Genomic DNA, 115,343 nt, shown 5'->3' on the forward strand with positions numbered 1-115,343 from the left:
TACTCTACGATTACATGGTCAAATGTATGAAAGAACTGGCAAAGCCAGAGCCTGATATTAACTCTCTTCTGCCTTGGAACGTCTCACACTGAAATTAAAACGCCCCGTGGGATTATGGGGCGCATACCACCGTCAAGATAATAAGCCACATCATTTCCGTTGCGCACGCCTAAAAGCGTTGTTGTAAGTGATGTTCATTTGAATGGTGTTATCATCAATTTTCTGCATTTCACCTTTTTCAATCATCGAGCTTATTGGTGATTATTCTTCATCTCGATTTTCAATGACGCCGTGTTTCTTTTTCCACATTTCCCAGCGTTGGTAGGCCAACTGCTGCATGTCGGTGATCTTGTCAGCCTCATCTACAATTTGCTCACCTAGTAGATATTCAAAGATATCTTCTAAAGTCAAAATGCCTTGTACTGTACCGTATTCATCGACTACTAAGGCTAGCTGTAGGCGCTTTTTCATGATTTGCTCGAACGCTTTAAACAGGCTCATTTTGTTTAAAAGCGCATGCAGTGGGCGCATCACTTCTTCTAAACGTTTCTCACCTTGTCCTTTTTGTTGCAGCTTAAATAGCTCCAAACGAAGCACAAAGCCGACAATATTGCCTTTGCTTTGGCTATATACCAGTGGACGTGAGAAAGGTGTTTCACTGTGTTGCTGTAAAAATTCATTGATGGTCATTTCGCCATCGACGCGAAATAGTACCGTGCGTGGCGTCATTACTTGGGTGACCGGGACATACTGAATACTCAACAAGTTATTGAGTATTTTTGATTCGCCTTCGGTAAGCTCACCACTTTCATTGGCAAGTAGTGCCATAGCCGATAATTCATCGCGCATTTTAGGTTGTTCAATATTACGAGCCAAACGCTTGGTGATCTGCTCTGAAAACCAGACAAATGGAGTCAATGCCCAAACCATCCAACGTAGTATTGTGGCAGCAACCGGTGCCAGTTGACGCCAGTAAGTAGCGCCTAGGGTTTTGGGGACAATTTCAGAAAGTACCAAAATACCTAACGTTAATACTGCAGAGAACACCCCCAGCCATTCGCTGCCAAATACCACAGCAGCTTGTGCACCAGCACTAGCTGCACCGATGGTATGAGCGATGGTGTTTAGCGTTAAAATTGAAGCCAGCGGGCGATCAATATCCGCTTTTAACTGGTTGAGTTTTTCAGCAGCAGGGTGCTGTTGTTGACGTAGTTGAGCAAGATAGCTTGGTGTAATGCTTAATAGCACCGCCTCTAAAACCGAACAGATAAAAGAGACACCGATAGCAACGGCAATATAAACCGTAAGCAAAAACATGAATGATCCTTAGTAAGATATACCATACCAATAGTGCGTTTCACGATACCTGAACATGACTGGTGCTGATATTTTAAGTCGTCTACTGACTTGAAATATCAGGCTATTCAAGTATAGACACGCTATAAATAAGGCTTTCAAGCATGAAAAACAAGCCAATGTGCTTTGTTAATCAGTAACAAATTGTGAGTTAATGCTCATATTGTGGTTAAAAGTAAGGCATAGAGACAAAAGTTCGGTGACAAACCTTTGCCAGACGGGGGCTTTATGCTTTAGAGTGATCTCAATTCGATAACCTATAAGAAGGGAAACCTAATGAACAAGACCCAATTAATCGACTTTATCGCAGAAAAAGCAGACCTATCTAAAGCACAAGCAAAAGCTGCTCTTGAAGCGACTTTAGGCGCAGTTGAAGGTGCTCTCAAAGAGGGTGACCAAGTTCAGCTAATTGGTTTTGGTACATTCAAAGTAAACCACCGTGCAGCGCGTACTGGCCGTAACCCTAAAACGGGTGCTGAGATCCAAATCGCAGCAGCAAACGTTCCAGCATTTGTAGCAGGTAAAGCGCTGAAAGATTCAGTGAAATAATTTATACTACGCCGAGATACTCTCTCGGCGTAGATTCTTCCCATGAAAAAATTCCTGTTACCATCTCTGTGCTCTCTTTTCCTTATCGGATGCACCGCTTCTAGCCACACGCCCAATATTGAACAATACGTAAATTATACCAGTGGACAAACGATGGGTGATGCCACCAGTTTTTATTGGTATACCGAGCGTCTGGTTTTGCCCAACAGCGCTGCTGACTATGTTAATTCTGGCGAGTATGGTGGCTATCAAACCAATTACCGTTGGGACGAAGGCTCATTGCGAGAGTTAAAGCGAGAAGGTTCATTACCGAGCAACAATAACTTGGTGCCTTATAGTATTCATCTGCGTTTTAATAAAGATGGTGAAGCGGTTTATCAACAATATCGTGTTGATGGAAAAGTGCTGCCATTGAGTAAAGAGCAGCTATCTATTTACCTTGCGCAATCTCAGTATGTTGCTTCTGTTACTAAAGACAATCGCGGTTTGTCATTAATCCAAGGTGTTTGGGATGGTGAAGTGTTTGCAAGCTGTACTGGCAATCAATACAGTCAAGTTGAATTCAATCAGAACTTGCATCACGTTGATACGAGCTCTTCGTCACCGAAGCATTACCTCGCTTTTCTTGGTAAGGTTCGCAATAACCGCATGTATGTTGAGAAGCTGTTAATGCAGGCCGATGAAAACCATGGTTGTGTAAATAAGCCTCAATTGATAGAAGATTAAAAAATAAGGCGTTCATTGAACGCCTTATTGACAAGATGTGATGAGCTGTTTTTAGTTTGACTCTTGCTCACGTGCAATCGCGCGGTAACCAATGTCGTTGCGGTAGAACATACCATTCCAACTCACTTGTTTAGTAAGAGCGTAAGCGAGCTGCTGAGCTTCTGATACGCTATTACCGAGTGCTGTTGCACACAGTACTCGGCCGCCGTTAGTGACTACATCGCCAGCATCGTTGTTGGTTGTACCTGCGTGGAAAATTTTCTCACCTTCCACTTCTTGTTGTGGTAAGCCTGAAATGACATCACCTTTAGCGTAATCAGCCGGATAACCGCCAGCAGCAAGAACAATACCGATAGACGCACGAGGGTCCCATTTCGATTCCATCTGATCAAGTTTACCGTCGATAGCTGCCAAACAGAGTTCAACCAAGTCAGATTGCATGCGCATCATAATCGGTTGGGTTTCTGGGTCACCAAAACGGCAGTTGTATTCGATCACTTTTGGTGTGCCAGCAGCATCAATCATCAAACCTGCGTACAAGAAACCTGTATATGGGTTACCTTCAGCAGCCATGCCGCGTACGGTAGGGTAAATGACTTCTTGCATCACACGGTCGTGAATCTCAGCGGTCACAACTGGCGCAGGGGAGTAAGCGCCCATACCGCCAGTGTTGGGGCCGGTATCTTTGTCGCCGACACGTTTGTGGTCTTGGCTGGTGGCCATGGGTAACACATTTTCACCATCAACCATCACGATAAAGCTTGCTTCTTCACCATCTAAAAATTCTTCGATGACTACGCGACTGCCTGCATTGCCAAAGGCGTTGCCTGCCAGCATATCTTTAATCGCATCTTCCGCTTCTTGCAGGGTCATCGCCACGATAACGCCTTTACCAGCAGCAAGGCCGTCAGCTTTGACAACAATCGGTGCGCCTTGCTCACGTACGTATGCTAAAGCTGGGTCAATTTCAGTGAAATTGGCGTAAGCCCCAGTTGGAATTTTATGACGAGCTAGGAAGTCTTTAGTAAAGGCTTTAGAGCCTTCAAGTTGCGCCGCTGCCTGAGTTGGACCAAAAATAGGTAATCTAGCTTCACGGAAAGCATCAACCACGCCAAGAACCAATGGAACTTCAGGGCCAACAATGGTCAGTTCAATCTGTTTTTGTTTGGCAAATTCAACTAGTTCAGAGATGCTCTCTACGCCAATGTTGACGTTTTCTAGTTTAGGCTCAAGTGCTGTTCCTGCATTGCCTGGCGCAATAAATACAGTTTCAACTTGAGAGTTTTGCGCGACTTTCCAACCAAGAGCGTGTTCGCGACCGCCAGAACCAATAATTAAAACTCGCATATTTAAAATTCCTTAATCTTAAAATATCGTTCACTCAAAGTAGTTGCTGCTGTGGCGTCGTTAACGACGCCACGCTGCCAAATACGAAGAGAGTATTAATGGCGGAAGTGACGCATTCCGGTAAAGATCATCGCCATGCCGTGTTCGTCGGCGGCGGCAATCACTTCGTCATCACGCATTGAACCACCTGGTTGAATCACGCATTTTATACCCGCTTCTGCAGCGGCATCGATGCCGTCACGGAATGGGAAGAAAGCGTCTGATGCCATCACACAACCTTCTACTTGTAGTCCTTCATCTGCGGCCTTAATCCCAGCGATTTTCGCCGAGTAGACGCGACTCATTTGGCCAGCGCCCACGCCGATGGTCATATCACCCTTAGAGTAAACAATTGCGTTAGATTTCACGTATTTCGCTACCTTCCAACAAAATAGTGCGTCTTTTAGCTCTTCTGCGGTTGGGTGGCGCTTAGAGACAACTTTAAGCTCTTCGGCTGAAACCATGCCTTGATCACGGTCTTGCACCAGTAGGCCGCCATTAACGCGCTTGACATCAAAGCCTGTTGTCTTCGTTGACCATTGACCGCATTCAAGTAGGCGAACGTTTTTCTTCGCCGCAACTACTTCTACCGCTTCCGCTGAAACAGAAGGAGCGATGATCACTTCAACAAATTGACGTTCCACGATAGCGGCTGCAGTTTGGGCGTCTAGCTCACGGTTGAACGCGATGATGCCACCAAATGCAGACGTTGGGTCTGTTTGGTAAGCGCGGTTGTATGCTTCAAGAATGTCACCGCCCAGTGCAACACCACATGGGTTAGCGTGCTTTACTATCACACATGCTGGCTCGGCGAATTCTTTCACGCACTCAAGTGCTGCGTCTGTATCGGCGATATTGTTGTAAGACAGCGCTTTGCCTTGGATTTGGCGTGCAGTCGAGACTGAGGCTTCCTCTGAATTGGCTTCAACATAGAAAGCGGCCGCTTGGTGACTGTTCTCACCATAGCGCATATCTTGTTTTTTGAGGAACTGCTGGTTGAAGGTGCGAGGGAATTTGCTCTCTTCATCGGCCTTCTTTCCTTCGTCATCAAGTAAAGAGGCGCCGTAAGAAGGAACCATAGTGCCGAAGTAGTTGGCGATCATGCCATCGTAAGCTGCAGTATGTTCGAAGGCCGCAATCGCAAGGTCAAAACGAGTTTCTAGAGTAAGAGACTTATCGTTAGCGTCCATCTCAGCAATTACACGGTCATAGTCATGTGCATTCACCACGATAGTTACGTCTTTGTGGTTTTTAGCCGCAGAGCGAACCATAGTCGGGCCGCCGATATCGATGTTTTCTACGGCATCGGCTAGGGTACAACCTGCTTTTGCTACGGTTTCTGCAAATGGGTACAAGTTCACTACCACCATATCAATGGCTTGAATACCGTGTTTTTGCATGATTTCATCATCTTGGCCGCGGCGGCCCAGAACGCCACCATGCACTTTCGGGTGTAGTGTTTTCACACGGCCATCCATCATTTCAGGGAAACCGGTATAGTCAGAGACTTCTGTTACTGCAATACCTTGGTCTGCCAATAGGCGAGCGGTGCCGCCAGTAGAAAGAATATCGACACCACGCTTCGTTAATGCTTGAGCGAACTCAACAATGCCGGTTTTGTCTGATACGCTGATCAATGCGCGGTGAATAGGACGAGCGTTATTCATGCTTCGGTCTTCCTCAAATCATGGAGTTAATGGGAAATTTGATGGCGCACATTCTAACCAAATAATTACAAAAAAGCTCGCGCAATCGTTTGCCATTGCAAAAATAATTGTAGAAATGGCGAGGATAGGCAATAAAAGTTACGAAAAGGTTAATTGAGGTGTTTATGTTTCAGATCGGTGAATTAGCAAAACGGTGTGGTGTATCGACAGATACATTACGTTTTTATGAAAAAAATGCGTTGATTAAGCCAGCAGGGCGCAGTGAGTCTGGTTACCGTTTATATACTGAAGAAAACCAGCAACAAGTCAGTTTTATTCTTAAGGCGAAAGGAGTCGGACTGAGTTTAGATGAGATAAAAGAACTATTAGAAATTAAATTGGAAGCAACGGTACATAGTTGTGCGGAAGTGAAATCGATCACCTCAGCAAAATTGATGTCAATCGACCAAAAAATTGCTGAACTGACCACTATTCGTCAAGCATTAAAGAAAATTAATGATGCGTGTTGCGGTCATGCTGAAGATAACGCCAGTCACTGTTCTATTTTGACCGCGTTAGCTACCAATAAACCTTAGTTTGCATTTTTGATAACAGTGAGTGTTAGGGACGTTATATAAACCTTTATATAATCGCCCGCTTATTTTATTGAGCCTTTTGATATCTAAATTAAATAGATATGTGAAATATCTCTCATTACTGTTATTGCTTGTGGTGCACACATGGTTGGAATGTATTTTCAAATCAACGACTGGATTTTGAGCGTTGATGAAAATAAGTTGTATCGCCAAGATAGGGAAGTTGCGGTCGAACCGAGATTAATAAACCTTTTATATTTTCTTGCAAGAAATTCAGGGGAAGTGTTTTGTCGTGAAGAGTTGATAGAGCACGTTTGGAACGGAGCGATTGTGACCGACCAAGTGGTGACTCAATCAATCTTTGAGCTGCGAAAACTACTACGTGATGGGCGTGAGGAGAACATTAATTATCTCACCACCGTGCCGAAACGCGGCTATAAATTAATGGCGAATGTGTCTGAAATTACGTCAGAACAATTTGCACAGCAACGCGTTGGCGTTGTCGCATCAAATGAACCAGTAAAAGATTTGTCTGTTTCCGAAACGCCACACAGTGAAACCTCAGAAATTATCAATGAAGTCTCTTTTCCCGCCGCTCCGCTTACGCGTGCATTGAGTTACCGCAGTAAAGCCAATTCAAGGCTGAATAAAACGGGTCAGGTGTCGCGTTGGAAATCTATTACTTTGGATATTATGTGGGTGAGTGTGTTGATCGTCGCTTTTGCACTATTCACTTATCATCAGTCAGCAACCAAGATTACTCAAGCAATGGATACACATTTGATTGAGTTTCGGTTGCAAAACAGTTTTTCCAAACAGGCATCGAATGATGAGTTGGCTGATGGTGTCGTGCAGAAGTTGATGGCGGATATTATTCAAGTCAGTGATTACCGAGTTCATTTAAGTCAAACTCCCTTTTCGTCAGGTATTGTGCCGGGTAAATCAGTGACGGTTGAGGTGAAAGAACAAGCCAACAAAGCTTATTTAGATGTGGAGTATCGTAGCAATGCATCAAATACGATTTTATTCAGTCGTCAGTATTCACTCGCCACTTCGCAGTTGCACCGAGTTATGGAGCAAGCCTCATTTGATTTGATGCAAGCGTTAGATGTGCCCAACGCTGAGCAGAAAGCAAGCCAACTAATGCAAGGTTTACCTTCGGATCATCAAGCGCTCACGTTATTGATTCATGCCAATCATTATCTGAATTTGTCTAAGCCTCAAGACTTCAAGCATGCTATCGCCTTGCTTGAACGTGTATTGAAGATAGAGCCGCATAATGCTTATGTTCAAGCTGAGCTGTTAATTGCGTATTATGTACAGTTAGCACTCGATCCTGCGTTAATGTCTGTTAATGAACAGATTAACGTGGTCAGCCAGACCTTGAGTAATGAACTTGAACAAACGCAGCACACTTTACCAGCCCGAGTTTATGAAGCGTTAGCGCTGCATGAGATGCTTAGCGATAACCCAGACAAAGCACAGGTCTACTTGCAACTGTCATTAGAGAAGCGTTCATCGGTGTTGTCGTACGTGTTGCTGGGTAAGTTGTCTGAATTGAAAGGGGATAGGGAACGTGCGAGTGATGCTTACAGTGAAGCGTTTTATATGAATACCTCTATGGAAACCTACATGTTATGTGAAAACTTAGCATTTTATAGCAATTTAAAATCGATCGATTACGCGCTTTACCGTTCGGTGCACCCTTCTGTAGTGCCAGTGATTTAACTTGCTCGCTTTCCCTTCTAAGTCCGGATGAATGGTTGCGTCCCATCCGGATTCACTCCTTTCCTCTTGCTTGATATCCTCTTTCTACTTGAAGCTGCAGTGGTGTTGGCTATACGTTCGTTCACCCCAATCACATCGCGTGTCTATGCTCATGGGGATTCACTCACTTGCCGCCTACCTGCAGATCCACGTAGTTTTAGTATAAGTTTATATTGCCGTTGATATGCTTCGTCTTGTTGGTTGAGTTTTTTATAACCTTTACAATTTTGATTCTCTATTTTCTATCAGTATGAAAAACAACGACTTTTATATTATTCATTATCAAGGTTTTCTAAAAAACCTACCGATTTACTCATTGTTTTATTGATAACGATATCCTTATTTTTTTTATGAGTTTTAAGCGTAATCTGCTGCCAAATTCAGTGGGGTGTCGTTCATTGTGTATACCGACAAAGTTATGCGTGATGACAGCCAACTTATGATTTGAGCTTGTTGGCTTATTGAAAAATATTGGGAGACGTTATGTCATCGAATGCAAAAAAAATCGGTTTGATTGCCTGTACAGGAGTCGTTGCCGGCAACATGATGGGAAGTGGTATTGCACTATTACCTTCTTCATTGGCTGCTGTTGGATCAGTATCAATCTTTAGTTGGATTATCTGTTTAGTTGGTGCATTAAGTTTAGCGTTTGTATTTGCCCGTTTAGCAACAAAGAATCCTCAAGAAGGCGGTCCAATCGCTTACGCTGGTGAGGTATCACCGGTATTTGGTTTTCAAACGGGCGTTCTTTACTACCATGCAAACTGGATTGGTAACCTAGCAATCGCAATTACTGGTGTTTCATATCTCTCAGTTTTTTTCCCTGCTTTAAATAATCCTATCCCTGCCGCTGCAGCGACGATTGCATCGGTGTGGCTATTTACCTTAGTTAACTTACTCGGTGGTAGTTGGGTCAGCCGTCTTTGTACTCTAGGTCTGGGTCTAATTCTTATTCCTGTCGTTGGTACTGCTGTTGTTGGTTGGGGACATTTTGATCCTGCACTATATAACCAAAACTGGAATGTATCTTCAGGCACAAATAGCCATGCTGTGATTAGTGCAGTGCTTATCTGTCTATGGTCATTTGTTGGCGTTGAATCAGCAGCCGTATCATCTGGTATGGTCAAAAATCCAAAACGCACTGTTCCCCTAGCGACAATGTTAGGTACTGCTATTGCTGGCGTTATTTATATCCTATCAACTCAAGTCATTAGCGGTATGTTTCCTGCTGCAGAAGTTGCGGCATCCGGCGCTCCGTTTGCTCTAGCAACAACAGAAATCTTTGGTAGCTGGTCAGCACCATTCGTTGCAGCATTCACTGCATTAGCTTGCTTCACATCACTTGGCTCTTGGATGATGTTGGTTGGTGAGGCAGGTAAGCGTGCGGCTCACGATGGTAACTTCCCTAAAATTTACGGTGAGACTGATAAAAACGGTGTAGCGAAAAAAGGTTTGATACTCGCTTCGCTAAAAATGACGACGTTAATGATTGTATTGACTGCCTTCAGCTCTCAATCAGCACATACTGCGGACTTATTTAATCAGTTAACGACTGATGCCGTGTTACTCACAATGCTGCCTTACTTCTATTCAAGTATTAACTTAATTCGATTCGAAGGTATGACAACACGCAACGGTTTTATCATGTTTTTCTCTGGAATTGCCTGTGTATTTTGCATGATTGCTCTCGCTGGCGCAGAAGGCTCAACACTGACTGCTACCTTCATCGTTTCACTTATTATTTTGATGTTCTACACCAAGAAAGTGGGTTTGGCTCAGTACATCGAACAACACAAAAATGACACTCCTGTGTCTGCCGCGTAATTCCTCAAGCTAGCGTGTTATTCACGGCACGTTAGCCCTTAATTTTAAATTTGGCGCTCGTCTTACTCACCATCTCAATTGATGGAGAGCGCCCTTTTTCGCCTTGGAGATGTCCTGATGAATATTTTTGCTATCTTGAACCATATGGGTGTGTTCTTTAAAGAAGAGCCTGTTCGCCAACTTCACACCGCATTAGAAAAAGCGGGTTACGAAGTGGTTTACCCTGTCGATGATAAAGATTTGATCAAACTTATCGAAATGAACCCACGTATTTGTGGTGTGTTATTTGACTGGGATAAATACTCGCTAGAGTTGTGTGAACGCATTAGTAACGTTAATGAAAAACTGCCAGTACATGCATTTGCTAATGACCAATCAACACTTGATATCTCACTGACTGATCTACGTTTGAACGTCAGCTTCTTTGAATATGCTTTAGGTATGGCAGACGATATTGCGATAAAAATTAACCAAGCAACACAGCAATACAAAGATGCGATCATGCCTCCGTTCACCAAAGCATTGTTTAAGTATGTCGAAGAGGGTAAATACACCTTCTGTACCCCAGGCCACATGGGCGGTACGGCTTTCCAAAAAAGCCCTGCTGGTAGCATCTTCTATGATTTTTATGGCCCAAATACCTTCAAAGCTGATGTCTCGATCTCGATGCCTGAACTGGGTTCACTGCTCGATCATTCTGGTCCTCATAAAGAAGCGGAAGAGTACATTGCACGCACATTTAATGCCGACAGTTCTTACATCGTAACCAATGGTACGTCTACATCGAACAAAATCGTGGGCATGTATTCTGCGCCGGCGGGTAGCACTGTGTTAGTGGACCGTAACTGCCATAAATCATTAACTCATTTAATGATGATGACTGACGTAACGCCAATCTACTTCCGCCCAACTCGTAACGCATATGGCATCCTTGGCGGTATTCCACAAAGTGAATTCAGCCGTGACGTGATTGCAGAGAAAGTAGCGAAAACACCAGGTGCAACTGCTCCATCTTACGCTGTCGTGACTAACTCGACTTACGATGGTCTGCTGTACAACACGCAATTCATCAAAGAATCGCTAGATTGTAAACACATCCACTTCGACAGTGCTTGGGTGCCTTACACTAACTTCAATCCAATTTACGACGGTAAATGTGGTATGAGTGGTGAAGCGATGCCTGGTAAAGTGTTTTACGAGACACAATCCACACACAAACTGCTGGCAGCGTTCTCACAAGCGTCAATGATTCACGTGAAAGGTGATTTCGATAAAGAATCTTTCAACGAAGCATTCATGATGCACACTTCAACTTCACCTCAGTACGGCATTGTTGCTTCTACCGAAACTGCGGCAGCAATGATGCGCGGCAATACTGGTAAGAAGTTAATGCAAGATTCTATCGATCGCGCAATCCGCTTCCGTAAAGAGATCAAACGCCTAGAAGCTGAAAGCGACAGCTGGTTCTTCGATGTATGGCAACCAGAAAATATCGATACGACTGAATGTTGGAAACTGGACCCTAGCGATACATGGCACGGCTTCAAGAATATGGATGACAACCACATGTATCTTGATCCAATCAAAATTACGTTATTAACTCCCGGTATGAGTAAAGATGGTCAGCTTGAGCAATCAGGAATTCCGGCTTCATTAGTGGCTAAATTCTTGGATGAGCACGGCATCGTGGTCGAAAAAACAGGCCCATACAACCTGCTGTTCTTATTCTCGATCGGTATTGATAAATCGAAAGCGATGCAATTGCTGCGTGGTTTAACAGAGTTTAAACGTGGCTACGATTTGAACTTGACCATTCGTACAATGTTGCCTTCGCTTTATAAAGAAGATCCAAGTTTTTACGAGGGCATGCGTATCCAAGAATTGGCGCAAGGTATTCATGACCTGACTAAGAAATATGCATTGCCAGAATTGATGTACAAAGCATTTGATGTATTGCCTGAGATGAAAGTGACGCCACACGCGGCATGGCAACAAGAGCTTCGTGGTCAAACGGAAGAAGTGCTGTTGAATGAAATGGTTAATCGTGTCAGTGCTAATATGATCTTGCCTTACCCTCCAGGTGTTCCATTGGTGCTACCTGGTGAAATGGTCACAGAAAGTTCTCGTCCAGTATTAGAGTTTTTAGAAATGCTGTGTGAAATCGGTGCTCATTATCCTGGCTTTGAAACGGATATTCACGGTTTGTATCGTCAAGCCGATGGTAGTTACACAGTGAAAGTGCTGAAAGATTAAGAAAATAGAAAATTAATTCGAGCGTGCCCCCATTCACCAACGTACGTCGAGCAGAGAGAGCCTTTTGGCTCTCTCTTTTTCGTTTTTATTTCTCAATCATCGAATTAAGCCGTTCATTTAAACCTTAAACACGCCGACGCTACGAGCCAGTTGCTGGCCGCTTTGCATCAATTGTTCGCTGGCGGCGACAACTTGGTTCGCTTGCGCTGCCGCTTGGGTGCTGTGATCGGCGATATTGGTTAAGTTGCGGCTGATTTCATCGGTCGCCATAGTTTGCTGAGAACTGGCTTCAGCGATGTGTTCATTGAGCGATAAAATAGCATTCACTTGCTCATCAATTTCATTGAGCATTTGCTGTGCAAGCTCAGCCTGTTCTTGAGTTGCTTTTGATTGCTGCTGAGTTTGTTCCATCGACTGGCCGAGTTCTTTGGCTCGATTTTGCAAGCTAGCAATGATCTGTTCAATTTCATTGGTGCTAGTTTGAGTTCGAGTCGCCAGTGCGCGCACTTCATCGGCAACTACCGCAAAGCCTCGCCCTTGTTCACCTGCGCGAGCCGCCTCAATGGCCGCGTTAAGTGCCAATAAGTTGGTTTGCTCTGCCACGCCTCGAATCACCGCCAGTACTGCACCGACATCTTGTGTTTCTTTAGTTAGGCTTTGAGTGGTCGCTTCGGTAGCGGTTAATAAGTCGGATAATGAATCCATATAACTTGAGGCTTTGGCAATCACAGCACTACCAGCTTGGCCTTTTTCACTCGCGGTGTGCGCGGCTTTGGCTGCATCGTGGGCGGAGTTGGCTACCTCTTGGTTGCTTGCATGTAACTGATTCATCGCCGAAGCTACGGTATCGACTGATTGCTGTTGATCCATGGCTTTATTCGATGCGTTTTGAGCCACTTGTGTTAACTCAATGGCAGAGCCTGTGATGTGTTCAGTTATCGGGTTAATATCTAGAACAATGTGACGAATTTTGGCCGTAAATTCATTGAAGGCTTGTGCGATATGCGAGAGTTCATCATTGCCTTTTACGTCCAACTGCTTGGTTAAGTCGCCATCACCTTTAGCTATCTCTTCCAATGCATTTTGCGTTTCTTCACAAGGCTGAGTAATGCTGCGGCTGATGGTGGCAGAGAGGGCGATCATCACCACAATGACGCCGCTAAGCAGCATAAGAACCGATTGAATGCGTTGCCAGATCAGCGCGTTGACATCATCTATATATACCCCAGTCCCAATGATCCATCCCCAGGGCTTAAACAGTTTTACGTATGAAATTTTTTCTACATCAACGTTGGAGCCGGGCTTTGGCCACATATAGCTGACAAATCCCTCTCCTTGTTTTCTAGTGACATTAACGAATTCAACGAAAAGGTTTTTACCGGTTGGGTCTTTGATTGCAGAGAGATTTTTTCCATCCAGTTGTGGCTTGATCGGGTGCATGACCATTTTGGGTTCAGAATCATTGATCCAGAAATAATCTTTATTTTGGTAGCGAAGTTTAGCAATGGCTTGTTTGGCTTGCGTTTGAGCTTGTTGTTGAGATAGCGAGCCACTTTGTTGCAATTGATGGTAATGATCAAGCAAGCTATGCCCTGCCTCCACCAAGTGGCGGGTTTTGGTTTGCTTTGCGGTCATTAGATCATTTTGATAATCATTGAGCATCGAAATAAAAGGCATCAATAACAGCAGTGTGATAACGCTTGTCAGCAAGAATAAGCGGGTTCTGATTTTGGTGCGACGTAAGCTAGATAGGGCCATAAACTTCACTCCTTGAATACGGCTGGCGATACTTCTCTAAAGAATCATTTTTATTATTGGATTTTTTATTATGGCTGAAGTTTGCTCATTAATGGTTGGATTTCTAAAAAATTGAACATAACAGAGTGAATTTTTTACGTAAATGCGACTAAAGGAGGAGTAATACGTCAGCTTATTCATCGTTTCATTTTTTAAATCTCACAACAAAACGTGTTTAAAACGAAAAAACCGAGCACTGAGGCTCGGTTTTGAAAGCGATGGTATTTACCGACTTGCTTAGTCGAGTTTGGTATTGTTTTGAGTGGTGTAGCCTTGCTCTGGATGGTTAGGAACAGTCGGAAATGCTAGGTATAGCTGTTGCTCTTTAACCATAGGGCTTAGGTAGTGGCGTCTCAGCGTTTCTGTATTCATGCCAAGTAATTCAGCAAGGTCGGAGAGCCGTAGGCAGTTCGGTGCTGCGTGAGCGCAGAGGACTAGAATGATGTTCTTTACATCAGGTTTATTTTTACGGCCTTGCTGCTGCAGTACTGGTTGTGCAATAGCTCTTAACTCTCCCCAAAGTTGTTGGTCTTCTGCGGTGAAGCTACTTGTAGACTCCGGCGCATTTCTATTTAGGTCCGGCACATCATGTTTGAGGTCCGGCACTAGGTCCGGCGCATCATTTTTGAGGTCCGGCACTAATGTTGTCGGCTCAGGTTCAAACAGAGAAAGTTGCGCCGCACTCGGTGAGGCCACAAAGCTAATGCTTTTGCCTGCATCGTTGTCTGGTGTAGGTACTTCAATCCCTTTAAGGTGGTATATTTTACCTTTATGTTTGCCTGCTGAATTTAAATAACCAGCCGAGACTAATTGGCTTAGCGCTAGCGTTACTTCACGTGTGTGTTCAGAAGTAAGGGAACAAATTCGCTCATGGTTAAACCAAGATTCAGTCACAGCCGTTACCAGAATTGTGCGTTTCAGCTCGCTCAGTTGTTTGTAGTTTTCACCAAAGAGATCGACCAACTGCTGGTGGAGTTCTGGGGAAAGGATGTTCACCATTCGCAGCTCTAGCAGTGTTTGACCGAGTTCGTGTTTTTCGTAGAGGTGTGGCGGTTGCCAGTTTTGACTACGGCAGTTGCTGTAAATTTTAGGAATGCCGGAGCCTGCTTTTTCACTAAGACCAATATTCAAGAACATTTGGTGAATGGCCGGATTACGGCACTGACTGTTGCCACCAGCAATTGCTTCTTGAACAGGAATTCGCATCAAGCCAGGATTACGAAAACCAATAAAATCAGGGTGTTTTTCGATCAGAATATTATCTTCTGAATCAAAGTCGGCGTGCGCGAGTGTGTTGACCAAGGCCTCTCGAATTGCTTCATGAGCCGGAGACGTATCAAGGCGTTGGCCATCACTCAGTTGAAAGCTTACTTTTAAGTCGGCGGTGAGCTTACGATACACCTTGCGGTAGAAATCAAAGGCATTACCTGACCATGAACCATCGGTATAAATACGGTCAATCCAGCGGTGAGAGCTATCGTCTTTCTCTTGGTAGTCGAGAGAGTAAGCCGGAAAGGCATCTTGTAGCGCATCCCAACGACCAAACATCACCAGCCCTGCTAACGTTAACCCTTCAATACCCGATGCGCGATCTCGTCGCCAAGCACGAATAGAGCGCAGAAATTCTTGAGCCGAGAGTTCTAAAAAAGGGTGCTGAGGCTTCGCGTCTTTAAACATTTGACGATAGACACGAAGGCTTTCGGGCTCGATATCATCAATAGTAAAGTGTTCTAGTATTCTTTGGTCGCGCTCGTTCTCTTGCTCGGCCATCATCTGTTTGACGGTATCGGCAGAACATTTCTGGTCGGCTTCGTAACGACGTACAAAGCTACCTGTAATAGGGTTGCCATTGATATAAATCGGGCGCTCTTTGCGCGGCGCTCTCGGCACGTCAATGCGAATAAGAGACTTACCTTCGATAACCTCAACGCATACGTCTCGCTCGCTGAGTAAGTTACCACTGACCTTGTTGGGGTTGTTGACCGTATCAACGATGTTCTTAACCAATGGGGCAGGGTTTGCGATACCTTCAAGGGTAAACTGGCCGCGCTTTTCCTTGATGCCAAGCAGAATGACACCACCACGAGTGTTGGCAAACGCGCTGTAGGTTTCCCACATATCATTAGGGACTGCGCCTTTACCATCGCGACCACAAGCGAGTTTGCACTCTACTTCGGCACTCTCTTGTAGTAGTTGAATGTCTTCGAGGCTATTTAGGGTTAACTCTGCCATGGTTCCTCGCACAAACATCTGTTGAAGTAAGCCTTTTTTAAATAACTTGGTTTGACCTATTTGCTTAGAGACTACATCGATTTTTTATCGAGAGTTCTGACCTTCCGAGTCTGCTTGCTTTTCTACCCATCACTAATAGTTAGAAAAGACTCAAAGCTAATCGTCCTCACCTTATTTACGCTGCTACAGTTATTCACGTTAATACTACTTTATTCTTTAGTCCACATCTTTGGGTACATATAAATAAAAAGCCACACTCACATAAAGGGAGTGTGGCTTAAAATTCAATGGTTTAACTAATTTTTATTAGTTCATGCCGTATTTTTTTAGCTTCTTACGCAGAGTACCGCGGTTGATACCCATCATGGTTGCTGCGCGAGTTTGATTACCGCGAGTGTATTGCATGATGGTGTCTAATAGTGGCTGTTCAACTTCAGCGAGAACTAATTCGTATAGTTCTGTCACTTCTTGGCCGTTTAACTGAGCAAGATAGTTTTTAAGAGATGCTTTAACTGAATCACGTAATGGTTTTTGCGTGATTTGATCTTGTGAAGTTACGGTTGTTACTGTGAAAGCTTCTGAAGTCAGATTTTGTTCGAACATATGCGGTCTAGCTCTTCTCTTAATTATGATGCAACGTTATCAAAATAACCTTCTAACGCGTCTATTTGCAGCGGCGCTGCGTCAATAGCGTTGAAGGTACGGCGAAACTCACTCGCTTGTTGATGCTCTTTTAGGTACCAACCCACGTGCTTACGTGCAATACGGGGGCCTAAATACTCGCCATAGAAACTATGTAGAGCGTGAACATGACCAAGCATAATGTCTTTCACTTCCGCAGCCGGAAGTTCAGGCATTGTGGTGCCGTTTTCCAAATAGTGTTGGATTTCTTGAAAAATCCACGGACGACCTTGGGCAGGGCGTCCAATCATTAAAGCGTCGGCACCAGTGTAATCTAGTACGTACTTCGCCTTCTCTGGGCTATCGATATCACCGTTAGCGATAACCGGAATGGAGATGGCTTGTTTCACCGCTTTAATGCTGTCGTATTCGGCCTCGCCTTTGTACATACATGCTTTGGTTCTCCCATGCAGGGCCAAGGCTTGTATGCCGCAGTCTTCGGCTAATTTAGCGATGTGGACACAGTTTTTATTGTCTGTGTCCCAGCCAGTGCGGGTCTTCAATGTCACTGGGACATCGACTGCATTCACTACTGCTTTCAGGATCTGTTCTATCGTGTCCGGAAATTGTAGCAATGCAGAACCTGCTAGCTTCTTATTCACTTTTTTTGCTGGACAACCCATGTTGATGTCGATGATCTGAGCACCGTTTTCAACACTGAACTGGGCGGCATCTGCCATCAACTGTGGGTCGGCTCCGGCAATTTGTACAGAGCGAATGCCCGATTCGCCTTCATGTACCATGCGTTGTTTCGACTTTGACGTTTTCCATAGAGCAGGATTTGAGGACATCATTTCACTGACGGCCATTCCCGCTCCATAGCGAAGGCACAACTCTCGAAACGGTCTGTCGGTCACTCCCGCCATGGGAGCAACGATAAGTTTGTTCTTAAGTTGATAGTTTCCGATTTTCAAAACGTCATCACAGTTCTGTACCAGCAAGGGCGCGCATTTTACGCATTTTTTTACTGCGTGAAAAGACTAATATTTGAGCATTTACTATTTGTTTTAGTAATTTGTATAAAATACAGTCAATTAGCGCGCAAAGTCTTATCTAGCCTTGCTTGCGACCAGAGATTCGACACCATTCACTTTGCTCAATGATTGGATCGATGTGAAGTTCATCACGGTAATGGTTGGCAACATCTTCAGCTTGAGTATCTAACACGCCAGACATCGCTAGCACACCATTTGGCTTCACTAGGCTCTTGATGATGGCGTTTAGTTCACGCAATGGACCTGCCAGAATGTTAGCGACAACCACATCGGCAATCAGCCCTTCAGGTTGATCTTGGGGTAAGTAAACTTCGAGTTGGTCAGCCACGCCATTACGTTGTGCGTTGTCTTTGGACGCCAGCAGTGCTTGTGGGTCGATATCAATACCGACAACTTTTGCAGCCCCTAATTTGATGGCAGCAATCGCCAAAATACCAGAGCCACAACCAAAATCGATCACGGTTTTACCTGATAGGTCTAAGCTTTCTAGCCACTCTAAGCAGAGCGCTGTTGTTGGGTGAGTACCTGTGCCAAAGGCAAGGCCTGGGTCAAGCATTACGTTTACTGCATCTGGTTCTGGAATGTCGCGCCAGCTTGGGCAGATCCATAAGCGTTGACCAAATTTCATTGGGTGGAAGTTATCCATCCATTCACGTTCCCAGTCTTTGTCTTCGAGCTGTTCAACTTTGTAGGCAAAGTCTTGGCTGAGCAGTTGGCTTGCCTGAATTTGTTCAAGTACCCACGCGGTATCAGCTTCGGCATCATACAATGCCAGAATATCGGTATCGCCCCATAGGCGCGTTTCACCCGGTAGTGGTTCGAATACTGGAGTATCTTGTGCATCAAGGAAAGTAACTGATAATGCTCCAGTTTCTTCCATCAGCATATCGCCAATTTGTTCCGCATTGGCGTTAGTTGCGTTCAGTTTAATTTGAATCCAAGGCATGTCAGTTGCTCTTTCATATCGTCAATTGGCGCAGAGTTTAGCAGAAAGTTACTCGGCTGCCGAAAACAAAAATGCTCACCGAAGTGAGCATTTGGAATTTCGCTATACGAGATTAGTGTTGCAGACCAAGCTTCTTCTCTAGGTAGTGGATGTTGGCACCACCGTGTTGGAAGTTTTCGTCTTGCATGATCGACTGCTGAAGCGTGATATTGGTTTTGATGCCATCGACAATCATTTCATTGAGTGCATTCTTCATGCGCGCAATCGCTACGTCACGGTTTTCACCGTAAGTGATCAGCTTACCAATCATTGAATCGTAATGCGATGGTACGGTGTAGCCCGCATAAATGTGTGATTCCCAACGAACACCCATGCCGCCCGGCGCGTGGAAGTGTTCAATTTTACCCGGTGAAGGTAGGAAGCGCACTGGATCTTCAGCATTGATACGACACTCGATAGCATGGCCACGAATCTTAATATCATCTTGGGTGAATGACAGTGGTTGGCCTGCGGCAACACGAAGCTGCTCTTTGATAAGGTCAACGCCAGTTACCATTTCTGTTACTGGGTGCTCTACCTGAATACGAGTATTCATTTCAATGAAGTAGAACTCACCGTTTTCGTACAAGAATTCAAAAGTACCAGCACCACGGTAGCCGATTTCGATACAAGCACGAGTACAACGTTCACCGATGTATTTGCGCATCTCTTCAGTGATACCTGGAGCTGGAGCTTCTTCCACCACTTTTTGGTGACGACGCTGCATTGAGCAGTCACGTTCACCTAGATGGATTGCACCGCCTTGGCCATCAGCAATGATTTGTACTTCAACGTGACGTGGGTTTTCAAGGAATTTTTCCATGTAAACCACATCGTTGTTAAAAGCCGCTTTTGCTTCAGCGCGAGTCATAGCAATAGCTTGAATCAATTCACCTTCAGAGCGAACCACACGCATACCACGACCGCCACCGCCACCAGAGGCTTTGATGATCACTGGGTAGCCGATACGTTTCGCGTGTGCTTTATTTTTTGCATCGTCACCGTCAAGTGGGCCATCAGAACCCGGAACGCATGGTACGCCTGCTTTTTTCATCGCATTGATAGCGGATACTTTGTCGCCCATCATGCGGATTGTATCGGCTTTTGGACCTACAAAAATGAAACCAGAGCGCTCTACTTGTTCAGCAAAGTCTGCGTTTTCAGATAAGAAGCCGTACCCTGGGTGAATCGCTACCGCGCCTGTGACTTCTGCGGCAGAAATAATGCGAGGAATATTTAGGTAGCTATCGATACCACGAGCAGGACCAATACACACGGTTTCATCTGCAAGCAGTACGTGTTTTAGATCGCGGTCAGCCGTTGAGTGAACGGCAACGGTTTTGATACCGAGTTCTTTACATGCGCGAAGAATACGAAGTGCAATTTCACCTCGGTTCGCGATGACTAATTTGTCTAACATAAGAGGAAACCTCGATTACTCGATAACAACAAGTGGTTGGTCGAATTCAACGTTCTGGCCATCTTCAAGTAGAATGGCAGTCACCACGCCTGACTTGTCCGCTTCGATTTGGTTCATCATTTTCATCGCTTCAACGATACATAAAGTGTCGCCTACAGAAACAGATTGACCAACTTCAACGAATGCTTTTGAGTCTGGACTTGGAGAACGGTAGAAAGTACCTACCATTGGAGAAAGCACTTGGTGACCAGTTACTACAGCAGGCGCGGCCGCTTCAGCTGCCGGTGCTACAGGCGCAGCAGCTGGTGCTGCAACTGGCGCAGGTGCTGCAGCGTAATGTACTGGAGCCATTTGAGCAGGAGCTGCGTTGCGGCTGATGCGTACTGATTCTTCACCTTCAGAGATTTCTAATTCAGAAATGCCAGATTCTTCTACCAGTTCGATAAGCTTCTTGATTTTACGAATATCCATCTTTTCTTTCTCTTTATCTTGTGAATAAGACAGCCCTAGCGGGCTGCAGAGTGTTTGTTTACTTTGCCTGCAATGCGTTAATTGCTGCCGACAAAGCGAATTCATAACCTTGGGCACCTAAACCACAAATCACCCCTTGTGCTTTATCGGACAAGTATGAGTGGTGGCGAAACGCTTCACGTGCGTGAACGTTAGATAAGTGCACTTCAATAAATGGGATGGCGACTCCCAATAGCGCATCTCGCAGTGCAACACTGGTATGCGTAAACGCCGCAGGGTTAATAATGATGAAGTCGACCTTGCCATAAGCATCGTGGATCGCTTCAATCAATTCATATTCACGGTTCGATTGAAGATGCTCTAATTCAATGTCTGCTTTTTGCGCTTGTTCGCGTAATGTCTCGACAATTTGCGTTAATGTGTTCGACCCATAGTGCGCAGGCTCACGCAGCCCTAACAGATTAAGGTTTGGACCATTTAAGACTAGAATGCGAGATTTTGCAGTCATTGTGTAGACATCTCCCTATATCGTGAAAAGAATATCAATATTCCCATATAATCTTAATATAAGAGTAAATTTTTCGTAAAAAATTCCCTGTATTTAAGAAATTGCCCCAGATTATAGCTAATTCAGCGCAAATGGCAGCAATTTACTGGTCTTATCAGATAGTTTGCCCATTTAATTTTGTAACCGAGTTAACAGAATAAGAATTAACCATTTAATCATTGTGAGAATAATTTGATGAATAGAAAAAGCCGCCACAGTTGTGACGGCTTGATAACTTAACCTATTTTATTCCTTTCCTATTAGAAGTTGCAGCGGGGTTGGCTACGTTTGCTCACCTCAATCACATGGCTTATCTATGTTCATGGGTCACTCACTTGCCGCCTACCTGCAACTTCAAGTCGTTTGGCTATAGGTGGATTGTTGGCTTCAACTAAGCGATTTCAGCTTTTTCAGCAATCAACTTATCGACCACGCTTGGATCGGCTAGGGTAGAGGTATCACCGAGGTTGCTGGTATCTCCAGTTGCAATTTTGCGTAAAATACGGCGCATGATTTTGCCTGAACGTGTTTTTGGTAAAGAGTCGGTCCAGTGCAGTACATCTGGAGTGGCGATTGGGCCAATTTCTTTGCGCACCCAATCTTTCACTTCTTTGTGCAGCTCAGCGCTTGGGTATACTCCATCATTTAAAGTGATATAAGCATAAATCGCTTGGCCTTTAATATCATGTGGTACACCCACAATCGCCGCTTCAGCAATTTTATCAAACGCGACCAGTGCCGATTCAATCTCCGCAGTACCCATACGGTGTCCGGATACGTTCAATACGTCATCGACACGACCGGTGATCCAGTAGTAGCCATCTTCATCACGACGAGCGCCATCACTGGTGAAGTACATGCCTCTGAAGGTTGAGAAGTAAGTTTGCTCAAAGCGCTCGTGATCCCCATAAACGGTACGCATTTGCCCCGGCCATGAGTCCAAAATTACTAAGTTACCTTCGGCAGCACCTTCAATGATATTACCCATGTTATCGACCAACGCAGGTTGAACACCAAAGAAAGGACGAGTTGCTGAGCCTGGTTTTAGCGCAGTTGCGCCCGGTAGTGGTGAGATCAAAATGCCACCAGTTTCGGTTTGCCACCATGTATCGACAATAGGAGAATTCTCGTTACCGATGGTTTTGTAATACCACTCCCACGCTTCTGGGTTAATTGGCTCACCCACTGACCCCATAATACGTAAGCTGGTGCGTGAGGTATCTTTAACTGCTTCGTTACCTTTGGCCATTAAAGCGCGAATGGCTGTCGGTGCGGTATATAGAATGTTAACTTGATGTTTGTCGACGACCTGACTCATACGGTTGGTGTCTGGGTAGTTTGGAACCCCTTCAAACAGAATCGTTTTGGCGCCATTAGCCAGTGGTCCATAAACCAAATAAGTGTGGCCAGTGATCCAACCCACATCAGCGGTACACCAGAAGGTTTCCCCTTGTTGGTAGTCAAAGACATATTTGAAGGTCATGGCAGCGTAAACAAGATAGCCACCAGTGGTATGCAATACACCTTTGGGTTTACCAGTTGAGCCAGAAGTATAAAGAATAAATAGCGGGTCTTCTGCTTTCATCTCTTCTGGTGGACAGTGGTCAGAGACTTTCGCTGTCGCTTCGTGCCACCATACATCACGGTGATCATGCCAATCAATATCGCCACCGGTACGTTTAAGAACGATGACTTTGCTGATAGTTTTCACTTCAGGGTTGGTCAGCGCTTCATCGACATTTTTCTTCAATGGAACGGCGCGGCCACCACGAACGCCTTCATCAGCGGTGATGACTACTTTGGAATCTGAATCGATAATGCGCCCTGACAACGCTTCAGGAGAGAAACCACCGAATACCACAGTATGAACAGCACCAATGCGAGTACAGGCCAGCATTGCAACTGCTGCTTCTGGAACCATTGGCATATAAAGACAAACCACATCGCCTTTGCGTACGCCCTGTTCTTTTAGGGCGTTAGAGAAGCGACACACTTCCAGATGTAGCTGGTTGAAAGTCAGGGTTTTATCGTCGGCAGGGTCATCACCTTCCCAGATAATAGCGACTTCATCACCGCGCGAGGCTAGGTGGCGATCAATACAGTTGGCAGACACATTTAATGTGCCATCTTCGAACCAACGAATGTCCACATGACCGGTATCGAAAGAGGTGTGCTTCACTTTGGTGAATGGCTTAATCCAATCCACAATCTTGCCGTGTTCACTCCAGAAACCTTCTGGATCAGTCACTGATTGTTGGTACATCGCTAGGTAAGTGTCATTATCCGCGTGGGTCTGTGCTTTGATATTCTCTTTTACCGGATAAACGTGGGCTTCACTCATTGCTTCTTCTCCTTGTGAATTCACTCAATTTTCCTTGTTGCTTGATGTAAACAGAGCGGTTTGGAAAATCTGTATGCCTCTAACTGTCAGCCAGTCAGCGTTTTTCTACAATTAGACTTTAGGATGAGTGAGCGGCTTTTGTATAAAAAATAGAAACTTATGTTTAAATTTGCGAGCGGGGTTGCTGCCGGAACAGGCTTGCTATGGCATGAAAGGGTTTAAAACTAATGGCGGTTTGGAGCAACGAATGGTGGCAGTTCACCCTTGGTTAAGCGTACAAACACCAATGCGGCGGCAATGGCATCTTGCAGAGCGTCATGCTTATCCTGCATAGGAAGATCAAGGTGACGACAAATGGCGTCAAGGCTCAAGTCGATGTAGGCATTGGGCAGCATTTTTTCCAGCTTGTCGTGATAGATCTGACTCACTTCTATTAATGCATTAGGTAATGGAAAGCCTAGGTGCCTGCGACATGCTAGGTCGAGAATTTTTTTGTCGTAGCGAATGTGATAACCCACTAATGGGCGGTTGCCGATAAAAGTTAGCAGGCGAGTGATAGCCTCTTGCTCACCAATACCATCGACTAAGTCTTGATGGCGAATTTTATGAATTTTGACTGAGCCAGAATCAAGCGATTGCGGTGCTCGTAATCGGACCTCAAATGGTTGACTGGTGAGAATGCGATTGTCGATGATTTTCGTCGCGGCAATCGTCACGAGTTCCGCACGGTTAGGGTCAAGGCTGGTGGTTTCACAGTCGAGTGATACATACTCACCCAGCATCGGTGTGCTAAATAGTGGCTGATAGGGGGAGCCTTTCAACTTGTGAAACCAGTACTGGCGTGTAAACCAATTCAATCGTTTATCCTCACTATTCGCGAATTTGATAGTGATAACCAAGCCATTGCTTGAATTTTTTCACCACATGTAAACTGTGTCGTAATAAGTCTCGCTCGGTTCGTTCAAGCTGTTTGATATCAAGTTTATTGGTGCTGTGTTGATTACTCAGTTGTTGGGCTAAACGCAGTTTAAAAAACTGTTTGAGGGCTTCGGTGAGGTTGTCGGCGGTCTGTTTTTCCAACACTTTGTGTTTGACTAACGCTTCAATACGCTCAAACGTGTTGTTTTCAGAAATTTCATGTTCAAGGCTGAGCGCTCGCACCCCGTGTACAATCGGAAAAATGCCACCTTGCTTGATGTCTAAACCCGTTTTGGAGTGTTTTACGTTACCAAACAAGGTTAGTGGTACAGAAAAGCTGAGCGCAGGGCGTGTGAACTCGGTGAGGATCAACTCTTGGCCGGCCATCAAATGACTTAAATGCTGTTTAATGGGGGCTAGTAGGGTGGTATTACCCGCGACAGCGTGGGCATCGGCCATGATCGCGATATCCATTACTTGCTCGGGTTTGGCGGCTTTGACCCAGTGCGTGAGCGTCTGTTTCCATTCGCTTTGGCTTTTAACCCACTTAGGATTGTTAACCATGACATTGCCGGGGCACAATGGGTAACCCAGTTGTTGCAAGGTGTGAGTGAGCGTATTCATCACCATTTCGCATTGGTGCCACTGCAAACCATCTTTGATGATTAAGGCATTGTCTTGATCTGTTTTGAGGATTTGTTCCCCTCGACCTTCAGAGCCAAGTACAATCAAGCAGCAGTGGTCATGCAGTGCGGGCGGCACCACTAAATGGAACGCTTTTTCGATGATCTGCTCGTTGACTGCGGAAATGAGCTCCATGATAAAGCGAGTACGAATACCATTGTTGATTAAACTTTCGACCAATTGCCGCTGTTTGTTTGAAGCGAGTGCTAACTCTTCGACAGTGGTAGCGCGTGCAATACTCAGGCTCAAAACGTGTGAATGAGTAGAAAACGCGCTGAGTATTTGGGTCATATCCAACATGCCGACAGCTTGGTTGCCATCACAGACCATCACGCGTTTAATGCGGTTGCGCGTCATGGCGACCATCGCATTAAACAGAAAATCACCATCGTCGACATGCAGTACTGGGAAGGTGGCGATTTTACCCACCGGAGTATCGAGTGGGTGGTTGTCGAGCATTACCGCATGCAGCATGTTGGTGCGAGTTACAATCGCGTAAGGGTGTACATGAGGAGCATCGATTAGGCGCACATCACTGTCTTCTAAACGTACTAAGGCTGAATCAACACCGTTATCTTTAAGCTGCTGAGTTACTTCATTAATCGGTTGCTCTGGGCTTAAAATCATCGGTGGGTGGTAAATGGAGTCATCAACCTTAGTTAGAATAAATTCGGCGAGGTTTTTTTGCTGTTGAGCGACTTCGATCAGTTCTTGTCGTTTCGCTAGGTTGTTATCAAAATAGGCCGCGAACTGACCATTTTCATTATACAGTTCGAGAAAGATCGCTTTAGGCAGCAGATAGCTTAAAGTGTCTTCTAATGCCACGTACTGGTGCTTGGTCTGCTCATCAAATAGGGCTCGCACATCGAACATGTCGTCGTTGGCGTAATGAGCGAAGATCTCTTTGCCATCTTTTGAACGTTCTTCAACCGCGCCCTTGATCAAAATATGTAAATGTTGGCTTGGTTTTTCGCAATGCAACAGTACCTCTTTGGTGCGAAAATACGCCACGTCGAGTGAAGCACGAAGGTGGTTTTGCTGTTGCTGTGTCAGGCGGTCAAATGGGGGCGACTGCATGTTAAATTTATCAGGCATAGCGGATGTTCACTCACAAAAAATCTCTATCTAAGTGTGGCTGAAATCCTCACGAGCTCCAGACGACTTTGGTCTAAGGCTGGTGGTTTTGCATGCATTAAAGTGATGATGGCGAATAGGGAAACATAGCATTGCGTAATATTCCCTTTTTACAACTATCAACACACTGCATAATACGTCAGTTTTCTTTTCTCTCTTTCAGGATGAATCATGTTAAATCCCTCGCCGCATGGCTGGATATCTCAATATTTTATTGGTTTCTTTTTTGCCTATGGCGTTTACCTCCCTTTTTGGGCGCTGTGGTTTGAAAACCAAGGCGTATCAGCAACGGATATTGGCCTACTCATCGGTATAGGTTTTGCGACTCGTTGTGTGGCGAACCTTGTCATCACGCCGCGTATTCATAAGGTAGAGCACTTGTTGCCAACATTGCGTTGGTTAAGTTTAGCGGCGCTGTTATTTATAGGTTTCCACTTCTTTACCGGCGGTAGTTTCTGGTTGATGGCGTTAGCCACCGTGTTATTTAACCTCTGTTGTGGCCCTGCAATACCGTTGTCAGATGCAATGGCGAACTACTATGCTCGTCTACAAATGTTGGATTATGGCCGTACGCGCTTGTGGGGATCGGTCGCGTTTATTGGAGGTTCAACGGTAGTTGGTCTACTTGTGGCAAGTTACGGTACGGATATGATTCTGTACACGGCGTTGGCGGGGATATTTGTGTCGCTGCTGCTGAGTCTGCGCAACCCGAATCCAATGCCAGTTACCGTCAGTGAAGAGCATGCTGAGCGCCCTAAATTGAGCCAATTACTGCGCGAATGGCCAGTGATTAAATTTTTGGTGTTAGTGGCGCTTATTCAAGGAAGTCACGCTGCCTACTACAGTTTTAGTTCTATTTATTGGAAAAGTGCAGGCCACTCTGAAGAGTTAATTGGCTATTTGTGGAGCTTAGGTGTGGTTGCTGAAGTGGCTGTGTTTGCTTTGAGCAAGCGTTTATTTTCAGGTTGGTCATTACGCGCCTTATTTGTGGCGGCAGCTATCGGTGTTATTGCGCGGTGGGGCTTGATGGCTTCGACAACGGCTATCATTGCATTGGCGGCTATCCAGCTATTGCATGGGGTTACTTTCGCAATGGCACATATTGCTGCTATTCAATATATTCAACATGCGCCGCAAAATAAAATGGTGGCTTTGCAGGCGTTGTATAACGCAATTCCACTGGGTGCATTTATCGCCTTGATGACCACCTTGAGTGGGTGGGGTTATGAGAACTGGGGCGCGAACGTATTTTGGGCAATGGCATTGATGGGCGTGTTGGCATTGTTCATCAAAGTGGAACCAGCCCAATCGATAGTGAAAAATCAGGGTCTGAAAGCGGAGCCTGAAGCACAGAATTAACCTCAACAGACAGAGATTATACCCAAACCACTTGAAGTTGCAGGTAGGCGGCAAGTGAGTTCATCCCCATGAGCATAGATAAACCGTGTGATTGGGGGGAGCGAATGTAGTCAACATCGCTGCAGCTTCAAGTAGGAAGGGGATAGATAAGGATATCGAATGCAAGGATGGATCGTTGTTCCTGTTTCACTCGCTTACCTAGGTGTACTGTTTCTTGTCGCTTGGTACGGTGATCGGCAAACCAAGTGGTTGGCGAAATGGCGACCGTGGATCTATAGCCTATCGATTGCGGTGTACTGTACTTCTTGGACTTTCTACGGCACGGTCGGTCAAGCAAGCAATAACCCTTGGTCATTTCTGCCTATTTATATTGCGCCTATTTTAGTTTTTACATTGGGCTGGCGCATGCTTGCCCGTTTGATTCTTATTGCCAAGCGTGAACACATTACCTCTATTGCTGATTTTATCGGTGCTCGTTATGGCAAATCGCAAGGATTAGCGGTTGCCATTACCCTTATTGCCGTGGTCGGCATTTTGCCCTATATCGCGTTGCAGCTGCGTGGGATCACTATGGGGCTCAATATTGTTGCGCCCAATTTGGCCGAACAATTTGGTTATCAGGATTATCACGTATCATGGTTTGTGGTCGCTGCATTGGCGGTATTTACCATGCTGTTTGGCACGCGTCATATCGACAATACGGAGCATCACCGCGGTATGATGATGGCCATCGCCTTTGAGTCGATCGTTAAATTATTCGCCTTTCTAGCGGTTGGAGTATTCATCGTCTATTTAGCTTGGCAACGGGATAGTGTTGATTTACAAACGATTGCAGAGCAAACCTACCAAGCACCGAATTGGCCAACACTGCTGATCCACACCCTGCTCACCATGATGGCTATCATCTGTCTACCGCGTCAGTTTCATACTATGGTGGTGGAAAATGAGCGTGCACAAGATCTACATACCGCGCGTTGGTTGTTCCCCTTGTATTTGATTTTGATGGGGCTATTTGTCCTGCCCATCGCTTGGGTCGGTCAGAGTCTACTCAGTGGCAGTCCGGCAGATACTTATGTGATCAGCGTGCCGATTTCTGTTGGCGCTGAAAATATTGCGTTGTTGGCCTTTGTCGGAGGTACTTCAGCGGCGAGTGGTATGGTCATTGTATCGACGATTGCCTTAGCCATTATGGTTTCTAACGACTTGGTGATGCCGTTACTTCTTCGGCGTATGCGCTTAACTCAGCGTAATTATCGTCATTTCTCTGGTTTGTTGCTGATTATTCGCCGAGCGTTAATCTTGCTGCTGCTATTTGGCGCATGGGGCTTTTATCAAGCGTTGGACTCTATTCGCTCATTGTCGGCGATTGGCTTTCTATCATTTGCAGCGATTGCACAATTTGCCCCAGCATTGGTTGGCGGTATGTATTGGCGAGAGGGCAATCGTAAAGGGGTTTATGTTGGCCTTGCGGTAGGGTTTACCCTGTGGATCATCACCTTAATGACTCAAACCGACATGCTGGCCGGAGACGCGCAGAGTAACTTTTTATTGTGGCTGATCACCCCTCCTGAAGCGTTGAGTTCGTGGGGGCTTGCGAATTCAGATTGGGGGATGGTGCTCAGTGTAGCGCTAAATACTCTGTGCTATGTCGTGGTGTCATCACTCACTCGCCCGAGCCTAAGTGAGCGCTTACAATCGGCGGCATTTGTCGGTACGCCACTACCAGAGAGTGAAAATATCAGCTTGTACCAAAGCCGCGTTACGGTGGCTGAGCTTGAAATGCTGGCCTCACGTTTTGTCGGACGAACGCGCGTACGCACTGCTTTTCGGCAATATTGGAGTTTGCAACGTGAAACCATGCTGCCAAATCAACAAGCACCATCGACTTTAATTCGTCATACCGAAAGGGTGCTGGCTGGTGTTTTTGGTGCATCGTCAGCCAAGTTAGTGCTCACTTCGGCCCTGCAAGGTCGCAATATGCAGTTGGAAGAAGTCGCCACAATCGTCGATGAAGCATCCGAGCTGTACGACTTTAGTCGCGGCTTGCTCCAAGGGGCGATAGAACATATTGGTCAAGGAATTGCGGTGGTTGATAAACAGCTACGGCTGGTGGCATGGAATCAACGTTATTTAGAGCTGTTTGAATTTCCGGCTGGGCTTATCCAAGTCGGGCGGCCAATAGCGGATGTTATTCGGCACAATGCACAACAAGGTTTGTGTGGTCCGGGGGATCCTGAAGAACATGTGCGGCGTCGTGTTTATTACCTTGAGCAGGGTTCGCGTCATACCTCATCACGTATCCGCCCTGATGGACGAGTGATCGAAGTGCAAGGCAACCCGATGCCCGGTGGAGGTTTTGTGATGAGCTTTACCGACATCACTGTATTCCGCGATGCAGAACAAGCACTCAAAGAAGCCAATGAGACGCTAGAAGAGCGAGTTCATGAACGTACTCAAGAGCTAGAAGCGCTCAATAAACGGTTGGTTACCGCAACCCAAAAATCTGAACAAGAGTCGCAATCCAAGTCGCGTTTTTTAGCGGCTGTCAGCCATGATTTAATGCAGCCTCTTAATGCGGCACGTTTATTTGCTTCCTCTTTGGCGGAGGTAGCGAAAGAGGCTGAAGAGAAAAAGTTAGCCGGTTACATCGAAAGCTCGCTCGAAGCGGCGGAGGATTTGATTGGTGACTTGCTGGATATCTCTCGTTTGGAGTCCGGTAAGCTTGATACTCACCGTCATAGTTTTGCAATTAACGACGTGCTTGCCAATCTTAATGCTGAGTTCAGTGCGCTAGCTAAGCAGCAGGGGATTGATTTTACCTTGATCCCATCGTCACTCTACGTGATGTCTGATCCGAAATTACTACGCCGAGTCATACAAAACTTTCTCACCAATGCTTTTCGTTATAACCCACGCGGCAAAGTGCTGCTTGGAGTGCGACGAGTTGAAGGCCGAGTACGGATTGATGTGTGGGACAACGGGATCGGTATAGAAGAAGATAAACAGCAGGAAATTTTTGAAGAGTTCAACCGTGGTAGCCAGGTACGCTCTGATCAAGGTCTTGGTTTGGGGTTAGCGATCTCGAAAGGGATTGCTCATGTGCTTGGTCATCAAATTTCAATGCGCTCTTGGGCTGGCAAAGGGAGCGTATTTTCGATCACTCTGGATAAATCTGAGCCCGCAGAGCAACAACCAGAAGTGCCGTTCGTACAACAAGCTCAATCAGATCTCAATCATTTGCGCGTATTGTGCGTGGATAACGAACCCGATATTTTAGTGGGAATGGAAGATTTACTAGCAAGGTGGGGATGTGATGTTAAGGTCGCCGTTGATTTGATGCAAAGCTTAAAAGCATTGGAAGATAACTGGGTTCCAGACGTGATTTTATCGGATTACCGTTTAGATAATGGGCGCACTGGCTTAGAAGTGTTGCAGCAGTGTCGCTTGCGACTAGGCGACTGTTTTGAAGGCGTTATCATCAGCGCGGATCGCACCGATGATATGCTGGAAGGCATTAAATCAAACGGATTTAGTTTTATCCCTAAACCTGTTAAGCCACTGAAATTGCGAGCGGTATTGAATCGCGTGAGCTAATGATGCCAATCGTAGCGATATAATACAAAAAGCCGATGCAGAGCATCGGCTTTATTGTTATCAACATTATTTGTACTTCAGAGCTAATCCCTACAATTGAACTCGTCAGTGTTCGTGATTAATGGTCGTGAGCTTGGCCTGCACCTTTAGGGAAGCGGATAGACTCAACCATATCTTGTACTTCTGTTGGCACTTCTGCGGTGAACTTATTGACCACAATCGAGACTACGAAGTTCAAACACATACCTAGCGTACCAATTCCTTCTGGACTGATACCGAATAGCCAGTTGTCCGGAGTGCTGGCCGCTGGGTTGATAAACTTGAAGTTGATGATGTAAGCCGCAGTGAAAGCAATGCCAGCCAACATACCTGCAATCGCCCCTTCTTTGTTCATCTTCTTATAGAAGATACCTAGAATGATGGCAGGGAAGAAGGAGGCGGCTGCCAAGCCGAAGGCAAATGCCACCACCTGAGCTACGAAGCCGGGGGGGTTAATACCCAAGTAACCTGCACCAACAATGGCGACTACCGCTGCAAGACGCGCAGCCAAGAGCTCTTGTTTGTCGGTCATATCAGGTTTAATGCCTTTCTTCAGCAAATCATGCGAAATGGATGTTGAGATAACCAACAATAGACCAGCCGCAGTTGATAGTGCCGCTGCTAAGCCACCAGCTGCCAGTAAGCCCACAACCCAGTTCGGTAGTTTTGCAAGCTCTGGTGATGCTAATACAATGATGTCACGGTTGATTTTCATCTCGTTACGTTCATCGCCAGAATAGAACATTCTGCCATCGCCGTTCTTATCTTCCCAACCGACAAGACCTGTGCTTTCCCAGTTTTTGTACCAGCTTGGTGCTTCTTCACCCGGTACACCTTGCATGTCTGGACCGTTAATAGTGTCGATCATGTTGACGCGAGCAAATGCCGCTACGCCTGGTGCCGTGGTGTAAAGTAGTGAAATAAAGAGTAGCGCCCAACCTGCAGAGATACGTGCATCGCGTACTTTTGGTACAGTAAAGAAGCGAATAATAACGTGCGGTAGACCTGCTGTACCAACCATAAGTGCTGCACAGATAAAGAACACATCGACCATGCTCTTATTACCTTCGGTGTACGCGGTAAAGCCAAGCTCTTGCGTCAGACCGTCCAGTTTATCGAGTAAGTACACATCTGATCCGGTGATGGTCGAACCCATACCAATTTGTGGGAACGGGTTACCTGTCATCATAATCGAGGTAAAGATAGCTGGCACAAGGAAAGCGAAAATGAGTACACAGAATTGAGCAACCTGCGTATAAGTGATGCCTTTCATGCCGCCAAGTACTGCGTAGAAGAACACAATACCCATACCGATGATGATCCCCATGTTGATGTCTACTTCAAGGAAGCGAGAGAACACCACACCCACACCACGCATTTGACCTGCTACATAAGTGAAGGAGATAAAGATGGCACAGAACACCGCAACCATGCGCGCGGTTTTTGAGTAGTAACGTTCGCCAATGAAATCTGGCACGGTGAATTGACCAAATTTACGGAGGTAAGGTGCTAAACAAAGCGCCAGTAATACATAGCCGCCCGTCCAACCCATCAAGTACACCGCACCGTCGTAACCGACGAATGAAATGATACCTGCCATAGAGATAAACGATGCTGCCGACATCCAGTCTGCAGCGGTTGCCATGCCGTTAGCAACAGGGTGAACACCGCCTCCTGCAACGTAGAATTCACTGGTGGATCCTGCGCGAGCCCAAATTGCGATGCCGATATAAAGTGCGAACGTAATACCGACAAGAATAAACGTCCAAGTTTGAATATCCATTTCTAAAACCTCTTAGTCTTCCTGTACGTTATATTTCTTGTCGAGCGCATTCATGCGCGCAACGTAAATAAAGATTAAGGCAACAAAGGTGTAGATTGACCCTTGTTGTGCGAACCAGAATCCTAATTTAAAACCGCCTAAATGAATCGTATTGAGCGCATCGACAAATAAAACGCCAGCTCCATACGATACCAAGAACCACACCGCTAAGAGTGATCCCATTATTCCTAAGTTTTCCTTCCAGTAGGCTTGCGCGTGTTCTGTAGATTCGAACGACATGGCCTTCTCCTTCCGTTTGCATATGGTGATATTTATCGTGTTAACGTAATGTTACATGCTTAAGATAGCAGCGAAAAATCAACAGATCTGTGCAACTTTAGTCGGGCGTTGGAAAACAAAAAGCGCCCGTAAAATGGGCGCTTAGTGGTAGATAAGGTGAAAATCTCAATGTTAACGTTTTGTTAACTTAGTCTAAGGTCTAAGGTTAGAAATAAAAATCTTTAATGCCGAGCAATAAATTATTAACCGCTACCGCGGCAAGGATCAGGCCCATGACACGACTGATGATTGCAGCTCCTACATTGCCAATTAAGCGCTGAATGGTGGTCGCACCGAGTAGAAGCAATAAAGTGATGATTAGAACGACGAGCATGACAGCGGCTGTAATGCTTTGATCAGCAAAAGAATATCGATGATTATCGGTCAGTAAGACGATAGCCATCATGGCTCCGGGTGAGGCTATCGATGGAATAGCCAGCGGATAAACGGCAAGATTTGCCAGTTCCGAGCGGCTCATCTCTTTCATCAGCTTTTGTTCTTGTTCCGGTTTGCTTTCACCAAAAATCATGGTGAGAGCGAACAAAAGCAGTACTAGTCCACCAGCAGCTTGAAAAGCAGGGAGGGGAATTTGCATCGCTTCGAGCAACATTTGCCCTACGGCTAGGAAAAACAGCAGTACCCCAGCTGAAATTGCGATAGCTTTTAATGCCACTAACCGCCTTTGTTTAGGGGTTAAATGTTGTGTTTGCGAAAGATAAACAGGCACAGAACCTATAGGGTCGATGACTGCCCATAAAACGACGAATTGAGTAACAAGGATACTTAGCAACAGAGATGCCTCCCAGAGTTGGGCCTCAAGCAATGACTATAAAATCATTGGGTTTGAGTACGTGAAACAGAGGGATAAATACGGCTGCAAAATGCAGCCGATGGTCATAACATCAAAATAATGATGAGCCTCAGTATAGCGAGCAATCTAAGGGGCGTGTTAGCCCTTTGTTAGTCTTATTGCTCAGTTTCCATCTGTTGTAACAAAATAACCGCTTGAGTACGGTTTTTTACCCCCAACTTACGGAAAATAGCGGTCATGTGCGCTTTGATGGTGGCTTCTGAAACATGCAGTTCATAAGCGATCTGCTTATTTAGCAAGCCGTCAGATAGCATACCCAGCACTTTATATTGCTGAGGCGTAAGGGCGGCTAATTTTTCGGCCAAATCATTACACGCGGCTTTATTGGTAATTAAGCCTTCAGGGAAGAATGGGTCACCAGCTAATACCTGATTTAAGGCGTTAATCAGGGCGCGCATATCAGTTGATTTAGGAATGAAGCCAAAAGCGCCGTGGCTTTTTACTTGTGATACCACGGAGGATTCTTCACTGGCAGAGACAACCACAATCGGTAAATCTGGGTATTCGGCTCTTAAATGAATCAGCCCCGACATACCGTTGGCTCCCGGCATTTTTAGATCCAGTAGTAGCAAGTCTGGTTCTGGCTCTTTCTCAAGCAAGGCGAGCAGTGCATCAAGCGAGTCAGCTTCGAGTAGATTGGCGCCACTTATCGCCATATGCACGGATTGAAACAGAGCATTGCGGAATAATGGGTGGTCGTCAGCAATAATGATGGTGTAGGTCGAATCCATGACGTTTTACACTTTTAACAATTTCGTTAAATAGATTATTGTCCGCGATGGCTTATTGAACAATCGTTATGCTTTAAAAGTCTGAACCTTATCCACTTTTATCTGCGACAGAATGAATATTTACCGCTCGTTTGTTTTGGTCTTCAAACGAGCGGCTAGCAAGGCTAACGTTTCGTTTAAAGTTGGTGGTCAGCGAGATGCGTTAAAAAGCGATCAGCGCGCATAAAACCAGTAATTCGAGCACTTGGAAGTGCTTCACCCTGTGCGTTCCAAAACTCAATCGTTGGTAAGCCGAGCACTCCCATTGTTTTTAGTAGCTCAATATCTTGAGGTTGGTTGTTGGTCACGTCAGCTTGCAATAACACAAAGTGCTGTAGCTTTTGTTCCACCTCTTGTTGGTGGAAGGTGTACTTCTCAAATTCTTTGCACGCCACACACCAGTCGGCGTAGAAGTCGAGCATGACGGGTTTGCCCGCCATTTTTGCTTGGCTCAGTTGCAGGTTTAGTTCAGACACATTATTGATGCGAATAAACTCAATACTGGGTTGCTGTTGGCTAGTTTGCTGATCATGTCCAAACCATATATCAAGCGCAGGTTGCGCAGAAGCAAATAGCCCAAGCACCGCAATAATGCCGATAACACTCTGTTTCCAACCGCCAAAAGGCAGGGTGTTTTTGCAATGATAAAGCCAGCCAAAAGCGACGATACCTAGCGCTGACCACAGCGCTGTTGACCAGAATTCTGGTAGTAGGCGTTCAAGCAAAAATATCGGAGCTGCAAGCAATATAAAGCCGAACAGTGTTTTGACTTTATCCATCCAGCCGCCAGCTTTGGGCAGTAGTTTGTTACCAAATACGGCCACTAGCATTAGTGGGATTCCCATCCCCATCGCTAATGCATACAGTGCAACACCACCAGTGAGTAAGTCACCACTTTGAGCCACATACAGCAATGCACCCGATAGCGGTGCGGTAGTGCAGGGTGAGCAAACTAAACCCGAAATAGCACCCATAGCGAATACACCGGCACTGTTTCCACCTTGCTGTTTATTACTGAGGTTATTGAGCCAGGTTTGTATGCCACTTGGAAGTTGAATGGTGTAAAGACCAAACATCGAAAGGGCGAGTAATACAAACAAGGCACTGAGGCCAATCAACACATAAGGATGTTGCATCGCCGCTTGAAATTGTAAACCAGCTGAAGCGACAACAAGGCCGAGCAAGGTATAGGTTAAAGCCATACCTTGCACATAAATAAACGATAAACCGAGCGCACGGCGATGGGAAAGTTTACCGCCACCCAACACAATACTGGTCAAAATTGGGTACATAGGCAATACGCATGGTGTAAAAGCAAGGCCAACCCCAAGCGCTAAAAACAGTAATGGCGTCCACCAGTTATCTGCCAAGCTAGAGGCGAGGCTATCTTGCTCTGTGGTAGGAGTTGTTGTTTTTGTTGTCGAAATTGGTTGAGGTTTCGATGCTGCTGGTGGTGCAATATTGGTGCTGGCAATCGCTTGCAGATCAACTACCCGAGTTTCTGGTGGGTAGCAAAAGCCAGCTTTTGCACAACCTTGATATTGCACCATTAGCTTGCCATTGGTCTGCACATTATCAAGCGCTACATTCACAAACAGAGGCTGAGTGTAGATCTTTACATCACCGAAAAACTCATCGTGATAAGGCTGACCATCGACCATATCGATTTTGCCGACAGTCGCGTTTTCTCCGCTGATACTGATACGGTCTTGGTACAGGTAATAACCTTCTTTTACCTGCCAATCAATGAAGACTTGGTTTCCCTGCTGATAAGCATTAAATGGGAAAGCTTTATCAACTGGAACAAATTGATTATTAGACGAAGCAAGGCTAATGGTATTGCTATTGTCAAATGGGTTGTCGTTACCAAACACGGCTAATGCGGGTTGAGAAAGGGTCAATAAACCGAGTAGTAAAAATGAAAAGAATGAGCGCATAAAAAGTCGAGTCTTCACAAGGTTAGAGGCATCTTAACCCAATCAGACCGATTGTAGGTGGAATAAGTTTCATCAAACCGTAAATGTTTTGCTGATTCAGTAAGCACTGACGGAGATGGGATGATTTTTAATTTATTGAAATTAAAAACAGTAAATACCCCATCTTCAAAAAATGGGGTTATTCGCTGTTGGCTGTTGATTGCATTCGATTTAACGCATACCAAGGCGTGCTTTTACTACCGTTTCACAGGCATCAATATTGTTGGTGTCTTTAGGGATAATTAATACCGTGTCGTTGCCTCCTACGGTACCTAAAATTTCTGTGTGAGGATCAATGTCGACCAACCGTGCAACTAATTGCGCGCTACCGGGGTGAGTTTTTACAACCACCATCGATTGGTTATGGGTGATAAATTCAATTTGCGATGAGATAGAGGATTCAACTCGAACCGGCGCAGTTTCTACGGTAATGCAGTACACTTTTTTGCCACACGCATTTTGCACTTTTACTACACCCAGCTGGGAGAGTAAGCGTGAAACTGTGGATTGACTGATCCCTTCATAGCCTAGTTCGACCAATTTAAGTCGAAGCTCATTTTGATTTGAGAAACTCTGCTGCTGTAACAGTTTTTTGCAAGCGGCAGCTAATGTTTTGTCATCGGTTTGCATTGCACCGTGGGGAATTTTTCTATTCACGGGCTGTTCCTTTCTATACGCGCAATAGCGTCTGAGGGTGTTGGTGATCCTTACCATGCCAGCACACTCCCAAAGCCATAGAGTGTGAGTTCATATCATTCGTTTTGTGTGCAGTAGTGTGTCACGGTTGAAAAAATAAACTCGTTATCCCCTTATTACTTAACATGGCAGCGGTATTGATTTGCGTATTTGTAAGTGCAAATTTTTTAGGGGTATATCTGAGTGAAACTGACCGTGATTATTCCTATTCATTAAATGAATACCACATTATGCTGGTAGAGTATCATTAATAAATTATCTTATTGTTGCTAGGGATCACCAAATAATAAACTGGTATTTAGGTGGTTGGTTGGTGTTTTATCTGGTTTTTATGGAAGATTATTCATTGTGAAATGAATGATGTGAGCGGAGAACCCAACGCACTTGGCATGCGTTGGGTAAGTATGTGGAATTAACGATGTTCGGTCATGATCTCACGAGAGAAAACTTTCTCGCAGTAGTGGCATTTAAGCTGGACACTTTCCTGTTTGCTCTGCACTTTAAAGCGGCTTGCGACAGGTTCACCGTGTGAAATGCAGTTACTATTTGGGCAACTGAATACCCCATCAATTCGTTCTGGTAGTGTCAAAGTCAGTTTGTTCACCACTTTGTATTCTTCAATTTGGTTGACGGTTGCTTTCGGTGCATAAAGTGCTAATTGGTTGGCTTGCTCTTTACTTAAATAGACGTTTTCAATCTTAATTAGGTCTTTATGACCTTGTGCTGAAGAAGGTAAGTTGAGGCCAATGGTCACACGCTGATTAGTTTCATTTAACTTAAACAAAGAGAGAATTTTGATCCCAAGGTTGGCAGGAATATGGTCAATTACGCTACCGTTACGAATCGCTTCAACTTGCAATTGGGTTTCTTTTACCATGATATTGTCTCCTGCTTATAGGTTTGGGTTTAGGACGAGAGCCAGTAGCGCTTCACGCGCGTAGACACCGTTTTCGGCTTGTTGGAAGTAGTAGGCGTAAGGTGTTTTATCGACGTCGGTAGTAATTTCATCAACACGTGGCAGTGGGTGTAGTACTTTCAAATTATCACGCGCTTCTTTGAGGGTGTCAGTGGTTAGGATGTACGCTGATTTCATGTGTGCGTATTCAGACTCATCAAAACGTTCTTTTTGTACGCGAGTCATATAAAGCACATCCAGCTCCGCTACGACTTCTTCAATGTTACTGTGGGTACTAAAGCGAATGCCTGCCTCACTGAGTTCTTCACAGATGTAATCTGGCATGGCGAGCACTTCTGGTGCGATAAAGAAAAAGCGCACGTTGTTGAATTTTGATAATGCCTGAGTCAAAGAGTGTACGGTGCGGCCATATTTTAAATCACCAACGAATGCGACGTTTAGATTGTCGAGTGTGCCTTGTGTTTCGTAAATAGAGAACAGATCGAGCAAGGTTTGTGTTGGGTGCTGGTTTGCACCGTCACCACCGTTGACCACTGGGACACCGTTGGAAAATTCAGATGCTAAACGAGCAGCCCCTTCTTGTGGATGACGCATCACAAACGCATCAACATAAGAAGAAATGACTTGTACTGAGTCGGCCAAGGTTTCGCCTTTTTTGGCGAGAGAGGTGTTACCACCATTATCAAACCCAATTACAGTGCCACCCAAACGTTGCACCGCGGTTTCAAACGATAAACGAGTTCGTGTTGAAGGTTCGAAGAAGCAGCTTGCTACCACTTTATTCTTGAGCAGTTCTGGATTCGGTTCAGCCTTGAGCCTAGTTGCGGTATCTACAATCAGTTCCAGTTCTTTGCGGCTTAGTTCTGGAATGGAGATGATATGTTTATTAAATAACGAATGCGCCATAACGTGTCTTCCCTCGATGTCATTCTCTTCAGCGTAGGGTTGAAGAGAAATTTTGCTCAAAAAAAAGCCCCCTAAAATAGGAGGCTTCAAAAACGATCAAAACAGAAAAATAAAACGGCTAATCCCACCAGTGCCGGGCGTAATAAATGGCGTTGATAGTGACAGTATCGGTTCATTTTCTGCTCTGTTTTGACAAATTGCGAAGGATTATACGGACAAAAACCTGCCTTGCAATAGGGTTTTGAAAATATCCAAAAAATGGATTTTTATGCGAAATTGGCTCGTTTTTGTTGTGTTTTCAATTACGTTGCCAACACAAGCGTGAAGTGGTTTTTTTCGGAATTTAGTGATGAAAAAAAATGCGAGCTTTATTCAAGCCCGCATTGAGTTAAATATCGAAGAGAGGGTAATGGCTGATTAATTACCTAAGGTTGCAACCATAATTGCTTTGATGGTGTGCATGCGGTTTTCAGCTTCATCGAACACGATAGAATACTCAGATTCGATCACATCATCGGTCACTTCCACACCTTTTGCTAATACTGGGTACTCTTTGGCAAGTTGTTTACCAACGGTTGTGTCTTCACCGTGGAAAGCTGGCAAGCAGTGCATGAATTTCACATGTGGGTTGCCTGTGGCTTTAAGCATTTCCATATTAACTTGGTAAGGGAGCATCATTTCAATACGCTCAGCCCATGCTTCTTTCGCTTCACCCATTGATACCCACACATCGGTGTAAAGGAAATCACAGCCTTGAACGCCTTCTTGTACATCATCAGTTAGCGTGATTTTTGCACCGGTTTCCTGTGCGATGGCGCGACATTCAGCGACTAATTCATCGGTTGGCCAGAATGCTTTTGGCGCAACAAGGCGAATGTCCATACCCATTTTCGCAGCACCAACCATGAGTGAGTTACCCATGTTGTTACGCGCATCGCCTAGGTACGCAAATTTCATTTCATGCAGACGTTTACCGCGACCATGCTCGGTCATGGTTAAGAAGTCAGCCAAGATTTGCGTTGGGTGGAATTCGTCAGTTAAGCCGTTCCATACTGGTACGCCAGCATAAGCGCCAAGCTCTTCAACGATCTCTTGACCAAAGCCACGGTATTCGATGCCATCATACATACGGCCCAATACGCGAGCGGTATCTTTCATTGATTCTTTATGGCCGATTTGAGAGCCTGAAGGGCCTAAGTAAGACACTTGAGCGCCTTGGTCAAACGCCGCGACTTCGAATGCACAACGAGTACGAGTCGATGTTTTTTCAAAGATAAGCGCGATGTTTTTGCCTTTTAGGCGTGGCTGTTCGTAGCCGTTGTATTTGGCTTTTTTCAACTCAAGTGACAGGTCCAATAAATGTTGGATTTCGCGTGGGGTGAAGTCTAGTAGTTTTAGAAAGTTACGATTGCGTAGGTTAAAAGCCATGATCTTATCCTCATTTGTAACGCTTTCCTCAGATGAGAGAATGGAAGAAAGCGTCAATATTTATTTAAAGTTAAAAACAGATTCGGTTTATAAAATAGGTTTGTTCAACAACACGGTTAGCCACGAGTGATATTGGTGCCCGCCTGGCCTTCTAGGATGCGTAAGCCATCTTGTAGTGCGCCAATGCCCACCACCTTGCCGCCTTGTTTGATAAATTCACAAGAAGCTTCAATTTTTGGCCCCATGGAACCGGCATCAAATTGGTAGTTCGCAAGTTCGCTTGGCGTTGTGCTGCGTAGTGCGTGTTGGGTTGGTTTGCCCCAGTCAAGGTAGACAGCATCAGCATCGGTCAAAATCAGCAGTGCGTCAGCGTTCAATTGTTTGGCGAGGAATGCCGCAGACATATCTTTGTCGATAACCGCTTCGACACCGACTAGTTTGCCGTTTTCGCGTTTCACTGGAATGCCACCACCACCGGTGCAAATCACTAAATGACCAGCATCGATCAACTGAGTAATGGCTTCATGTTCAACAATGCCGGTTGGTTGTGGGCTAGGGACTACGCGGCGGAAATATTGACCGTCTGGTTTGACTGTCCAGTGATATTTTTCTGCCAATTCACGCGCTTCAGCTTCTTGGTACACTGGGCCAATTGGTTTGGTTGGGTCAGCAAAGGCTGGGTCTTTTGGATCCACTGTCATTTGTGTCAACATGCAAGAGATGTTGCGTTCTGGCAGCATGTTTTTGAATTCTTGCATCAACATATAGCCAATCATGCCTTGAGTTTCACTGCCCAACACATCAAGTGGGTATGGCGCGACTTTTTTGTATTCAAGACCTTGTAGTGCAAGTAAACCCACTTGAGGGCCATTTCCATGCACAAGAACCACGTTATATTCTTTAGCGATTTCGGAGATGGTTTTCACTGCTACTTCAATATTACGGCGTTGAACATCGGCTTCTAGTGGCTCACCACGACGAAGTAATGCGTTTCCGCCTAATGCAACAACAACGGTTTGTTTGGTCATAATCATGTCTCTTTAAAGGTGAGTTGAGGCTTGCAGAGGAAATAGCCCCAACTCATTTGTTAACCAGTGAAAGTGGTGTTAGATACCGTCACGCTCAATTGGGCAGCTCATGCAGCGAGCGCCACCACGGCCACGGCCAAGTTCATCACCTGGAATTGGCAATACGGTAATACCCGCTTTGTCGTATTTTTCGTTGGTGTAAGTGTTGCCTTCGTAGCCAATTACCACGCCAGGTTTGACGGTTAGAACATTGTTTGCATCGTTCCACTGTTCACGTTCTGCGTTGAAATTGTCACCACCAGTGGTGATAAGGTTGAGCTTATCGACGCCAAGTGCTTTTTCGATGGCGGTAACGAAGTAACCTTCTTCTTTGATGTTAACTGCACCAGACTCATCGCCTGTTAGGCTCCAGCATTTCACATCTTTACGCATGACTTCTGGGTAAACTGAGAAGGTGTCTTCACGCATATGTGTCATAACGGTATCTAAGTGCATGCAAGAACGGTGTTTTGGTAGTTCCATAGCGATAATCTGCTTAGCTTGACCGTGTTTAAATAGGCCAGCCGCTAAGCGTTCAACACCTTGCGCAGTCGTGCGTTCAGACATACCAATCAGTACCGAACCTTTACCAATGACTAGAACGTCACCACCTTCAATGGTTGAGTTATCGTAATTAATGCTTTCGTCATCACCGAAGTATTTAATGAAGTCTTGACCTGCGAAGCTTGGGTGCCAACGGTAAATTGCACGGACATGGTTGGTTTCACGTTGACGTGCAGGTTTGGCCATCGGGTTAATTGACACGCCACCGTATACCCAACAAGAAGTGTCACGGGTAAATAGATGGTTTGGTAGTGGTTCGATAATGAAATCTGTTGGTGCATGCAAGCCTTGCATCATTGAAGATGATTTCATTGGCATATCTGCGTAAGACAAACCACCAGTCAGAATTTTTGCAAGTTCGAGGTTAGGTAAGTCGCTCAAATAGCAGCGCACGTCATTAGCAAACTTTTTGCCAAGGCGGTAATCCGATACTTGTTGAGTAAGTAGCCAATCTTTCGCAACGGGAACTGCTAGCGTGTCAGCTAATAGATCGGTCAGTAGTAATACTTCAACACCTTGATCACGAAGCGTTTGTGTAAATGCATCATGTTCTTTACCAGCACGTTCTACGGCTAAAACATCATCAAACAAAAGATCGTGACAGTTTGATGGCGTTAAGTGAGTGAGAGAGCGTCTAGGGCGGTGAACAAGAACTCGACGCAATTGACCAATTTCAGAACCAACATATAACTTACTCATAATATTATCTCTCTTAATCTATATGTATTTATTCCATTTTATTTTTTTGAAATTTAATTCAACTTGTTTTGGATAAGTACATAATTATTTCTGTAGGGAATTCAGTATTAATTTGTTTGTTCACTTCCGTGTTCTGAAATTAATATTACCCTTGATTGAAAGATGTTCTTAGAGGTGCATCACAGAATGATTTATATTAAAAATGAACTGTAACCGTCTATTTTTAACAATGTTTATGCATCGGTTTGTTATTTTTTATTTTGATTTTTACATCTTGTTTTTTGGATTAAAATTCACAAATTACCTACTAAGTATCTACTATTTATAATGGTTTGGGTGTTGGTGGGAATTTTATGCATTAACAGTAGGTTTAAAAATGGTGTGGGTTGTCAATTCTATGCATTTTTAAAGGGTATGTAATTGAATGTAACCTAGTGGTTAGTGTGTTTTTAACAAAACTTTTTTAATGAAAGTTGATCATGGTCAGGTTTGAAAATTCAATAGTTCGGAAAGGAATTTTACTTTTTAATAAGTTTAATTTGTTCTCGGATGATATTTTCTAATAAGGCAAATAAATCAGTGATAACGGTGGGGCGTATTTAGTCATAAAAAGTTGTTATTTATCCAAGCAACGACTTCAAGTTGCTTGGGTATAGCCTTCCTACTTGAAGTTGCAGCGGTGTTGGCTATATTCGCTCACCTCAATCACATAGTTTATCTATGCTCATGGGGATTAACTCACTTGCCGCCTACCTGCAACTTCAAATGGTTTGGGTATATGCATTCTTCATATTCGCTGAGTTCGGTATTATTTGTTAATCGATGTTTTGTTCATTCGCTAAGAGCAGACCTATCATCTAGTGTTGTGATGATTGATTGCGATGGGAGAGTAGTGGCGAGGTATCTGATTCTAATTGGTGGTAACAGGCGTTGGTTGATGCGTATGCAAGTTGAAAGAAAGGTGATTGGCTTGAGTTACACGGTATATTAATCAATGTATTAGATGCGAAAAAGCCGCAATAAAGCGGCTTTGAATTAGTGAGAGGAAACCAGTTTATTGAGTTATAGCATAGCACCGATGCTGAGAGACAACATGATGAATACACATAGAATACCCAATAGTGGAGCAACCCATTTCACCCAGCGCACGTAAGGAACGCGAGCGATTGCTAAGCCGCCCATTACTACAGCAGAGGTTGGTGTTACAAGGTTGACAATACCAGATGCAGATTGATAAGCAGTAACCACTAAGTCACGACCAACGCCGGCAAAATCGGCTAATGGAGCCATGATAGGCATGGTAAGTACCGCTAAGCCAGAAGACGATGGTACAAGGAATGAAAGAAGAATTTCTAATAAATACATTACGTTAATGAAAATGATTGATGAAAGGCCAGTCACCATTTGTTCGGCTGAGAATAAAATAGTGTCAGTTATCATACCGCGGTCCATAATAACCACGATGCCACGAGCGATACCAATGATCAGCGCCACACCCAGTAGGTCGCGCGCACCATCAATGAAGCTTGTAGTGAACTCTTCTTCGCTCATGCGAGCAATTAAACCGATGATAATGGTAGCACCTAAGAACATGGCGGAAATCTCAGCCATCCACCATCCGGCAACGGATACACCGTAAATCATCACACCAAAAGCGGCAGCAAAAATTGATAGAATCACTTTACGAGTCGCAGTGAACTCAAGTTTTTCACCGTTTTGATTACCAAGGAAGTGCGCTTTGTTCTCTTCATACTTGTCGTAGACAATTGACTTAGTTTGATCGGCGCGAACCATTTTTGCATAGCGCATAACGTACATTACACAGATGATCCAGCCAACAACCAACATTGCAGCGCGAAGCATAATGCCGTCAGTAAATGGAATGCCAGCAGCGTTCGCGGCAATAACGGTTGCAAATGGGTTGATGGTCGAACCTAATGTACCGATACCCGCTCCAAGCAATACCGTTGCGGCTGCAACGAGTGGGTCAAAACGTGCGGCCATCATCACTGGTACTAGAAGCGTATAGAAGGGAAGAGATTCCTCAGCCATACCATAAATAGTTCCGCCAGCGGCAAATAGGGCCATCAATATAGGGATCATGAGCTCTTCTCGGCCTTCAAGGCGCGCGGTTACTCTTTCTATCCCTGCATCAATTGCTCCTGTTTTGGTTACTAAGCCGAGGAAGCCACCAATCACCAATATAAATAGTGATACGTCAATCGCCGCCGCTTCATAGCTATTGTGGTCGTAAAAACCATCAATCGGAGCCATCAGAACATCAATCACACCTTGTGGGTTGCCTTCAGCGGCCTGATAGGTACCAGCAATGGGCACTTCTTTGCCCAAATCTTCATTCATGGTGCGTTGGTATTGACCTGCCGGAACAATCCAAGTTAACAACGCAACCAGAGCAATAAGAATAAATAAAATAGTATAAGCTGAAGGGAATTTGAAGTTGGCAAAGAAGCCACCTTTCGGTTCCGTAGATACAGTTTGGGTTGTCATAATGTTCTCCTTACACCCAGAGAGTAAAAATATTCTGAGTGTTTTCATCGGCTAATATTCTTAACTCATCCATTATTTATTATCATGAAATAAATGAGTGAATAAAAATTATTGGATATTAAAAATCAATAAGATGGTTAATAAGGTTTGTTTATTATTTTTGAGTTTTTAGGCTCTTGTTTTAAAAGTGTATGTGTGGATTTTAAAGTGAGAGCTTATAACTAACCTAGGGATGCTTCACAAAAAAGTAGAGTGAAAATTGGCCTTGTTTTTTTTGCTGAGTTTATAGAGGGTAATTGTGTGTAAATAATGGAATTATATTCTTATTAATTATGTGGGCTTGCTTTGTAAAGGGCTGCTGTCTAGCTGTGAGTCAATTGCTTGGAATTTTATTCAAAGTATAGAATCTTTAATCAAAATTCATTTTCCGCATTTTCATTGATTTATATCAAATTTAAATGGAAGCTTTGATTGATGAGCATAAGAAAAAGGGAGCCGAAGCTCCCTAAGTATTAATTTTATGGTGTATTACATCAAAATGTTTGTGAATAGTAAGCCAAAGCCTATACTGAAAGCCATACTGAGTAAGCCAGGAATCATGAAACTATGGTTAAAGATATATTTTCCGATACGAGTGGTTCCTGTGCGGTCAAAATCAATTGAAGCAATAATAGGGCCATAATTGGGAATAAAGAAGTAACCATTTACTGCAACAAATACGGCGATAATGATCGCTGGTGGTAACCCTAGTGTGATGGCTACAGGTACTAATACTGCTGTTGTTGCTCCCTGGCTATTCACCATAACGGATAGCGCAAATAGAGCGAAAGCAAATGTCCATGGAGCTACTTCAACCAAACCTGAAACTGCTTCTTTTACCATTGCACCGTGTCCGCCAATAAAAGTATCGCCTAACCAAGCAATACCAAAAATAGCAACGATAGCGCGCATACCAGCGTGGAAGACGGAACCTTGACTTATCGCATTACCATTTGGCTTACAGACCAAAATGATTAATGCTGCAATTGATAACATCACTATTTCAATTGTGTGCGCCATTCCCATCGGAGAACCATTAAACTGAGGGCGTAGACTTGGTATTGCTCCCATAATGACGACGATGAGTGCACCAAACAAGAATAGAGCTACCGACTTTTTAGCCTGTGGAGTGATTTGAATATCTTCAACAGAGACTTCTTGATCCATTTCTGCTCTAAATTCAGGGTCTTGTAGACGACGCTGATATTCAGGGTCATCTTTGAGCTCAATCCCGATTTTATTCACAAATAAGCAAGCACAGGCTAAACCTAGAAAGGTGCTTGGAATAGTTATCATCAGCACGTTGGCTAAGGTGATGCCCTGTGGTTCGAGAAAAGCAACGAGAGCGACAACTGCAGCCGCTATTGGGCTTGCTACGATTGCGAATTGTGAGGCGATAACAGCCATGCCAAGTGGTCGTTCTGGGCGAATGCCGCTACGACGGCTCACTTCAGCGATTACTGGTAGTACTGAATAAGCAACGTGCCCGGTTCCTGCCATCATTGTGAAAAAGTAAGTTACTAAAGGTGCGATAAAAGTGATGTGACGTGGGTTTTTGTGCAGAATATTAGTCGCAATTTTAATGAGATAATCGAGACCGCCAGCAGCTTGCATGGATGCCGCTGCGGCAACTACGGCCATGATCATCAACATAACATCGATGGGAGGACTGGTTGGTTGCATTCCAAACACAAAACTTAGTATAGCAAGGCCAATGCCGCCCATGACACCAAGCCCGATACCACCAATCCTTGCACCAATTAGGATACATCCTAATACGATAAGGAATTCAATTAAGAACATCTTTTTACTCCTAAAGATAATTAAAATATAACTATTCTACCGACTGATTCATGTTCAATTCTGATTTTTAAAATCAATGATTTAAAACAATGTTTTGTGGATTATCGGCTGCTAGAAAGTAAAAAGGCCCTGAAGCAGGGCCTTTTTGGATTACTCGTAGCGTTTCGCTTTGTATTGAGGATGCATAAAGTTTTCGACAGACAGAATGTCATCTAACTCTTCTGCGGTGAGCAGACCGCGCTCAAGTACAACTTCACGTACACTCTTACCAGTTTCTGCACAAATCTTACCGACAATGTCACCTTCGTGGTGGCCAATGTATGGGTTCAGGTAAGTAACGATACCGATGGAGTTGAATACGTAAGCTTCACATACTTCTTTGTTCACAGTGATGCCATCGACACATTTGTCACGCAAGTTGATACAAGCATTAGACAGAATTTCGATAGATTCAAACATGCTTTGTGCAATCACTGGTTCCATTACGTTTAACTGTAATTGACCACCTTCTGCTGCGAATGAAATGGTGTTGTCGTTACCGAGAACTTTAAAGCAAACTTGGTTAACCACTTCAGGAACAACAGGGTTAACTTTTGCTGGCATGATAGAAGAGCCAGCTTGAAGCTCTGGTAGGTTCAGCTCATTTAAACCAGCACGAGGGCCAGAAGAAAGTAGACGTAGGTCGTTACAGATCTTAGATAATTTAACGGCTAGGCGTTTTAGTGCGCCGTGAGTCATTACATAGGCACCACAGTCAGAGGTTGCTTCAATCAAATCTTCAGCGGGCACAACATCGATCCCCGTGACTTCCGCTAGGTGTTTTACTGCTGCCGCTTGGTAACCTGGAGCGGCATTAAGGCCAGTACCGATTGCCGTTGCACCAAGGTTGATTTCAAGTAGCAGCTTTGAGGTATATTCAAGGTTACGAATTTCTTCGTTAATGGTCACAGCCCAAGCATGGAACTCTTGACCCACAGTCATTGGTACCGCGTCTTGCAACTGAGTGCGGCCCATTTTCAAAATACCAGAGAACTCTTGGCTTTTAAGCTCAAATGCGCCTTTAAGGTATTCGATTGAATCAATCAATTTACGAATGCTGTTGTATACCGCAATACGGAAACCTGTCGGGTAAGCACAGTTGGTTGATTGGCTCTTATTCACATGGTCGTTAGGGTTAATGAACTCATATTGACCCTTTTCTTTACCCATCAGCTCAAGCGCTACGTTGGCGATAACTTCGTTAGTATTCATATTAACAGAAGTACCCGCACCACCTTGATAAACGTCGGATGGGAATTGGTCCATGCACTTACCTGTTTCAAGGATCAAATCACACGCTTGGATGATGTAGTTAGCTACTTGGCTTGGCACCACGCCAAGTTCTTTGTTTGCCAATGCGGCTGCTTTTTTAGTCATGATCATGCCGCGCACAAATTCTGGCACATCAGAGATGGTTGCTTTTGAAATGTTGAAGTTTTCGATAGCGCGTAGAGTGTGAATACCGTAGTACGCATCAGCTGGAACGTGACGTTGACCTAAAAGATCTTCTTCAATACGAGTGGCTTGGTTAGCGATAGCTGCTTCAGATAGGGTAGCCATAACAGGATCCTTAGAGAATTATTCTGATAATTAGTGGAATTATTAGCCATTTCTGCAGTTTAAGAATCCATTCGTCAGAGTTTTTGGCTGGAAAATCCATCCTGACTTCTGTGGCACATAATACGCAACCTATAATTAAAAAATAGTAACTTGATCACTTTTTTAGCCAATATTTGATTAAATTTTCATAAGCATCAATATGCGTTAAATTTATGTTTCAAACGCTAGTTTACGTTGGATATTTGCCTAGCAACTGTGATGAAAAAGTAGCAGTTTAAGAGTTGACATAGTACGGGTTTTAGCGTGGAGGGGGTGTTACGTCATTTTATTGTTAACCACATTAAGGGGCTTCTACAGTGTGCCCATTAACGGTTCAATGCCATCTTTGACATACAATCAAGCCAGCTATATTAATCAACTGGCTTGATAAAAACATTAATGGCTTAACAATGTTTTTGTTGAATCATATCAATTGTGAAGATACTTCCATTGTTGGTTAACCCAATTTGGATCGGCAGCATGTCCGGGAAGGAAAGAGGCGTTATTACAATGTGTAGACCATGAGCCAAAGCATTGATAAACACCATGTCCTTGGAATTTTACCACGGTACCATTCCCGTAAGAACCAAACCCATTTGGATACACATAGTCGTAATCACCTCCACCAGTATTAATCGCGGTGACATTTACTGATACATTCGCTGTATCACTAGTTGTGCCATCATTGACTGTTAATGCGAATGTCAATGTTTGATCGCGATTCTCTAAAGATTCCGTATTAACGGTGATTCTTGCTTGGCTAGTATCGCCCAAAGCGATTGGTTTGCCTGCGGTTTGCGTCCAATGATAGGTTAAAGTATCGCCATCCACATCGGTTGATTGGCTGCCATTAAGTATAAAACTCGCTCCATGCTCTACAGTGCTCACATTCACTCTAGCGTTCGCTTCAGGAGCATGGTTCGTATCTGTGCGCAGTGTCAGTATGACGGTATCGCTATCTTTTTTCCCCGACTCGTCTTGTACCAAAAGTTTAACTGTAATTGAGATACTATCTGATACTTCAAACCCTTTTTTAATTTTAATTTTAGGCGTTTCAGTGCGATTTTCTCTCAGAACGATAGCTTCTCTCGCAACCCCCTCTACTGTCTTAATTGTCCATTTAAAATCGAGATTTTCTCCTGTTGAATTGGAACCATTAAGGTAATAAAACTGATTTTCGACAAATTGAGCTTGGATGTCAGCCCCAGCATTAGCCTCGGTATGTTCAACAATGGGTACATCAGTTTTAGCATAGTGAGTGCGAAGGTCTGTGTGTGCTATTTTTTTCCAGTAGCTATTGTCTACTTGGCTTTCGCTAGGGAAATAATAATAAGGCGATTTAGTCAACTGATAGTAATAGATACCTGTGCTGCGGACATATCTATAAATATCATCGACGTGAGCAGTTTGTCTATCCCCCCACACTGAATCTCTAAAGTCCCATGCTTTGAGATCATCAATACCAAACTGCTTTTTAATAATATCGTCGGAGTAACTAGCGTGTGATTGATGTAGGTTAGGTAAAGCAATTCGCGCACCGCTGGCTGCTGGAAACTGCGTTTTGCCATCACTTACATCCACTTTAACAATAACAATGGAGTTGTGAAGTAATCCATGCTGCGGTGCTTTAAAAACAGCAGCATTGCCTTGTGATTCGATTAATTCGAATCCTTCCGGAGTATGGAATTGATACGATAACGTATCGGATCTGTTGCGATTAGTCACATTGGCAGTGACAGTAAAAGTCTCACCTGGAGCAATGACTTTAGGTAAAACTAATTCCGTATTAATATTTTGTTGTGATAGCGGATAGGTAAAAGGCTTGTTCTGATCGGTGTTTTGCCAAATAGGTTTATCTAGGGTAGTCAGATTTAATGCCTGCAGTTTCTGCTTAGTTTCTTGCGTCGCGCTCAGCCCCCAAGTTTCGAAAAATGGAGTCAAGTCAAACCCTGAAACTCGACTGCTTTCCAAAATAAACAATTGTTTTTTATCGTCATTAGTTAATGGTAATTCGCTTGTTGGCATTGTACGTATTCGGTTACCTAAGCGAGCATAGAAGTCTTGGCCAAAGGTTAGATCAAGTTGCCAGAACATCGCAACTTTAACGAATAGGTCGCGGCATTCATCGTAAGCTTGATGGCTATTAACAAAAGAGAATACGTTGGACCAAATCAGTCGTGATGAATGCCCAAGAGCACGCTGCACATAAAGAGACGTTAAGTTAACCGTCACTTCACCAAGGCCATCCCAAGTCATGAAGGGTAATTGGTAGTGATGTCCTAGTTCATGCCATGGTCCCCAAGAGTTAGAAATTTTTGTTGTAACATCGTTAAAGCCACTTTCGTTAGCACCCAACCAATAACTAGAGGCTGACATATAGCCACCAGTATTATTTGGCTTTGATTGGAATAAATATTGTAATTTAGTTGCAGAATGTGGGGGATTATTATTATCTCCTAACCCATATTGCTCTTCAGTTAAGTTAACGATATGATCCCAAGTGCTCATGATCTCTGTTGGATTAGTTATTTTATTCATATGAGTCATGGGTAACGTGATAATCATTCTTTTACCAACTAACTCGCCATATGGTGCCGTATTATAACGAGATAACATTTCTTGCCAGTCATCATCACTGTCCTCATTTAAAATAAAGCGTGGCATTTCTCGACCACCACTTAATATATTGAATGTCAGTGATAAATCCGACTCTGGGCTCATTGGTGCATAATAAATTACGCCACTTTCTTTAACGTTAATCCGGTTATTACCTGCTTCAATGGTAATTTTTTGGGGGGATAGGTTAGCTTCATCTCTATATTGAATTGGAACTATCCATATTTGGGGTTTATCTTTAAGATTAGCACCATCATAGTTATAGTTAATAACCAATTCATCTCCTTTTTTTGCCCAGAAGCCAGATGACTGAACTGGATGTGTTAGGTTAGGACGACGTTGTTCTTCTACAAACCTCTCAGGACTATATCTTTGTTCTACTGTGACTTCTCTACTCGGTTCTGCTGCTTTTACGCTAGTTATAGTTGTAAAAAAAATGGCCAATAGAATTGACTGTGAGATTAGATTTTTTTTCATCATAAACCTTATTTGTTGATGTTAAACGAGGAGCGATTAAAACTCCAAGTACAATGATTTTAAATCATTTACAAATATAAACTTGAGTCAATGTTATATTTGTATTGGAGGGCTAATTCATTGTTGTTTATTATTGCTATTGTTTATTTTTAATTAAATTCAAACCATTGCTATTAACAGTGTTATTTTTCCAATGTGGGGTTCACATGAATAAAGTGGACGTTTTGGTGGTGTATATTTAATTTTCTGGTTTTATGTGAATTAGATTGAACTTGAGATGCTTTGGTATCGACATAGGATAGATATTATAAGCTTTGAATCTCTATGCTTGATGATAAAAAATGATGCGCCTCCGTTGTTAAATGATAGTAATACGCATACGAGATAGCCGATAAAGACTAGCCACAAAACCAAAGTTTTTTATTGTGTTGAGTGCTCGTATTTTTATACTATTTATTGATTGTTATGATGAAATTGAAAATAGTTTATGAATTATGAATTATGAATTATGAATTATGAATTATGAATTATGAATTATGAATTATGAATTATGAATTATGAATTGTGAATTGTGAATTGTGAATGTGAGCATGAAGTTGAGAGATATAAAAAGTAAATTTTTTACATCTCTTTGATTTAGGCAGGGAGCACAATTACAAATTGTGACATAAGTTAGTGGAGGATTAGGTTGTCGCTGTGCTTCACTACTTGCGGCCACAGAGCGTAGGCGCTAATGTGTAGAGCAACAAAGGAGGGCGTGTGTTTCCTATCTTACTTTTACTCTTTATTTTTGTACCGATTATAGAAATTGGTCTGTTTATTCAAGTTGGTGGCATTTTAGGATTGTGGCCAACGATCGCATTAGTGCTGCTTACCGCATTTGTTGGCGCATCTTTAGTTCGTAGCCAGGGTCTACAAACTTTACTGAGTGTGCAAAATCGTTTGCAACAAGGGGAATTACCCGCACAGCAGATTTTTGAAGGGGTTATGTTGGCGGTGGCTGGCGTGTTGTTGTTAACCCCCGGTTTTATGACGGACGTGCTCGGGATGTTGGTATTGCTACCTGCGCCACGAGCAATAATCGCCAAGTATCTGATGAGTAAAATGGTGGTAAAAGGTATGGCGAGTGGTTTTCATTCTAACCCTTATGAACATGACCCTTTCCATCACGATTCCCATCGTTCGTCAGAGCAAGGCGATACATTTGAAGGTGAGTTTGAACGTAAAGATAACGACCGCAATAAACTCAATTAAATAAGGCTCGTTGCCCCACATCACTGAAGTTACAACTTCAAGTGATGTGGGGGGCGGGTCTTTTTACTGTTATTATTTACGCTTTTAAAATAAATGTTAAAAATTAAATGTCGAAATAGTTTGCTTAGTTAAATTTAAAGGCCTATAGTGGCCTCGCTCTGTTGTTCAGGGTTATTAATGAAACAAAAAATAAAAGTAAAAGTAAATTCTCAGAATCCCATCGTAAAAGTTGTTGTCCTCAGTGTTTCCCTTACCTTATTAGTAACATTAAATAATTCAATCTTTCAGTGCATTGTGCATAAGCACGATAACTCTATGAATTTAAATAAAAGGGACACATTATGTCTAACAAAACAACTGGTTCTGTAAAATGGTTTAACGAAACTAAAGGTTTCGGTTTTCTTACTCAAGACAACGGCGGCGCTGACGTGTTCGTACACTTCAATGCAATCGCTTCTGACGGTTTCAAAACTCTAATTGAAGGCCAAAAAGTGTCTTTCAATGTAGAAAACGGCCAAAAAGGCCTACAAGCGGCTCAAGTAACCGTATTGTAATTCTGTCCAATATACAGAATATAGAAAAGGTCGCCTAGGCGACCTTTTTGCTATCTGCAGGTTTGTTTCTTAACTATTTGGGGCTGTTACTGTGCGCCTTCAAAGCCCATTTGACGCCATGCTTCAAACGCAATAATGGCGACCGCATTCGATAAATTTAAACTGCGAGCTTCTGGCATCATCGGTATACGGATACGCTGTTCCATCGGTAAGCTTTCAATCACCTCTGCTGGTAATCCTCTGGTTTCAGGGCCAAACATTAGCACATCACCTTTTTGAAATTTTGCATCAACATGATGACCGGTTGTTTTGGTGGTACAGGCAAAAATTCGATAGGTTTGGCGTTCATTGTTTAGGTATTCCATAAACGCATTAAGATCTTTATGGCGTGTTACTCGCGCTAAATCATGGTAATCGAGACCTGCACGGCGCACTTTCTTTTCTTCTAAATCAAAACCAAGTGGTTCAATTAAGTGTAAGTTGGCACCACAATTGGCGCATAAACGAATAATATTGCCAGTGTTAGGGGCGATTTCAGGCTCGTAAAGTGCGATATCAAACATCTTATAACGGCTCTTGAGGGAATATGTGTGGCCAGTATAAAGGGGTCGCCGCATTGGTTACAAGCAACCACTTTATAGGGTGAGTTTGAATCAGGCGTTAAGTGGCAATGTAATTTGTACTTTTAGGCCGCCTAACTCGCTACGACTGGCTGTAATGGTTCCGCAGTGTTGGCGAATAGCACTTTCTGTGATGGCAAGACCTAAGCCGGTTCCGCCACTGTGGCGATCTCGCGCGGTTGATACGCGATAGAATGGACGAAAAATATCGTCCAACTCATTGTCAGGAACCCCTTCACCGTTGTCTTCAACACTGACCAAAAGCGATGCCTTGTCGGTAGAAAAAGTCACTTTTATCTGATCTTCACCATAGTAAATAGCGTTACGTACGATGTTTTCTAGCGCACTCATTAAGAGTTTCGGGTTGCCCACAATTGATCTATCGGGAATGTGGTTATAGCTGAGAGCCTTATTTCTTTGCTCCGCTTCAAATTGAGCATCATTCAGTAGTTCTTCCCATAAGCTAGACAAAGGCTGTGTTTCGCGACTTAAATGGCTGTCGGTTTGCATGCGCGAAAGCTGCAATAGCTCTCCGATCATTTGTTCTAGGCGTTGCGCTTCGGTATCAATCCGTTCTAATTCAGAGCTCTCACCTTGTTTGCGAACCGCAAGTGCATTTGCCATGCGCAGCCGTGTTAGTGGTGAGCGTAACTCGTGAGAAATATCAGATAACAACCGTTGCTGTCCCGAAATCATCTGGTTCACGGCTTCGACCATCTGGTTAAAGCTTTCTCCTGCTTGACGAAATTCATTGGTGCCTTTTTCCAATTGTGGATCAACCACGAATTCGCCACGAGCAACCCGTTTGGCTGCTTGCTCTAAGCGGCTTGCTGGTTTGCTCAATGCCCATGCTAGCCACAATAATAGTGGGGTACTGACGAGCATCACCGCAAGCAGCAATTGAAAGGGGCGATCAAACAATTGTAGTAAGAATGGGGGAGGCTCATTCCAGCGAATACCGACGTAAAGTAATAAATCTTGTTTGGCGAGAGTGATCGGTACCGGACCTGCCAGCATGTATTTGCCGTAAAGCTTTTGTTGTGGCTTATCAATCGATTCAATACTAGTGACAAAATTCTGTAACACCTTCAATTTGAAGTCGGTTTGAGTCTTTGTGGTTAAAATGGTGCCATCTAGCTGGGTGATAAAAAAATGGGGACGATTAATATTATCGCGTTTATGACCTTCTCCACGTTGCATGTTGCTACTGCTTTCTAGTTGAAAAAGAATTCGCGTTAATTCGTTGTCGTTTTTAAAGGTATGCTCAATCTTTTCTTTCAGCATCTCAAGGCGTTGATATTCATCACTAGGAAGATCGCGTGTTTTACGAGGGTCAAGGTGTGGCAAAGCTAGCACTGCAATCAGTACCAGTAGCATCGTGAGCCAGAAAATGGCAAAAATACGGCCATAGAGGCTATTTATTTTGGGTAGGTGCATTAATCCTCCAAAATCATTAAATAGCCACGACCACGTAGCGTTTTGATGCGTGGCTTACCATCAATGCGCTCTGGTAATTTTTTTCGTAAATTTGAAACGTGCATATCAATTGCGCGGTCAAATGCGGCGAGTCTTTTACCTAATACGTCGATACTGAGGTTTTCTTTAGTGAGTGTTTCTCCTGGGTTTTGCACAAAGTGTGTAAGTAGCGCAAATTCAGTGGTGGTCAAGTCGAGTAATTGACCTTGGCAATAAGCTTCTTGTTTACTCGGATAGACCTGAATGTCCTGACATTCGATAACATCACTCGATTTGGTGCTGTTATTGGGCTGTGATCGACGCAAGATAGCGCGGATGCGGGCCAGTAATTCGCGGTCGCTAAAGGGTTTGGGCAAATAGTCGTCAGCGCCCAGTTCCAAGCCAATTACTCGGTCGATTTCTTCGCCTTTAGCGGTCAGCATTAACACTGGAGTACACCAGTTCTCTCGTAGCCGTTTGAGTGTTTCCATGCCATTAAGCTTGGGCATCATCACATCCAGCAACACTAAGTCAATGCCGCTATGTATCGTAGCGAGACCGGCTTCTCCATCATTGGCCTCTGATACTTCAAAGCCTTCATAGCTTAGAACTTCTTTGAGTAAGCTTGTTAACTCGGTATCGTCATCAATTAGAAGAATATGTGCCATGTGCAGCCTCGTGCGTTATCAGGTTATTTGGGTATAGTTTACTGTGAAATAGCGCAGATATTCAGTGGGTGAGTCGCTCTTTACGATTCTTTACGCTCACTATACGTCGCTTTACCTTGTAGCATCTATTCTATATTCAAGCGCTGAGAACACAGCCTCTTAACAATCCACTTGGTGAAGGAATAGATTATGAACATGACAAAAAAAATGGTACTTGCTGCGGTTGTACTTCCTCTTACTCTTGGTACTGCTAGTGTTTTCGCATACGGTGGTGGTAAAGGGCAACACAAAGGATCTGATGATGAATGTGGTCGTGGAGCAGATCGCGGCATTATGCAGCAATTAGACCTTACGGCTGACCAACAAGCAAAACTCAAAGAGATGCGCGGCGCAAACCGTGATCAAATGAAAAATGAATTTAAAGGTCAAAAGCAAGCTCAGATGCAGGCGCATCACGCTAAAGTTCAAGCCTTGGTGCTAGCCGATAACTTTGATGAAGCTGCTGCGAATGAACTAGCAAAAGAGATGGTTGACCAGCAAGTATCTCATCGTGTGAAAATGCTTGAAAAGCGTCATGACATGTTGAGTGTGCTCACTCCAGAACAAAAAGTTAAATTCCAAGAGTTGCAGCAAGAACGTATGCAAAAATGTATGGCAAATGGCCAAAAAAAGATGAAGAAAAACGGTTAATTACCGCAACAGGCCTCTCTATGAGGCCTGTTCATTTTTGTGGCATATTCATTGTCAGCTGAAGAAGGTATACTTTCACTACACTTTCTTCATGATTTCGGTGCTATGAAACAAGAATACGCCCGCTTGGTTACCCTTGCCGCATGGACAGCAACAATGGTTGCAACTGTGCTTCTGATTGTCAAAGTGATCGCTTGGTGGATCACAGGCTCTGTCAGTTTACTCGCCTCACTGATCGATTCTTTACTCGATATTGCTGCCTCGGTGGTCAATTTGATTGTGGTGCGCTATGCATTACAACCGGCAGATAAAGAGCATGCCTTTGGGCATGGTAAAGCAGAGTCCTTGGCCGCACTGGCGCAAGCGATGTTTATTTCAGGTTCTGCCTGTTTCCTCATTCTTAATGGTGTTGACCGATTTTTCCGCCCACATGAATTAACCTCTCCCGAATATGGGGTTTACGTTAGTTTCTTTGCCATGGTAGTAACATCCGGTTTGGTGATGTTCCAAAAGCATGTGGTGAAGAAAACCGGCAGTCAGGCGATAGCCGCTGATTCTCTACATTATCAAACTGATCTTTTCATGAACGCTGCTATTATGCTGGCGCTAGCACTGAGCTGGTATGGCTTTAAGCAGGCAGATGCGGTATTTGCGGTCGGGATTGGTCTTTATATCTTATACAGTGCATTTCGTATGGTGATGGAAGCGATTCAAACCTTACTCGATCGAAAACTACCTGATGAAGAATTAGCGCAGATCCATGCCGAGTGTTTGTCTGTTGAAGGGGTATTAGGGGTTCATGAACTGCGAACACGAATGTCAGGTCCTGTAAGATTCATTCAATTGCATTTGGAATTAGATGACAACATGCCATTGATTGAAGCGCATCGCATTGCTGATGATGTAGAAGATAAATTGCTCGACGCTTTTCCTGGGGCAGATGTATTAATCCATCAAGATCCTTACTCAGTTGTGTTTGGCTCAGAAAAAAAGCAAAAAACACAAGGCTGGTAGCGACAGAAATACGCTTATTGGCTATCTTTTGTGTGAGTAATAAACAAGTGTGATTCTGATGTGAATCAACAAAGTATTAACGCAAAGCTGTAATACTCTTACATAAGTAGCAAAGTTACATAATTTCACGCAAATAACAGTAGTATTCCTTTTTAGGAAAGGTAACATTGCGCGTAGATTATCAAGATTTTGTTGCCTGTTTTGTCGTTAACAGGCAGCGTTAAAATTAGTATTAAGTTTACAAAAAATCGAGGGTGAGCATGATTAAGAAAATCGGTGTTTTGACAAGTGGCGGTGACGCACCTGGTATGAATGCAGCAATTCGTGGTGTTGTTCGTACTGCGCTAGGTGCTGATTTGGAAGTATATGGTATTTATGATGGCTACCTTGGCCTGTACGAAGACCGTATCAAGCAACTTGACCGCTCAAGTGTTTCTGATGTGATCAACAAGGGTGGTACATTCCTTGGTTCGGCACGTTTCCCTGAGTTTCGTGAAGTCGCGGTTCGTGAGAAAGCGATTGAAAACCTGAAAAAACACGGCATCGATGCTCTTGTGGTTATCGGTGGTGATGGCTCTTATATGGGCGCAAAAAAACTGACTGAGATGGGTTTCCCATGTATCGGTCTGCCTGGCACTATCGATAACGATATCGCAGGTACTGATTACACTATCGGTTACTTAACAGCATTAAATACAGTCATTGATGCGATTGACCGTTTACGTGATACTTCTTCATCTCACCAACGTATTTCTATTGTTGAGATCATGGGCCGTCACTGTGGTGATTTGACGCTGATGTCTGCCATTGCGGGTGGTTGTGAGTACATCATTACTCCTGAAACTGGCCTGGATATGGCGCAGCTTACCGCGAATATCCAAGATGGCATTAAGAAAGGTAAAAAGCATGCGATTATTGCTTTAACCGAGCTAATGATGGATGCCAACCAACTGGCGAAAGAAATTGAAAAAGCGACGGGTCGTGAAACTCGTGCGACAGTACTTGGTCACATTCAACGTGGTGGTCGTCCAACAGCATTTGACCGTGTGCTAGCATCACGCATGGGTAACTTCGCTGTTCACCTACTGCTTGATGGTCAAGGTGGTCGTTGTGTTGGTATTCAAAAAGAGCAGTTAGTTCACCATGACATCATTGATGCTATCGAAAACATGAAGCGTCCAGTACGTCATGACTTGTTCAAAGTGGCTGAAGAGTTGTTCTAATCTGAGCTATACCCTTCCTACTTGAAGTTGCAGCGGTGTTGGCTACGTTTGCTCACCCCAATCACATAGTTTATCTATGCTCATGGGGATTCACTCACTTGCCGCCTACCTGAAACTTCAAGTTGTTTGGGGATATGTTGTAAATTGAACTTGAAAAAAAGACCGCATTTGCGGTCTTTTTGTCTTTTCACACTATAGGATGATTTCACGTACTTCAGGATCTTTGCGTTCCAAGTAGTGAATAGATTTGATACGACGAATGGTACGACAACGGCCACGGATCAATAGAGTTTCAGTGGTCGCAATATTGCCTTTGCGCGTTATACCTTCTAATAAATCACCTTTGGTGATGCCGGTTGCAGAGAAAATGACATTATCGCTACGCGCCATGTCTTCCATTTTCAGCACTACACCCGCTTCAACGCCCATTTCAGCACAACGAGCGAGCTCTTTTGCGCCATAAATACGGTTTTCTTCGGTATTGCCCTTTACTTCATGACGAGGCAGTAGACGACCGTGCATGTCGCCATCAAGAGCGCGAATGACAGCAGCAGATACCACACCTTCAGGTGCGCCACCGATACAATACATCACATCCACTTCGCTATCTGGCATACAAGTTAAAATAGAAGCAGCCACATCACCGTCAGGCACAGCGAAAACGCGAACGCCCATCTGTTGCATCTGTGCAATCATCGCATCGTGGCGAGGTTTGGCTAAAGTGGTGACGACTAGGGTATCGAGTGGTTTATTGAGTGCTGCGGCGATATTTTCTAGGTTCTCTTTTAATGGTTTGTTGAGGTCAATACAGCCTTTTGCACCAGGACCAACCACCAATTTTTCCATGTACATATCTGGGGCTTTAAGGAAACTTCCTTTTTCGCCAGCGGCTAATACAGCCAGCGCGTTAGATTGCCCCATAGCGGTCATGCGAGTACCTTCAATGGGGTCGACTGCGATATCAACTTTGTCGCCACCTAGGCCTACTTGCTCACCAATATAAAGCATCGGCGCGTCGTCGATTTCGCCTTCACCAATGACAATTTCACCTAAGATTTCGGTTTTGTTGAGAAGATTACGCATGACTTCGACTGCCGCGCCGTCTGCGGCATTTTTATCGCCTCGACCAAGCCATTTATAACCAGCCAGTGCAGCACCTTCGGTTACCCGAGAGAATGCCATTGCTAAATCGCGTTTCATGCTAACTCCAAAGAAAAGGGAATAGGAAATTTCGGCGGCGATTTTAACATATCAAATCGGAAACGTTTGCTTTTTTAGTTCGTAAGGATTGCACTTGATCAAATCCAAGCGTTAAATTTGCGAAATCAGCGTGGAGAAATACTGTTTTACCGAGTCGCTGTGTGGCTTAAGTTAGGCTAGGGTCAATTTGAGTTTGTTTTTTAACCGAATAGTGAAAAATTTCGCATATAGTGAGTGTTTATAAGCTCCGGGCTGAGTAGAATGGCTCAATAAGTGAAATTATGTTCACCTCAACCGAATCATTAAGGGTATGCACCATGTCTTTTGAAGTATTAGAACTACTAGAAGCAAAAATTCAAACCGCTGTTGACACAATTGCACTTCTGCAAATGGAAGTTGAAGAGTTAAAAGAAGAGAAACAGCAGTTGATCACTGAAGCTAATGAGCTAAAAGCGGGTCGTGAAGAGCTTGAGCAAAAAGCACAACAAATGCAGCAAGAACATGCCGCATGGCAAGACCGTATTCGTAACCTATTAGGTAAGATGGATGACGTAGAGTAATCTTTCTGCTTGCGATTAAAATAACAATGCCGACGAATGTCGGCATTGTTATTTTAAGTTTCTTTTACTGGATGGTTATGCTTTCGGTCTTACGCCCAATGTATGACATAGCGCATAGGTCATTTCGGCACGGTTTAGCGTATAGAAATGGAAATCTTTTACCCCTTCACGGCTTAAAATTCTGACCATGTCGATAGCTTGACTTGCCCCGACAAGCTGGCGAGTGGTTGGGTCATCATCTAATCCATCGAACTGTTTTGCCATCCAACCAGGCACTTTGACATTGTTTTGTGCAGCAAAGCGCGAGGCTTGTTTGAAGTTGGATACAGGCAAAATTCCCGGTACGATTTCAACATCAATACCCGCCGCCACGCAGCGGTCACGAAAACGTAAGTAGCTTTCTACATCAAAGAAGAACTGGGTAATCGCGCGGTTGGCACCGGCATCAACTTTACGTTTTAGATTAAGTAGGTCAGCTTGCGCACTTTTTGCTTCAGGGTGAACCTCTGGAAAGGCGGCAACAGATATATCAAAATCATGACGTGCTTTTAGTAACTCAACCAGATCTGAAGCATACATTTCTGGCTTGCCACCACCGACAGGAATATCCCCACGCAATGCCACAATGCTTTGAATGCCGTTGTTCCAGTAATCGTCAGCAATTTGAATAAGCTCTTCACGTGATGCATCGATGCAAGTCAAATGAGGGGCTGCGATTAAGCCGGTTTGATCTTTGATCTCTTTAATGATGGAGTGAGTACGGTCGCGTTCGCCAGAGTTTGCACCATAAGTGACAGAAACAAATTTTGGTTGCAGCGTTTTTAAGCGGTGTACCGAATTCCACAGTGTCTCTTCCATCTTTTCAGAGCTCGGTGGGAAAAATTCAAATGACACATTAATATTGTCAGACAGCTCTGCAATGTTTTGGTTTAGTGCATCGATATGACTGGCGTGCGTGTATCCCATCTTACTTCTCCCTGTGGCGAACTTCCCGCCAAATTAAAATCCCTTGAATTGACGTTTGGACGTCTATATGTCCACAGAATGTATTGAATACGTTTTAATGTCAACACTGTAATCATGAAGAATATTCATGTTGAATGTGAGTAGAACTCAAGTGAAACACCGATATAACTCGCAATCAGTTATAGCATTCTTTGTTGGCCAAAAACAAACAAAGGAGCCAATGGCTCCTTTAGTTAAAGAAAACTAGACAGCAAGTTTAAATCCGACTGGATTGCCCCTGCAGTTACTTCTCGGCCTGCTCCTGGCCCGCGAATAACCAATGGATTATCACGATACCATTTACTCTCGATAGCAAAAATATTGTCACACGGCAGGAGATTAGCTAAAGCGTGTTCGCGATCCAGCGCTTCAACCCCAACAGTGGCTTTACCATTCTTTTCAAGCCTTGCTACGTAGCGCAGTACTTTTTCTTCACGTTGTGCTTTTTCAAGACGTTCAGCCAATCTCTCACTCAGTAGTTGGCTCTTATCTAAGAAGTCATCTAACGATAGATCTTTAAGCTCTTCAGGTACCAGTGATTCGACTTTTACGTTTTCTGGCTCAATGTGTAGGCCAGATTCACGAGCTAAAATGACCAGCTTGCGCATCACATCAGAGCCATCGAGGTCACTACGAGGATCGGGTTCTGTTAAGCCTTGTTGCCAAGCAAGATCGACTAACTCGCTAAAGGGAATCGAACCATCAAATTGTTGGAATAGCCATGATAGCGTGCCAGAGAAAATGCCTGACAGCGCGACAATATCATCACCACTTTCACGTAGGTCACGAACGGTATGGTTGATAGGCAAACCGGCACCAACAGTCGCATTGTATAACCAATGGCGGCTGATCTTAGCAAAAGCATCTTTCACTTGATGATACGACTGACTAGAGGCGGAGCCTGCGACTTTGTTGGCGGAAATTAAGTGCATGCCATGCTCGGCAATATCGAGGTAACGCTCTGCGAGTTCAGAACTGGCTGTGACATCTAACACGATGAGATCATCATATCCTTGGATATTACTCAAGTGTTGTAGCCATTCCTTACCTTGGTAAGAGATGGCTTCATCATTAAATCGTTCGAGTACCGATTCAGCATTGATGCCTTGTTCATCAAACCAATAGGTTTGGCTGTCGATAACCGCCACCAGTTCAAAGTTCATTCCACGTCGCTTTTCAAGCTCTGATTTTTGCTCTGCAAATAATTTCAGCCAACTCGAACCAATATTACCTTTGCCACATAACGCTAACGCAACACGTTTTTGCGCTTGGAAAAGTTGATTGTGCATTCCTATTACTAGTGGTTCTACTGCGGTTTTGCGTAGCACGGCAACTAAACTCAGCCCAGACTCTGACTCGCAAATAAATTCAACCGGGGATGATCTCAACTGTTGGTAAAAACCGTAGCAGTGATTTGGGTTTTTGGTGACGCCTGCGCCAACCGCGCCAACTAAAGAAAACCCTTCTTTGAGTTTAATTTCAGCTTCGAAAGCCGTGTCTTGAAGGTGGGCGAGAGCACCTCCTGAAATTTCAGTGGTGTAGGCTAGACGTAAGCGGTGTTGATCAGCTTGCGCTTCAAACGCTAGCGGTTCAAGTTGGGCACGTTGTAAGCTGCGCAGAACACTGCTTTGCAGACGTTGGAAGTCATGACCGTGGCTAAAGGAAAGCTCAATCAGCAAGACATCTTCTAACGAGGTGATGATCTTAGCCCCACGTCCAGAAGCAAGCACACGCTCGATATGGGTTGAACCGGACTCGGGTTGATAACTGCAACGTAAGTGTAAATCCATCGAGCTTTGAGCGACAGGTTGTAAAGTTCGGCTGTGCAATACTGGCGCGGCCAAGCGCGCCAGTTCGCTGGTTTCGTCTAAGCGCAGCAGTGGCAGCAAACAAGCATCGCTGACAATGCGTGGGTCTGCGCTGTATACCCCAGCGACGTCGCTCCAAATCGTAACTCGGTTAACTTCGGCCAATGCACCGATCATGGTGGCGGAATAGTCAGAACCATTACGGCCTAGCAATACGGTATCGCCTTGCTCATTTTGTGCCATAAAACCAGTAATGATGATGCGATGATGAACATGCTGTGCCAGAATTTCTTTTAAAAGAGGATAGGAGCGTGAGCGGTCAACTTCCGGTTGTGTGCCTGTTTCAGCGCGCAGAAAAGCTCGCGCGTCTTGAGCAACCGCGGCAAGATCATTTTGGTTGAGTAATGCGGTTAGTAAACGTGAAGACCAAACTTCACCATGGCCCAATACGCTGGCTTGTTGGGCTGCACTTAGCGGTGCAGACAATTCACCTAACGCGCGTATTTCGGCATTTAATAGGTCGCGCAACGTATTGGCTGAGTTGTCATCAAGTAGTGCGTCGATTAAGTTAGTTTGAAATTGACGAACCGCTTGTAGGTTCTCATGCGCTAATCGGCCATCTTTTTTGAGAGCCTCAAGAAAGGCGATCAAGTGATTGGTGGTTTTGCCTGCCGCAGAAACCACCACTAAGTCGTTATTGTGTGAATACTCTTTTAAGATATTCACCACTCTTTTATAACATTCAGGGTCAGCAAGGCTACTGCCACCAAATTTATGCAGTTGTCGCAATGCAGTCATTAAAATGCCTCCTTGGCTTTGGCAAAGGCTTGTTGTAGATCGGCAATTAAATCATGAGCATCTTCTAAACCCACTGACAGGCGTAATAGTTGCGTTGAAATGCCGGCTTCAGCTAAAGCTTCGTCACCCATAGCGCGATGTGTCATTGATGCTGGATGGCAAATGAGGCTTTCGACACCGCCCAAAGATTCAGCCAGTGAGAACAGCTCTAACTGGCCGACAAAAAACTTCAACTGCTCAAAGCTTCCGGCAAATTCAAAACTGAGCATTGAGCCAAATCCTGACTGCTGTTTTTTCGCAATTTCATGGCCTGGGTGTTGTGGCAGGCTTGGGTGATAAATCGTTTTCACCAATGCTTCGTGTTGCAAATAAGCTAAGATTGCACCAGCATTTTCCTCATGAACACGCATGCGAGCACCCAACGTACGAATACCACGTAGTGTCATATAGCTGTCAAATGGTGTTCCCGTTGCGCCAAGGCAGTTGCCCCACCAGGCTAATTCTTCTGCGTGCTGCTCGGTTTTGGTAATAACAACGCCACCGATCACATCAGAGTGACCATTGATGTATTTTGTAGTGGAGTGGATAACGAAGTCTGCCCCAAGCAACAATGGTTTTTGAAATATAGGGGTAAGGAAGGTGTTATCGACGGCCACGAGCGCACCAACCTGATGCGCTTGGTGACAAATGTCGGCAATATCGACAACGCGCACAAGTGGGTTAGAGGGGGTTTCTAGCAATACCAATTTCGGTTTTTTAGCCAGCGCAGCACTTAAAGCTTCATGGTCAGATTGATCAACAAACAAGACATTGAAATCGCCTTTTTTGGCGCGAGTATTAAATAGACGATAAGTACCGCCATAACAGTCATGGGGGGCAACAATTAGATCATTTGCGCTAAGAAATGCAGACGCCCATAAATTGAGTGCAGAAGTGCCGCAGTTAGTGACGACAGCGCCAAGACCGGACTCGAGCTCATACAGCGCTTTTTCAAGCAAGCCGCGGTTTGGATTCCCTGAACGGGTGTAATCGTATTGAGGTACTTCACCAAAAGCAGGAAAGCCATAATTTGTCGAAAGATAAATTGGTGGTACAACAGCGTGGTATTGAGAATCTGATTCAATACCAGTACGAACAGCGATGGTGGCTGGCTTGCGAGTGGTCATAACGGTTTCCTTGCCTAATAAACTCACTGAGAGTGACATCCTACAGGGGTATTCTTATCTTCTTTAGAGTTGCCGCCGAGAGAAACTCAAGTTACTTTGGGTATACACCATATCTGATAATGTTTGATATTGCTGCTTCCCAGACTGATAGCGTTACACTTTACCGATCAAAAAATAAGACGTCAACACTTCCAGACGTCTATATGTCTTTGCTTATGGCGGTAAATCCCGCTAAAATCAGCCATCAAACTTTTTCTGACAAATTACGATAACGAAGGTGCGCAATGGCAGACTGGAATGGGGAATACATTAGCCCATACGCTGAACACGGTAAAAAAAGTGAGCAGGTGAAAAAAATCACCGTTTCAATCCCATTGAAAGTGCTGAAAATATTAACTGATGAACGCACTCGCCGTCAGATCAATAACTTACGTCATGCAACCAACAGTGAGTTGCTATGCGAAGCTTTTTTGCATGCTTATACCGGCCAACCTTTACCGACCGATGAAGATTTAAGAAAAGATCGCCCAGATGATATTCCAACAGAAGCGAAAGCATTGATGACCGCGATGGGCATTGAGTTTGAAGCATACGATGATGAAGCGTAACGCGCCACATCGATAACACTTTGTCTTTATTTTTGGAAAAGTGACCACAATGGTGTGCTGATCTGCAAAACCTGTACATGATTTTTCTGATATCACTCAAAAACAAAAAAAACCGCAGAACGAAAGCTGCGGTTTTTTTGTTTTCAAGCGACAACGTTACTCTTGCATGTAGCCTTCTGGCATTTCAATGCGAGCTACGCCTGAGTCAACCGCTGCCTGAGCGACGGCTTTTGCTACGCGAGGTAGTAGGCGAGGATCCATTGGTTTTGGAATGATGTAGTCAGGACCAAAACTTAGAGACTCAACTCCAGCTGCTTTAAGTACTTCAACAGGCACTTCTTCTTTGGCCAGTTCGCGAATGGCTTCGACAGCCGCTAACTTCATTTGATCATTGATTTCACTGGCGCGTACATCTAAAGCGCCGCGGAAGATGAATGGGAAACACAATACGTTATTAACTTGGTTTGGATAGTCACTGCGGCCAGTACCCATAATTAAATCATCACGTACTGCATTGGCAAGTTCTGGCTTAATTTCAGGATCTGGGTTTGAACAAGCGAACACAACCGGCTTGTCGGCCATCAGTTTCAATGCTTCAGCAGGCAGTAGGTTTGGGCCTGATACTCCTAGGAATAAATCAGCGCCAGTGATGGCGTCTTCCAAGGTTCGCTTATCGGTGTTGCTCGCAAAAAGCTGCTTATATTCATTCAGATCATCACGGCGGGTGTGAATCACACCTTTACGATCAAGCATGTAGATTTTTTCACGCATCGCCCCACATTTGATCAGCAGTTCCATACATGCTGTTGCTGCTGCACCTGCACCAAGACAGACAATGGTACATTCGTTTAGATTTTTGCCTTGTAGTTCAATAGCATTGAGCATGCCCGCTGCCGTAACAATTGCCGTTCCGTGCTGATCATCGTGGAAAACTGGAATATTACAACGCTCAATTAAGCGACGTTCAATTTCAAAGCAGTCTGGTGCTTTGATGTCTTCGAGGTTAATGCCACCAAACGTATCGGCAATATTGGCGACGGTATCGACGAATTCATCAATGGTACGGTGTTTTACTTCAATGTCGATTGAATCAAGGCCAGCAAAACGCTTGAATAATAGTGCTTTACCTTCCATTACTGGCTTAGAAGCCATTGGCCCTAAGTTGCCTAAACCAAGAATTGCAGTGCCGTTAGAGATAACCGCGACCATGTTGCCTTTCGCTGTATATTTATAAACGTTATCTACATTTTGTGCGATTTCACGAACCGGTTCAGCAACGCCAGGGCTGTAAGCTAGCGCGAGATCTTCAGCTGAGTCTGCTGGTTTCGTGAGAGATACCGCGATTTTACCTGCCGTCGGGTAAGCGTGGTAATCGAGCGCACGTTGGCGAAATTGTTCTTCTGCAGTCAATTCTTGATTATGGTCATCTGACATAGGTTTAGGTGCTCGTATTGGGTTGGAAAGGTCAATGATTCTAATGGATGTCAGTCAAACTTCCTAGGTGGGAACGCGACGTGCTTCATTAAAAATGGCTGGAAATCGCGCTGATAAGACCAGAGAGTGATGACAAAGATCACTATATAAAAAAATGCCAATAAAAAAGGATGCCGAAGCATCCTTTTTTAATTCTATTACAAAATAGTAAATAATTACTTTTTGCTAGATAGAGCACCGAAACGCTTGTTGAAGCGATCTACACGGCCGCCTGTATCAACGATACGTTGCTTACCAGTGTAGAATGGGTGACATTTGTCACACACGTCTAGGTGGATAGATTCTTTGCCTAGAGTTGAGCTGAACTCGAATGCGTTGCCGCAAGAACAAGTTGCGCTAACTGCTTTGTATTCTGGGTGGATACCAGCTTTCATGGGATAACCTCAAATTGGGCCGTGTCGCTATCCGAATCTGAGCCGGACACCACACGTAGTTAATAAAAAATGTTGATACCGCTTCATGTTCAATAGTGAGCACTAAGCCATATCATCAAGGCGCGATATATTAATGAATCATCTGCAGTGGATCAAGCCATTTCGCCGCTATTTTCGCCACATTTTTGTACAGTGACGAAGCTCGAATTTAATGGAAGCATCCAGTAGACTGTGTTTTCTTACTTTTTGTACCACTAATGGACGATTATGCGCCCCACCATTGCACGAGTTGCCTTACCTGTACCACTGGATAAACAGTTTGATTATCAGATCCCTGGGCATCTGTTTCCGATTGTAGGTGGACGAGTGTCGGTGCCGTTTGGTCGTCAGACTCTAGTTGGGGTTGTTACGGCATTGGTCAGTGAATCGGATTTTCCATTAGATCAGCTCAAGCCGCTCAAGCAAGTATTAGATAACCAACCCGTATGGTCAGATAAACTCTACCGTTTACTGTCGTGGAGCAGTCAATTTTACCAATACCCATTGGGCGAAACCTTGTTTAATGCACTACCTTCAGCATTACGCAAAGGCAAAGCGGCCGATTTCTCTACTTTACTGGAATGGCAATTGACGGTTGCCGGACGCAATCAATTGATGCAAGGTTTTGGTCGAGCGGTTAAACAAGCCAAAGTAATGAAAATGCTCGAAGGTGGGGCGGTTTCACACCAACAGTTTATTGATGAAGAAGTAAGCAGCGCAGTATTAAAAACGCTAGAGGAAAAAGGGTGGATTGAATCTGTTGAAAAGAAACCCATTGCCAAAGCGTGGCCACAACAATTAGAAGCGGCAGTTGAAAAGCCTAAGCTAAACCATGAGCAGGTGATCGCGATTGCCTCTATCAACAGCCACACCCAATTTGCTTGTTATCTGCTCGAAGGCGTTACAGGTTCTGGGAAAACAGAAGTCTATTTAAACCTCATTAAACCAGTATTAGAAAAAGGACGCCAAGCGTTAGTTTTAGTGCCTGAGATTGGCCTAACTCCACAAACGATCAACCGTTTTCGTAAGCGATTTAATGTGCCTGTGGAGGTGGTGCACTCTGGGCTCAATGATACTGAACGCCTTAATGCGTGGCTCGCGGCTCGCGACAAAATAGCGGGTATTGTTATTGGCACCCGTTCAGCTCTGCTGACCCCTTTTGCTGACCTTGGCATTATTATCGTTGATGAAGAGCATGACGCGTCTTATAAGCAACAAGATAGTTTGCGTTATCACGCACGCGATGTCGCGGTGATGCGTGCTCATCTTGAGCAAATCCCAATTGTACTTGGTTCGGCCACTCCGGCTTTAGAAACATTACATAATGCGTTAACGGGCAAATATCACCACCTAACGCTGACCCAGCGCGCTGGTGTGGCGGTTCCAACCAAGAATAAAGTGTTGGACGTCAAAGGTCTGTTTTTAGAAAGTGGTTTATCAGCACCATTAATTGCCGAGATGAGAAAACATCTGAGTGCGGGCAATCAAGTGATGCTGTTTCTTAACCGACGTGGTTTTTCTCCGGCGCTGATGTGCCATGAATGTGGCTGGATAGCGGAATGTAAGCGCTGTGATGCTTACTATACCTTCCATCAATACAGCAGTGAGATGCGCTGTCACCATTGCGGTTCACAGCGTCCTGTGGTGCATCAATGCCAAGGATGTGGCTCAACTCAATTGGTGACCGTTGGCGTTGGGACTGAGCAACTCGAAGCGCAACTGGCGCAGATTTTTCCTGATTACAAGACCATTCGTATTGATCGCGACAGCACGCGTCGTAAAGGCAGCTTGGAAAACGCGTTGGTTTCGATTCGCAATGGTGAATATAAAATATTAATTGGCACTCAAATGCTTGCTAAAGGACACCATTTTCCCGATGTCACTTTGGTTGCACTATTGGATATCGATGGATCGCTATACAGCAGTGATTTTCGCGCCTCGGAACGTTTGGCTCAGCTGTTTACTCAAGTGGCGGGACGAGCAGGGCGAGCGAGTAAACCAGGGGAGGTTATTTTGCAAACTCACCACCCCGAGCACAGCTTGTTGCAAGCGTTACTGAACAAGGACTATCACCACTTTGCGCAAACCGCCCTAGAAGAACGAAAAATCGCGATGCTGCCACCTTATACTTACTTGACCTTATTTAAAGCGGAGGGCAATCAAGCGCAGATGGTTGAAGAGTTTTTACGCCAAGTTCGCCATACTCTAGAGGCTCACCCTTTATTTGATGAGAGCTGTTTAGTGCTTGGGCCCACTCCGGCACCACTGGCTAAACGAGCGGGTAAATTTCGTTGGCAACTGCTGTTGCAAACTCAGACTCGTTCGTTGATGCAAAAGTTATTAATGAGTGCTAAGCCAGCGATCACTCTGTTGCCATTATCTAAAAAAATTCGTTGGTCTTTAGATATTGAACCGCAAGATCTCAGTTAAACCTGGCTATCGTTTTTTGTGTAATAAGCTGTAACGCATTGAAGCAAACGAGTGCTAAAAAATCATGCTGTTATTTTTATCAAGAAAATGAATCATCATCACTGTGATGAAGTTCACGCTTATTATGCAAAATTTGTTAATCTGACCGTAACTTTCTGTCTGGAAATGAATAGACTATCCAACATACCTTTGAAGTAAATGGCGGGTAACGGCATTTATTTTATAGCAATAATAACGTGTGGATTTTCCACCAACGAAAGACTTGATAAGAGGGTTAATTTCTATGGCGACAATGAAGGATGTTGCCCAGCTTGCCGGTGTATCAACAGCCACGGTATCAAGGGCATTGATGAACCCAGAAAAAGTGTCATCCTCAACGCGTAAACGTGTAGAAGATGCTGTTTTGGAGGCTGGTTATTCACCAAATTCTCTCGCTCGAAACTTACGTCGAAATGAATCAAAAACTATTGTGGCGATTGTCCCTGATATTTGTGACCCTTATTTCACAGAGATCATTCGAGGCATTGAAGACGCAGCTATGGAGCATGGCTACCTTGTTTTATTGGGTGACAGTGGCCAACAGAAAAAGCGCGAGCGATCTTTGGTTAACTTAGTTTTCACCAAACAAGCGGATGGCATGCTACTACTTGGAACGGATCTTCCTTTTGATGTCAGCAAACCCGAACAGAAAAATTTGCCACCGATGGTGATGGCGTGTGAATTTGCTCCTGAATTGGAACTACCGACAGTACACATCGATAACCTCACCTCAGCATTTGAAGCGGTGAATTACTTAACTCAGTTGGGGCATAAACGGGTTGCACAGATTTCTGGACCGGAAGCGGCCACATTGTGCCAATTTCGACATCAAGGTTATCAGCAGGCACTTCGCCGCGCAGGAATAACGTTGAATCCAGCATATTGTACTTATGGTGACTTTACTTTTGAGGCAGGCGCTAAAGCGGTAAGACAGTTACTGGCTTTACCTGAGCCTCCTACTGCCATTTTTAGCCATAATGACACAATGGCGATAGGTGCCATTCAAGAAGCTAAGAGGCTAGGGTTGCGAGTACCACAAGACCTCTCTGTTGTTGGTTTCGATGATATTCAATTTGCGAGCTATTGTGATCCACCGCTGACAACCATCTCCCAGCCTCGTTATGAAATTGGCCGTCAAGCGATGTTGATGATGCTCGAGCTGCTGCGTGGTCATGAAGTTGGTGCAGGTTCTCGATTGCTAGAAACGAGCCTAGTGGTTCGGGAAAGTGCCGCTCCTCCTCGTTTAGTGTAACGTTGGCAGCGCATTTTTGATGCGCTGCTTCCATTTCAGCGCTGTTAAGTGGCAGGAAACTGCATTAACATTGGGTCAAACCATCAACTTTTGAATTTTCTGTGGCTAATAAAGATTATGTAAGGCGCGGTCGTAGTCCGAAAAAGCCGACCCCAAAAAAAGCAGCCTCACGTCGTAAACCTTGGCGTAGTGGTTTATTGGCAGTAATACTGGTTTCTGCTTTTGGTTATGGTTTATACCTTCTGAGTAAAGATCCTGAGCCGCCGCAACCGGTCGTGGTGCAACCTAAGCCGGTAACAAAGCCAAAGCCAACCGATGTTATTCCTCCTCCTCCTGAAGAAAAGTGGGATTATGTAGACAGTTTGCCGAAGCGAGAAGTTGAAGTTGTTGCCAAGGAGCAGAAAGTCTCTGACATTCCATACATTATGCAGTGTGGCGCTTACAAAACTATGCAACAGGCGGAAGCGCGTAAACTCGATATCGCTTTCCAAGGGTTAAGCAGTAAAATCCGCAAGAAGGAAGATAGCAGTTGGTATCGTATTGTGCTTGGTCCGTATAAATTTAAGCGTGATGCTGAGCGCGATAAGCATAAATTGCAGCGTGCTAAAATCGAGCCTTGTGCTATCTGGAAAGAGCAGCAATAGACATTATTCTCACCGTAAGTTAGCTATTGCTTGCGGTGAGTTATCCTCTTCGACTTGAAATCTTTTCTTCGCATCCTCATATATTTGTCAACTCCATCGAGAAAATAAATAAGAGGCCCTGTCGTGACTACTATCGTATCTGTACGTCGTAATAATAAAGTTGTCATCGCGGGTGACGGACAAGTATCGCTCGGTAATACCGTAATGAAAGGCAATGCCCGCAAAGTTCGTCGTCTATACAATAACCAAGTACTAGCGGGATTTGCTGGTGGCACCGCTGATGCCTTTACGCTGTTTGAGCGTTTCGAAAGCAAATTGCAAATGCACCAAGGTCACCTGACTAAAGCGGCGGTTGAACTAGCGAAAGACTGGCGAAGCGACCGAGCCTTGCGCAAGCTAGAAGCTATTTTAGCGGTGGCAGATGAAACTGCATCGTTCATTATCACTGGTAACGGGGATGTTGTTCAGCCAGAAAACGACTTGATTGCTATTGGTTCAGGTGGCAATTTTGCACAAGCCGCTGCTACAGCGCTGTTAGAAAATACCGAATTAGACGCACGTGAAATTGCCGAAAAAGCACTAAAAATTGCAGGCGATATTTGTGTGTTCACCAACCATTTCCATACTATCGAAGAACTAGAAATTCCCACTGAGCTGCTATTGGAAAAACCACAGTCAGTCGAAAAATAAAGATAGTATTTAGTGTAAAAGAATTAAGGAAACTACTATGTCTGAAATGACCCCTCGTGAAATTGTCCATGAACTCAATCGACACATTATTGGTCAGGATAAAGCTAAGCGCTCCGTTGCTATCGCATTACGTAACCGCTGGCGTCGTATGCAGCTTGAAGAAAGCTTGCGTGTTGAAGTCACGCCTAAAAATATTTTAATGATTGGCCCAACGGGTGTTGGTAAAACGGAAATTGCTCGTCGTCTGGCTAAGCTTGCTAACGCGCCTTTTATTAAAGTCGAAGCGACCAAGTTCACCGAAGTGGGGTACGTAGGTAAAGAAGTTGAGACCATTATCCGCGACCTGACCGATGTTGCGGTAAAAATGACTCACCAACAGGCGATGGAAAAGGTGCAATTTCGTGCCCAAGAACAAGCGGAAGAGCGCATTTTAGATGCTTTATTGCCACCAGCTCGTGATGCTTGGGGTGAGAACGAAAAAAGCGAAGAAAGCTCGAACACTCGTCAGGTTTTCCGTAAAAAATTGCGTGAAGGGAAACTGGACGATAAAGAAATTGAGATCAATGTTGCTGTGCCACAAATGGGGGTTGAGATCATGGCTCCTCCTGGCATGGAAGAGATGACCAACCAACTACAAGGCATGTTCCAAAACCTGGCTGGCGACACCAAGAAAAAGCGTAAACTCAAAATTAAAGACGCTTTTAAAGCATTAACCGAAGAAGAAGCCGCCAAGCTGGTTAATCAAGAAGAGTTGAAAGATCAAGCTATCTATAACGTTGAAAATAACGGTATTGTTTTCATCGATGAGATCGACAAAATTTGTAAGCGTGGTGAAAGTTCTGGCCCAGATGTTTCTCGTGAAGGGGTGCAGCGTGACTTATTACCATTGATCGAAGGCAGCACCGTTTCGACAAAACACGGTATGGTAAAAACCGACCATATCTTGTTTATTACCTCGGGCGCTTTCCAAGTGGCGAAACCTTCTGATCTTATTCCTGAGCTGCAAGGTCGTTTGCCGATTCGTGTTGAGTTAGAAGCGCTATCTAGTCACGACTTCAAACGTATTCTGACTGAACCCAAAGCATCACTCACAGAGCAGTACATTGCACTGATGAAAACTGAAGATGTAAATATTGAATTTACCGAGGATGGGATTACGCAAATTGCAGAAGCGGCATGGCAGGTTAATGAAACCACTGAAAATATTGGTGCTCGTCGTCTGCATACCGTAATGGAACGTTTGATGGATGAAATCTCTTTTGATGCCACCGATAAGCCGGGTTCGTCAATGACCATTGATGCCGCTTACGTGAAAATGCGCCTCGGTGAGCTAGTAGAAAATGAAGACCTAAGCCGCTTTATTCTTTAATTAGCTGCGTTTTTCCAAAATAAGCTTGTAGCCCGTCAAATACGACGGGCTTTTTATTGGCATGGAATTGAGCGTATACTCTCAACATTATTCATAGGTTATGACTTTGCATGAAGAATTCGCTCCATATCTGGCTTGATGCCGCCAGACCGAAAACACTCCCTCTAGCCCTAGTTTCCATTTTAACAGGTAGTGCATTGGCGTTTTCTGCTGGTCACTTTTCTGCTCCCATTGCTTTGCTTGCGTTGCTCACCGCAACCTTATTACAGATTTTATCCAACCTAGCTAATGACTACGGGGATGCGATAAAAGGCACCGATAATGAGGCGCGATTAGGCCCCATGAGAGCCATTCAATCTGGAGCGGTGACACTGACTGACATGAAGCAAGCGATGGTGATTAACATTGTGCTTACGGTCTTATCAGGATTAGTTCTTATTTTTTATGCGCTGGATAGTTTACAAAGTATTCTGGCGTTTCTGGGGCTCGGCGTGTTGGCTATTATTGCCGCTATTGCTTACACCGTCGGTAACAAACCTTACGGTTATGTTGGTTTGGGCGATCTTTCCGTTTTTATCTTCTTTGGTTTGTTGGGTGTTTCGGGCACTTATTTTTTGCATACCGGAAACATCGAGCCAAGCTTGTTTTTACCGGCGCTTGGTTGTGGTTTATTGGCGGTTGCCGTTCTCAATATCAATAACATGCGAGATATTGAAAACGATGCAATCTGTGGAAAACGCACCGTAGCTGTGCGTTTAGGGCAAACCCGTGCTAAACAATACCACTTTATGTTATTGGCCGGAGCGGTCACAGCCTTTGCTGGGTATCTCGTTATGCAATCTAGCCCGCTGTGGATTAGCTTGCCATTTTTACTCAGTATTGTCGTGGTGGTGAAGCATGGTAAGGCGGTGTGGGTGAGCGATAAGCCTGCGCAAATCGCGCCCATGATGCCGGTTGTGGTGAAATGTTCGCTTATCACCAACCTGTTGTTTGTTGGAATTGTTATAGCTCAAACTCTGACGAGTTAATTGTGTCTTGTCATTGCAATGACTTAATGACCCTATATACTCGTTGAAGATGATTTTCGGCAAGAGAAGAACGGATATGGAATACAGCACCTCAGCGTTATGTGATATTTATCTCGACCAAGTCGATGTTGTGGAGCCAATGTTTAGCAACTTTGGTGGTAGCGCTTCATTTGCAGGCCAACTAACAACCATTAAATGTTTTGAAGACAATGGGTTGATCCGTGAAGTACTAGAGCAAGATGGTTTAGGCCGGGTACTACTGATTGATGGTGGTGGCTCACTGCGCCGTGCTTTAATTGATGCGGAATTAGCGGCTCTTGCTGAAGAAAACGAATGGGAAGGGATTGTCGTTTACGGCTGTGTGCGTGAAGTCGATGAACTTGAAGATATGAGTATTGGTATTCAAGCCCTAGCGTCTATCCCTGTTGGTGCTTCTGCACAAGGTATCGGTGAGGTTGATGTTGCGGTCAATTTCGGTAGCGTGACTTTCCTACCTGAAGATTACCTCTACGCCGACAACACTGGCATTATTTTGTCGCAAGAGCCATTAAATGTTGAAATGGACTTAGATGAAGACGATCAAGTGGATGAGTAATCTTTAGCTCTAATTTGAATCACAAAAAAGCCGACGTTTATTGCGTCGGCTTTTTTACAGTTTCCATCCCCTGTACGTTTAATCTTTAAAACGTTCAGTAACCTCGACTTTTGGCATCTTGCAGATAAATTGTTTTTTCTCCGAACTCGGCTTATTTTCTTCTTTTGACGTCCAGAACTGTCCTTCAGGTAGAGATTTTTGGTTATCTAAATAATTTAAATCATCAGCTGTGACTAGGAGTGCATCAAAATTTTCTTTACAATAGTTCGTTGATTCTGCAATTGTGTCTTGCAGTGGGATCTTTTCTATTTCCTTATATATTTTAGGTTGTATATAAAAGAATTTGTTATCTTCATATACTATTATGTTTATTGGATCTAGAAATTTATTTAAGTCCACACCAATGTCTGATGTATCGTCATTTGAATGTGCTGCTTCTTGCGTTTTATTTTCTTGCTCTTGCTCTTGCTCTTGCTCCGAGTAACTTGAAGTTGTAACTTTACTATCGTTTCTAGTCGAGAATTTAAAGTGATATTCATTTTTCGAGTAAGAAGTTGTCTTTATTGATTCTTTCTTATCGCCATTTTTGGCTAAAATATCGATAACACCAGAAAAAGTACCGCTAAATTCAACGACTTTTCCCTTGCCTGCGAATTCATTATTTACATAATATTCAGTATTTTCGTCATTAGATGTTAACAATAAAAAGTGTTTGTTAAGCCCAAGTTCTTTTCTAATCGCTTTTTCATCTGCTTTCGAAAATAACTTTGTGTATTTGGTGTTTACGCTATATTTAAGAACACCTTGCATATCTAGAGATGCATCAACAAAGTCAAAAGATTTGATCTTTATAGAATCAATATCACCATTCATTAAAGAAAAAGATTGCTCTATAGAACGTCGATTTCTTTCTATGCACAAGCTAATTGTTTCGCGGGAACCACATTTTATTTTTCCACTGTATTCTTGCTCATGTAGGATTGATTCTTCATTGATTAATCTGGTTTTTATTCTATTATATAGTTCTAGTATCTTTTGGTTTTTTATCTTTTCTATTATCAATAATAAACCTTTGGACTTTTCCATATCACGATGCGATATTTCTAACTTGCTTTCACTTTCATTGAGTTGTTCATTTAATTCTTTTATAGAAGATGATGCATTTTTCAATGAGGATATAAGGTCGTCATTAGAAGTTCCAGAAATCAGTTCTCTCTGAATCAGTTCCATACTATCAGCAATATGATATTTGTTATCATCGATTTTTTCTTTAATACTTTGAACTTCTGACTTTAACTTATTGTAATTTTTAGTTAGGTTGTCAATATTTGCATTATTGTATTTATTTTCGAATTCTATGTTTATATTGGATAGCTCATTTATTTCTGTTGTAGTAAGTTTATTATTTGCCATCAATGAATTGGAATTTAATATTAAACATAGCATTAAAATTAATTTTCTCACTTTACCCATTTCCGATTTATTTAATATTAAAAAAACAACCCAAAATATCTTAATTTTTTAGGGAGGTAAAATGAAAAAATCATACTTTTTGTTTGGTTTATGTTGCAAAGTGGTTGATTAATCGTGTTGGTAACGATGAGGGTGAATGATCTTAGTTGTCCAAGCATGTTTGAAGTTCATGCTTAATGAATGCTTTTAATTGTTTGTTTTTAAATGCTTTTATTTCTATTGTGGAGGTTTGGTCACCTTAAGTGCAAATCAATAACGGAGATTATCAAAATTTACACAACATAATTTATTTGCAGCGCAGCCCCAAAATAATTTTTTTTTAATTCCTTACTAGAGCGTATATGTATAATGAAATCTCCATAATCACCTATATAGGATGCTCGTTATGCAATTAAATTATTGTAAGGCGTGCCATGAGCTGCTTTCGTCAGAAATAAACGTTTGTTGTTATTGCTCTACTAAAGATCCATTCAACAAGAGAGCAAAGCGAGTAATATTTGGATGTCTGTTGGTGTTGGTGGTCGTTGGTGTGTATTGGTTATAATTGTTTATTAAATTCGCTGTCGATTCATGGGTAAAATATCGTTAGCATGGCCATTGATGACTGTTATATAAAGTTCCGTATTGTTTTTTGTATGCATATGTAAGCTTATATCCTTTTCTATTTGAAGCCGCAGCGGTGCTGGCTACGTTTGCTCACCCCACTCACATAGTTCGTTTATGCTCATGGGGATTTACTCACTTACCGCCTACCTGCAACTCCAAGTGGTTTGGGTATAGAACGATATTGACTTAATTGGTATCGATTGAACTAAAATAAAGCCATCGACTGGAGGCTCTATTACTGAGTTATCGGTTGACAGTTGCGCCGTAAACGCAGCGCGTAGACATAGCCTAGTATACCGCCTGAAACATTCCCTAGCGCAATGCCAATAAATAGCCCTTCAACACCATACCAATAAGAACCTAACCAAGCTGTTGGCAGGGTAAATACAAATAACCGCATAAAGCTCCATTGAAAGGCTCGTATTGGTTTATGCAGTGCGTTTAAACCAGCAATCAGCATCATCACAATGCCTTGGAAGCCGTAGCTAAAGGGGACAACGAGTAAGTAATGCCATAGAAGATCGCGTACTGACTGTTCTTGTGAAAATAGTGCAGCTAAAGGGATGCTCAGTGGCACCATCATTGCGAAAATCATCAATTGGAAAACAACCGAGAAACGCATACTCATAAATAAACCTGCAAAGCTGCGTTGTGTATTTTTGGCTCCAATATTTTGTGCCATAAAAGGCGTAAGTGCAGACGTTAAAGACATCAACACCAAAATTAAAATCGATTCGATACGTTGCGCAGCACCATAGGCAGCGACTGCGGCTGTTCCATGGCTGGCAAGCATTATCATCAATAGTGCTCCCAACAGCGGGTTCATCGCATTGGAAAGAGCGGCGGGGGTACCTACCTTTAATATCTGTTTCCAATCATGCCATAAAGTTGGCAAATAGGGCCAAGCTAAGAGTCGCTCTCTTGTGACTAATACGTAAAACGAACCACATAAAGCACCTAACCAACTAAAGGCGCTTGCAATTGCCGCACCTTGAATACCTAACTCAGGAAATGGCCCGTAACCAAAAATCAGTAGTGGGTCGAGCACACCATTAATTAAGCCTGATAACATCATTATTTTAGCCGGTGTTTTGGTATCGCCTGTCGCGCGAATCGCACTGTTGCCAGCCATTGGTACCACCAATAGCGGAATGGTCAGATACCATACTTGCATATACTGCTTAATGAGAGGAATGAGCTCGTGCGTTGCTCCAAGTAGTAAAAATAGTGGTTCAATGGTAAGCAAACCGATCGCGGAGGCGATCGTCACTAATATGACGGCCAGTAAGACCCCATGGCTAGAAAAACGCGCGGCATTTTGTGCATCGCCTTGTCCAAGCAAGCGTCCAATGCTGGTGGATAAACCAATACCAATGCCCATAGTAATGCAATTAATGGCAAAGGTGACCGGAAAGGTAAAGCTAATGGCGGCAAGAGATTGAGTACCAAGTAGTGAGATAAAAAAAGTATCGACCAAGTTAAACATCAAAATAGCGACTAAACCGAAAATCATCGGAATCGTCATTTGACGCAACACATCGGAAATGGGGGCTGTAAGTAGGCCGTGTTTATCGTTGCTTGCGGGTTGGTGCATAACTGACAGGCTTGGTAGGCAAAACGATAGGATACAAGATTATGATCTTAGCGGCTAGGTTGGGAATGTTAGCCAATAAAAAAGGCCAGCAGAGCTGACCTTTTTTAATTAAAGAAATACGATGATCGTAATAATTATGCGTTTTTCGCTTCAGCTGCCGCTTTTGCGATAGCTGCAAAGCTTTTCGCGTCAAGCGCTGCGCCGCCAACTAGAGCACCGTCGATGTCTGGTTGTGCAAAGTAAGCTGCTGCGTTTTCAGGTTTAACAGAACCGCCGTATTGGATCACAACGTTTTTCGCAACTTCTTCAGATCTCTCAGCAATGTGAGCACGGATTTGAGCGTGAATGCGTTGTGCATCGTCAGCTGTAGCCGCTTTACCAGTACCGATAGCCCAGATTGGTTCGTAAGCGATGATAGCGCCTTCAAGAGCTTCAACGCCTTGAGTGTTGATAACAGCGTCAAGTTGACGTGCACATACTGCCACTGTTTCGCCAGCTTCGTTTTGTGCTTCAGACTCACCAATACAAAGAACAGGCGTTAGGCCATTTTCTTTTAGGAATGCGAATTTTTTAGCAACGAACTCGTCTGATTCATTGTGGTATTCACGACGCTCAGAGTGACCGATGATGATGTGAGTTGCACCAAACTCTTTAAGCATAGCTGGAGACATGTCGCCAGTGAATGCACCGCTGTTGTGTAGGTCAGTGTTTTGAGCACCTAGGATGATCGCGCTACCAGCTTCAGTAAGCGTACGCTCAGCAAGGTCTACAAATAGTGCAGGTGGAGCAACTGCTACGTCTACGCCTGTAACGCCTTCAAGTTCAGCGTTAAGACCGTTTAGTAGTTCAACAACCATTTCTTTGCTGCCGTTTAGTTTCCAGTTACCCATAACTACAGGATGACGCATAGGAATATCTCCATTAATTATCAAATATTAAAGCCAATGAATGTAAAAAAATAAACGTGATTGCGAAAGAATATAACAGATAAAACTCAGCAGATCATGATGCGAGTCATGACTTTATTGGATCTTCATCAATGGTCTGTGCAGCTTGTCAGTGATCCCATCGGCAGAATAGTAGCCTATCACTCGGATTTTGCTCGATTAGTTGCTATACCCATAATCCGAAAGAATACTTATCATGCTAAACGGTTAACTCCGTATGACAGATCAGATAACCGATAAAAGGAATGCAAATGCCAAATCTTGTTATGGAATACTCAAACTCGGTAGATGAACGTGTTAATGTTCAAGGTTTGTTGGAAGATCTGCACCATGTGGCTCTGAAGTGCGGGTTATTTGATGCTGATTCGGTTAAATCTCGTGCGTTGCGCTGCCACCATTGGTTTATTGGTGAAGAGGGTGACAGTGTTGATTTTATTCATATTAGTTTTGAATTACTGTCAGGTAGAACGCCAGAACAAAAGCGTGACTTATCTCGTCAGTTGATGGAAGTTTTGCAGCAGCAAGCTAGTCAAGTAAGAAGCTTGACCATCAATGTACGAGACATGGATAAAGACAGTTTCCAGAAGGTCGTAAATTAACCTCATCTCTAATCTGAGTTAAGGTTAAATGAATCATTGTTAGGTAATAAAATGTCGATTAAAGAACTGCTATTTTCATTTCAAGGCCGTATTGGTCGAAAAACTTTTTGGCTATGGAACGTCACTTATTATGCGTTGATTATCGGTTTCGCTACCGTCGCTAATAAGATATTTCCCAATATTGCTTACCTTATCTTGCCAGTGTTTTTGTTGATTGTGCTCATTCCTGACTTGGCTATCACAACAAAGCGTTGGCATGATCGAAACAAGTCAGTGTGGTGGTTAGTGCTCAATGTTCCGCTGGTTTTGGGACGTATGACGATGCCAATTGGCAATGCCGATGTGGCGGCTCAAGCCGGTATGATGGAAGCCTTGGTTTCTCTAGTCGCACTAGTATGCGGAGTATGGATACTGGTTGAGTGTGGATTTATGAAAGGTTCGCCAGGCAGTAATGCCTATGGGCCTGAAGCAGAATGAGCTCAAACTTGATTAAACTTAAGCAGGCGTTGTGAGCCAGCTTAAGTTTATCGCCATCCATTATCGCGAGGTGTGAAAGGTACGATTTCGGCGCTAACTTTCTCTTTTTCAGATTCACCATCTAAGGCATTTTGGAATTTTATCATCTGTTGACTAAGCTCGCGCATTAAGGTGACGTTAGCGTGAATGGGATTTTTGCACTGGCTGACGACTAAATCAATGTGGCTTTGTTGAGCCCAAAGTCTATCTTGCATATTGAACGAAGCAGAGAGAATCAACTCCTCACAAATGTCTTTTTTTAGTTGTGTAAAGGCTTCTGGGTTGTGCTGTGCAAGTTCAACCAGTTCATCAAAAGAGGGTAAAGCCTGTTTTTGAGGGGGCACCATATGTCACTCCTTTACATTTGGGTATGTTGATTATTTTATCAACACACCCAAAGCATAACTGAGGAACGAGTGCTGTGTTGGAACGAAATGCGCAATTCTTAAATGTGAGACAATGCTAGCGAGTGGTAATTTTATAGGTGCAACGACGTTGACCTTGAATAATATGCTCACTCCGCTCAATGCAATGTTCGCTACCGAGCAGTGTTTGGAAGATATTCAGTTCTGATCTACAAAGGTTAGGGCAGCGGGTTGCGGCTTTGCAGATAGGACAATGGTTCTCGATTAACATGAAACCATCTTCCGTTGATTCCAATTCCGCCATATAGCCTTCTTGCTCACGTAGGGTAACCAAGGTATTCAATTTATCTTCTAAATTTTTGCAGTTGATTAACGCTTGTTGATATTGCGCCAATGTTTGAGCCTCGCGTTCAGCGGCCACCTTGGCAAGCCCCTCTTTACCGAACAAATGTTCAACCGCATCAATCACTTGGATGGTGAGTTCTCCGTGACGATCTGCGAATTGATCATGGCCTTTTTGAGTCAATGACCAATGACGAGTAGGACGCCCGACTTTTACTTTCACATCGTGAAAAGTAAGAATGCCATCATCTTCCAAACTTTGTAGGTGCTGACGAGCCCCCATGGTGGTGATACCTAAGTCATCGGCTAATTGCTTTGCGGTTACTGCGCCATCACGTTTTAAGGTTTGGAGTATTCTATCAATGGTTTTCATCGTATTCCTCTCATAACTTTATCTATTATGAAGAAGCAGGTTAATAAAGCAAATCATTTACTATGCCGCATAGGTAAGTGTTTAGTTTTGTGCGCATTAATGAGTTATTGACGACCAATTCGTTAATTTCGTCACAAAAAATTCTTATTTCCCCCTTGGGATTGCACTTACCACCCCCCACATATCTGTCACGAGCTGAGTAATCAGCCTTTCATAAACCTCACGGAAAATAAAATCAGGAGAGACGACCGATGAACATTCGTCCATTACACGACCGAGTTATCGTTGAACGCCAAGAAGTTGAATCTAAATCTGCTGGTGGCATTGTTCTAACTGGTTCAGCCGCAGAAAAATCAACTCGCGGAACCATCGTAGCAGTAGGTAAAGGCCGCATTCTAGAGAACGGTTCGGTTCAACCACTGGATGTTAAAGTGGGTGATACTGTTATCTTCGCTGAAAGCTACGGCACTAAAACTGAAAAGATCGACGGTAAAGAAGTGCTCATTATGTCTGAAAGCGACATTATGGCGATTGTCGAGTAAGAGTGCGCATTGAGTAATTTTTGCTCTAATTCAAAAACGATTGATTAAAACAGAATTAAGAAAAGGAAATTAAAGATGGCTGCTAAAGACGTTAAATTTGGTAACGACGCACGAATTAAAATGCTAGAAGGTGTCAACGTTCTAGCTGACGCAGTAAAAGTAACGCTTGGTCCTAAAGGGCGTAATGTTGTTTTAGATAAATCTTTTGGTGCGCCTGTCATCACCAAAGATGGTGTTTCTGTAGCGCGTGAAATTGAGCTGGAAGACAAGTTCCAGAACATGGGCGCTCAAATGGTGAAAGAAGTTGCTTCGCAAGCGAATGATGCGGCGGGTGACGGTACAACGACGGCAACAGTGTTGGCGCAAGCGATCATCACTGAAGGCCTAAAAGCAGTTGCTGCGGGTATGAATCCGATGGATCTTAAGCGCGGAATCGATAAAGCGGTTATCGCAGCAGTTGAAGCATTGAAAGAGCTGTCTGTACCATGTGCTGACACTAAAGCGATTGCTCAAGTAGGTACTATTTCTGCCAACTCTGACACGAGTGTAGGTAACATCATTGCTGAAGCAATGGAAAAAGTAGGTCGTGATGGTGTAATCACCGTTGAAGAAGGTCAAGCACTACAAGACGAACTTGATGTTGTCGAAGGTATGCAATTTGACCGTGGTTACTTATCACCATACTTCATCAACAACCAAGAAGCGGGCAGTGTTGAACTAGAAAGCCCATTTATCTTACTGGTTGATAAGAAAATCTCGAACATTCGTGAGTTGCTACCAACATTAGAAGCTGTTGCAAAAGCTTCTCGTCCGCTGCTTATTATTGCTGAAGACGTGGAAGGCGAAGCTCTGGCTACGTTAGTTGTCAACAACATGCGCGGTATCGTGAAAGTTGCTGCAGTGAAGGCGCCTGGTTTTGGTGACCGTCGTAAAGCGATGCTACAAGATATCGCAACGCTAACTGGTGGTACGGTTATTTCTGAAGAGATCGGTCTAGAGCTTGAAAAAGTGACACTAGAAGACCTAGGTCAAGCGAAACGCATCTCTATCACGAAAGAGAACTCAACCATCATTGATGGCGCTGGTGATGAAGCCGCTATCCAAGGCCGCGTTGCTCAAATTCGTCAACAAATCGAAGACGCAACTTCAGACTACGACAAAGAAAAACTACAAGAGCGCGTTGCAAAACTTGCAGGCGGTGTTGCTGTAATAAAAGTCGGTGCTGCGACTGAAGTTGAAATGAAAGAGAAGAAAGACCGCGTAGAAGATGCGTTACATGCAACTCGCGCTGCAGTTGAAGAAGGCGTAGTCGCTGGTGGTGGTGTTGCGCTTATCCGTGCGGCATCTAAAGTGGCAGGTCTTGAAGGTGATAACGAAGAGCAAAATGTCGGTATCCGTGTAGCACTTCGTGCAATGGAAGCGCCAATTCGCCAAATTACGACCAACGCTGGTGATGAAGAGTCAGTGGTCGCAAATAATGTACGTGCAGGCGAAGGTAACTACGGTTATAACGCGGCAACGGGTGAGTATGGCGACATGATCGAAATGGGTATTTTGGACCCAACCAAAGTGACTCGTAGCGCATTGCAATTTGCTGCGTCAGTTGCTGGGCTTATGATCACAACAGAAGCGATGGTAACCGACTTACCACAGAAAGAATCTGCTGGCATGCCTGATATGGGCGGCATGGGTGGAATGGGTGGCATGATGTAAATTTTGCATCATCCCCACTAATGTAAAGAACCGGAGCTTGGCTCCGGTTTTTTATAATTGTCTTAATTCTGACGTTTATTCGAAGGCGGTATTTTAGACTTCTGGCTTTGACTTGTCATTTTTAGTGTTACCTCCTACATTGGAGGGGAAGGAAATTGGCTGAGTTGTTGATTCTTAATTAAGTGCTTGGTGAAAGCAGTTTCGTTCTGTGCTAGGCAATTACTTAATGGCTTTACTTAGTCAATAGTAAGGTTTTATCTATCAGTGGGGATATTTATGAAAAAAGTGCTATCAATGTTAGCTGTTACTGCGGCCTTATCATCTTCTGTTGCCATGGCTGGAACTCCAGTTATGTTTTCTTCTATCAACAATTTTAATGCACCAGATGAAAATGCTGTATCAGGTCTACGCGTTGCAGCGCTTTATGGCAAAGTCGATGAAGTAAAAGGTGTCGATTTGGCTATTATTGGACTTTCTGAAACTAATTCAACTACTGGTGTTAACCTTGGTTTTTTTGGTGCATCAAAAGTCAACCAAGACATGACGGGCGCATCACTGGGATTCCTTAACTGGAATACAGGAACCGCTTCGGGGGCAAACATCGGTGCTGTGAACGTAACGAATGATGTACGTGGTGCGAACGTGAGCTTTGTTAACTATTCTGAAGGCAATACCATGGTTGATGTTGGTGCTGCTAACTTCTCTGAAATCTCTACGGTTCAAGTTGGCGTATTCAATAAAACAACCAAAATTGAAGGTGTACAAATTGGTTTGATCAACTGTGCTGACAATGGTTTTTTTAAATGTTTTCCTATAATTAACTTTGCTAAATAACTATTTATTTTCTAAGTTAATATAAAATAGTAAGCAATTTTTTGATGCTGCTAACGTTTTGTTAGCAGCATTGTTATTTCCCACTATCTTTATTGTGCCATTTTTTCACATTGGTATCGTACTGTTTGCGATAAAAATATACTAGTTATGATTTTTAATGGTATTGGCGAGTGCTCTGTTTTATTGAAAGTTATTTTTCTATCTAATGTGAGTTAGTTTGAATTTAAACTGTTAATTAAAATTACATTTTTAGGAAATAAAATGAAACTATCTAGGTTAACTTTTTGCATTGCTTCGGCTTTATTTTGTACGAGTGCAATTTCTGCTGAGTCTATTACGTTAGAACAATATCAAGCATTATTGCCAACTAAGAGTGGTAACGTTGATTATAGTCTTAAATTGGCCGATCAAACTACAGTGAATTATCATTGTAATATTAAGGCTCAAGGCGATAAATTGATTTTAGACCCAACGACATGTGATCAACGTGAAATTAACTGGAAAAAAAATTATCCAAATAAAGTCAGCTTGAATTTATTGAATTCCGATTCTAATCGGAAAATACTGGAGCATAAATTATGGGCAATGGCATTTGCTCACGCCTCTATGCAGAGTATGGTTCAAATTCAATATGGTCTAAAAAAAGAAAATGGTACTTTCGACTTAGATAAACCATTTGCGACCGGTGAATCATTTGGCGAATATTTCAAAAGAAATATGGGTCCAAACTATTATGTTTCGAAAGCACTACAAGAAAGCTCATTAGGTGATGATTTACCCTCTGCGGAAATGGGTGATGGTGATGATGATGGCGTTCTGCAGGTGGAATATCCTGGCAGTGCTTGGTCTGAGCTTCAAGGTGCCGCTGAAGGTGGGTTCCCTGCCGTATTTGCCGCTATGGATCCTGAAAATACCATTAGTTCTAATAACGGGCCTGCCCGTAATATTTTGGGTTCTGCAATTACCAGTGCCTATTATAATGCTTCTGCTGTTGCAATTAATACGGGAGCTTTTTCTTGGCAACAAAATGAAACAGCGCAAAATGAACCTGGTAACCGTATCCATGAATTCTTGCAAGGTGCAAAGGACCCTGATGCACTCTCCATGTTATTAAGTTTTATGTATAACCGTGGTCCTTACGCTGCGAAAGATCAGCCATTAAAAAATGAAGCGACTTTCCAACACTGCATGAACGTCACTCAGGATTTAGAAAATGACTGGACTTGCTTTACAAAGCAAAATGACTTTGGTTCTCGCTATATTCGTCAGATCCCAGATGTTTCTAAACAACTTTCTGAATCTGGTAAAATTTACAATGCATCGTTAACATGGAATGATTTGCGCGGTTATATCCAGCTATTGAAAAATTATGGTTTTTATTCAAACCAAGAAATTCAAACAATAACCAGAGCTGTTCGCAACGTTTTTGAAAATGAGCAAGTTGATAACAAAATCAAATACGCGAAGCATTTTGGTAAAGTTCTTGAAGCGGTATTGACTAGCGTTCCTGTGCGGACTTTCGGTGAGCAAGGTGCTATTGACGCAACTAAGTTTATTCCCGTTTACGTGGATAAGTCTGTCTTGTCAGACTCAATGAACATGGTAGTTCGAAGTGCAGATGGTACGATTTTAGTTAATGGTTGGGCAACACCAAATGCGCATACAATGCTGCCACTGGATGCTTCAATGGTCACTTTATCGTATCAAGGTCAGGAGTGCTCGGCGGAATTTGGCTCTGTTTTTGCTGAAACTGTTGATAACTTTACTCCAAGTAATGAACCGACAATTCAAATTACCGTAGCACCAACGGAATCAGATTGTAATATTTATGAAACTGAATTTAGTGAGCCAGAAGCGGCACTTGAAGGTGTTTGGAATAATTTTACGGCTTATCCTAACGCTGGAACTGTAGTGGTAGACCCATTTAATAACTTAGAGTATCGCAGTAAGTGGTGGATTAATGCTGGTGAAGCCGCACCACATGATCATATCGGATGGGAATTGGTTAATTAAATAGTAACAAAGATGGTAAATTCTAGTTTTTGATTCTATAAAAATGCCAGAATGAAGGTTCTGGCATTTTCTATCTAGTTCCCATTGTTTATTTTTATTGTTCTATACGCTTTTTATTTAATAGATGCGATGATTTCCTGTTTTGAAACTTTTGATGTACACCGCGGCGCAGGCTTTTAAAGCTATTCTCAACTTTATCTACTCCGTAAAGTACGCTCAGTACTAAAATGGTGATAATCACGGATTGTTGCAAGTACCCAAGGCCAATCATCAAACCAAGCGAAGCGAGTACCCAAATAACGGCCGCAGAGGTCACACCATGAATCTTACCATCTTGAGTCATCATCACCCCTGCGCCCAAAAAGCCAACCCCAGTGATGATCTGTCCAAGGACTCGAGCCTGGTCGAGTGTATTCGGTGACAAAGATACCCCCATCGCCAGGAAAAAGTATGTACCAGAAATAATTAATATCGAGGTTCGAATGCCTACCGGTTTCCCCCTAGTTTGGCGTTCAATACCGATTAATAGTCCATTGAGTGCGCAGCAAAGCAGAGCTGGCCAACTAAAAGGTCCAAGATTGAGAAGTTGTTCGATGGGTTGCATGCTGACCTCCTAAAAAACGTCGAGTATGCAGAGAAAGCGAATATTGATCGAACAAAAGCTTTTGTTTGTCTAGATAAGTAAAATTTATGGCGAGAGACAGTGATTTGTCAGTGCAATTATTTATCTATTCTAAATGCAAATCGAGTGGTGTTTTACTTGAACGACCGCCAATTTCTCGTGTTAATTTAGGAACTAAGTAACCAGAAACTTGTTCGATAACACCGGCCATAATGTCTTTAGCTTGTTGGTCTGAAACAAAAAAGTGTGCCGCGCCTTGAACTTTGTCTAATACGTGCAGGTAATAGGGCAGGATGCCAGCATCAAATAATGTTTCGCTTAATTGAACTTGCGCTTTGATGCTGTCATTGACCCCTTTAAGTAGTACGCCTTGGTTTAGTAGGGTGACATTAATAGCACGCAGACGGTTCATTTGCTGTTTAAGCTCAAGGTTGATTTCGTTAGCGTGGTTGATGTGCGTGACGAGAATGACTTGCAAGCGAGTATCTTGCAGTAACTCACATAACGAGTCGGTAATACGCGCCGGTATCACGACAGGCAAGCGCGAGTGAATACGTAAGCGTTTGATGTGTGGAATTTGGCTAATCGCATCGATCAACCATTTAAGCTCGTGATCTTTTGCCATCAGTGGATCGCCACCAGATAGAATGACTTCATTCAATTCAGGATGTGCGGCAATATAATCCAAGCTTTGCTGCCAAACCGTTTTACTGCCTTTATTCTCTTGGTAGGGAAAGTGACGACGGAAGCAGTATCGGCAATTCACCGCACATCCGCCTTTTACGATCATCAGTGCTCGGTTTTTGTACTTATGCAGCAAACCTGGAATCGCGTTATTTTGCTCTTCAAGTGGGTCAGTTGAATAGCCTTGATGCCATTCAAATTCTTCGCTGAGCGGAAGCACTTGGCGCAACAGTGGATCATAAGGGTTCCCTTTTTCCATACGTTCAACAAAACTTTGTGGTACTCGTAGGGCGAAAAGCTTGCGAGCTTCAAAGCCGTTTTGCCAAAGTGAAGGATCGATCTCCAGTATTTGTAATAAATCTGCAGGGTTTGAGATCGCATTCGTTAACTGTTGGAGCCAGTTTTGCTCAACAGATTCGACTTTTCGGGTTATTATGTGCGGCATTGAATTTAACTCGAAGAATGGTAAGAGGAAAAAATGGCTACTGTTAGCACGAATGAATTTAAAGGCGGTCTCAAAATTATGCTTGATAATGAGCCTTGTGTCATTCTCGAAAACGAGTATGTGAAACCAGGTAAAGGTCAAGCATTCAACCGTGTAAAAATCCGTAAACTGCTTTCTGGCAAAGTTCTGGAAAAAACATTTAAATCGGGTGACTCAGTTGAAGTGGCTGACGTTATGGATATCGACCTAGATTATCTATATAGCGACGGTGAATTCTACCACTTTATGAATGCAGAAACCTTTGAGCAGATCGCTGCAGACTTAAAAGCGGTTGGTGATAGCGCTAAGTGGTTGGTAGAAAACAACACTTGTATGTTAACACTTTGGAACGGTAACCCAATTGCGGTTACACCACCGAATTTTGTTGAACTAGAAGTGGCAGAAACCGATCCTGGCCTAAAAGGTGACACTCAGGGTACGGGTGGCAAACCAGCAACATTGACTACTGGTGCTGTAGTTCGCGTTCCACTATTTATTACCATTGGTGAAGTGATCAAAGTTGATACTCGCTCTGGTGAATATGTAGGTCGTGTTAAGTAAATCATTACTTAACGCTAAGAAGGTCGCGGTTGCGGCCTTTTTTGTCGCTGAACTATTTGATATTTACAGTGAACGACAAACAAATAAAAAAGCTGATGATTTCTCATCAGCTTTTTTGTTTTTATCGCATAAGCGTTGGATTAAATCATGAAGATAAATACAACGGCTAGGGCTGAAATTAAACCAGCAAAAGCGTAACAAGCTATTTTACCAACGATACCAGTATGGAATTTCAAGTCATGCATACCGTGGTGAACACGGTGCATGGCATGCCACATTGGTAGCGCTAATGTGCCAATGATGAACAGTGCACCGATAATGCTAGTCGCAAAGCTTGCAACACGTTCATAGCTCATGGCTTGTTCGTCAATAATGCCGAGTGGCGCTAGGATACCCAACACTAAAATAGTGATTGGCGTGATCATAGCAAACCATGTACCACCGGCACCAAATAGTCCCCACCAAACAGGTTCGTCAGAACGTTTTGGGGTGCGATTTACCTTATAATTGTTATTCATTACTATAAGCTCCTTACACCACAATCAGAACGATGAGAGAAATAAACGCCACCGCTGCCCACTGAGTGAGTACGATGATTTTTTTGTCGACTAACTTACCTTTCAGGCGAATAGGCATTACTTGCGGCATCATGCTGAAGAAGGTTTGAGCATGCAGCAAGCTGCCCGCTAAAGCGACGATGTTGATGGCAACCACAATTGGGTTTGCCATAAAGCTCAGCCAGCCTTGCCACGCTTCAGGACCCTTGACCAAACAACCCAAACCGAAAGTTAGGAATAGGGTAAATAGAATCAAAGGTAAAACAGTGGCTTCACGCATCATGTAGAAGCGGTAGAAAGGATGATCTTTCCACCAAGTACGCTTCATCTCACGTACATAAGGTTTACGGTTACTCATGATTACGCCTCCCCTGAATCTTTGTCTGAATGGCTAGTTGAACCATCAGGTTTTAGCATCGCGATGACAAAATCCATCGAAGACTCTACTTTACCTTGGTTTACTGCTGCTGCAGGGTCTACGTGTTTTGGGCAGACCTCAGAGCAATAACCAACAAAGGTACAACCCCAAGCACCGTTATCACCATTGATAAGCTTCATACGTTCAGCTTTACCATTGTCGCGGCTGTCTAAGTTATAGCGATGCGCAAGTGTTAATGCTGCAGGGCCAATGAACTCAGGGTTTAAACCGAACTGAGGGCAAGCTGCGTAGCAAAGACCACAGTTGATACATCCTGCGAACTGTTTGTATTTTGCCATTTGCTCTGGCGTTTGCAGGTTGGTGCCATCTTCAGGTTTACGGTCGTTACCGATAATGTAAGGTTTAATCGCTTCAAGACGTTCGATGAACGGCGTCATATCAACAATTAAATCTTTTTCGATAGGGAAGTTGGCTAATGGCTCAATCTTGACCCCATTCGGGTAGTCACGTAGGAAACTCTTACAAGCCAGTTTTGGTACACCATTCACCATCACACCACATGAACCACAAATCGCCATGCGGCAAGACCAACGGTAAGAGAGGTCTTTATCTAGGTGATCTTTGATGTAGCCAATGGCGTCGAGTACTGACATGGTTTCATCAAAGGGTACTTCAAAGGCTTGTAGATGCGGTTCAGCATCCGCTTCTGGGTCGTAGCGTAAAATATCTACTTTTTGAATACGATTTGCTGACATTATTTTTGCTCCTCTGCGCGTTTGTCTTCGGCGGCTTTTTCTGCCGCGGCCGCTTGTTCTGCGGCTTCACCATATAGACGCGCTTTCGGTTGTGACTTGGTGATTTTCACATCGCTGTAATCGATGGTTGGCGCTGCATCTGGTTGGTAGAAAGCCAAAGAGTGTTTCAGGAAGTTGACGTCATCACGTTCTGTACAACCTTCATCCAAACGTTGGTGAGCACCACGAGACTCTTTACGTAAAATCGCAGAGTGCGCCATCGCTTCGGCAACTTCTAAGCCGTAGCCAACTTCAATCGCGTAAAGCAAGTCAGTGTTGAATACTTTGCCTTTATCTTTGATGCTGATGCGCTTGTAACGCTCTTTAAGCTCGGTGATTTTATCGATCGTCGCTTGCATTAAATCTTCTTGGCGGTAGATACCACAACCTGCTTCCATGGTGTGACCCATTTCAGTGCGGATAGTAGCCCAGTTTTCATCGCCTTCTTGGTTCATTAGGGCTGCAATACGCTCTTCAACCGCTTTCACTTGTTTAGCGATAGATTCATCGTTCCAACCTTTAAATTCAGCAGCGCGTTTCACCGCTTGTTCACCAGCAACGCGGCCAAATACCACGAATTCAGCAAGAGAGTTTGAACCTAAGCGGTTTGCACCATGAAGACCAACGGATGCACATTCGCCGACCGCAAATAGACCTTTAATACGCGTTTCGCATTGACCATCGGTCTCAATACCACCCATGGTGTAGTGCACGGTAGGGCGAATTGGGATCGGCTCTTTGGCTGGGTCGACATTGACGTAAGCTTTAGCTAGCTCACAAATGAACGGTAGACGTTCTTGTAAGTACTCTTCACCTAGGTGGCGAAGGTCAAGATGCACTACATCACCCAGTGGGTGTTTGATGGTGTTGCCTTTTTGCTGTTCATGCCAGAACGCTTGAGAAACTTTATCGCGAGGACCCAGTTCCATATATTTGTTTTTTGGCTGACCAACGGGAGTTTCAGGGCCCATGCCGTAATCTTGCAGATAACGGTAGCCATTTTTGTTGACGATAATACCGCCTTCACCACGACAACCTTCGGTCATCAAAATACCAGTACCCGGTAAGCCTGTTGGGTGGTATTGAACAAATTCCATATCGCGCAGAGGAACACCGTGACGATAAGCCATCGCCATGCCGTCACCTGTTACGATACCGCCATTGGTATTACAGTGGTAAACACGCCCTGCGCCACCGGTTGCCAATACAACAGATTTCGCTTTAATAGTAACCAATTCACCTTCAGACATGTGAATGGCGATAAGGCCTTGTACTTCACCGTCTTCAACAAGCAGATCAACCACAAAGTACTCATCAAAGCGGTTGATTTGTGGATATTTCATTGAAGTTTGGAAGAGAGTGTGAAGCATGTGGAAGCCGGTTTTATCTGCCGCAAACCAGGTGCGTTCAACTTTCATACCACCAAAGCGGCGTACGTTGACTTCACCATTTTCTTTACGGCTCCATGGGCAGCCCCATTGCTCCATTTGCACCATTTCGCGCGTCGAATTGGCAACAAAGTATTCAACAACATCCTGTTCACATAGCCAGTCACCACCGCCAACGGTATCGTTGAAGTGGTTATCTAGGCTATCTTCTTCCTTGATAACTGCCGCTGAGCCACCTTCTGCTGCGACCGTATGAGAACGCATTGGATAGACTTTTGAAATCAGAGCGACTTCTAAATCAGGGTTTGCTTCAGCTGCTGCAATTGCAGTACGAAGACCAGCGCCGCCTGCGCCGATGACTGCGATATCTGTGGTGATAATTTGCACAGTTATCCTCCAGTGAGTGATGCGGAAATTCCGCTTGTTATAATTAAAAGCTAATAAGCCTTACTTTTGGTGCTGCTAGTGTAGAAGAGGTTAGTTAGGAAAAAATTGATTCTGTTAGGTTTTTGCTTCGGAAGTGCAAGTGTAAGCATAATTATTTTTCTTTGTGTGATAATAATCACGTACGGATTGGGAATTTGCTCTTAGCAGAGTAGAATTTGCCTTACTTCAACTTGTGTATCAGTCAAAAAATGAGCAAACAACACTGGATGCCAACCGCATCAATTCAACAACTGCGACAAAGAGCCCGCCTCATCAAGCAGATCCGACAATTCTTTGATGAGCGAGACGTGCTGGAAGTCGACACTCCTGCGATGAGTCACGCCACGGTGACTGATATCCATCTGCAAACCTTTGAAACAGAGTTTATTGGCCCTGGTTACGCTGATGGGCGTCGATTGCATTTTATGACTAGCCCTGAGTTTCATATGAAGCGTTTGTTGGCGGCGGGTAGTGGCTCTATTTATCAAATCAATAAAGCATTTCGTAATGAAGAGAACGGCCGATACCACAACCCAGAATTTACCCTCTTGGAATGGTATCGAATTGGGTTTAACCACCATGATCTTATGGATGAAATGGATACGTTGTTGCAGCTTGTTCTGCAATGTGCGATGGCTGAACGCATGACTTATCAGCAAGCCTTTATTCAAGTGCTCGGTGTTTGTCCTTTAGATGCTTCGATGACGGAGCTTAAACGCGTTGCTAGTACGCTTGGTCTGAACGATATTGCGCAGCCAGAAGAAGACCGAGATACGTTATTACAGCTGCTATTTAGTATCGGCATTGAACCGAAAATTGGTCAACAAGCGCCCGCATTTGTTTATGATTTCCCCGCCTCTCAAGCGGCATTGGCAAAAATTAATGTGCAAGATCCTCGTGTTGCGGATCGCTTCGAAGTCTATTTTAAAGGGATTGAGCTTGCTAACGGTTTTCATGAGCTGGATAACCCACAAGAGCAATTGGCACGTTTTGAAGCGGATAACCAAAAACGTCACGCGATGGGACTTGCCGAGCAGCCTATTGACTATCATTTAATTGAAGCATTAAAAGCGGGCTTACCTGCATGTGCAGGTGTGGCTTTAGGGATTGATCGCTTGATTATGTTGGCGCTTGGTCAAGATCACATCGATAAAGTGACGGCTTTCCCATTTCCAATTGCTTAATTTGAATCTCGGTATTTTTCTTCATTCACTCCTGATGAATGAGGAAAAATGCAACACTTGTTTATTCTGCCGTCTAAGCACTCGCGTCATGCCTTCAACCTCGCTATACTCCTTGTCTGTTTTTAAGCCCACATTGCAAGAGCACAACATATGCAAGAGTACATCGAGTTTTTCCAACAAAATATGATTCTATCTTTGGCATGGGTAGGTATTCTCGTTGCCTTAATTATGAGCATCGTAAAATCGACCACTGCGGCATACAAAGAAATCACCGCAGCACAAACCACTTATCTGATGAATCGTGACAATGGTGTGGTTGTTGATATTCGCTCTAAAGAAGAGTTCAAAAAAGGTCATATAACTGATGCGGTTCACATTTTACCGTCGGATATTAAAGCAGGTAACTTTGCTAGCCTTGAAAATCGCAAGTCAGACCCAATCATTGTTGTATGCAAAACGGGTCAAACTGCGCAAGAGAGTGCAAACTTACTCGCTAAAGCTGGTTTTGAAAACGTGAATCTATTGAAAAGCGGTTTGGTTGCTTGGAATGAAGCTAACCTACCATTGGTTCGCGGCAAGAAGTAATTCACTGACAGTCGTTCTCTAGAATTGAACTTGCTTGAGTGAAAATTCATCATTTAACCTGAAGAGTTGTGATGTTTTCCACGTAATAGTGAGTTCATCTAGTCATTCAAAATTAGCTCGGTTAGTCTCAAGACAACACAGAATTTGTAAGTATTTAAGGATTAAACAATGGCTGAAGCAGCACAACAAGACGCACAACAAAATTTCGCAATTCAACGTATCTTCCTAAAAGATGTTTCTTTTGAAGCTCCAAACTCACCAACGATGTTTCAAAAAGAGTGGAATCCAGATGTGAAGCTGGATCTAGACACTCAAAGCCGTGAGCTTGGTGAAGGTGTATACGAAGTTGTGCTGCGTCTAACGGTTACTGTAAAAAATGCTGAAGAAAACGCATTCCTATGCGAAGTTCAACAAGGTGGTATCTTCACTGCAGATAAAATGGAAGCAGGCCAATTGGCTCATTGTTTAGGTGCATTCTGCCCTAACATTCTATTCCCATACGCTCGTGAAACTATTTCTAGCTTGGTGGTTAAGGGTACATTCCCACAACTTAACCTTGCACCAGTTAACTTTGATGCATTGTTTATGAACTATCTACAACAGCAAGCGTCTCAAGGTGAACAAGCTGAGGCTTAATCGCTATCAGCGTTAGCATTTAAGGGGCGGTTTATTTTCACGGCTCTTAATGATTAAAAATGCACAAAGCATCCCAAAGACTGGCGGTGCGATGTGCATTTTTTATTTGTCTCTGTTTAATTTTTATTACCAAGGCTTAGTTTGTTTGACTGCCCAAGGCTAATAAATGGTAAGCAGCATCAGCAGAATGATACCTAAGCCATTTTATAAATTGTTTAAGAGCAACACTGAAAATGGTTTAGGTATAAAATAAATACACTAATAGTTAATGGGCGAAACAATGACAGATCCTAAAAGTATTTACGGCAAAGAGATTGCAATGACAGTGATTGGTGCTGGTTCTTACGGTACATCTCTGGCGATTTCTCTGGCGCGTAATGGCGCAAATGTTGTTCTTTGGGGACATGAAGTTGAGCATATGGCTCGCCTTGAGGCTGAGCGTGCTAACCATGAGTTTTTGCCCAATATTGATTTTCCACCGTCACTAATTATCGAGTCTGATTTACAAAAAGCGGTGCAAGCGAGCCGAGATCTATTGGTTGTGGTACCAAGTCATGTGTTTGGTATTGTCTTGAAGAGTCTCAAACCGCATTTGAGAGAGAACTCTCGGATCTGCTGGGCAACCAAAGGGTTGGAGCCGGAAACGGGACGTTTATTAAAAGATGTAGCACACGATGTGATAGGCGATCATTATTCATTAGCGGTATTGTCTGGTCCAACGTTTGCCAAAGAGCTAGCGATGGGCATGCCTACTGCAATTTCTGTTGCGTCGCCTGATGAGCAGTTTGTGAAAGAGCTGCAAGAAAAAATCCACTGTAGCAAAACGTTTCGAGTTTATGCCAATAGTGATTTTATCGGCATGCAATTAGGTGGTGCAGTTAAGAATGTGATAGCAATTGGAGCCGGGATGTCTGATGGTATCGGTTTTGGTGCCAATGCTCGTACAGCGTTAATCACTCGCGGTTTGGCGGAAATGTGTCGCTTGGGGGCTGCGCTGGGGGCCCAAGCGGAAACTTTTATGGGTATGGCTGGGTTAGGCGATTTAGTACTGACTTGTACTGATAACCAATCACGCAACCGTCGTTTTGGTTTAGCATTGGGACAAGGCAAAGAGGTGGATACTGCTCAACAAGAAATTGGCCAAGTGGTTGAAGGTTACCGCAATACTAAAGAAGTATGGGTGCTAGCACAGCGAATGGGTGTTGAGATGCCAATAGTTGAACAAATCTATCAAGTGTTGTATCAAGGTAAAGACGCACGTATGGCGGCTCAAGATCTGCTGGCACGCGATAAAAAAGCGGAACGATAATTCATTGCCCATAGTATCGGTGAGGAGACTCATCGCACGGCAATCTACATTGACGCTCTAGGGATTGAATTGGTAAGGGTAATAAACCAACGATGAAACATTGCGAAAAATTCAAAGTTTGGCAAGCGATAGTCAAAGAGGCGCGTGAGCAATCAGAACAAGAACCGATGCTGGCTAGTTTTTATCATGCTACTATCATCAAGCATGATAGCTTAAGTTCAGCATTGAGCTACATATTAGCCAATAAGCTGAACACTGCGTCGATGCCAGCCATGGCGGTACGTGAGGTGGTTGAAGAAGCTTTTGCCGCTGATTGCAGCATTACCGAAGCGGCGGCGTGTGATATTTGCGCGACGGTTAATCGTGACCCTGCGGTTTCTATGTACTCGATGCCTCTGCTTTACCTGAAAGGCTATCATGCATTGCAAGGATATCGTGTTGCCAATTGGTTATGGAAACAAGGGCGTGTCGCTTTGGCAACTTATTTCCAAAACCAAATATCAGTGGCTTGTCAGGTCGATATTCATCCAGCAGCTCGAATTGGCCGCGGTATTATGTTGGATCACGCGACAGGTATTGTGATTGGTGAAACCGCTGTGGTGGAAAATGATGTGTCGATTTTGCAGGATGTGACACTTGGCGGTACAGGTAAAGAATGTGGTGATCGTCACCCGAAAATTCGTGAAGGTGTGATGATTGGTGCTGGTGCCAAAATTCTAGGTAATATTGAAGTGGGTGAGGGGGCTAAAATTGGTTCTTGCTCTGTGGTACTGCAAGCGGTTCCCCCACATACCACGGTAGCTGGCGTTCCGGCTAAAATTGTCGGTCGTCCGCAAACTGACAAGCCTTCTTTAGATATGGATCAGCAGTTTAATGGTCGCTCGCAAAGCTTTATCGGCGGTGATGGTATTTAAATAAAAAAGGTGATGCTTTTGCATCACCTTTTTTTATCGCTGGCGTTAAGCCATGGCGTCAAGTTCAACAAGCACTTCTTCTGCCCATTCAACCCAAGCTTGACGAAGCAAAAGGTTGCGACGCAGTGTCAGGCGTTCAAGACGTTGTTGCTTATCTAAGGTCGCAGGCGTTGCATAGTACGCAGATTCAATCTCTTGGTAATGAGCAACTAATTTCTTTGACTCTTCGATTAACTCACCCAGTTGAACTCGGTAAGGCGTTGCTGGCTGTACAGCACAAGCGATAAGCTTAGCACTGAATTCGTCACGAACAGTCGGGTGTGCAGTCGGTTGATCAAACCACTCACCTAATGCTCGACGACCTAAATCCGTGATGGAGTAAACTTTACGATCAGGCTTACCTTCTTGAGGCTCTAATACGCAAGTCACAAGGCCATTTTGACCCATTTTATTTAATTCACGGTAAACTTGCTGGTGGCTGGCTTTCCAAAAGTAGCCAATGCTAGCTGAGAACTCTTTCGTGATGTCGTAACCTGTGGCATCGCGTGTGCTCAGAACGGTTAAGATAACGTGTGGTAATGACATGTCTTCAATCCAAATGGTTAATAAACGATGAAACCAATCGCGTAAACTCTTGTTGTGCTTCTGATGGCATCAATCTTGGTTGAGTTTAAGCAACACCAACTTATCGTATGTTGGTTGTGTCACCTTAAAAGCCGTTTATCACCTAGGAGGTAGTACGCATTGCGCATACCAATCTGCGATTTGTTGTGTTTATATGGTTTCGCAGAGGAGCGGTATTATATCTAAATAATAAGCATAAAGTGGAATACTTTGGGCGTGAATGCCTAAAAAGCTGATAATATTCTCAATAATTTTATTCGGTCAAAATAAAAGGCCGCATAATGCGACCTTTTTTTGTTTTTATGGAATAAAAAACTACCATTTAACCTGTATTACGCATTCCTGCTGCTATGCCAGCAATCGTTACCATTAGTGCTTCTTCTAATTCTACCGATGGGGTCTCTGTTTGACGGGTACGATAGAGCAACTCTGCTTGCAGCATATTCAATGGCTCAACATAGATATTACGCAGACGAATTGATTCAAGACCCCAAGGGTCGCTTTGCATCAAATTCTCGTTGTTTTCCACATTAAGCACTGCTTTGATGTCTTTCTGGAGTTGAGTGCGCAGACGATCACCTAGTGGACGCAGCGATTCATCGACTAAGCGTTCATCGTAGTAGCGTGAAATTTCGATGTTGCACTTAGAATACACCATCTCCAGCATGCCTAAGCGTGTGGAGAAGAACGGCCATTCACGACACATATCTTCAAGTAGCGCTTGGTGTCCTTTATCTATCGAGTATTGAATCGCTTCACCAGCCCCTAACCATGCAGGAAGTACTAGGCGGTTTTGGCTCCAAGAAAAAATCCAAGGAATAGCACGTAAGCTTTCAACCCCACCATTTGGATTACGTTTGGCGGGACGAGAACCGAGAGGTAATTTACCCAGTTCTAGTTCAGGGGTTGCTTGACGGAAATAAGGCACAAAGTCTGGTTCGCCACGCACAATGTTGCGGTATGACTCACAAGATACTTCTGATAAAACATCCATCAAATCACGCCAATCTTGTTTTGGCTCTGGCGGTGGAAGTAGGTTGGCTTCCAAAATTGCACTAGCGTACATATTGAAGCTGTTAATGGCCACTTCTGGCAAACCAAGTTTAAAACGAATCATCTCGCCTTGTTCGGTTACGCGTAGGCCACCTTTCAAGCTTTTTGGTGGTTGGGAAAGTAGCGCTGCGTGCGCTGGCGCACCACCACGACCAATCGTACCGCCACGGCCATGAAATAGTGTCAGTTCAATGCCCGCTTCTTCGCTAACTTTAACCAGAGCATCCATTGCGCGATATTGCGCCCAACCGGCTGACATTACACCTGCATCTTTAGCAGAATCAGAATAGCCAATCATCACCATTTGATGGTTTTGAATAAAGCCGCGGTAGAGATCAATACTCATCAATTGGTTGATGACCGCTTCGGCATTGTTTAAGTCATCCAATGTTTCGAATAGTGGACAGACATCCATGCGATAAGGGCAGCCAGATTCTTGCAGTAATAAGTGTACTGCGAGCACATCTGATGCGGTACGAGCCATGGAAATGACATATGCTCCAAAGGCTTCACGAGGTTGTGCGGCAATAATCTTACAGGTATCGAGCACTTCTTGAACTGGCTCTGATGGTTGCCAGTCACGCGGCAATAGGGGGCGCTTTGAGCTGAGTTCATTAGTTAGGAAAGCAATTTTGTCTTGCTCACTCCACTGGTCGTAATCACCAATGCCTAGATAGCGTGTCAGCTCAGACAGTACATCGGAATGACGAGTACTTTCTTGGCGGATATCCAAACGTACTAAATGCACGCCAAAAGCTTTGATACGGCGTAGTGTGTCAAGTAGCGAACCGTCAGCGATGACACCCATGCCACATTCATGCAGTGATTGATAGCATGCCAGCAGCGGCTGCCATAATTGGTCGATATGCTGAAGCGGCGCTTTGCGTGCCAATTGCTGACCATTGATTTTCGCTTCAAGTACTTCCGTGGTTTCAGTCAATAGCGTACGTAAACGCTTTAGAATCGCACGGTATGGTTCGTGTTCATCTTCACCGGCAAGCGCTCGCAATGCATCACTGCATTTAGTCATTGATAGTTCACTGACTAATTCATTGATGTCGCCAAGGTACAGGTCAGCTGCTTTCCAGCGAGAAAGTAACAGCACTTCACGGGTAATAGTGTGAGTAACGAATGGGTTACCGTCGCGGTCTCCACCCATCCAAGATGAGATATGCACTGGGCGCGCATCAATCGGTAGCCCTTCACCTAAGTAACTTTCCAGGCGCTCATCGAATTCACGTAAGAACTCTGGTATGGCTTGCCATAATGAATTTTCTACTACCGCAAACCCCCATTTTGCTTCATCAAGAGGGGTTGGGCGCTGCTTACGGATAACATCGGAATGCCAGCTTTGGGCGATTAATTGTTCTAAACGGCGCTCGGTTTTTTGGCGTTCTTTGAAAGAGAGATCGCTCAATTCAAGTTTCGATAGGCACTCATTGATCTTAACCAATTTGTTGATCATGGTACGGCGTGTGATTTCTGTTGGGTGAGCGGTGAGAACGAGCTCGATATTCAGATCACGTACCGCTTGAGCGGCATCCAGTTTGCTGATTTTATTTTGATTAAGTTTAGTAAACAGAGAGCTGATGGCATCTGGTTCACAAACGTGTTCTTCGCAGTGACGAGAAATAGTATGGTATTGCTCAGCCATGTTGGTTAAGTTTAGAAATTGGTTGAAAGCGCGTGCAACGGGAGTGAGTTGTTCATTAGGAAGGTTTTTAATTTCCTCTACCAAACTGTCTCGGTCGGCTTGATTACCGTTACGTGCTGATTTGGAAAGTTTTCGGATGGTTTCCACTTTCTCTAAGATAACGTCACCATGGGCATCCTGTATGGTATTGCCTAGCAACCGGCCAAGCATGCTCACGTTACTTTTGAGCGCAGCGTATTTTTCGTTCATTGTCGTCCTGCCTTGTAAAAAAATTACATCCAATGTTCCTTGCTAGGTACACAATCTAGCGAAAAGATCCCTTCCGAGTCAAATAAAGCAGACTAAGTTTCCATTTATTGCTTATGTTACGGTTTTTGACGTCTTGATGAATAATTTGCATTAATTACTGAAATTTTATTACAAAAAAAGCCTTAAAGGTGGACCCTTTAAGGCGCTGTATATTTTCATCTTCGAGAATGTCGTTCTTAGAAGCAGTATTTGTACATCGCTTTTGACAGTACATTGATGGTTGGATCAATAAATTCGAAGGCCAAGAACTCATCAGGTTGATGGGCTTGGTCTATGGAACCTGGTCCAAGTACTAACGTTGGACATAACTGCTGTAAAAACGGTGCTTCGGTACAATAATTAACTGTCTCAGCAGGTGTGTTACAGATCTCTTCAACCCCTCCGATAAAGGGGTGGTCATGCTGACATTCATAACCTGGGATCGCTTCATGCAATGCGGTAATTTCAATCCTGCCCGGCCATTTAGCCGCAACTTCGTTGAGTGCGCCACGCAGCATGTTATCTAATCCATCCAAGCTGATGCCTGGTAGCGGGCGAACATCATAATGCAGCTCACAGCAACCACAGATACGGTTCGGACTATCGCCGCCATGAATATGACCCAAATTTAAGGTTGGATTAGGGATGGCAAACCCCGGGTGATGATACTCTTTGATCAGTTTGTCACGCAGTTGCATTAACGCATACATCACTTCGTGCATAATCTCTATTGCATTTACCCCCAAAGCTGGGTCAGATGAGTGGCCTGATTTACCCGTCACTCGAATGGCATTCGCTACGTGTCCTTTATGACCACGAATAGGCACCAAACTGGTGGGTTCACCGATAATGCAGTAATCCGGTTGGAAGGGGGCATTCTCAGTAAAATGACGAGCACCAAGCATGGTGGTTTCTTCATCGCACGTTGCCAGTACATACAGCGGTTTACTCTGTTTACTCCAATCGACCTTCTTCACTGCTTCATAAATGAATGCAAAAAATCCTTTCATATCGGCCGTTCCTAATCCATAGAAACGATCATTGGCTTGAGTCAGTGCATGAGGTTCAAAGCTCCAACGTCCTTGATCAAAAGGGACTGTGTCGCTGTGCCCCGCAAGCAGCAATCCACCTTCACCGCTGCCTTTTTTCGCGATTAGGTTGTATTTGCCAGGAGCAACGACAATGGTTTCAACTGTAAAACCTAAGCTGGAAAACCACTCTGACATCTTATTAATCACATTTTCATTACCTTCATCCCAGCTCGAGTCAGTGGAGCTAATGGAAGAGGTCGAAATCAGGCCTTCATAGACCTCAAGAAAACTGGGTAATTGCATATTATCTTTGCTCCTAGTATTGACAGAGTAATCGCGAGAAGGTAAAACACATATTAAATCACTTTGTGTGAATAAAAAACCGAAATAAGCGGTGTTTTCTGAAATTTATAGTCATTTTTGAATTATCTTTTTTACTTTGAAACTGGATGTCACAAGATGTTAAAAACCACAATTATCGGAGCTAGCGGTTATACCGGAGCTGAGTTGGCTTACATGGTGCAAAAGCACCCACAACTCACGCTATCAGGTTTATATGTTTCCGCCAATAGTCTAGATGCAGGAAAGCCAATGGCAGAGCTGCATGGCAAGCTTGCGGGTGTTGTGGATATGTTGATTCAACCATTGGTTGATCCAGCCAAAGCAGCCAGTGAATGTGATGTGGTGTTTTTAGCAACCGCTCATGAGGTTAGCCATGATTTGGCGCCGATTTTCCTTGAGCAAGGTTGTCAGGTTTTCGACCTTTCTGGTGCTTTTCGAGTTCAAGGTGATGATTTCTACACAAATTACTACGGCTTTGAACACAAACATGCGCAGTGGCTAGAACAAGCTGTTTACGGTTTAGCTGAATGGAATGCTGAGGCGATCAAACAAAGCCAACTGATTGCTGTTGCAGGTTGTTACCCAACGGCATCGCAACTCGCGATTAAACCATTGGTGGAAGCTGGGCTACTTGATAGTAACCAGTGGCCAGTTATTAACGCAATCAGTGGTGTGACTGGTGCAGGCAGAAAAGCGACCTTAACCAATAGCTTTTGCGAAGTTAGCTTACAGCCTTACGGTGTATTTACGCATCGTCATCAACCAGAAATTGCGACGCATCTTGGTTGTGAGGTGATTTTTACTCCTCATCTTGGCAATTTTAAGCGTGGCATTTTAGCGACTATCACCATGAAACTGGCTCACGGTGTCTCTGAGCAGCAAGTGATTGAAGCATTTGAGCTGGCTTATGCCAATAAACCAGCGGTCAGAATTAAGCAAACATTACCAAGAATTCAAGATGTCGAGTTTACGCCATTTTGTGACCTCGGCTGGCGAGTACAAGGTGAGCATATTATCGTCGTCTCGGCGATAGACAATTTATTAAAAGGTGCATCAAGCCAAGCGATGCAGTGTTTAAACATTCATTACGGTTTTTCTGAGCTAACAGCTTTGGTGTAAGCCACCAAGCGTAAGGGTTAAATATGACAGATACAAAGCAAAATCCATTAGTGATTAAGTTAGGCGGCGCAGCGCTGTCTTGTTCGGACACGCTAAGCAAATTGTTTGGCGCAATCGCACAGTATCAAGCCCAAGCTCAGCGACGAATTGTCATCGTTCACGGTGGGGGCTACCTAGTGGACGAGCTAATGGCGAAACTACAACTGAAAACTGTGAAAAAAGACGGTTTACGGGTAACGCCTTACGAGCAAATTCCGTTGATTGTTGGTGCGTTAGCAGGAACTGCTAACAAGATGCTACAGGGTCAGGCGATTAAAGATGGTTTGAACGCGGTTGGCTTATCTCTGGCTGACGGTGGGTTGTGTAAAGTGGAAGAGTTGGATCCAGAACTCGGCGCGGTGGGGAAAGCATCACCTGGGGATTCACAAATTCTGCAAGCCATTCTTGCTGCTGGTGGTTTGCCAATCATTAGTTCTATTGGTCTGACTGCTGAAGGCCAGATGATGAATATTAATGCGGATCAAGCGGCGGTTGCGGTGGCAGGCGCATTAGATGCTGAGTTGGTACTGCTTTCAGACGTTAGTGGTGTATTGGATGGTAAGGGGCACCTTCTTGCTAGCCTCAATGAGCAACAGGCTACTGCACTGATTGCAGGTAAAGTGATTACCGACGGCATGATCGTCAAAGTCAAAGCAGCATTAGAAGCCGCCAATGATTTAGGTCGTCCTATTCAAGTCGCTACATGGCGCTACCCAGATAAGCTAAGCAAATTATTTGCGGGCGAGAGCATTGGTACACAATTCTTGCCTCAGTCATAAATTAAAAATTTTGGTAAGTTGTTTAATAACGACTTTCGATAAGAAGTAACCCAGAGCACTGACCGCCAAGCGCAGCGCCGGGAAAATTGGAGAAGTAAAATGAGCAAAGTTCAAGTTAATAAAGTAGTTGTCGCATACTCTGGCGGTCTAGATACATCAGTGATCATTCCGTGGTTAAAAGAGAATTATGATTGTGAAGTCGTGGCTTTTGTCGCTGATGTTGGCCAAGGTGAAGAAGAATTAGTCGGCATTGAAGAGAAAGCTAAAGCGTCAGGCGCTTCAGAATGCTACGTAGTGGATCTAAAAGAAGAGATGGTTGCTGAATACATCTATCCAACACTAAAAACAGGCGCTTACTACGAAGGCAAATACCTACTTGGTACGTCAATGGCTCGTCCAATCATTGCCAAAGCGCAAGTTGAAATTGCGCGTAAAGTGGGCGCGGATGCACTGTGCCACGGCTGTACGGGTAAAGGTAATGACCAAGTGCGTTTTGAAGGCGCGTTCGCCGCGTTAGCACCGGACCTACATGTGATTGCGCCATGGCGTGAATGGGATCTTGTTAGCCGTGAAGAGTGTCTGGATTACCTAGCAGAGCGTAACATTCCGTGTGCTGCTTCTTTAACTAAGATCTACTCACGTGATGCCAACGCATGGCATATCTCAACCGAAGGTGGTGTGCTTGAAAATACATGGAATGCACCAAACGAAGACTGTTGGGTATGGACGGTTGATCCAGAACAAGCGCCTAACGAAGCAGAATACGTGACTTTGCAAGTAGCTCAAGGTGAAGTCGTGGGTGTTGATGGAGAGCTGATGACGCCATACAACGCACTGGTTTATCTCAATGAGAAGGGCTCAAAACATGGTGTGGGTCGTATTGATATCGTTGAAAACCGTTTGGTTGGTATGAAGTCTCGTGGTTGTTACGAAACTCCAGGGGGCACCATCATGATGGAAGCGCTGCGTGCTGTTGAACAATTAGTGTTGGATAAAGCGTCTTTTGAATTCCGTGAAGAATTAGGCGTTAAAGCATCACACCTTGTTTACGATGGTCGTTGGTTTACTCCACTATGTAAATCGATCATGGCAGCGGCTGACCAGTTAGCCCAAGACGTCAACGGTGAAGTGGTGGTTAAGCTGTATAAAGGCCAAGCGACAGTGACTCAAAAACGTTCTGAAAACAGCTTGTATTCTGAAGAGTTTGCTACCTTCGGTGAAGATGAAGTGTATGACCAAAGTCATGCTGGTGGTTTCATTCGCCTTTACTCACTAGCAAGCAGAATCAGAGCACTTAACGAAGCAAAGAAAAACCAATAACCTTCGTTGATTAGCGTATTATGAAGCCCATTTGCTTAGCAAATGGGCTTTGTTGTTACAGTAACCTTGAATGATAAATTAAAATTTAAAAATCATGAATAATTATGTGAAATAAGTGAATTTTTACTTTGTTTTTCCTTCAGGCTGCGGTAAGTTATCACCATACAAAAAAGAAACTGAGTTCAATCAGATTCCATCGTTGCACACGCAGTGAATAGCGAGCATTTAGGAGAGACACAATGGCACTATGGGGCGGCAGATTTACCCAAGCAGCAGACACTAGGTTCAAAGAGTTTAACGATTCACTTCGCTTTGACTACCGATTGGCTGAGCAAGACATTGTGGGTTCTATAGCATGGTCTAAAGCCCTGTTGTCGGTGAACGTATTAAGCGAAGAAGAGCAACAAAAGCTAGAACTTGCGCTCAATGAGTTAAAACTGGAAGTGATGGAAGACCCAGAGCAGATCCTACGCTCTGATGCTGAAGATATTCACTCGTGGGTAGAGCAGCAATTGATCGGCAAAGTCGGTGATTTGGGTAAAAAACTGCATACGGGACGTTCTCGTAATGACCAAGTCGCGACGGATTTAAAATTGTGGTGTCGCCAGCAAGGGCAGCAGCTACTGCTTGGTTTAGACCGTTTACAAACGCAACTGGTCTCAGTGGCGGAGCAACATCAAGCAACAGTATTACCAGGTTATACTCACTTACAACGCGCTCAACCTGTGACCTTTGCTCACTGGTGTTTAGCCTATGTAGAAATGTTTGAGCGTGATTATTCTCGTCTACACGATGCAATTAGGCGTTTAGACACCTGCCCATTGGGTTCTGGTGCACTAGCAGGAACGGCATACCCTATTGATCGTCAGCAGTTAGCCCATAACTTAGGTTTTCGTCGTGCTACGCGTAACTCACTAGATTCCGTGTCGGATCGGGATCATGTGATGGAATTGATGTCGATTGCGTCGATCTCTATGTTGCATTTATCGCGTTTGGCTGAAGATATGATCTTCTACAACTCTGGTGAGTCTGGCTTTATTGAACTGGCGGATACCGTGACCTCAGGCTCTTCCTTGATGCCACAAAAGAAAAACCCAGACGCGTTAGAGCTTATTCGGGGTAAAACGGGTCGGGTTTATGGGTCGTTGGCTGGCATGATGATGACCGTTAAAGCGCTACCATTGGCGTATAACAAAGATATGCAAGAAGACAAAGAAGGGCTGTTTGATGCGCTCGACACTTGGAATGATTGCATGGAAATGGCGGCCTTGTGTTTTGATGGTATCAAAGTGAATGGTGAACGCACACTTGAAGCCGCTAAACAAGGTTATGCCAACGCAACGGAACTCGCTGATTACTTGGTCGCTAAAGGGATTCCTTTCCGTGAAGCTCACCATATTGTGGGTGTGGCGGTGGTCGGTGCTATCGCTAAAGGTTGTGCATTAGAAGAGTTATCGATTGCTGAACTGCAAGAATTTTCGCCAGTAATTGAAGATGACGTGTACGCTATTTTGACCATTGAATCGTGTTTGGAAAAACGTAGCGCGTTGGGGGGTGTCTCGCCGACTCAAGTGGCTTATGCGGTTGAGCAAGCACAAGCACGGCTAGATAAACGCGACACCACGGCGGTGAAAGTTCGTCCTGCGCGTTTGACTGATATCGAAACGTTAGAAAGCATGGTGACTTACTGGGCGAATATGGGTGAAAACTTACCTCGTTCACGCAATGAACTAGTGCGAGATATTGGTTCGTTTGCGGTTGCTGAGCATCATGGTGAAGTTACTGGTTGCGCATCGTTATATGTCTATGATTCAGGTTTAGCGGAAATTCGCTCATTGGGAGTGGAAGCTGGCTGGCAAGGTCAAGGACAAGGGCGAGCTATTGTCTCGTATTTAGTTAACAAAGCTCGTCAAATGGCGATTAAAAAAGTCTTTGTATTAACGCGTACGCCAGAGTTCTTTATGAAGCATGACTTTATCCCGACCTCAAAAACATTACTGCCAGAGAAAGTGCTGAAAGATTGTGAGCAATGTCCTCGTCAGCATGCGTGTGATGAAGTTGCCCTAGAAATTAATTTGGTCGAACAAGTTATCGCTAAGGTTAAGGTTGCATAACACAATGAATCTTATAGGTTAAATGTATTTTCTTGAAAAGATCTAAAAAAGATCGATTTTTGGGGAACAAATAAGGAAAAGCCCGGTCTATACAAATACCACTGCTTTTTCTTAGAAGAATCTAAGAAGGCCCCAAACCTGATATTGGTTTTGGGGCTTTTTTCTTTTGGTCGGAAAGAGAAGATGTGTTGGCAGGGCGATCAATGGTTGTCTTGGCTACCATTACGTTTACGCCAAGGAAGAATCACAAACTTCATCCATAGATGTAAAAATAAAAGCCCATTAAAAGTAAATCCTGCCATTAGTAATGCTATTGATTCGATGCTTTTCGGATTGTCCTTGCATAGCCACCACCACACGACCCAGCACAGCACAGACAGCGTTGTGAGTTGGTCCATACAACGTTGACAGCGGCCTATTTTTTTCCAAAACCATGATTGTTTGCAGTGATTACAAGACATAGTGACCGAGCGTAGACAATAGATATCAGCAGTATATACCTTTCAATCCGTCTCAAGAAATAAGTGGCCACAAATTCAGTCAGAACAGAAGCACGATCAAAAACGGCCGCATTGCAGCGACCGTGGTAATCGAAGGGTAAATTAACAGCCCGGACCACAATCCAAACAGTGTTTGATCATCTCTGGCCCCAGATGAAGTTTGGCATTTAAGTCACGCAGTGCGGTGCGAACGCCCTCTTCGATGACTGGGTGGTAAAATGGCATATCCAACATTTGTGAAATTGTCATCTGGTTTTGATGCGCCCAAGCGAGCAAATGTGCTAAGTGTTCAGCGTTTGGCCCCATCATCTCAGCGCCCAAGAAGCGGCCTGTGCCTTGCTCGCCATAAACATGCAATAGCCCTTTATTACGTAGCATCACACGTGAACGACCTTGCCCCTCGAATGATACTTCACCTGTTGCAAAACAGCCGCAATTGCCCAAACGTGTCGTTAACTGTTTATAGGTTTCGCCAACCATCGCAATCTGTGGGTCAGAAAATACTGCGGAAATCACTGAGCGTCTATGCCCAGCGCGAATATCAGGATAGCGCCCGGCGTTATCACCAGCAATACGACCTTGATCTGCCGCTTCATGCAGTAGTGGGATTTGATTACTTGCATCACCAGCGATAAAAATATTATCGACAGAGGTTTGCAGCGTGTAATGATCCGCGGTTGGTACGCCACGTTCGTCTAGGGCGATATCGGTATTGTCAATTGCTAGCTTATCAACGTTTGGACGACGTCCCGTTGCAGCCAATACATAATCAACAATGAAAATTTCAAGCTGCCCCTCATGGTTGATAAATTGAATCTCAACCTTATCTTCACCTTGCCCATCAGGTGAGGTGATGCGTTTCATGCTTTCTACTTTAACATCTGCATCTAAATAGAATTCTTCTTTAAATGCTTTATCAGCATAAGCCATGATTTCAGGGTCAGTTAATGGACCAACCTGACCGCCTAAACCAAACAGTTTTACTTTAACACCTAAGCGGTGCAGCGCTTGACCTAGTTCTAAGCCAATAACGCCCGGTCCGAATACGGCAACCGCTTGTGGTAAGTCATCCCATTCAAATACATCATCGTTAATAACAAGACGATCACCTAATTCTTCATTCCAGATAGCAGGATAAGCGGGGCGCGATCCTGTGGCGATCACGATGCGTTTGGCATTAATTTGAGTGTGATCATCAACGGTCAATGTATGGTTATCGACAAACTGAGCATAGCCAGAGATCTTATCTTCAGCAGGGATCTCATCCACCCCTTCCAGTACAAACCCAACAAAGCGGTCACGCTCGCGTTTAACGCGATCCATCACTTCGCGGCCATTAATCACAATTTCACCTTGTGGGTGCACACCAAACGCTGGTGCTTTTTCAATGTTGTGTGCACTTTCAGCGGCGGCAATGAGTAACTTCGAGGGCATACAGCCAACTCGAGCGCAAGTTGTACCGTACGGGCCGCCTTCAATCATAACTACGCTTGAGGTATGTGCTTTTGCTGCACGGTAAGCACCAAGCCCAGCGGTACCTCCACCAATTACGGCAACATCAACGTTTAATTGTTTCATAATGCTTTTCTCTTTATTCTGGATATGTCATTGTTTTCGTTGGGGGAGGTCCTAGGGAGTACTCCCTAGGACTGAGGGTGATTAACCTAAGTAAGCTTCTAGTTCTTCGCTACCGCCGATGTGTTTACCACCGATAAATACTTGAGGAACCGTCGTACGACCTGTGATAGCTCGTAAGCTTACAGTCGTTGCATCTTTACCTAGAATCACTTCTTCATATTGCAGACCGTGGTCAATCAGGTTTTGTTTCGCTTTGGCACAGAAAGGACAGCCAGGCTTGGTAAATACAGTGATCGATTCTTGTGTTTTATACTCTGGTGCTACGTGTTTTAGCATAGTGTCTGCATCAGAAACTTTGAACGGGTCACCCGGTTCGTTTGGTTCGATGAACATTTTTTCTACCACACCATCTTTCACTAGCATGCTGTAACGCCATGAACGTTTGCCAAAACCTAGGTCATTTTTGTCAACCAGCATACCCATACCATCGGTAAATTCACCGTTACCATCTGGAATGAAGGTGATGTTGCCAGCTTCTTGGTCATCTTTCCAAGCGTTCATGACAAAGGTATCGTTGACTGATACACATAGGATTTCATCAACACCATGCTCTTTAAATACTGGGAACAATTCGTTATAGCGTGGTAAATGGCTTGATGAACAAGTTGGTGTAAATGCACCTGGCAAGCTAAATACGATCACGGTTTTACCTTTGAAAAGTTCATCAGTAGTAACATTGACCCAAGCATCACCTTGACGAGTTGGAAAAGTAACTTGTGGAACAGCTTGACCTTCTTTTGATGCGAACATAGTCGTTTCCTTTTAATTTGTGAGTAATTATTGTTGAGCGTGGTGGTTTTATTCTCAACCGTGCTCTGTTCTGTTGAAGCTATTATTAAAGAAATCCTTTGATAGCTCTAATCGTTTGATGCTATGGTTTTGATAGGTGAATTCTATTGAGGCTGAAAATGAACATCCGTGATTTTGAATACTTAGTATCATTAGCTGAGCATAAACATTTCCGCAAAGCGGCAGAGGCATGCTTTGTGAGTCAGCCCACGTTGAGTGGCCAAATTCGTAAATTAGAAGATGAATTAGGAACGGTATTACTGGAACGCAGTAGTCGCCGAGTATTGTTTACCGATTCAGGTTTGCAGTTGGTTGAGCAGGCAAAACGTATTCTTAGTGAAGTCAAAACGTTCAAAGATATGGCCAGTGGTCAAGGGGGCTCAATGAGTGGACCCATTCATATCGGCTTTATTCCTACGCTGGGGCCTTATCTTTTGCCGCGCATTGTTCCTTATCTAAAAGAGCAGTTTCCTGATCTAGAACTGTATTTACATGAAGCTCAAACTCAGCAGTTGGTTCGTCAATTAGAAGAAGGAAAACTCGATTGTTTAATTCTCGCTTCTGTTGCTGAAACGGCACCATTTAAAGAGATAGAGATTTATAACGAGCCACTGAGCATTGCTGTGCCTACTGGCCATGAATGGGCGCAGAAAGATGAATTGGACATGCTTGAGCTAAATGGTCGCACAGTATTGGCATTAGGTGATGGCCACTGCTTGCGAGATCAGGCGCTAGGCTTTTGCTTTGCTGCTGGTGCAAAAGATGACGAACGCTTTAAAGCAACCAGTTTAGAAACGTTGCGTAATATGGTGGCGGCGGGGGCGGGTATTACTTTATTACCAGAGTTATCCTTACCAGCCGAAAAAGAAAAAGATGGAGTCTGCTACGTGAAAGCAGTCAATCCAGTTCCATCGCGCAGTTTGGTTTTATCTTATCGTCCAGGCTCTCCACTGAGACAGCGCTTTGAACAATTTGCTAATGCGATAACATTGAAATTAAACGCAAAATAAAAAAAGAGGCTGATAGGAATATCAGCCTCTTTGCTAACCGTTATTGGCTACTATTGGTATTAAAACAGTTCTTCACCAGCAGAAGATGAGTACACGCTGTCGGTTACTCTTTCTGCAACATATTCTTTGGGTTCAGTACCTTGGACGAAGTATTCGAACATGGAACTTGAATCAAATTTGTTGGTTAATAAACCAGTCTCTCTATCAATACGTACCCGTACGATGTTGGCTGGCACCAGCTTGTTTTGCGCAGGAACATCGACCAATGATTGACGCATGAACTCGATCCAAGCGGGTTGCGCAGTTTTTGCGCCGGCTTCAGCCCCAGAAACACCGTCATCATCGACGTTACTGTTTTCGGTGGTTCTACCTAAATTACGGTTGTGATCATCAAATCCGACCCATGCAATGGCGACGACACCTGGCGCATAACCGTTGTACCAAGCATCTTTAGAATCATTGGTGGTACCGGTTTTTCCGCCAATATCTCTGCGTTTGAGTTGTTGTGCACGCCAACCTGTACCATTCCAGCCAGTGCCTTCACGCCAGTTACCGCCCCCCCAAATGTTGCTGTACATCATTTCGCGAACCAAGAAGGCATTTTGCTCTGAAATCACTTGTGGAGCATAGTTGGTTTCAACATCTTGTTCTGCAAATTCGTTTTCTACCATCGTCGTACATTGTTGGTGGCAGACCACTTTGGGCGTAGCTTGGTATTCTAAATCACCAAATGGACCTTCGACTTTGCTGATGTAATACGGTTCAACATAATAACCACCGTTAGCAAAGACCGAGTAACCCTGCGCCATTTTAACTGGCGTTAAACTCCCAGCACCTAATGCGATGGTTTCTGAGCGTGGTACTTGGTTAATGTCGAAGCCGAATCGAGTCAGGTACTCTCGCGTTTCATCAAGACCGACAGCACGCAGTACTCGCACGGCCATAACGTTTTTCGACTGTGCTAAACCAATGCGTAAACGTGTTGGACCAATATAAGTCGGTGGCGAGTTTTTGGGACGCCATGCCGTGCCTTGGCTCTTATCCCATTGATTGATTGGTGCATCATTAATTAAAGTCGCCAAAGTCATCCCTTTATCAATCGCTGCTGAATAAATAAATGGCTTAATACTGGAACCAACTTGACGGACTGATTGAGTGGCACGGTTAAACTTATTGTGGACAAAGTTAAAGCCACCAACCAATGCTAATACTGCGCCATTTTCAGGATCCATGGCAACAAAAGCGGTGTTAGCATTAGGAACTTGGCTTAAATGCCATTGTGGTTCTAAGTTTTGCATCTCATTTTCGGTGTCGCTATTCGCATCGCTGTTGGTTTTGGCTACGTTACGTACCCAAATTTGTTCGCCAACCGCTAAAATATCGCTCGCTTTGTTGGGAACAGGTCCTTGACGTTCATCGCTCAAGAAGCGGCGTGCCCAGTTCATGCCATCCCACTGAATATCTTGTTGTCCTTGTCCTTTAACCCATACGTTTGCTGATTTATTACTCACCGCCGTCACAATGGCTGGGGACAAATCACCATAAGTCGGTTCATTTTTCAAATGGTCATCCATTTGCTGTTGGCTTAGAGCGGGTTGGCCTTCTTTCCAAACGATTTTTTCTGCACCGCGATAACCATGGCGTTCATCAT

General features: G+C 44.0%; 95 protein-coding genes (1 of these 95 running past the window's edge). 39 read left to right on the forward strand and 56 right to left on the reverse strand.

Annotation, left to right across the window (positions count from 1 at the left end; all coding sequences use genetic code 11):
• Positions 1 to 261: 261 nt before the first annotated feature.
• Positions 262 to 1,317 carry a hemolysin family protein gene (locus EYW48_RS01630; RefSeq protein WP_277431796.1) on the reverse strand — a complete coding sequence of 352 codons (1,056 nt, stop codon included), beginning with the start codon at positions 1,315 to 1,317 and terminating at the stop codon, positions 262 to 264.
• Between the two features lie 315 nt (positions 1,318 to 1,632).
• On the opposite strand from EYW48_RS01630, the gene hupA reads away from it, so the two are divergent.
• Together hupA and EYW48_RS01640 are read left to right on the forward strand one after the other, a co-directional pair.
• A complete protein-coding gene (hupA, locus tag EYW48_RS01635; protein ID WP_010320328.1) occupies positions 1,633 to 1,905 on the forward strand; it encodes a nucleoid-associated protein HU-alpha in 273 nt (90 codons plus the stop codon).
• A 42-nt stretch (positions 1,906 to 1,947) separates the two neighbouring features.
• On the forward strand, positions 1,948 to 2,631 hold the full coding sequence (locus EYW48_RS01640) for a DUF1481 domain-containing protein (protein WP_274673387.1): 684 nt from the start codon (positions 1,948 to 1,950) through the stop codon (positions 2,629 to 2,631).
• 51 nt (positions 2,632 to 2,682) lie between these two features.
• Here EYW48_RS01640 and purD read toward each other — a convergent pair whose 3' ends face one another.
• Both purD and purH read right to left on the reverse strand, forming a co-directional pair.
• Entirely contained in the window at positions 2,683 to 3,978 is a 1,296-nt protein-coding gene (gene purD, locus EYW48_RS01645; RefSeq protein ID WP_176246724.1) for a phosphoribosylamine--glycine ligase, read from the reverse strand.
• Between the two features lie 95 nt (positions 3,979 to 4,073).
• Positions 4,074 to 5,684: a bifunctional phosphoribosylaminoimidazolecarboxamide formyltransferase/IMP cyclohydrolase gene (gene purH / locus EYW48_RS01650; protein WP_277431797.1), complete on the reverse strand. Its 1,611-nt coding sequence runs from the start codon at positions 5,682 to 5,684 to the stop codon at positions 4,074 to 4,076.
• A 164-nt stretch (positions 5,685 to 5,848) separates the two neighbouring features.
• Here purH and zntR point away from each other — a divergent pair, with 164 nt between their 5' ends.
• The 4 genes from zntR to EYW48_RS01670 all read left to right on the forward strand — a co-directional run bounded on the left by zntR (position 5,849) and on the right by EYW48_RS01670 (position 12,103).
• Positions 5,849 to 6,259, forward strand: coding sequence for a Zn(2+)-responsive transcriptional regulator (zntR, locus tag EYW48_RS01655; protein ID WP_176313061.1), 411 nt, complete (start codon positions 5,849 to 5,851; stop codon positions 6,257 to 6,259).
• A gap of 144 nt (positions 6,260 to 6,403) precedes the next feature.
• Positions 6,404 to 7,987, forward strand: a complete 1,584-nt coding sequence (cadC, locus tag EYW48_RS01660) for a lysine decarboxylation/transport transcriptional activator CadC (RefSeq protein WP_277431798.1) — start codon at positions 6,404 to 6,406, stop codon at positions 7,985 to 7,987.
• A 522-nt stretch (positions 7,988 to 8,509) separates the two neighbouring features.
• Positions 8,510 to 9,850, forward strand: coding sequence for a cadaverine/lysine antiporter (gene cadB, locus EYW48_RS01665; RefSeq protein ID WP_053309656.1), 1,341 nt, complete (start codon positions 8,510 to 8,512; stop codon positions 9,848 to 9,850).
• 117 nt (positions 9,851 to 9,967) lie between these two features.
• Entirely contained in the window at positions 9,968 to 12,103 is a 2,136-nt protein-coding gene (locus EYW48_RS01670; RefSeq protein ID WP_274673390.1) for a lysine decarboxylase CadA, read from the forward strand.
• A gap of 117 nt (positions 12,104 to 12,220) precedes the next feature.
• Here the strand turns inward: EYW48_RS01670 and EYW48_RS01675 are convergent, their stop codons facing one another.
• The 11 genes from EYW48_RS01675 to EYW48_RS01725 all read right to left on the reverse strand — a co-directional run bounded on the left by EYW48_RS01675 (position 12,221) and on the right by EYW48_RS01725 (position 26,269).
• On the reverse strand, positions 12,221 to 13,861 hold the full coding sequence (locus EYW48_RS01675) for a methyl-accepting chemotaxis protein (RefSeq protein ID WP_277431799.1): 1,641 nt from the start codon (positions 13,859 to 13,861) through the stop codon (positions 12,221 to 12,223).
• A 276-nt stretch (positions 13,862 to 14,137) separates the two neighbouring features.
• On the reverse strand, positions 14,138 to 16,132 hold the full coding sequence (locus tag EYW48_RS01680) for an ATP-binding protein (RefSeq protein ID WP_277431800.1): 1,995 nt from the start codon (positions 16,130 to 16,132) through the stop codon (positions 14,138 to 14,140).
• A 306-nt stretch (positions 16,133 to 16,438) separates the two neighbouring features.
• Positions 16,439 to 16,735 carry a DNA-binding transcriptional regulator Fis gene (gene fis, locus EYW48_RS01685; protein ID WP_010320338.1) on the reverse strand — a complete coding sequence of 99 codons (297 nt, stop codon included), beginning with the start codon at positions 16,733 to 16,735 and terminating at the stop codon, positions 16,439 to 16,441.
• 23 nt (positions 16,736 to 16,758) lie between these two features.
• Positions 16,759 to 17,727 (reverse strand): tRNA dihydrouridine synthase DusB, encoded by a 969-nt coding sequence (gene dusB, locus EYW48_RS01690; RefSeq protein WP_053309797.1) that lies wholly within the window; start codon positions 17,725 to 17,727, stop codon positions 16,759 to 16,761.
• A 139-nt stretch (positions 17,728 to 17,866) separates the two neighbouring features.
• On the reverse strand, positions 17,867 to 18,754 hold the full coding sequence (gene prmA / locus EYW48_RS01695; RefSeq protein ID WP_171980188.1) for a 50S ribosomal protein L11 methyltransferase: 888 nt from the start codon (positions 18,752 to 18,754) through the stop codon (positions 17,867 to 17,869).
• A 112-nt stretch (positions 18,755 to 18,866) separates the two neighbouring features.
• Positions 18,867 to 20,213, reverse strand: coding sequence for an acetyl-CoA carboxylase biotin carboxylase subunit (accC, locus tag EYW48_RS01700; protein ID WP_277431801.1), 1,347 nt, complete (start codon positions 20,211 to 20,213; stop codon positions 18,867 to 18,869).
• A 15-nt stretch (positions 20,214 to 20,228) separates the two neighbouring features.
• Complete coding sequence (gene accB, locus EYW48_RS01705) at positions 20,229 to 20,684, reverse strand: acetyl-CoA carboxylase biotin carboxyl carrier protein (protein WP_261917287.1); 456 nt, start codon at positions 20,682 to 20,684, stop codon at positions 20,229 to 20,231.
• 58 nt (positions 20,685 to 20,742) lie between these two features.
• A complete protein-coding gene (gene aroQ, locus EYW48_RS01710; RefSeq protein WP_053309644.1) occupies positions 20,743 to 21,192 on the reverse strand; it encodes a type II 3-dehydroquinate dehydratase in 450 nt (149 codons plus the stop codon).
• Positions 21,193 to 21,622: 430 nt separating this feature from the next.
• Complete coding sequence (acs, locus tag EYW48_RS01715) at positions 21,623 to 23,572, reverse strand: acetate--CoA ligase (RefSeq protein ID WP_176246558.1); 1,950 nt, start codon at positions 23,570 to 23,572, stop codon at positions 21,623 to 21,625.
• A 224-nt stretch (positions 23,573 to 23,796) separates the two neighbouring features.
• The gene (locus EYW48_RS01720) at positions 23,797 to 24,429 is read right to left on the reverse strand and encodes a 3'-5' exonuclease (protein WP_171980186.1); all 633 of its coding nucleotides are present in this window, start codon (positions 24,427 to 24,429) and stop codon (positions 23,797 to 23,799) included.
• A gap of 13 nt (positions 24,430 to 24,442) precedes the next feature.
• Positions 24,443 to 26,269 (reverse strand): DUF294 nucleotidyltransferase-like domain-containing protein, encoded by a 1,827-nt coding sequence (locus tag EYW48_RS01725; protein ID WP_274699290.1) that lies wholly within the window; start codon positions 26,267 to 26,269, stop codon positions 24,443 to 24,445.
• A gap of 210 nt (positions 26,270 to 26,479) precedes the next feature.
• Between EYW48_RS01725 and EYW48_RS01730 the strand changes: the two genes are divergently transcribed.
• Together EYW48_RS01730 and EYW48_RS01735 are read left to right on the forward strand one after the other, a co-directional pair.
• On the forward strand, positions 26,480 to 27,667 hold the full coding sequence (locus EYW48_RS01730) for a 3-phenylpropionate MFS transporter (protein WP_277431802.1): 1,188 nt from the start codon (positions 26,480 to 26,482) through the stop codon (positions 27,665 to 27,667).
• A gap of 159 nt (positions 27,668 to 27,826) precedes the next feature.
• The gene (locus tag EYW48_RS01735; protein WP_277431803.1) at positions 27,827 to 31,261 is read left to right on the forward strand and encodes a PAS domain-containing hybrid sensor histidine kinase/response regulator; all 3,435 of its coding nucleotides are present in this window, start codon (positions 27,827 to 27,829) and stop codon (positions 31,259 to 31,261) included.
• 118 nt (positions 31,262 to 31,379) lie between these two features.
• Here the strand turns inward: EYW48_RS01735 and EYW48_RS01740 are convergent, their stop codons facing one another.
• The 15 genes from EYW48_RS01740 to EYW48_RS01810 form a co-directional block, all read right to left on the reverse strand.
• Positions 31,380 to 33,083, reverse strand: coding sequence for a sodium:solute symporter family protein (locus EYW48_RS01740; RefSeq protein WP_277431804.1), 1,704 nt, complete (start codon positions 33,081 to 33,083; stop codon positions 31,380 to 31,382).
• Positions 33,084 to 33,095: 12 nt separating this feature from the next.
• Positions 33,096 to 33,362 carry a DUF4212 domain-containing protein gene (locus EYW48_RS01745; protein ID WP_053309638.1) on the reverse strand — a complete coding sequence of 89 codons (267 nt, stop codon included), beginning with the start codon at positions 33,360 to 33,362 and terminating at the stop codon, positions 33,096 to 33,098.
• 205 nt (positions 33,363 to 33,567) lie between these two features.
• Positions 33,568 to 34,191 (reverse strand): MarC family protein, encoded by a 624-nt coding sequence (locus tag EYW48_RS01750; protein WP_053309637.1) that lies wholly within the window; start codon positions 34,189 to 34,191, stop codon positions 33,568 to 33,570.
• 176 nt (positions 34,192 to 34,367) lie between these two features.
• Positions 34,368 to 35,003 carry a response regulator transcription factor gene (locus EYW48_RS01755; RefSeq protein WP_176246549.1) on the reverse strand — a complete coding sequence of 212 codons (636 nt, stop codon included), beginning with the start codon at positions 35,001 to 35,003 and terminating at the stop codon, positions 34,368 to 34,370.
• 176 nt (positions 35,004 to 35,179) lie between these two features.
• A complete protein-coding gene (locus tag EYW48_RS01760) occupies positions 35,180 to 36,979 on the reverse strand; it encodes a protein-disulfide reductase DsbD (RefSeq protein ID WP_277431805.1) in 1,800 nt (599 codons plus the stop codon).
• 210 nt (positions 36,980 to 37,189) lie between these two features.
• On the reverse strand, positions 37,190 to 37,648 hold the full coding sequence (locus tag EYW48_RS01765) for an arginine repressor (RefSeq protein ID WP_277431835.1): 459 nt from the start codon (positions 37,646 to 37,648) through the stop codon (positions 37,190 to 37,192).
• Positions 37,649 to 38,126: 478 nt separating this feature from the next.
• Positions 38,127 to 38,591 (reverse strand): aspartate carbamoyltransferase regulatory subunit, encoded by a 465-nt coding sequence (gene pyrI / locus EYW48_RS01770; RefSeq protein ID WP_053309633.1) that lies wholly within the window; start codon positions 38,589 to 38,591, stop codon positions 38,127 to 38,129.
• Between the two features lie 15 nt (positions 38,592 to 38,606).
• On the reverse strand, positions 38,607 to 39,536 hold the full coding sequence (gene pyrB / locus EYW48_RS01775) for an aspartate carbamoyltransferase (protein ID WP_053309632.1): 930 nt from the start codon (positions 39,534 to 39,536) through the stop codon (positions 38,607 to 38,609).
• Between the two features lie 417 nt (positions 39,537 to 39,953).
• On the reverse strand, positions 39,954 to 40,964 hold the full coding sequence (locus EYW48_RS01780; protein ID WP_171980179.1) for an ornithine carbamoyltransferase: 1,011 nt from the start codon (positions 40,962 to 40,964) through the stop codon (positions 39,954 to 39,956).
• A 116-nt stretch (positions 40,965 to 41,080) separates the two neighbouring features.
• The gene (arcC, locus tag EYW48_RS01785) at positions 41,081 to 41,992 is read right to left on the reverse strand and encodes a carbamate kinase (protein WP_176313056.1); all 912 of its coding nucleotides are present in this window, start codon (positions 41,990 to 41,992) and stop codon (positions 41,081 to 41,083) included.
• A gap of 78 nt (positions 41,993 to 42,070) precedes the next feature.
• A complete protein-coding gene (gene arcA / locus EYW48_RS01790; RefSeq protein WP_274675853.1) occupies positions 42,071 to 43,294 on the reverse strand; it encodes an arginine deiminase in 1,224 nt (407 codons plus the stop codon).
• Positions 43,295 to 44,356: 1,062 nt separating this feature from the next.
• Entirely contained in the window at positions 44,357 to 45,802 is a 1,446-nt protein-coding gene (locus tag EYW48_RS01795) for a YfcC family protein (RefSeq protein ID WP_176247043.1), read from the reverse strand.
• A 528-nt stretch (positions 45,803 to 46,330) separates the two neighbouring features.
• Positions 46,331 to 47,644, reverse strand: a complete 1,314-nt coding sequence (locus EYW48_RS01800) for an anaerobic C4-dicarboxylate transporter (protein ID WP_176247116.1) — start codon at positions 47,642 to 47,644, stop codon at positions 46,331 to 46,333.
• 150 nt (positions 47,645 to 47,794) lie between these two features.
• Positions 47,795 to 49,243 (reverse strand): aspartate ammonia-lyase, encoded by a 1,449-nt coding sequence (gene aspA / locus EYW48_RS01805; RefSeq protein WP_053309626.1) that lies wholly within the window; start codon positions 49,241 to 49,243, stop codon positions 47,795 to 47,797.
• Between the two features lie 468 nt (positions 49,244 to 49,711).
• Positions 49,712 to 52,375: a M60 family metallopeptidase gene (locus EYW48_RS01810; protein ID WP_274676413.1), complete on the reverse strand. Its 2,664-nt coding sequence runs from the start codon at positions 52,373 to 52,375 to the stop codon at positions 49,712 to 49,714.
• A 759-nt stretch (positions 52,376 to 53,134) separates the two neighbouring features.
• On the opposite strand from EYW48_RS01810, the gene EYW48_RS01815 reads away from it, so the two are divergent.
• Together EYW48_RS01815 and EYW48_RS01820 are read left to right on the forward strand one after the other, a co-directional pair.
• Entirely contained in the window at positions 53,135 to 53,629 is a 495-nt protein-coding gene (locus tag EYW48_RS01815) for an FxsA family protein (RefSeq protein ID WP_053309624.1), read from the forward strand.
• Between the two features lie 341 nt (positions 53,630 to 53,970).
• Positions 53,971 to 54,183: a cold-shock protein gene (locus EYW48_RS01820; protein ID WP_013855834.1), complete on the forward strand. Its 213-nt coding sequence runs from the start codon at positions 53,971 to 53,973 to the stop codon at positions 54,181 to 54,183.
• 86 nt (positions 54,184 to 54,269) lie between these two features.
• Here EYW48_RS01820 and trmL read toward each other — a convergent pair whose 3' ends face one another.
• From trmL to EYW48_RS01835, 3 genes are all read right to left on the reverse strand, one after another.
• A complete protein-coding gene (gene trmL, locus EYW48_RS01825; RefSeq protein WP_053309623.1) occupies positions 54,270 to 54,746 on the reverse strand; it encodes a tRNA (uridine(34)/cytosine(34)/5-carboxymethylaminomethyluridine(34)-2'-O)-methyltransferase TrmL in 477 nt (158 codons plus the stop codon).
• A 90-nt stretch (positions 54,747 to 54,836) separates the two neighbouring features.
• Entirely contained in the window at positions 54,837 to 56,240 is a 1,404-nt protein-coding gene (cpxA, locus tag EYW48_RS01830; RefSeq protein WP_277431806.1) for an envelope stress sensor histidine kinase CpxA, read from the reverse strand.
• On the reverse strand, positions 56,240 to 56,926 hold the full coding sequence (locus tag EYW48_RS01835; protein ID WP_053309621.1) for a response regulator: 687 nt from the start codon (positions 56,924 to 56,926) through the stop codon (positions 56,240 to 56,242). Before EYW48_RS01835 ends, cpxA begins: the two co-directional genes overlap by 1 nt.
• 189 nt (positions 56,927 to 57,115) lie before the next feature.
• On the opposite strand from EYW48_RS01835, the gene EYW48_RS01840 reads away from it, so the two are divergent.
• The 3 genes from EYW48_RS01840 to pfkA all read left to right on the forward strand — a co-directional run bounded on the left by EYW48_RS01840 (position 57,116) and on the right by pfkA (position 59,853).
• Positions 57,116 to 57,616: a CpxP family protein gene (locus EYW48_RS01840; protein ID WP_053309620.1), complete on the forward strand. Its 501-nt coding sequence runs from the start codon at positions 57,116 to 57,118 to the stop codon at positions 57,614 to 57,616.
• Between the two features lie 105 nt (positions 57,617 to 57,721).
• Positions 57,722 to 58,630 carry a CDF family cation-efflux transporter FieF gene (fieF, locus tag EYW48_RS01845; protein WP_176246604.1) on the forward strand — a complete coding sequence of 303 codons (909 nt, stop codon included), beginning with the start codon at positions 57,722 to 57,724 and terminating at the stop codon, positions 58,628 to 58,630.
• A 260-nt stretch (positions 58,631 to 58,890) separates the two neighbouring features.
• On the forward strand, positions 58,891 to 59,853 hold the full coding sequence (pfkA, locus tag EYW48_RS01850) for a 6-phosphofructokinase (protein WP_053309619.1): 963 nt from the start codon (positions 58,891 to 58,893) through the stop codon (positions 59,851 to 59,853).
• A gap of 192 nt (positions 59,854 to 60,045) precedes the next feature.
• Here pfkA and glpX read toward each other — a convergent pair whose 3' ends face one another.
• Positions 60,046 to 61,053, reverse strand: coding sequence for a class II fructose-bisphosphatase (gene glpX / locus EYW48_RS01855; protein WP_053309618.1), 1,008 nt, complete (start codon positions 61,051 to 61,053; stop codon positions 60,046 to 60,048).
• Positions 61,054 to 61,370: 317 nt separating this feature from the next.
• On the opposite strand from glpX, the gene zapB reads away from it, so the two are divergent.
• Entirely contained in the window at positions 61,371 to 61,613 is a 243-nt protein-coding gene (gene zapB, locus EYW48_RS01860) for a cell division protein ZapB (RefSeq protein WP_053309617.1), read from the forward strand.
• Positions 61,614 to 61,688: 75 nt separating this feature from the next.
• Here zapB and metF read toward each other — a convergent pair whose 3' ends face one another.
• From metF to EYW48_RS01875, 3 genes are all read right to left on the reverse strand, one after another.
• A complete protein-coding gene (gene metF / locus EYW48_RS01865) occupies positions 61,689 to 62,579 on the reverse strand; it encodes a methylenetetrahydrofolate reductase (protein ID WP_053309616.1) in 891 nt (296 codons plus the stop codon).
• 233 nt (positions 62,580 to 62,812) lie between these two features.
• Complete coding sequence (locus EYW48_RS01870; RefSeq protein ID WP_277431807.1) at positions 62,813 to 65,224, reverse strand: bifunctional aspartate kinase/homoserine dehydrogenase II; 2,412 nt, start codon at positions 65,222 to 65,224, stop codon at positions 62,813 to 62,815.
• Entirely contained in the window at positions 65,224 to 66,390 is a 1,167-nt protein-coding gene (locus EYW48_RS01875; protein WP_171980958.1) for an O-succinylhomoserine (thiol)-lyase, read from the reverse strand. Before EYW48_RS01875 ends, EYW48_RS01870 begins: the two co-directional genes overlap by 1 nt.
• 284 nt (positions 66,391 to 66,674) lie before the next feature.
• On the opposite strand from EYW48_RS01875, the gene metJ reads away from it, so the two are divergent.
• Positions 66,675 to 66,998, forward strand: a complete 324-nt coding sequence (metJ, locus tag EYW48_RS01880; protein WP_053309613.1) for a met regulon transcriptional regulator MetJ — start codon at positions 66,675 to 66,677, stop codon at positions 66,996 to 66,998.
• A 156-nt stretch (positions 66,999 to 67,154) separates the two neighbouring features.
• Here metJ and EYW48_RS01885 read toward each other — a convergent pair whose 3' ends face one another.
• Both EYW48_RS01885 and rpmE read right to left on the reverse strand, forming a co-directional pair.
• Positions 67,155 to 68,432: a malic enzyme-like NAD(P)-binding protein gene (locus tag EYW48_RS01885; protein WP_053309612.1), complete on the reverse strand. Its 1,278-nt coding sequence runs from the start codon at positions 68,430 to 68,432 to the stop codon at positions 67,155 to 67,157.
• 215 nt (positions 68,433 to 68,647) lie between these two features.
• A complete protein-coding gene (rpmE, locus tag EYW48_RS01890; RefSeq protein WP_053309611.1) occupies positions 68,648 to 68,866 on the reverse strand; it encodes a 50S ribosomal protein L31 in 219 nt (72 codons plus the stop codon).
• Positions 68,867 to 69,133: 267 nt separating this feature from the next.
• On the opposite strand from rpmE, the gene priA reads away from it, so the two are divergent.
• From priA to rraA, 7 genes are all read left to right on the forward strand, one after another.
• Positions 69,134 to 71,335, forward strand: a complete 2,202-nt coding sequence (priA, locus tag EYW48_RS01895) for a primosomal protein N' (protein WP_171980959.1) — start codon at positions 69,134 to 69,136, stop codon at positions 71,333 to 71,335.
• Between the two features lie 283 nt (positions 71,336 to 71,618).
• Positions 71,619 to 72,626, forward strand: a complete 1,008-nt coding sequence (gene cytR / locus EYW48_RS01900; RefSeq protein ID WP_176246601.1) for a DNA-binding transcriptional regulator CytR — start codon at positions 71,619 to 71,621, stop codon at positions 72,624 to 72,626.
• Between the two features lie 101 nt (positions 72,627 to 72,727).
• Complete coding sequence (locus EYW48_RS01905; protein ID WP_053309608.1) at positions 72,728 to 73,270, forward strand: SPOR domain-containing protein; 543 nt, start codon at positions 72,728 to 72,730, stop codon at positions 73,268 to 73,270.
• A 123-nt stretch (positions 73,271 to 73,393) separates the two neighbouring features.
• Complete coding sequence (hslV, locus tag EYW48_RS01910) at positions 73,394 to 73,960, forward strand: ATP-dependent protease subunit HslV (RefSeq protein WP_053309607.1); 567 nt, start codon at positions 73,394 to 73,396, stop codon at positions 73,958 to 73,960.
• Between the two features lie 37 nt (positions 73,961 to 73,997).
• The gene (hslU, locus tag EYW48_RS01915) at positions 73,998 to 75,329 is read left to right on the forward strand and encodes an HslU--HslV peptidase ATPase subunit (protein ID WP_053309606.1); all 1,332 of its coding nucleotides are present in this window, start codon (positions 73,998 to 74,000) and stop codon (positions 75,327 to 75,329) included.
• A 110-nt stretch (positions 75,330 to 75,439) separates the two neighbouring features.
• Positions 75,440 to 76,357, forward strand: coding sequence for a 1,4-dihydroxy-2-naphthoate polyprenyltransferase (locus tag EYW48_RS01920; protein WP_171980960.1), 918 nt, complete (start codon positions 75,440 to 75,442; stop codon positions 76,355 to 76,357).
• 76 nt (positions 76,358 to 76,433) lie between these two features.
• Positions 76,434 to 76,952, forward strand: coding sequence for a ribonuclease E activity regulator RraA (rraA, locus tag EYW48_RS01925; protein WP_277431808.1), 519 nt, complete (start codon positions 76,434 to 76,436; stop codon positions 76,950 to 76,952).
• 78 nt (positions 76,953 to 77,030) lie between these two features.
• Here rraA and EYW48_RS01930 read toward each other — a convergent pair whose 3' ends face one another.
• The 3 genes from EYW48_RS01930 to tpiA all read right to left on the reverse strand — a co-directional run bounded on the left by EYW48_RS01930 (position 77,031) and on the right by tpiA (position 81,533).
• Positions 77,031 to 78,416, reverse strand: coding sequence for a hypothetical protein (locus tag EYW48_RS01930; protein ID WP_277431809.1), 1,386 nt, complete (start codon positions 78,414 to 78,416; stop codon positions 77,031 to 77,033).
• Between the two features lie 850 nt (positions 78,417 to 79,266).
• Positions 79,267 to 80,625 (reverse strand): MATE family efflux transporter, encoded by a 1,359-nt coding sequence (locus EYW48_RS01935; RefSeq protein ID WP_176247179.1) that lies wholly within the window; start codon positions 80,623 to 80,625, stop codon positions 79,267 to 79,269.
• Between the two features lie 134 nt (positions 80,626 to 80,759).
• On the reverse strand, positions 80,760 to 81,533 hold the full coding sequence (gene tpiA, locus EYW48_RS01940) for a triose-phosphate isomerase (RefSeq protein WP_274681374.1): 774 nt from the start codon (positions 81,531 to 81,533) through the stop codon (positions 80,760 to 80,762).
• 290 nt (positions 81,534 to 81,823) lie between these two features.
• Here tpiA and EYW48_RS01945 point away from each other — a divergent pair, with 290 nt between their 5' ends.
• Both EYW48_RS01945 and EYW48_RS01950 read left to right on the forward strand, forming a co-directional pair.
• Positions 81,824 to 82,171 (forward strand): 5-carboxymethyl-2-hydroxymuconate Delta-isomerase, encoded by a 348-nt coding sequence (locus tag EYW48_RS01945; RefSeq protein ID WP_053309600.1) that lies wholly within the window; start codon positions 81,824 to 81,826, stop codon positions 82,169 to 82,171.
• Between the two features lie 51 nt (positions 82,172 to 82,222).
• On the forward strand, positions 82,223 to 82,648 hold the full coding sequence (locus EYW48_RS01950; protein ID WP_274681373.1) for a DUF805 domain-containing protein: 426 nt from the start codon (positions 82,223 to 82,225) through the stop codon (positions 82,646 to 82,648).
• A gap of 47 nt (positions 82,649 to 82,695) precedes the next feature.
• Here EYW48_RS01950 and EYW48_RS01955 read toward each other — a convergent pair whose 3' ends face one another.
• Together EYW48_RS01955 and EYW48_RS01960 are read right to left on the reverse strand one after the other, a co-directional pair.
• Entirely contained in the window at positions 82,696 to 83,034 is a 339-nt protein-coding gene (locus EYW48_RS01955; protein WP_168520794.1) for a DUF3135 domain-containing protein, read from the reverse strand.
• Between the two features lie 115 nt (positions 83,035 to 83,149).
• The gene (locus EYW48_RS01960; RefSeq protein WP_172531897.1) at positions 83,150 to 83,767 is read right to left on the reverse strand and encodes a metalloregulator ArsR/SmtB family transcription factor; all 618 of its coding nucleotides are present in this window, start codon (positions 83,765 to 83,767) and stop codon (positions 83,150 to 83,152) included.
• Positions 83,768 to 84,018: 251 nt separating this feature from the next.
• On the opposite strand from EYW48_RS01960, the gene EYW48_RS01965 reads away from it, so the two are divergent.
• The 4 genes from EYW48_RS01965 to EYW48_RS01980 all read left to right on the forward strand — a co-directional run bounded on the left by EYW48_RS01965 (position 84,019) and on the right by EYW48_RS01980 (position 88,869).
• Positions 84,019 to 84,309 carry a co-chaperone GroES gene (locus tag EYW48_RS01965; RefSeq protein ID WP_053309596.1) on the forward strand — a complete coding sequence of 97 codons (291 nt, stop codon included), beginning with the start codon at positions 84,019 to 84,021 and terminating at the stop codon, positions 84,307 to 84,309.
• Positions 84,310 to 84,384: 75 nt separating this feature from the next.
• On the forward strand, positions 84,385 to 86,022 hold the full coding sequence (groL, locus tag EYW48_RS01970) for a chaperonin GroEL (protein ID WP_053309595.1): 1,638 nt from the start codon (positions 84,385 to 84,387) through the stop codon (positions 86,020 to 86,022).
• A gap of 276 nt (positions 86,023 to 86,298) precedes the next feature.
• Positions 86,299 to 86,856, forward strand: coding sequence for a phaC PHA synthase (locus tag EYW48_RS01975; RefSeq protein WP_168520800.1), 558 nt, complete (start codon positions 86,299 to 86,301; stop codon positions 86,854 to 86,856).
• A gap of 261 nt (positions 86,857 to 87,117) precedes the next feature.
• Positions 87,118 to 88,869, forward strand: a complete 1,752-nt coding sequence (locus EYW48_RS01980) for a hypothetical protein (protein ID WP_274671420.1) — start codon at positions 87,118 to 87,120, stop codon at positions 88,867 to 88,869.
• 94 nt (positions 88,870 to 88,963) lie between these two features.
• On the opposite strand, the gene EYW48_RS01985 is transcribed toward EYW48_RS01980, so the two are convergent.
• Both EYW48_RS01985 and epmB read right to left on the reverse strand, forming a co-directional pair.
• Entirely contained in the window at positions 88,964 to 89,473 is a 510-nt protein-coding gene (locus tag EYW48_RS01985) for an MgtC/SapB family protein (protein WP_053309592.1), read from the reverse strand.
• Positions 89,474 to 89,597: 124 nt separating this feature from the next.
• The gene (gene epmB, locus EYW48_RS01990; RefSeq protein WP_261917303.1) at positions 89,598 to 90,620 is read right to left on the reverse strand and encodes an EF-P beta-lysylation protein EpmB; all 1,023 of its coding nucleotides are present in this window, start codon (positions 90,618 to 90,620) and stop codon (positions 89,598 to 89,600) included.
• A gap of 33 nt (positions 90,621 to 90,653) precedes the next feature.
• Between epmB and efp the strand changes: the two genes are divergently transcribed.
• Positions 90,654 to 91,220 (forward strand): elongation factor P, encoded by a 567-nt coding sequence (gene efp / locus EYW48_RS01995; RefSeq protein WP_053309590.1) that lies wholly within the window; start codon positions 90,654 to 90,656, stop codon positions 91,218 to 91,220.
• 140 nt (positions 91,221 to 91,360) lie between these two features.
• Here the strand turns inward: efp and frdD are convergent, their stop codons facing one another.
• The 4 genes from frdD to frdA are packed head-to-tail and all read right to left on the reverse strand — an operon-like array spanning position 91,361 to position 94,725.
• A complete protein-coding gene (gene frdD, locus EYW48_RS02000; protein WP_053309589.1) occupies positions 91,361 to 91,738 on the reverse strand; it encodes a fumarate reductase subunit FrdD in 378 nt (125 codons plus the stop codon).
• Positions 91,739 to 91,751: 13 nt separating this feature from the next.
• Entirely contained in the window at positions 91,752 to 92,135 is a 384-nt protein-coding gene (gene frdC, locus EYW48_RS02005) for a fumarate reductase subunit FrdC (RefSeq protein ID WP_053309588.1), read from the reverse strand.
• Positions 92,136 to 92,137: 2 nt separating this feature from the next.
• On the reverse strand, positions 92,138 to 92,911 hold the full coding sequence (locus tag EYW48_RS02010; RefSeq protein WP_053309587.1) for a succinate dehydrogenase/fumarate reductase iron-sulfur subunit: 774 nt from the start codon (positions 92,909 to 92,911) through the stop codon (positions 92,138 to 92,140).
• Positions 92,911 to 94,725, reverse strand: coding sequence for a fumarate reductase (quinol) flavoprotein subunit (frdA, locus tag EYW48_RS02015; RefSeq protein ID WP_053309586.1), 1,815 nt, complete (start codon positions 94,723 to 94,725; stop codon positions 92,911 to 92,913). Before frdA ends, EYW48_RS02010 begins: the two co-directional genes overlap by 1 nt.
• A gap of 248 nt (positions 94,726 to 94,973) precedes the next feature.
• Between frdA and epmA the strand changes: the two genes are divergently transcribed.
• From epmA to cysE, 5 genes are all read left to right on the forward strand, one after another.
• On the forward strand, positions 94,974 to 95,948 hold the full coding sequence (gene epmA / locus EYW48_RS02020) for an elongation factor P--(R)-beta-lysine ligase (RefSeq protein WP_261917305.1): 975 nt from the start codon (positions 94,974 to 94,976) through the stop codon (positions 95,946 to 95,948).
• A 150-nt stretch (positions 95,949 to 96,098) separates the two neighbouring features.
• Complete coding sequence (locus tag EYW48_RS02025; RefSeq protein ID WP_053309584.1) at positions 96,099 to 96,533, forward strand: rhodanese-like domain-containing protein; 435 nt, start codon at positions 96,099 to 96,101, stop codon at positions 96,531 to 96,533.
• Positions 96,534 to 96,701: 168 nt separating this feature from the next.
• Complete coding sequence (secB, locus tag EYW48_RS02030; protein ID WP_053309583.1) at positions 96,702 to 97,169, forward strand: protein-export chaperone SecB; 468 nt, start codon at positions 96,702 to 96,704, stop codon at positions 97,167 to 97,169.
• Positions 97,170 to 97,449: 280 nt separating this feature from the next.
• A complete protein-coding gene (gpsA, locus tag EYW48_RS02035) occupies positions 97,450 to 98,478 on the forward strand; it encodes an NAD(P)H-dependent glycerol-3-phosphate dehydrogenase (RefSeq protein ID WP_176246024.1) in 1,029 nt (342 codons plus the stop codon).
• A gap of 92 nt (positions 98,479 to 98,570) precedes the next feature.
• A complete protein-coding gene (cysE, locus tag EYW48_RS02040; RefSeq protein ID WP_168780560.1) occupies positions 98,571 to 99,392 on the forward strand; it encodes a serine O-acetyltransferase in 822 nt (273 codons plus the stop codon).
• Positions 99,393 to 99,437: 45 nt separating this feature from the next.
• Here cysE and EYW48_RS02045 read toward each other — a convergent pair whose 3' ends face one another.
• From EYW48_RS02045 to argE, 3 genes are all read right to left on the reverse strand, one after another.
• Positions 99,438 to 99,977: a PadR family transcriptional regulator gene (locus EYW48_RS02045; RefSeq protein WP_053309580.1), complete on the reverse strand. Its 540-nt coding sequence runs from the start codon at positions 99,975 to 99,977 to the stop codon at positions 99,438 to 99,440.
• 361 nt (positions 99,978 to 100,338) lie between these two features.
• Complete coding sequence (ppc, locus tag EYW48_RS02050; protein WP_172531885.1) at positions 100,339 to 102,972, reverse strand: phosphoenolpyruvate carboxylase; 2,634 nt, start codon at positions 102,970 to 102,972, stop codon at positions 100,339 to 100,341.
• Between the two features lie 236 nt (positions 102,973 to 103,208).
• Positions 103,209 to 104,345 carry an acetylornithine deacetylase gene (gene argE / locus EYW48_RS02055; RefSeq protein ID WP_261917307.1) on the reverse strand — a complete coding sequence of 379 codons (1,137 nt, stop codon included), beginning with the start codon at positions 104,343 to 104,345 and terminating at the stop codon, positions 103,209 to 103,211.
• 156 nt (positions 104,346 to 104,501) lie between these two features.
• On the opposite strand from argE, the gene argC reads away from it, so the two are divergent.
• From argC to argH, 4 genes are all read left to right on the forward strand, one after another.
• Positions 104,502 to 105,503 carry an N-acetyl-gamma-glutamyl-phosphate reductase gene (gene argC / locus EYW48_RS02060; RefSeq protein WP_176246028.1) on the forward strand — a complete coding sequence of 334 codons (1,002 nt, stop codon included), beginning with the start codon at positions 104,502 to 104,504 and terminating at the stop codon, positions 105,501 to 105,503.
• A gap of 23 nt (positions 105,504 to 105,526) precedes the next feature.
• On the forward strand, positions 105,527 to 106,321 hold the full coding sequence (argB, locus tag EYW48_RS02065) for an acetylglutamate kinase (protein ID WP_261917308.1): 795 nt from the start codon (positions 105,527 to 105,529) through the stop codon (positions 106,319 to 106,321).
• A 99-nt stretch (positions 106,322 to 106,420) separates the two neighbouring features.
• Positions 106,421 to 107,641, forward strand: coding sequence for an argininosuccinate synthase (locus tag EYW48_RS02070; protein WP_168520820.1), 1,221 nt, complete (start codon positions 106,421 to 106,423; stop codon positions 107,639 to 107,641).
• Between the two features lie 239 nt (positions 107,642 to 107,880).
• Positions 107,881 to 109,755: an argininosuccinate lyase gene (gene argH, locus EYW48_RS02075; RefSeq protein WP_053309574.1), complete on the forward strand. Its 1,875-nt coding sequence runs from the start codon at positions 107,881 to 107,883 to the stop codon at positions 109,753 to 109,755.
• Between the two features lie 200 nt (positions 109,756 to 109,955).
• On the opposite strand, the gene EYW48_RS02080 is transcribed toward argH, so the two are convergent.
• The 3 genes from EYW48_RS02080 to EYW48_RS02090 form a co-directional block, all read right to left on the reverse strand.
• Positions 109,956 to 110,216, reverse strand: coding sequence for a DUF3624 domain-containing protein (locus tag EYW48_RS02080; protein ID WP_053309573.1), 261 nt, complete (start codon positions 110,214 to 110,216; stop codon positions 109,956 to 109,958).
• Between the two features lie 141 nt (positions 110,217 to 110,357).
• Positions 110,358 to 111,833 (reverse strand): dihydrolipoyl dehydrogenase, encoded by a 1,476-nt coding sequence (locus EYW48_RS02085; RefSeq protein WP_176246031.1) that lies wholly within the window; start codon positions 111,831 to 111,833, stop codon positions 110,358 to 110,360.
• A gap of 81 nt (positions 111,834 to 111,914) precedes the next feature.
• Complete coding sequence (locus tag EYW48_RS02090) at positions 111,915 to 112,643, reverse strand: redoxin family protein (RefSeq protein WP_277431810.1); 729 nt, start codon at positions 112,641 to 112,643, stop codon at positions 111,915 to 111,917.
• 158 nt (positions 112,644 to 112,801) lie between these two features.
• On the opposite strand from EYW48_RS02090, the gene oxyR reads away from it, so the two are divergent.
• Positions 112,802 to 113,692 carry a DNA-binding transcriptional regulator OxyR gene (oxyR, locus tag EYW48_RS02095; protein WP_277431811.1) on the forward strand — a complete coding sequence of 297 codons (891 nt, stop codon included), beginning with the start codon at positions 112,802 to 112,804 and terminating at the stop codon, positions 113,690 to 113,692.
• Between the two features lie 59 nt (positions 113,693 to 113,751).
• On the opposite strand, the gene EYW48_RS02100 is transcribed toward oxyR, so the two are convergent.
• On the reverse strand, positions 113,752 to 115,343 hold the 3' portion of the coding sequence (locus EYW48_RS02100) for a PBP1A family penicillin-binding protein (RefSeq protein WP_277431812.1). Its footprint extends 928 nt past the window's final position; 1,592 of the gene's 2,520 nt are visible here — the last part of the coding sequence; its start codon lies off the right edge, out of view; the stop codon is at positions 113,752 to 113,754.

This window comes from Vibrio sp. 1180_3 (assembly GCF_029478545.1).
Classification (GTDB): domain Bacteria; phylum Pseudomonadota; class Gammaproteobacteria; order Enterobacterales; family Vibrionaceae; genus Vibrio; species Vibrio aestuarianus.

Bases quoted from the DNA above. Each gene is read 5' to 3' on its own strand.
- EYW48_RS01630 (WP_277431796.1), bottom strand. From the start codon at position 1,317: ATGTTTTTGCTTACGGTTTATATTGCCGTTGCTATCGGTGTCTCTTTT.
- hupA (WP_010320328.1), top strand. From the start codon at position 1,633: ATGAACAAGACCCAATTAATCGACTTTATCGCAGAAAAAGCAGACCTA.
- EYW48_RS01640 (WP_274673387.1), top strand. From the start codon at position 1,948: ATGAAAAAATTCCTGTTACCATCTCTGTGCTCTCTTTTCCTTATCGGA.
- purD (WP_176246724.1), bottom strand. From the start codon at position 3,978: ATGCGAGTTTTAATTATTGGTTCTGGCGGTCGCGAACACGCTCTTGGT.
- purH (WP_277431797.1), bottom strand. From the start codon at position 5,684: ATGAATAACGCTCGTCCTATTCACCGCGCATTGATCAGCGTATCAGAC.
- zntR (WP_176313061.1), top strand. From the start codon at position 5,849: ATGTTTCAGATCGGTGAATTAGCAAAACGGTGTGGTGTATCGACAGAT.
- cadC (WP_277431798.1), top strand. From the start codon at position 6,404: ATGGTTGGAATGTATTTTCAAATCAACGACTGGATTTTGAGCGTTGAT.
- cadB (WP_053309656.1), top strand. From the start codon at position 8,510: ATGTCATCGAATGCAAAAAAAATCGGTTTGATTGCCTGTACAGGAGTC.
- EYW48_RS01670 (WP_274673390.1), top strand. From the start codon at position 9,968: ATGAATATTTTTGCTATCTTGAACCATATGGGTGTGTTCTTTAAAGAA.
- EYW48_RS01675 (WP_277431799.1), bottom strand. From the start codon at position 13,861: ATGGCCCTATCTAGCTTACGTCGCACCAAAATCAGAACCCGCTTATTC.
- EYW48_RS01680 (WP_277431800.1), bottom strand. From the start codon at position 16,132: ATGGCAGAGTTAACCCTAAATAGCCTCGAAGACATTCAACTACTACAA.
- fis (WP_010320338.1), bottom strand. From the start codon at position 16,735: ATGTTCGAACAAAATCTGACTTCAGAAGCTTTCACAGTAACAACCGTA.
- prmA (WP_171980188.1), bottom strand. From the start codon at position 18,754: ATGCCTTGGATTCAAATTAAACTGAACGCAACTAACGCCAATGCGGAA.
- accC (WP_277431801.1), bottom strand. From the start codon at position 20,213: ATGTTAGACAAATTAGTCATCGCGAACCGAGGTGAAATTGCACTTCGT.
- accB (WP_261917287.1), bottom strand. From the start codon at position 20,684: ATGGATATTCGTAAAATCAAGAAGCTTATCGAACTGGTAGAAGAATCT.
- aroQ (WP_053309644.1), bottom strand. From the start codon at position 21,192: ATGACTGCAAAATCTCGCATTCTAGTCTTAAATGGTCCAAACCTTAAT.
- acs (WP_176246558.1), bottom strand. From the start codon at position 23,572: ATGAGTGAAGCCCACGTTTATCCGGTAAAAGAGAATATCAAAGCACAG.
- EYW48_RS01725 (WP_274699290.1), bottom strand. From the start codon at position 26,269: ATGCCTGATAAATTTAACATGCAGTCGCCCCCATTTGACCGCCTGACA.
- EYW48_RS01730 (WP_277431802.1), top strand. From the start codon at position 26,480: ATGTTAAATCCCTCGCCGCATGGCTGGATATCTCAATATTTTATTGGT.
- EYW48_RS01735 (WP_277431803.1), top strand. From the start codon at position 27,827: ATGCAAGGATGGATCGTTGTTCCTGTTTCACTCGCTTACCTAGGTGTA.
- EYW48_RS01740 (WP_277431804.1), bottom strand. From the start codon at position 33,083: ATGGATATTCAAACTTGGACGTTTATTCTTGTCGGTATTACGTTCGCA.
- EYW48_RS01745 (WP_053309638.1), bottom strand. From the start codon at position 33,362: ATGTCGTTCGAATCTACAGAACACGCGCAAGCCTACTGGAAGGAAAAC.
- EYW48_RS01755 (WP_176246549.1), bottom strand. From the start codon at position 35,003: ATGGATTCGACCTACACCATCATTATTGCTGACGACCACCCATTATTC.
- EYW48_RS01760 (WP_277431805.1), bottom strand. From the start codon at position 36,979: ATGCGCTCATTCTTTTCATTTTTACTACTCGGTTTATTGACCCTTTCT.
- EYW48_RS01765 (WP_277431835.1), bottom strand. From the start codon at position 37,648: ATGCAAACCGATGACAAAACATTAGCTGCCGCTTGCAAAAAACTGTTA.
- pyrI (WP_053309633.1), bottom strand. From the start codon at position 38,591: ATGGTAAAAGAAACCCAATTGCAAGTTGAAGCGATTCGTAACGGTAGC.
- pyrB (WP_053309632.1), bottom strand. From the start codon at position 39,536: ATGGCGCATTCGTTATTTAATAAACATATCATCTCCATTCCAGAACTA.
- EYW48_RS01780 (WP_171980179.1), bottom strand. From the start codon at position 40,964: ATGGCTTTTAACCTACGCAATCGTAACTTTCTAAAACTACTAGACTTC.
- arcC (WP_176313056.1), bottom strand. From the start codon at position 41,992: ATGACCAAACAAACCGTTGTTGTTGCATTAGGCGGAAACGCATTACTT.
- arcA (WP_274675853.1), bottom strand. From the start codon at position 43,294: ATGAGTAAGTTATATGTTGGTTCTGAAATTGGTCAATTGCGTCGAGTT.
- EYW48_RS01795 (WP_176247043.1), bottom strand. From the start codon at position 45,802: ATGACAACCCAAACTGTATCTACGGAACCGAAAGGTGGCTTCTTTGCC.
- EYW48_RS01800 (WP_176247116.1), bottom strand. From the start codon at position 47,644: ATGTTCTTAATTGAATTCCTTATCGTATTAGGATGTATCCTAATTGGT.
- aspA (WP_053309626.1), bottom strand. From the start codon at position 49,243: ATGGCTACCCTATCTGAAGCAGCTATCGCTAACCAAGCCACTCGTATT.
- EYW48_RS01810 (WP_274676413.1), bottom strand. From the start codon at position 52,375: ATGAAAAAAAATCTAATCTCACAGTCAATTCTATTGGCCATTTTTTTT.
- EYW48_RS01820 (WP_013855834.1), top strand. From the start codon at position 53,971: ATGTCTAACAAAACAACTGGTTCTGTAAAATGGTTTAACGAAACTAAA.
- trmL (WP_053309623.1), bottom strand. From the start codon at position 54,746: ATGTTTGATATCGCACTTTACGAGCCTGAAATCGCCCCTAACACTGGC.
- cpxA (WP_277431806.1), bottom strand. From the start codon at position 56,240: ATGCACCTACCCAAAATAAATAGCCTCTATGGCCGTATTTTTGCCATT.
- EYW48_RS01835 (WP_053309621.1), bottom strand. From the start codon at position 56,926: ATGGCACATATTCTTCTAATTGATGACGATACCGAGTTAACAAGCTTA.
- EYW48_RS01840 (WP_053309620.1), top strand. From the start codon at position 57,116: ATGAACATGACAAAAAAAATGGTACTTGCTGCGGTTGTACTTCCTCTT.
- fieF (WP_176246604.1), top strand. From the start codon at position 57,722: ATGAAACAAGAATACGCCCGCTTGGTTACCCTTGCCGCATGGACAGCA.
- pfkA (WP_053309619.1), top strand. From the start codon at position 58,891: ATGATTAAGAAAATCGGTGTTTTGACAAGTGGCGGTGACGCACCTGGT.
- glpX (WP_053309618.1), bottom strand. From the start codon at position 61,053: ATGAAACGCGATTTAGCAATGGCATTCTCTCGGGTAACCGAAGGTGCT.
- zapB (WP_053309617.1), top strand. From the start codon at position 61,371: ATGTCTTTTGAAGTATTAGAACTACTAGAAGCAAAAATTCAAACCGCT.
- metF (WP_053309616.1), bottom strand. From the start codon at position 62,579: ATGGGATACACGCACGCCAGTCATATCGATGCACTAAACCAAAACATT.
- EYW48_RS01870 (WP_277431807.1), bottom strand. From the start codon at position 65,224: ATGACTGCATTGCGACAACTGCATAAATTTGGTGGCAGTAGCCTTGCT.
- EYW48_RS01875 (WP_171980958.1), bottom strand. From the start codon at position 66,390: ATGACCACTCGCAAGCCAGCCACCATCGCTGTTCGTACTGGTATTGAA.
- metJ (WP_053309613.1), top strand. From the start codon at position 66,675: ATGGCAGACTGGAATGGGGAATACATTAGCCCATACGCTGAACACGGT.
- EYW48_RS01885 (WP_053309612.1), bottom strand. From the start codon at position 68,432: ATGTCAGATGACCATAATCAAGAATTGACTGCAGAAGAACAATTTCGC.
- rpmE (WP_053309611.1), bottom strand. From the start codon at position 68,866: ATGAAAGCTGGTATCCACCCAGAATACAAAGCAGTTAGCGCAACTTGT.
- priA (WP_171980959.1), top strand. From the start codon at position 69,134: ATGCGCCCCACCATTGCACGAGTTGCCTTACCTGTACCACTGGATAAA.
- cytR (WP_176246601.1), top strand. From the start codon at position 71,619: ATGGCGACAATGAAGGATGTTGCCCAGCTTGCCGGTGTATCAACAGCC.
- hslU (WP_053309606.1), top strand. From the start codon at position 73,998: ATGTCTGAAATGACCCCTCGTGAAATTGTCCATGAACTCAATCGACAC.
- EYW48_RS01920 (WP_171980960.1), top strand. From the start codon at position 75,440: ATGAAGAATTCGCTCCATATCTGGCTTGATGCCGCCAGACCGAAAACA.
- rraA (WP_277431808.1), top strand. From the start codon at position 76,434: ATGGAATACAGCACCTCAGCGTTATGTGATATTTATCTCGACCAAGTC.
- EYW48_RS01935 (WP_176247179.1), bottom strand. From the start codon at position 80,625: ATGCACCAACCCGCAAGCAACGATAAACACGGCCTACTTACAGCCCCC.
- tpiA (WP_274681374.1), bottom strand. From the start codon at position 81,533: ATGCGTCATCCTGTAGTTATGGGTAACTGGAAACTAAACGGCAGCAAA.
- EYW48_RS01945 (WP_053309600.1), top strand. From the start codon at position 81,824: ATGCCAAATCTTGTTATGGAATACTCAAACTCGGTAGATGAACGTGTT.
- EYW48_RS01950 (WP_274681373.1), top strand. From the start codon at position 82,223: ATGTCGATTAAAGAACTGCTATTTTCATTTCAAGGCCGTATTGGTCGA.
- EYW48_RS01955 (WP_168520794.1), bottom strand. From the start codon at position 83,034: ATGGTGCCCCCTCAAAAACAGGCTTTACCCTCTTTTGATGAACTGGTT.
- EYW48_RS01960 (WP_172531897.1), bottom strand. From the start codon at position 83,767: ATGAAAACCATTGATAGAATACTCCAAACCTTAAAACGTGATGGCGCA.
- EYW48_RS01965 (WP_053309596.1), top strand. From the start codon at position 84,019: ATGAACATTCGTCCATTACACGACCGAGTTATCGTTGAACGCCAAGAA.
- groL (WP_053309595.1), top strand. From the start codon at position 84,385: ATGGCTGCTAAAGACGTTAAATTTGGTAACGACGCACGAATTAAAATG.
- EYW48_RS01975 (WP_168520800.1), top strand. From the start codon at position 86,299: ATGAAAAAAGTGCTATCAATGTTAGCTGTTACTGCGGCCTTATCATCT.
- EYW48_RS01980 (WP_274671420.1), top strand. From the start codon at position 87,118: ATGAAACTATCTAGGTTAACTTTTTGCATTGCTTCGGCTTTATTTTGT.
- EYW48_RS01985 (WP_053309592.1), bottom strand. From the start codon at position 89,473: ATGCAACCCATCGAACAACTTCTCAATCTTGGACCTTTTAGTTGGCCA.
- epmB (WP_261917303.1), bottom strand. From the start codon at position 90,620: ATGCCGCACATAATAACCCGAAAAGTCGAATCTGTTGAGCAAAACTGG.
- efp (WP_053309590.1), top strand. From the start codon at position 90,654: ATGGCTACTGTTAGCACGAATGAATTTAAAGGCGGTCTCAAAATTATG.
- frdD (WP_053309589.1), bottom strand. From the start codon at position 91,738: ATGAATAACAATTATAAGGTAAATCGCACCCCAAAACGTTCTGACGAA.
- frdC (WP_053309588.1), bottom strand. From the start codon at position 92,135: ATGAGTAACCGTAAACCTTATGTACGTGAGATGAAGCGTACTTGGTGG.
- EYW48_RS02010 (WP_053309587.1), bottom strand. From the start codon at position 92,911: ATGTCAGCAAATCGTATTCAAAAAGTAGATATTTTACGCTACGACCCA.
- epmA (WP_261917305.1), top strand. From the start codon at position 94,974: ATGAGCAAACAACACTGGATGCCAACCGCATCAATTCAACAACTGCGA.
- EYW48_RS02025 (WP_053309584.1), top strand. From the start codon at position 96,099: ATGCAAGAGTACATCGAGTTTTTCCAACAAAATATGATTCTATCTTTG.
- secB (WP_053309583.1), top strand. From the start codon at position 96,702: ATGGCTGAAGCAGCACAACAAGACGCACAACAAAATTTCGCAATTCAA.
- gpsA (WP_176246024.1), top strand. From the start codon at position 97,450: ATGACAGATCCTAAAAGTATTTACGGCAAAGAGATTGCAATGACAGTG.
- cysE (WP_168780560.1), top strand. From the start codon at position 98,571: ATGAAACATTGCGAAAAATTCAAAGTTTGGCAAGCGATAGTCAAAGAG.
- EYW48_RS02045 (WP_053309580.1), bottom strand. From the start codon at position 99,977: ATGTCATTACCACACGTTATCTTAACCGTTCTGAGCACACGCGATGCC.
- ppc (WP_172531885.1), bottom strand. From the start codon at position 102,972: ATGAACGAAAAATACGCTGCGCTCAAAAGTAACGTGAGCATGCTTGGC.
- argE (WP_261917307.1), bottom strand. From the start codon at position 104,345: ATGCAATTACCCAGTTTTCTTGAGGTCTATGAAGGCCTGATTTCGACC.
- argC (WP_176246028.1), top strand. From the start codon at position 104,502: ATGTTAAAAACCACAATTATCGGAGCTAGCGGTTATACCGGAGCTGAG.
- argB (WP_261917308.1), top strand. From the start codon at position 105,527: ATGACAGATACAAAGCAAAATCCATTAGTGATTAAGTTAGGCGGCGCA.
- EYW48_RS02070 (WP_168520820.1), top strand. From the start codon at position 106,421: ATGAGCAAAGTTCAAGTTAATAAAGTAGTTGTCGCATACTCTGGCGGT.
- argH (WP_053309574.1), top strand. From the start codon at position 107,881: ATGGCACTATGGGGCGGCAGATTTACCCAAGCAGCAGACACTAGGTTC.
- EYW48_RS02080 (WP_053309573.1), bottom strand. From the start codon at position 110,216: ATGTCTTGTAATCACTGCAAACAATCATGGTTTTGGAAAAAAATAGGC.
- EYW48_RS02085 (WP_176246031.1), bottom strand. From the start codon at position 111,833: ATGAAACAATTAAACGTTGATGTTGCCGTAATTGGTGGAGGTACCGCT.
- EYW48_RS02090 (WP_277431810.1), bottom strand. From the start codon at position 112,643: ATGTTCGCATCAAAAGAAGGTCAAGCTGTTCCACAAGTTACTTTTCCA.
- oxyR (WP_277431811.1), top strand. From the start codon at position 112,802: ATGAACATCCGTGATTTTGAATACTTAGTATCATTAGCTGAGCATAAA.